Genomic DNA, 88201 nt, shown 5'->3' with positions numbered 1-88201 from the left:
AAATCATGCTGTATGGTTCTTATACCTAATGAATAGAGAATAAAGGTTCTCTATTTTTTTATGAAACTAAATACAAATCCAGTTGAATATTAATCTTTCAAAATACCAGCTTTGACGAAAATGTTTCTCCAAGCTTCTGCTACTCTCTCTTTACGACGGCGGGCAAGATATCTGCCCAACCGACGTTTACGTTTCTTTTTGTTAGCCATTAAAATTCAACAACCTGAGTTTTTGATTGTTCTTCATCTTCATTTTCTTCAAGCTCTAATTGTCCATCTGGAATTGAGACATTCCCTGCTTCATCCACAGAATACTCAATGCCTTCGTGATCATCTATGCTCATTTGTCCGTCAGGATCATCTTCCTTTTGTGGACGGCTTTCCATAACTTCTTTAGGAGTTTGATAAGCAAATGTTAAATCGATTAAGAAGTATTGACCGTACTTGTTATATTTCTCTGTAATTTTGTGCATTTGAAGATGGTCGTTTTCTTTAGCTTCTGATACAATTTCCTCTGCTTCTTCACGAGTGTCAGCATAATGTTGTTCCTTTTGATTAAGTTGTACTTTTGTCATTGTTAATTCCCCCTAATTAATATCCTGAGTTTTGTCTTTCATGGTTTACTGCATTTTTATCCATATAGGCTTGTTCAATTTCTTTCAAAGTAAAACCTAATGAGAATCCTAGACCTACATAGACATCAAACAAAAAATCATACCAATGGAATTTTTCATGATTTCTCTCTAATTTATTTACGGCACTATATACCAACGAGAACATTTTTAATGGTTCGAACCTTCTATATCCTTCAACTGCCGATAAAGTAAAAATTCTCTCGGAATAGTTGAGTTCAAGACCTAATTCCAGTACAAAATGCAATCCGTCCACATATTCTTCAAGGAGTGGATTCTTCTTTTTAACATGAGATTCACCTATTTCATCTTTCCATTCGTGCAGTTCCCATTGTCTCGGCTCTTGATTCTTACTCCAAAACTTAAACCCTCGCCATTCATTCGCACATTCACCAAGTTCAACTAGTAATGCCAATACTAATTTTTCAAATCGATCCGACTCGTTATATCCGATACGATCACGTAAAATCTTCTGATGCTCAAACAGTTTTTCAAGATTCATTTAGCTTCATCAACCTTTCCAAGTAATCTTGTGCTTTAATCAAGTCCTCTTGACCATTCTTTTCTTTATAACGGCAAGTGTATTTAATAATGTTTCCAATGAAAAAGCCCTCAGCTACGGTGTATTTCTCTTCTGTAAAGTGCTGTTCCAAAAACTCAATTACATCGATTCCACCCTTGTGATAATGAGAAGGTCTAGTGACATCTTGTTGTTTATCTTCAAAATTTATATTCATCTAAACCACCTGTTCTCATCTTTTTCGATATCGATCTGCTTAAAAGATGCTTTTGTCAGTTCATATTTCAAATCATCGTAGTTTAAATCTTTGATGGGATAGCCTTCCTCATTATGTGTGACACCGAGCTTGTTCAATTCACCTAATACAAAATCTCGTTTAGCATTTTCTATTTGCTTTGCCTTACTGATTCTCATAGCTCGTCCCATTAATTAACACCACCTATTTGATTTAAAAAGCTCCAGATTTTAAGTAATACTTAGCTTGATAATAAAAATGGTGATAAATCCAGTTGCCACTAAACTTCTTATCAAGATAGACAATTTCAAAATTGTATTTTGCTTTGAATGAGTTTAATCGACCGAGTAAAGCCAACGGACTGTACTTAGAACGGTACTCACCCTTAAGCATTTTTTCGTACCCATGCAGGTCTTCCACAATCAATGTAAAGGGAATGTCTTTCGAACGGATCAATTCATTTTCAAATGCCGTTGCCGTATCTTTTTGAAGATTGCCTGTGATTTCATCCATGTGTGCTTTGCGCTCGACTCGGCTGTTTAATAAAATATCTCGTTTGATCCCGAACTCTTCATTTTTTGGAATCATGCAAGCATAATCGCCTGTATCAAGCTTTTGGTTTTTAACTGGTATATCTTTTGCTCGTAAGTAATCAAGAATATGACCATTTACGTTTTCACGAGTATCGATAACAATCGTGAGTGTTTTTAAAATTTTGCTTAACTCTGTGTCTGAGTAGTAATAGGAGATCAATTCTTCACCTTCTTCGCATATGCAACCGCACGTTTGTATAATTCATTTGATAGCTTGTTAGATTCATCGTTTTCGTATTGACGATAATCTTCGTAAATGTCAGTCCATCCGTTCTTGGTAAGAGTAATCATCCACTGATCAAACAACATGAGTGATTCTTGTTCCTTACATAACCAATGATTAATTTTTTCGTTATCCTGCCAACCGCACATTTGATGGACCATTTTCAAGAGAGTGATTTTTTCTCCACTTACGCCTTTCCAAGACTTGAACCATTTATCAATCTCTTTGAAATTTTGTTCAGCAGCTTGCATGACTTCGCTTGGAATTAAATTTTGTTTTTTTATGGCAACCCGATCATCTTTTTCGTCAAGATAGATATTTGCACCGGATTTCCATATTTGACTGAGAATCATTAAAACTTGCAAATCTATCACCTCGTTCAAAACAGTTACTATAAATCTTCAAAAAGCGCCTTTATTAACTAAAAGTTATTAAAGGAAAAACGTTTAAACCTTACAGTGCCAAGGGTTACAAGGCGAAAGTTATTATTGTTATCGGTGTTTGGGTATTAGCGCCCCTAATATACTTATATATTTTTTTTATTTTTTTAATTAATATAAAACCCAATAACTAAAATAACTAAATAACAATAAAAGATAACTTAAACCCTTGATACAATTGAGTTTATAAAAAGTTACTGAAAGTTATTAAAGGTTCAAATTAGTTATCTAACACCTTAAAAAAGTTACTTTGAGTGTCTTCTTTGGTTTCTTTAGTAACTGGAATGCGCTCTCTTAATGTAATTCCTGTAAGATACGTCTTATTTCCAGCGCCTTTCATTTTTCCAAAGCCTTTCGTTTCTAACATGCGATAAAATGATCTATTTCCTAGAGAACGTTCTCCAGATTTAAAGCACCAATTGTCATAAACGTTGTACAATTCTTTTGCTTCAATCTTGATTGCTTCGTTTTTTGGTTCATCGATGTAACAAATTTCATTTAAAAATGGTGCCAGAATATCCATTTCTTCTTTGTAGTTGCCTGTTGCATCCTTTACAATCTTGGGCTCTTTTAACCCCGACTGCTGCCACTTCAAGCATCCTTCGACTGCCCAATTCAAAATGCCTGACATTTCGAATGACAGTTTTTCTTCTAGCTTTTTATCACGTTGATGCGGTTGCAGACTTAAAGTGAATGGAATGATTTTTACACGTCTCCAGATACCATCATCTACACCGCCGATGATAGGTTTGTGATTAGTTGTGAAGAATACCTTGAATTCTGGAATAAACTCAAAATACTCTTGCCGTAAAAATCGAGCTAGGATTGGTTCCCCACCTGTGATTGTTTTTACAAGTGATTCTTGAAGTTTTTCACCTTCCTCTGATTCCACTGCAGAAACAAATCTTGCATTCACCAATCTTGCGATATCGTTATTGGCTCCAGTATCTTTTTTCTTGATGAAAGTATCTGATTTTGTTTGTGATCCGTAATCAGCCATTAATTTTTTCACTGTATTAACAAAAGTTGATTTCCCGTTCGATCCACCACCGACTAGGAAATACATCGATTGCTCTGAGATATCTCCAGTTAACGAATAACCAATAAGGCGCTGCATGTAATCGATTAGTTCAGTGTCATCTTTAAATATCTGATTAAGGAACTTTTCCCAAGTTGGACATTTTGCTTTAGGATCATATTCAACATTGGCTAACATTGAAATTTTCAGATCACGGTCATGCTTCTGGAGCTTTCCTGTTTTGAGATCCAAAATGCCGTTTTCAACATTGAATAAAAATTTGTGTTGATCAAAATCCTCACGCTCAGCTGGAACCAATGGCATTAAATCCTTAATGCTGTTCATACGGATGTTTCTGCGCTCGCACATTCTTGCCCACTTGGATTCTGACTCATCATCCGATTGATAAAGGCTCCTAAGCACCTTGGCCGTGATTCTTTCAATCTCTTTTTTTGTGTCCAATTTCCACCGCTTGCCGTCCCATATAAGCCATCCCATATCAGATACATATTTGATTACATGGCCGTATTCATAAGCGATCCTTTCGGCATTCCCTAGTTCAGTTAATCTGAATTTCTTTTTTGCTTTTTCCTCCACAACTTCATCTCCATCTCCAGAGGAAAAATCATATGAGAATTCTTGAAATTGTTCCTTGTTATCCAAAATGGTTGTAGTGGTAGAAGAAATGGCAATCCCGATTGTTCTTTCACCGTATGTCTCATTGGTATCTCTGAAATGGATGACATCCCATTTATCACGCATCAACGATGATTCCCTAAACATCGAATCCATTCGAGTTGATGACTTGCCAGTCCAGAACGCTAAGTGATTACATAAGGCTAGATCACTCGCTGAATGATCATTGTTGACTAAGTTACCGTTGTATAAAGAACGAATCTCATCACCGTTTTTACTTCTAAACATTCTTTCCCAAAGCGATTCGTTAGAAATGTTGATTTCGTCTTTTTCATATTCTGCAAGATTTACTTTCCCTTGAAGATCACTGTCATCAAAGTATTTCTCGAATACCTCGGCAAGCTCATCGGTGCGATCAAACACCTCATTAGAATTTTCACGATTGCCTGTGAAGCTGAAATATCGCCCGTAAGAGTAAATCTCCAATCCATGTTTGGTGCTTTTTCTTCCAGTACCTAAAATAGACTGTGGAAGATTCCCCTTGATGATGATATGTATGCCTGTTCCACTCGGGGAAAACTCCGTATAACTGTCTAATGTGTCGATGATTTCATTAGCAAAGGCGTTTGTTTTTCCCTCCACAACACACTTATCAATATCAATACCGATGTAGTTGTCTTGGCGACTAAATACAAATCCAATTCCGTCATAGTCACCTTCTAGATAAAACTTTACTGCCGTTGCAAATGTTGACCATGTACGCCTGTTGTTTGCTTGTGCCATTTCTCCAGTGATCTGATATGGCACCTTTGTTGCTTTACCATTTCTACTTTCCTTACGCCATAAAATCCATTGAGGAAGGGCTTTTAGTTCGGCTGGTATTTCGTTAAAATTGTATGGATTTTCTTTCATTTTGCCCTCCTGTAAAGCTGTTTTTCTCAAATTTGGTATAAAAAAGAGAAGCTAGTACAATACCAACCTCTCTATTTAGTTGCACCTTAGAACGGGACATCCTCATCTTTTAATTCAAACTGACCAACCGGAGCTACTGGATTAACATCCGAAATGTCATAGTATTTTGCTTTAGCAGCAGTACGTTTCTGCTTAACTCCATCAACCAGCTTTTCATATTCTTCATGTTTGACTGTGATTTTCAGATTTTTATTGATAAGCTGACTTGCCATTTCATCTGGTGATTTAAAATCATGATTGTGTTTAAATCCACAAGCTTTTAATAATGAGTTAACGATTTTAACCGATACCTCATGTTCAAAAGTGAAAGTGTTATATAAGATTTTTGCACCTTGATGATTTTGTGGTACATCACTACGAATCTCAAAATCAACATTCAACATCGGCTTTCCTGCTTGAGTTTTTCTTGCTTCTGCATTCTGAATGACAGCCTCATATTTACCTTCTGCTGGTAGTTCAAATCCTGTACTTGCATTTTCCTCATCGAATTTAAAGAATGACATTATTTATTTCCCCCTGTGTTTTTATTTGTGGATGACAAAGTGAAGATTTCACCCTGTTTACAACCTTTTCTATCATCAAGCTGATTTTTTGCATAAATGCTGTTCGTACCTTCTAAAACAAATCCTCGTTCACCTTCTGCATTAATCATTAGGCGACCAACTACATCACATAAGCCAAGAACATTGTTTAAGATCTTTCCATTAATCTGTGGATAGGTACGGTTATACTGCTGTCCTTCTGCTGTTGTGTAAAGATCAGTTGTTTCCCAAGCTGTAAATACAATTCTGTCGGCTAGATTTTTCATCCAACGAAAACTATTAACAACTCTAAACTGCATTTTCTGATAATCACCCTGAGAAGGTACACCTTGATTGCGTCCGATGAATCCTAAATGTGACAAAAGGCAACGCTCTAATTCTGAAACATTATCAACTGCGATATTGTTGTATTTCCCTTTGTTATCTTTAAGGTGCGTCAGTAAGGCTTCCCAGTATTCCCAAGTATTTTGATTATCTACGTAGATAATGTCGATGTTTTTTTCGCCTTTAAGCACTTGAGAAGTACGGTCAATATCCAGTACCAATGTTTTTCCTGGTAGGTGCCTCAAGGTGTGTGTCTTCCCCATACCGGGATTTGCATACAACAGGTATGTTTTACCTTGTTTCTCAATCTCAGTTGCACTTTGGGCATTAAAATCAAATTGTTGAGTCATGCTATTTAACGTCCTTTCTACTAAACTTCAACACTATAAGTAATTGATTCAGGCTTAACTGTCACTCCAGGAACAATTTGACCATTGCCATCCACAACAACAAGCTCATCGCTAATTTCAACAACTCTCAGAGCCTTCTTGAGATCAGCCCATTTGACACTGTTTTTGATAAATTCAGCAAGGTCATTTTCAATCACATAATCAAGTAGCTTGCCTTCATCGACTTTTTCTGGAGCCGCCTTACTTTTACGTGTTTTCGATTTTCCATATGGAGTGCTGATTGTTTTAGCTTTTGGATCAGCCTCAAGTTGCTGTGCATGGTATTGACTAATCATATTTTCAAAAAACTCAATACTTCCATCAACTGTAGATAGCTCTCCACGTTCCCAATCAGCGATACGATCACGTTCGATATTTGCCAGTTGCTTGATTTCCTTTTCCTTTGATTTAAGAGCAGTGAGCTTTCTAAATGCCCAATTAAGGCTATTTAAATCAGTGATTTCAAACGGCTTGTCCTGCGACTGGATTTCCTCAACATCCATTAATTCAACTTGTTGTAGTGCGTTCATTTATACTTCCTCCTTTACGATCCCTTTAAAGTCTTCTGGTTGAAACAATGCTTCAACGAAACAATCTTCATTACCGTCATACGAAGTCACTACAATAAAACTCTCATGTTCTTGCCATCCTTCACGTAGACAGTCTTGAGTATTAACAATGTCGTGAAGAAAACCAGGCTCGAATAAGTAATGATTTACTACTGCTTTACCGCTTGAATACCATTTGCCAGATTTCTTATAAAATGCAACTTTAATTTCAATATTATTAGGTCGCTCCATTTCTTCCTCCTTAAAAACTTGATCAAGATATTGGTAAGTATCAATTAATTCTTCAAAGAAATTACTACCTGCAAATGTTTTTTGATACTGCTCTATAAAACTATAAAGTGGCTCTAACTTTGGGTTTATAGGACTCATTACAGTACGGTCATTGACATGTATGAAAGGCATTTATAAACCTCCTGTTGATTTTTTAATCAGACTTGGTTAAACTGATACTGAAAAATATTTCTTATGAAATTTTCTGACCTGTTGCTGCAACAACAGGTTTTTTTGTTGCTTGTAAGTATCTGCGATAATATTGATTACTCTTGTTAACTGCCCAATCAGCAACGTTGAATTTACTTTTCAAAGTCATTTCCATTGAGAACTGTAAAAGCATTCCTGCCTTTTCGAAATCCTTATTCACTATGATCTCCTCCTATTAATCTAGGTTAATATCATCCAACTCTGTCCAATACTCTTCGCCCATTTCATCTTGTACTCTTATCGATACTCCAGTTGAATATTCCTTTGCATCTACGATTTTCAAATTCCGTGTAACTGTTCCTGTTTGTCCAACAAGGTCAGGTCTTGGCTTATGCTCTGTCCATTCCACTATGCTCACCTCCTTTCAAAAAATCACCAACCATACTTCCTATAAAAAAACATTGATTGCAATAAAAAATACAATGATATTGGATTCAAATATCTGCCTCCTATTCAGTTTTTATTAAACTCATTTTTACTAGTTCAGCATGTTCTGGACAGACATCACAATTTGCCCATATATTTACGGCACATTCACGACACAATTTTTTATCACACGTTTCAGTTAGTTCTTGAAAATTAACACTAGTTATTTTTCCTGTACCTACTGCATAATCACAAAGTTGTGTATGTTTACGTTTATTGCATATTTGGCATAACCCGCTTTTCACCTCTCAATCCTCCTTTTTTCATTTCCTTCTGCTAAACTATTTCTAGAAAGGCAGGTGATAATTTTGTTAACTTATAAAGAATGGTTATTATTATTTAAAGGTGTTAATTTACCTATTGGCGATATTGCTGCCGAGGTCGAACTAGATAATGAATTTCCAAATACAAAGGATTATGAAGTCATTCGTGGATTCATAGAATCCAATTACTCTGATAGCTTTATGAGAGTCTTTGAATACAGTTTTAAGATGTATTACGAAAGCACTCAGAAAAGATATTAATATTCTTGATACTTTCTACGACCTGTAATTACATTCGCAAGACCATCTTGGCCAATAACATTTTTTTCTTTCAATCTTCGGGATGCTTCGTTCACTACTGCCATCAACAGTTCAGATCGTCGTATCTCGGTTTCTTCAATTTCTTTCATTCCTTCAGTAGCTGCATGTTCAACTGCTTCTTCAAATGCTTGTTTTAAATTTGCAAATACTTTTTCCGCGTTCACCTATGCCTACCTCCCTTCGAGTAGAACAATTTTTAATCATCAACTTTCGCAATTTGCTTAAAAGAGAAAGCCTTGTTAGGCTAAGTAATTATTAATTGCTATGCGTCTGTCCACGCTTGTTTTTTTTACCATTCATCCATTATCTGTTTCATTACGTGCTTTGATTCCTCATAGAACCAATAGCGTTTTCCCTTCTCTTTCCTTCTTTCCAGCAGCCTCATTCTTGGATCACGCAGGAATTCATTTTCTAAAAACGACTTACTCATACACGTTTTTTTTGCCATTGCATCAACATCCCATGTGAATAAGGTTTCTTGTAATGTTTCATCTAATTTTTGGTCAATATAACTCTTGATTTCAGCTTGATTGATTTTCACTTCTGCAATACTCAGAAAAAATCACCTCCCTCTAGTTATGCTGGCTGGTTTTCAGAAGTAGCGAAAAGATACTCAAGATCGAGATCTGGAAAGTAGCGACGTTTAATTTTTAAGGCTTCGCTAAACGAAAATTCGTAATGACCATTAAGTTTGTCATAAATAGTTGCATCACGAACCTGCAAAAGAGAAGCAATATCCTTTGGTTTTACGTCGCTACGAACCATTTCTGCCCTTAAATTACGTAGCAAATTCATTCTCCTCCTTACTTATGTCCGATACGCAATTTCGTATCTTGTGTCCATACTATACTCAATTTCGTATTAAGTCAACTATATAATTTAAAAAAATTCTCAATTTCGTATTTTACCCCTTTACTTTCCTATATTTATGTATATAATGGAATTAAGAACTACGATTTTTCGTATAAAACAGTGTCGGGGGAGAATTAGAAGTGAAAGATAGAAGAACTGAAATAATTGAAAGTCTAATTACAGAAAAATTCCCAACATCTAAAGCATTTGCTGAAGCAATTGAAATTCCATATACAACTTTAAGATCTATGTTATCTAGAGGAATTGGTAACGCATCTATAAATAATGTATTAAAAGTATGTAAAGGTTTAGGAATTACTACTGATCAACTTGAAAGAATGGCTGAAACTGGTGAGGATATCCATACAATTGCAGCTCACCACGATGGAGAAGAATGGACAGAAGAAGAATTGGAGGAAATTGAGCGTTTCAAAGAGTTTGTTCGCACAAAAAGAAAAACGCAAGAATAAGGAGAAGTCTATGGGATATGAAAGTCTTTTAATAGAAACAGAGATGAAATCTATAGATGTATTCGAAAAATCAATGCCCAAATCAATGAAAGGCTTGTATAGCGATAACATCATATGGATTAATAAAAGACAAAACTCTAATAGTAAGTACTGTATTCTTGCTGAGGAACTCGGTCATCACTTCACCTCTGCTGGAAACATTCTTGACCAATCATCACTCATAAATAGAAAACAAGAAATAATTGCTCGAACATGGGCCTATAAAAAGATTGTGCCATTAAGAAAAATCGCTTTAGCCCATCGATTAGGAATAAAGAATAAATATGAACTAGCTGATTATTTAAATGTGACTGAAGATTTTTTAACAGCAGCTTTAGAAAGATATAAAGAAAAATATGGTTTGTTTAAGGAAATTGATGGTTTCACAATTTGTTTTGAGCCATTAGGTGTAATTGAGTGGTTTGAAGAATTTTAAGGAGGTGATTTCTCTTTTTAAGCCCTGCATGTGCGTCTGTCCACGCTAAGAAAGGGATTAAAATGAAGCTATATAAATCAAGAAAAGATGATGAATTATATTATTACTATAATGCTAAGAAAGAAAAACTGTGGTGTTATAGACATAAATATTATGATTCTTCTGGCAAAAGACGAGAAAAGAAAAAACAAAACTTTAAAACTGAAAATGAAGCTTATAGACATTTACTCGAAGTAAAAACAAGTATTTTAAGCGGTGAAATAAAAAAAGTTGAACATTCCAATCTAACAGTTTCTGAGTGGTTAGATATTTGGTTTGAAACTCACAAAGGTGATTGGAAAATTACCTCCAAACTGCAGAGGAAAAATGCTATAAAAAATCAGATGAAACCACTTCTTGGTAAGTATAAACTTGCAGAATTAGACAAGACCACTTACAAGAGAGTATTCGTAAATGAATTACTCAAAAGCTATGAGCCAAGTACAGTGCAACTATTTCATCGGCTATTTAAGGTAGCGATCAACGCTGCTGTTGATGATGAAATAATTCCTCGTAACCGATTCAAAAAAATTATGATTTCTAATGAGCAAGACAAGGATAACTTTTTAACACTAAACGAATTAAAGATTTTTCTTAATAAGGCAAAAGATGTTGAAAACATAACAAATTACACATTAATTTATTTGCTTTCATACACTGGGCTTAGAAAGGGAGAAGCTCACGGACTTACTTGGAAAGATATTAATATAGAAGAAAAAACATTAACGGTAGAACGTACACGGGATAATAAAGGAGTGAGAACTCCGAAGACTAAGAATAGTTACAGAACCATCTTAATAGATGACTCTCTCATCATGCATTTACACGCATATAAAAAATGGTGTAAAGAATTAAAGTTGTCATACGGTGAAAAGCTTAGTCATAATGATTTCATATTCCTTTCTTATCAAACAGGGAAACCAGTTACCGATAATGCGATAATGTATTCAATGAACAGAATTTCTGCACAGCTAAGTATGGATGCTAGTACTGAAAACAAAAAAGGGGATGGATTTAAGAAAATCACCCCTCATGGATTACGGCACACACATGCTACTATACTAATTGCACAAAAGATTCCAGTTAAAGTTATTGCTGATCGTTTAGGTAATACTCCTCAAATGATTTTAGATATTTATGGACACTCGTTCAAGGACTTAGAGAAGGAGTCAATTGCTGCATTTGAACAGGCAATGAAACAAACTGGGACTGGTTTTGGGGCTGGTTTTTAGATTAAACCTCAAATCACCTTATAACAATAGGCTTTTCCTAACTATTGAGTTCTACTCTCGTTAATCTTTATAATTGAAGTTTTAAAAGCCTTAGAAGCCTGTTACATTACGGTTTCTGGGCTTTTTTATATTTTAAGCATGTACAATTTAAGGAAATAAAAAGTGTTATTATTAGGGTAATCAAGGAGAATTAGCCCCCTTTAAACCTAATAAAAACCGCTGAACTTTCAGATCAGTACTAAAATATGACCCATAATTATGAGCACTTAATTACGTATGTGTGTTTAATACTCTAATAGTAGTTTTTATGCTTTTACGAATGTGCCCCTAGTAAAATAATTACCTAAGCAATTTCCACTTCTGCTTATAGGATAAATATCCGATAATTGGATAATATTTTATGAATAATAAAAACACCTCTCAATTGAAGAATTCATTTTATTTAAGTATCAACTCTTGATATTATAGTATCCCTTCATTGTGCTAGTTGTTTTTTTACATAGAAAAAAGCACTCAATGCAGAGTACTTTTCTAAAAATCTAGTCATTTCTTATGGTAAAATACAATTCCCTTTGTTATCACAGATTGGGACAGGTGGTTTACTTCCACCCCCTGGACCTGGAGCAGGCGTAGCTCCAAGATAAGCTCCGGCGACAGGTGCAAATGCCATAACAAATATAAAAGTAAGGGACACTAATAAAGATTTCTTTTTCATGTTTCTCACCTCCTAATTATTAACATTCTTCATGTGAAATAATAATCCTTTTTAATTTTTCATACAAAATACGACAAAATAAAAGCATCGCTCCCCTTGGAAACTTCAATGTGGCAAACCTTTTGAATGAGATGTAGCACCAGCAGCTGTCGTATTCGCTCCTTCAGCCGTTGAACATTCTCCCAATGCATTGTTATTGCATTCATCCGCCATAAAACACACTTTCTTAAGACAATTTTTAATTTCATACCCGGTCGTAATTAAATATAAAAAACATATAAAAAGGTGTGGGCACCCATTCTTAACCGCTTTTATTTTATGTACAAAATTAAAACCACCCAGGGTTTTAGTTTCCTTTCACTAATCAAATAACTATAAATTTAGATTAATTAAAATATAATGAATTGACTAAAAATATATTAAATATTATAATGAAACGGCTTTATAAAAAAATTGTCGAAAGGGGTATTTATATGAGAAAAAAGTGGTTAGTTTTACTTATGACTGGATTATTAGCCCTTGTTCTTGCTGCTTGTGGCGGTGGCTCTGATAATGAATCTGGAAGCGCAAGTGAAGATGGATTAGATCAAAATATTGTAACGATTGCGACTGGTGGGGCTTCTGGGCCATACAACATTATCGCTACAACGCTTGCAGATATTTATTCATCATCATTTGATGTGAACTCACGAACACAAACAACTGGAGCTTCTGCTGAAAACTTAAACTTAATGGCAGATAACAAAGTAGAAATGGCTTTTGTTATGAGTGACGCGCTAAGCCAAGCATTGAATGGTGAAGCTAGCTTCAGCGAACCTTTGGAAGGGATTTCACAGATTGCGAACCTTTACCCGAACGTCGTTCAAATTGTCGCTCGTGCTGATGCTGGAATTGAAACAATTGAAGATTTAAAAGGAAAACGAATTGCTGTTGGTGACCAAGGATCCGGTGTAGAGCTGAACGCTCGCGCATTATTACATGGGAATGGGATTACATACGACGACTTAACTGTAGACTATCTTGGATATGCTGAAGCGGCTGATGGTTTAAAAGCAGGAAGAATTGACGCAGCCTTCTTAACGAGTGGCCTACCGAATGCTTCTGTTTTAGAACTTGCCGAGACTTTTGATATCAATATTGTGAAAGTGCTTCCAAATCATGTTGAAGCGATTGTAGAAGAGCATCCATACTTCGTATCACTTGAAATTCCTGCTGGTACGTATGGGAACGATGAAGCAATTCCAACTGCTGCTGTACCAAATGCACTTGTTGTTCGCAGTGACTTAAGTGAAGATGATGTTTATAAACTAACAAAAAAACTCTTTGAAAGTCTAGATACATTAGCAAACTCACACCAGGCAGCGTCTGAAATTTCATTAGACCATGCCCAAGAAGGACTCATTGCTCCATTGCATCCAGGTGCTGAAAAATACTTTAATGAGCAATAAGAGAAAGACCATTTGGATTGGGAGTGCGTTTCTCATTGCGCTCCCTCTTCTGTTTTATCGAGTTCCTGTTATTGAAGTAACAGGCGAACGCTCTACTTTTCTGATTCGAGAGGATAGGTTCGTGCTTGGCTGGATTCACTCCATTGAAAAAGAGGAATGGTTTGAGCATTACCAAAGAGAGAATGAAAAAATCATACTAACAGAAACTCAATTTAAAACATTTGGTGCTGGTACTCCTTATCAAGGACTAGAAACGACAACTGAGAATGGGCTTATTACGATTGATTTACGTATTGATTATAAGGAATTATATTTAACAATTTCTCAACATGTACAGACCACTCTGTTATTCAGTGATCGTGAAGTACCTTTATACCACTATTTCGATCAATACGAGCCCGTCTTGATCAAACCAAGAGAACTATCAATCTGGGAATATATAAGGGGTGATTTTTTATGAAGGATCCAAAGGTGAATCCTACAGTATCAACAGATACAGAAATTTCAGACAAGAAGATACAAGAGGTTCTAGAGAAATATGATATAGAATCAAATACACGAAAATGGAGCAACAAGGGGCTTGTATTGTTTTTTAGTATTTTAGCGATTGGTTATGCATTATTCCATTTGTATATAACATTTAATCCACTACCAACCCTCCTACAGCGTAGTTTTCATTTAACGTTTGGGATGGCTTTAGTTTTTCTGCTTTATCCAACCTATAAAAAACAGGATCGTACGAAGGTGCCGTTTTATGATTGGATCCTATTTGCACTAAGTATTGGTTCATTTTTATATTTAGTTAATGTTTATCAAGATATCGTTACTACACGTGGTGGGATTGCCAATACTACAGACATTTTAATGGCTATACTGACCGTTATTTTAGTCTTTGAAGCAGCCCGTCGTGTTACCGGCTGGATTTTACCAATTCTCGCATTTCTATTTTTGTTATATCCTTTCTTTAGTCATCAAGATTGGCTACCAAGGATGTTGCTAACAAGACCATTTGATTTAGCTGATATATTTGGACAAATGTTTACAAAAACAGAAGGATTGTTCTCAACAGCGATTGGAGCATCCGTACAGTTTATTTTCCTGTTTATTTTATTCGGAGCTTTCTTAGCAAAGTCAGGAATGGGGCAATTCTTCAATGATCTTGCTCTTGCTCTTGCTGGTCATAAGCAAGGTGGGCCCGCAAAGGTAGCCGTTATTTCCAGTGCCTTAATGGGATCAGTAAACGGTACTGCAGTTGGGAACGTTGTAAGTACAGGCGCTTTTACAATTCCACTCATGAAAAAAATTGGCTATGACAAAAACTTTTCAGGAGCAGTTGAAGCCAGTTCCTCAATTGGTGGGCAGATTCTACCCCCGATTATGGGAGCCAGTGCCTTTATCATGGCGGAAACAACTGGTATTTCCTATGGAACGATTGCCATATCAGCGATCATTCCAGCCTTCTTGTTTTTTATAACAAGTATCATGCAGGTTCATTATCGTGCAGGTCGTGCAAACTTAAGAGGTTTGCCAAAGCCAGATCTACCTGAAGTAAGAAAAGTGATGAAGCAAGGCTGGCATTTAATGATTCCTCTCATTACCTTAATCATCATGCTATTTGCTGGTGTACCGGTTGCATATGCTGCCTTTTATACAATTTTGATAACCATTGGTGTATCCTGGCTTAGAAAGCATACTAGAATGTATCCTAAAGATGTACTAAATGCATTAGAAACGGGGACAAAGCAAGCCTTATCAACCATAATCGCATGTGGAATTGTTGGAATTGTCATCGGTGTTGTCAACTTAACAGGCTTTGGTGCGACACTTACTTCAGCAATTACAAGCCTAGGTCAAGGTTCACTTCTGTTAACATTGATCTTAACGATGCTTGCTTCAATCGTACTCGGAATGGGTTTGCCTTCGATCCCAGCTTATATTATTACTGCGACAATGGCTGCTCCAGCACTTGCCGCATTTGATGTTCCGATTTTAGTTGCTCACTTATTTGTCTTCTATTTCGGCATTTTCGCGAACATCACGCCACCTGTTGCACTAGCATCTTTTGCTGCATCAGGCCTTGCCGGTGGAGACCCAATGAAAACGAGTATCATATCTTTAAGATTATCAATAGCAGGGTTCCTCGTTCCCTTCATCTTTGTCTATGATCACACATTGCTCATGATCGATGCGACAGGACTGCCAATGAATGCAACAGAATTCGCATTCGCAGCAATCCCTGATATTATTCGTGTTCTAATTGTCTCAACAATTGCAGTAATTGCGCTTAGTGCTGCAGTAGAAGGATATATAAAAACGAATTTAGGTGTCATCAATCGGATTATCCTTGGAGCAGCTGCAGTATGTGCGATTGTTCCAGAGATTATTACTACTGTCTTTGGGATTGCATTCATTATCGTCATTTATGCAATCAACTACATTAAAGCTAAAAAAGAAACTGACAAGAAAACAACGGTAGCGGTGTAAACATAAATAAAAAGCTAGAAGCGATGAAATCTGAAGGATCATCGTTTCTAGCCTTTATTTTTCTCTTATTAGATTATTGCTTATTATGAATAGATTTATCCTTATCCTCAAGTGTCACCTCACTAAATAAATCCTCCCAATCGTTATAGAATGGTCCGATAACAGTGACAAACTCGAAGTATAGCTTATAATCCCCTTGCTGAAACAACCTGCTCTCTGCTGTTAAAATACCATTATTTAACCTAAAGCGAAAAAGTTCAGATGCTGGAAAGTAATGGCCTAACGTGCATTCTCCTATAAGAGATATAGCTATTCTAGATTATGTAGATAAAGACGTAAAAGAAGGAGGCAATCAGCCTCCTTCGCTTCATTAATATTTTAATAAGAAATATTTTTTCTTACCACGTCGAATAACTGTAAATTTGCCTTCAATTTGATCTTTATCTGAAAGTGTGTAATCTAACCCTGTTACTCGGTCACCATTTATTGAAACAGCACCATTAGATACATCTTCACGAGCTTGACGCTTAGATGAAGAGATCTTCGCAGCAACAAGCAACTCAACAATGTTTAATGAGTCATCACTTTTAACTTCATAGGATGGCACACCTTTAAAGCCTTGCTCTATTTCTGACGCAGTTAAACTTTTGACATCTCCACTAAAGAGTGCGGCAGTAATTTTCTGAGCTTGAACGAGTGCTGCTTCTCCGTGAATGAACTTTGCCATTTCTTCTGCTAACGCCTTCTGAGCTTTTCGTAAGTGAGGCTCTTCTTCTAATGATGCTTGTAGCACCTCGATCTCTTCCTTGGATAAAAACGTAAAGTATTTCAAATATTTAATAACATCCGCATCCTGTGTGTTAATCCAAAACTGATAAAACTCATACGGTGTTGTCTTTACAGGATCTAACCAAATTGCTCCACTTTCTGTTTTTCCAAACTTTGTTCCATCTGCTTTTGTAACTAATGGAATCGTTAAACCAAATGCTTTTGAATCATCAGCCGACATTTTACGAATTAGCTCAAGGCCAGTAGTGATGTTTCCCCATTGGTCACTTCCACCGATTTGCATTTTGCATTGGTAGTTTTCATACAGATGATAGAAATCCATCGCTTGTAAAATGGTATAAGTAAATTCTGTGAAAGAAATTCCCGTATCTAAACGAGAGGAAATCGTATCCTTCGCCAACATATAATTAACACCAACATGCTTCCCATAATCACGTAAAAAAGTAACAATATCCATGGAGCCTGCCCAATCATAGTTATTCACCATTAAAGCCCCATTGTCTGATTCAAAATCGAAAATGCGCTCTAGCTGCTTCTTAAGGCTGTTTACATTGCCATTTACCGTTTCTAAAGTTTGCAGCTTTCTCTCTTCACTTTTTCCACTTGGATCTCCAATTAACCCAGTGGCACCTCCAACTAAAACAATTGGACGATGCCCTGCCTTTTGAAACCTTCTCAAAGTAAGAAACGGCAATAAGTGCCCAATATGCATGCTATCAGCAGTTGGGTCCACTCCACAGTATAGTGATATTTTCTCTGTATCCAGCACCTTTTCAATGCCTTCTTCATCCGTTTGTTGGTAAACGATGCCTCTCCATTTTAAATCTTCTAAAACATTCATTATTTACCCTCCACTTTTCACAAAATTAAAAAACGCCCCTTGCATATGCAGGGACGCAAATTTAGCGCGGTACCACCCAAATTGAAAGGAATAATTTCCTCTCCACTTAAACAGGATAACGGCATAGCCGTCTATTGCTAGTACTAAAAAAATAGATTCACAATAGAAACTCCAGGAGGTAATTCATTGCACAATATGCACTAGCTCTCACCAACCGCTAGCTCTCTTTTCCAGTGATTGTACAACTACTAATTCCCTTCAACGTTAGACAATATTAATAAAGCATTTTTATCATATTTTATCCTCTAATGTCAAATCTATTTTCAAACAGGAAAAACCGAAGTTTATGGAGAACTTTGTCATATGCGCAATCCAACTATGCTATAATGGATGTGTTTGAGGGGGAATGAAAAAATGAAAGAGGCCTTTCATAAAATAAAAGAAAAAATAAAACCGCTTACTGACTTTTTAACAAATAGAAAGACTGTAAAAGGTGCTAGCATCACATACCAAGTCGTTTGGAATTTAGCACTTGTTTTCATCATTATAGGCGTCTTTGGTCTTGCATTTGCAGGAGGAGCTGGAGCTGGTTACTTTGCCTCACTTGTTAAAAATGAACCGCTTAGGTCGTATGACAGCATGCGTAAGGATATATACAACTATGAAGAAACATCTGAGATTTACTTTGCTGACAATGTTTATATCGGCAAGTTAAGAACAGATCTTGAGCGTGAAGAAGTAAGTTTAAACGAGGTTTCGAATTATTTAATTGAAGCCGTTGTTGCGACAGAGGATGAATATTTCTATGAGCATGACGGTGTGGTTCCTAAAGCGATTCTGAGAGCACTCTTCCAAGAAGTGAGCAATTCTTCTGTTCAAACTGGAGGGAGTACACTCACACAGCAATTGATCAAAAACCAAATATTAACAAACGAAGTATCCTTCGAGCGTAAAGCTAAAGAAATTTTGCTTGCAATGCGCCTTGAGCGATTCTTCGAAAAAGAAGAAATATTAGAGGCATACTTAAATGTATCCACATTTGGTCGAAATGCTGCAGGACGAAATATTGCTGGTGTTAAATCTGCTTCAAAAGGAATTTTCGGTGTTGAGCCAAACGAGCTTACATTACCACAAGCAGCATTTATTGCAGGACTTCCCCAAAGTCCATTCGGATACACACCTTTTCCACAAGGTGGAGGATTAAAATCCGAAGAAGGTCTTCAACCAGGAATTAACCGAATGAAAACAGTATTGAACCGTATGTATTCTGACGGTCGTATTACTGAAAAAGAGCATGCAGAAGCCATTGCCTACGATATTACACAAGATTTTCTTCTCGAAGGTGAAGCAAGCCCATTAGAAGCGTATCCATACTTAACAAATGAAATCGAACAACGCGCAGTAGAAATCATGAGCATCGTGTTGGCTGAACGAGATGGATATGAAGAAACAGATTTAGAGGAAAATGCCAAATTAAAAGAAGAATATCGTGCACTTGCGGATAGAGACATTCGCCAAAATGGATACAAAATCCATTCTACTGTAAAAAAAGAAATACATGATGTATTCCAACAAGTTAAAAACAATTATCAGCATTTTGGACCTGATAAAAATCAAAAGGTAAAAGATAATGATTCTGGTGAAGAAATAACGATTCAAGAGCCTGTACAAGTCGGAGCAGTTTTAATCGAAAATAAAACAGGAAGAATTTTAGGATTTGTTGGCGGACGTGATTTTTCATTAACTGACTGGAACTATGCAACACAAGCAAAAAGGCAAACAGGTTCAACGATGAAACCACTACTTGCTTATGCACCGGCGTTTGAAATCGGCGCTGCATCACCAGCAACGATATTACCAGATATTCCGTTATACCTAAACCCTGGACTTAATCGTCCATGGCCAAACAACTATGATCGCCGTTATCATGGGCTTGTAACTGCTCGATATGCATTAGAAAAATCATATAATATTCCTGCAGTTAAATTGTATCGTGATATTCTTCCACAATCACCGGCAAATTACTTAGAAAAAATGGGCTTTACTTCTTTAGAGCCGGATGATTACACTAATTTATCAACTCCTATTGGCTCATTAAGAGTCGGAGCGACTGTAGAAGAAAACACGAATGCATTTGGTACATTTGCAAATGGTGGGCAACATATTGACGCCTATTTAATCGAGAAAATTACCGACAAGGAAGGTAATATTATTTTCGAGCATGAGATTGAATCTGTTGAAGTATTCAGCCCACAAACAGCTTACCTCATGACAGATATGATGAGAGATGTTTTAAGAACTGGAACTGCTACTTCCATTTCAAGTCGCCTTAAGTTTAATTCGGACTGGGCTGGTAAAACAGGTACAGGTCACGATTTCCATGATTCATGGTTTGTTGGCTATAACCCAAATGTAACGTTCGGAATATGGACTGGATATGACACTCCAAAATCCCTACAAACATCCGGACTTAACTACAGTTTACGAACTAATTATTTGTGGGCAGATTTAATGAATGCTGCCTACGATGTTGCACCAGAGCTTGTTCACACAGGAGAGTCCTTCCAAATGCCAGGTGGCATTGTACGTCGTTCTGTTTGTGCGATCTCAGGTTTATTGCCATCAGAAGCTTGTTCTCAAGCAGGCCTAGTCATTACAGACTTATTTAACGCTAAATTTGTGCCGACAAAAGTTGATGACGGTCTTGGAACAGGAAGACTCGTTCGAATCGGTGATAACAATTATATGGCATTACCAACAACTCCTGAAGAATTTTCAGAGCCTGGTATGATGCTAAGCATTGAATATTTAGAATCAATCTTTAATGTGAAAATCAATGATCCACAGCATTTAATTCCTGCTAATAATGAACGTTGGTCTAATATTATTGTAGCTGACAATAGATTAGAGGAAAACGGGAAGGCACCTGCTGCTCTCACGATCAATGAAAGCAACAATCAGCTCACTTGGTCCCAGCATGGTGAAAGTGATGTCATTGGGTATCGAATTTACCGAAACGGTACTAAAATTGGCATTGTTAAAGCAGGAGATACATTATCATTCACCCGTTCTGGAGACGGCGTATACTATGTGACAGCAGTCGATATTGCTGGAAATGAATCTCCACCATCTAACCAGATTGAAATAGGAAGAGAGGAAGAGCCACCACCACCTCCTCCAGAGAGTCCGCCTAGTGTTCCAGAGCCCGATCCGGAACCACCAGAAGAACCAGTTATACCTGATCCACCAGATGAAGAAGAGGAATAAATATTACCAGTTACATCTTCGTGTAATTGGTGCAACAACAAAAAAAGAATCCAAAACTGGATTCTTTTTTTGTTGCATCGTTTAATCTTCCATTGTAGATAAGTCACCAGTTGGTAGATCTAGTTCCCATGCTTTTAATACTCTGCGCATAATCTTACCACTTCTCGTTTTTGGTAATTTATCTTTAAATTCAATTTCTCGAGGAGCAGCGTGTGCTGCCAACCCTTTTTTAACGAATTGGCGGATTTCTTCAATCAACTCATCTGATTGCTCATAACCATCTCTTAAAGCGATAAATGCTTTAATAATTTCACCGCGAACAGGATCTGGCTTTCCTATAACTCCTGCTTCAGCGACTGCTGGATGTTCGACTAATTTACTCTCTACTTCAAATGGACCAACTCTTTCACCAGAGGTCATGATTACATCATCGACACGCCCTTGGAACCAGAAATAACCTTCCTCATCCATATAAGCAGAGTCACCTGATACATACCAATCACCGGGTAGAAAATAAGAGTTATACTTTTCTTCATTGTTCCATATCTTGTGCATCATCGATGGCCAGCCTTTTTGAATCGCCAAATTCCCCATTCGGTTTGGTGGCAGTTCATTTCCTTGGTCATCAACAATTGCTGCTCTCACTCCAGGAATTGGTTTCCCCATCGATCCAGGTTTAATTTCCATTGATGGGTAATTACAAATCAATTGTGCTCCAGTTTCAGTCATCCACCACGTATCGTGAATACGTTTATCAAACACCTTAGATCCCCATTTAATTACTTCGGGATTTAATGGCTCCCCTACACTTAACACATGTCGAAGACTCGATAAATCAAACTTCTTAATGACCTCATCTCCCGCACCCATTAACATACGAAATGCTGTAGGTGCACTGTACCAAACAGTTACGCCATAATCTTCAATCATCTTATACCATGTTTCAGGATTAAATCTTCCACCGACTACTAGGTTAGAGGTCCCTGTTAGCCATGGCCCAAAAATACCATAGGATGTTCCAGTTACCCAACCGGGGTCCGCAGTACACCAGTAAAGATCGTCTTCTTGAAAATCAAGAACCCATTTCGCTGTTTGATAATGTTGAATCATTGCTTGATGAACATGTAAAACACCTTTAGGTTTGCCAGTTGAGCCAGATGTATAATGAAGAATAAGTCCATCGGTTAACTCCATCCACTCTACTTGGAGCGATTTACTTGCAGCTTCTAAATGGTTGTTAAAATCGATATACTGCCCTTCTTCTTTAATACCTTCCCCAACAAGGAAAATATGTTTTAAATGAGGAAGCTCTCCAACCGGCACACGTTCGAGAAGTGAAGGTGTCGTAATCAATACCTTAGCTTCACTGTCCTGTAATCGATCTCGAACAGCCCCCTCCATGAATGCTTCGAATAAGGGTCCAACAATTGCTCCTACTTTAATTGCGCCCAATACGGCAAAATATAGCTCTGGAGAACGTGGCATAAATACGAAGACTCGATCCCCTTTTTCAACATCTCCCTGCTGCTTTAATACATTACCTGCCTTGTTTGAAAGCTCCTTCATTTCTTTAAATGTATATTTTTCTTTTCTTTCACCATCATGATAATATAATGCAACCTTATTCTTTTTATCACCTTCAGCGTGTCGATCAATGGCTTCATATGCCATATTCACTCTTCCTGTTTCATTCCATGAGAAAGATTTCTTTGCATCCTCCCAGTTGTAACTCGCATATAGCTCATCATAGTTGTTTAAATTGTAGTTCCCCTTTGTTACTGGTAACGCTTCCATTTTCATCGAAGATCCCCCTTTAATTTAAACATTTGAATCTATTATAGTATAAAATTTATATTTTCTCAATTTTTAAAATATTTTATTTGATTTTTTACTCGTTATTTATTTAATTATTTTAAAAAATAAGTATTCTTTAATGAAAGCGCTTTATTCTTCCCTTTTTTATGTATAATAGAATTAAATGACAACAAATCTAGGTGGTGAACGATTTGAAGCATGTAAAAACATATAACGCTAAAGAAATTAAAACGCCAAATGGCACTATAATTATTGAAGGCCCAATTGATGCTGATAAATTCAAGCACTATGAATTCCATAAAGATTTAGTTGCCTTTAGACCCCCGGAGCAACAAAAAAAAGCATTAACAGAGATTGCTAGACTAGAAGAAGGTCGGATTATTATTGCTAGGTTTCAAGATACGATTGTAGGATATACTACTTTTCTTTATCCAGATCCACTTGAGAGATGGTCTGAAGGAAAAATGGACAATTTAATAGAACTTGGTGCTATAGAAGTGATTCCGAAGTTCAGAGGCACAGGAACAGGAAGTAATCTTTTAGAAGTTTCAATGATGGACGATCAAATGAACGATTATATTGTTATTACAACTGAATACTACTGGCACTGGGACTTAAAAGGGACTAAGTTAGATGTGTGGGAATATCGCAAGGTTATGGAGAAAATGATGAATAAAGGTGGACTCGTCTGGTATGCAACGGATGACCCAGAAATTAGCTCACACCCTGCTAATTGTTTAATGGTTCGGATTGGTAGTCGTGTTGATCAAGAATCGATTCAAAGGTTTGACCGTCTTCGCTTTAAGAACCGCTTTATGTATTAAATGATTGGTAAAGAGGTGAACTTGATGATTGTTGAAGAAGTAATGAAGAAAAACGTCGTCTCATTGAAGGAAAACGATACAATCGAAGATGCATTGAGATTAATGAACGAGAAGAAAATTCGGCATTTACCGATAATCGATGACAAACAAGAATTAATCGGGCTTGTAACAGACCGCGATTTAAGAGACGCTACCCCTTCTATTTTCGAAACGGAAAAATTCAAAAGCAGCCTGCCGATTCGTTTAGGTAAAGTAATGAAAACGGATGTAATCACAGGACATGCGCTTGATTTAATTGCAGAAGCTTCTGCAGCCATGTATGAGCATAAAATTGGTTGCTTGCCTATTTTAAAAAGCCGTAAGTTAGTCGGTATTTTAACATCTACAGACTTGCTACATACGTTTATTGAAATGACTGGAATTAATCAGCCTGGTTCACAGATTGAAATTAAAGTTAAAAATAAAGCCGGCATGCTCTACGAAATAGCATCAGTCATACGAAACCGGAAAGCTAATATTCAAAGTGTTCTCGTCCACCCATACAAGCATGGAGATGATTATAAAATCATTGAACTTAGAATTCAAACAATGAACCCTCTAGCCATTATCGATGATCTAAAGACTGCTGGCCATGAGGTACTATGGCCAAACCATCCTGGAAAGGATTTTGTATGAACAACGCAGTATTTATTTATTCAGATGAATTACTAAAGTATAAGTTTAATGATCATCATCCATTCAATCAAAAAAGACTAGAGCTGACACTTGATTTATTAAAGGAAATACAGGCCATTCGAGAAGATCAGATCATCTCCCCTAGAATGGCTACCGATGACGAAATTTGCCTTATTCATGACCGAAGCTATATTGAAGCCGTAAAGTTAGCAGGCGAGGGAAAACTTAGTGAAGAAAAAGCAGAAGGTTTTGGATTAGGGACAGACGATACTCCAATCTTTGCAAATATGCACGAAGCGAGTGCTCTATTAGTTGGTGGTACACTGACAGCCGTTGATCAAGTTATGGAGGGTAAAACTGAGCACGCTCTTCATTTAGGGGGAGGTCTACACCATGGCTTCAGAGGAAAGGCTTCTGGATTCTGTATTTATAATGACAGCTCTGTAGCCATCAGATATATTCAGCAAAAGTACAATGCACGGGTACTTTATATTGATACGGACGCTCATCATGGGGACGGTGTTCAATGGTCTTTTTATGACGACGATACAGTGTGTACACTATCATTACATGAAACTGGACGCTATCTTTTTCCTGGAACAGGAAACATTAACGAAAGAGGACAAGGAAACGGGTACGGCTTTTCGTTTAACATCCCATTAGATGCATTTACTGAGGATGACTCTTTTCTACATGCATATCATAACTCTATTAAAGAAGTAGCCGCTTACTTTAAACCCGATGTGATTCTCACACAAAATGGTGCAGACGCCCACTACTTAGACCCTCTTACACATTTGTCTGCTACAATGAAAATCTACAAAGAAATTCCTAAACTAGCACATGAGATTGCCCATCAATACTGTAATGGTAAGTGGATTGCCGTCGGTGGTGGTGGATATGATATATGGAGAGTTGTTCCTCGGGCATGGTCTCATATTTGGTTAGAAATGATTGAAAGTAGGGAGGCAACTGGCCATATCCCACAATCATGGCTATCAAAATGGCAAAAAGAATCTCCTGTGCCCTTAATTAAATCTTGGGAGGACCCTGTGAATCTTTATCGACCAATTCCAAGAAAAGAAGAGATCACCGAGAAGAACGAACAGACAGTTAATAAGGCACTATATCCAATTCGAAACGGTTAGGAGGAAATTTTAATAACAGTAATAACGTTACAAAAGGCGTGAATTATAGTGAATGCTCAAATAGAAAAACACATTATTCATGATGGGATGAACGAGATAAACACATACTAACCTGTGTAAATGCTTGTTACAATCTTATTTATACTATTAGTATTGTTATAATAGGTTAATACAATAAAGGCATGGGACACACCCGATACGGGTAAGTGCACCATGCCTCATTTTTCAGTAAATGATGGATCAGAGATTATGACTTCTACGCGACGATTTTTTTCATAATTTACTTCACTATCATTTGGAACGACCGGCCTTGTATCTCCATAACCAACTGCTGTAAACCTTGTATGATCTATTTGATGATTTTCCTCTAAATACCTGATAACACTTGATGCTCTTGCAGAGGAAAGTTCCCAGTTGGATGGATAGCGAAATGTTGATATCGGTCTGTTATCAGTATGTCCCTCCACCTTTATTAAATATGGTACATTCGCTAGAAGTTCACCAACTTTATCAAGAAAAGGAAAAGAGGAGTACAGCAACTGTGCCTCTCCGGTAGCAAACACTACTTGTTCAGGTAAAACAAGAACAACCCCACGTTCATTTCTGTTAACAACAATCATTTCCTTTAAACCCATTTCTCCTAACACTTGTTCGACTTCCTTCACAAGCTGATTCAATGAATATTCATCTTGACTAGAATCATGGGATTGATCCCCAGTATCTGGGTTAACCTCCCCTGGAAGTATTGAAGGATAATCTAATATTTGCCTATCGCGAAATGAATCCATAATCGCCTGGAATTTGATGCTGTCAATTTGAGACATTGAAAACAACAAAATAAAAAACACGAGAATAAGCGTAATCATATCTGCAAAAGTAACCATCCATGATGATGCACCTTTTTTAGTCTCACGTTGACGCCTTTTAAGCATGATCCATGTCATCCCCCTCTTCAGGAGCATATAACTTTTTCCCAGCGGCAACTTGTTCATCATAGGATAAAAATGCAATTAACTTTTGTTCAAGTATACGAGGATTCTGACCTGCCTGTACTCCAAGGATGCCTTCAATAATTAATTGTCGCTTAAAAACCTCAGCCTCTGTTTTTACCAAAAGCTTATTAGCCATTGGGATAAAAACTAAGTTTGCTAATAAAGCACCATATAATGTCGTTAAAATTGCAATGGCCATATTTGGTCCGAGTGAACCAGGGTCATTTAAGTTTTTCAACATAAGAACAAGACCGATTAGCGTTCCAATCATCCCCCATGCTGGTGCATAATCTCCGGCTTTTTCAATTAATGTGCGCCCTTTTCTATGCCGTTCTTCTAGTGCTACAATTTCAGCCTCCATAATATCCCGGATCATCCCAGGTTCATTCCCATCTACAGCTAGAATAATTCCTTTTCGAATATGAGGATCATTAACTTCCTGCATCATCACTTCCAATGAGAGCAAGCCTTCTCTTCTAGCCCGATCTGCGAGTTTAATAAATATTTTTATTGTAGAGATAAAATCTTCTTCTTCTTGTGAGAATGATTGTTTCATAACCGTAAATAATTTACTCATATCCTTTAGAGGGAAGCTGACGAATAAAGCAGCCGTTAAACCACCTACTACAATTAAGATCGAAGTTGGATCAAAAAAGGAAAGAATATCTGATATTCCACCATTTGATGCAATACCAATTATGAGCATAATGATCCCAGCTATGATTCCAAAAGGTGTTAAAAGATCTGACTTTTTCATGATACCTCTCCTAATTATTAACACGATATTGTATGTCAAATATATAGCCAAACGATTTTAAAAGATAAACCTCTAATCATAAATCATAAAGAAAATCGCAAGGTACCAGCCTTATAATTTATGACCTAAAGTCGATAAATTCTTTATAAATTAATCATAGAGTCATCAATAAATGACTATTCATACTTATTCTTTAAGAAAACTCGCCTATTTGGCGAGTTTCAAAGACATGACTATTTAATTCCTTGTTTTTATCGACACTACAATTATTTTGTTGAGTTACGCTCTTCAATTCGGTGCGGAAGTACTACAATATGATCCGAAACTGATTCTTTATTCATATATTTCGTTAAAAGTCGCATCGATACCGCTCCAATATCATATAACGGCTGAACAATAGACGTAATCTGTGGTCGTACCATTAATGTTAATCTCGTGTTATCAGAACTTATAATCTCAAAGTCCCCAGGGACATTATACCCATTATCCTGAGCTCCATGGACAATCCCTAAAGCCATTTCATCGGAACCTGCAAAAATAGCCGTCGGCCTTTTCTCCATTTTAGACAGTTTTTCAATCGCCTCTAATCCGGAATCATACGTATAGTCTCCCTCTATCACTAGCTCTTCATCAAATGTAACGCCACATTCCTCTAATGCTCTTTTGTACCCTGGGAGTTTTTGATCGCTATTGATTGGCTCATGCAGAGGCCCAATCACTAATGCTGGTGCTCCATGTCCCTTATCAATCAATGATTTCGTAACATCGAATGAAGCTTGCTCATAATCAATGTTCACAGACGGAATTTTCTCCGATTGTTCAATTGAACCTGCCAATACAATCGGAACGGGCGATTTCTCAAATTCACTTACTAGTTCTTCTTTAATATTCCCACCCATAAACACAATACCATCCACTTGCTTTCCTAACATTGTGTTAATTAAATGTAACTCTTTATCTGTATTTTGATCAGAATTGCTCAGAATAATATTGTATTTATACATTGTTGCAATGTCTTCTATTCCTCTTGCCAACTCAGCATAAAAAGTGCTAGATATATCAGGAATGATTACTCCAACAGTCGTCGTTTTTTTGCTTGCCAACCCTCTTGCTACGGCATTCGGACGATAGCCGAGACGTTCTATTACTTCTAATACTTTCTTTCTTGTCGTAGGTTTTACATTTGGATTTCCATTTACAACACGAGAAACGGTCGCCATTGAAACATTGGCTTCTCTAGCTACATCATAAATTGTTACATTCATTCCTATTCACTCCCTAAAATAATTCCTACACAGTCAAAATATACGGTATACATATGGTATCTCACTACTTGTGAGAGTCTACACATGTTTAATTATGTATAATCATACGATAGACAAAGCTTTGTCGCAATCATCGACAACAATTTTTTGAAAAAAGTACATTTATTTTCATGAATTCAACAAAAAAGCCATTTCTCATTCATAGGTTAGCTTAAAAATTATAGTATTTTTTTATAATTCTATTTATGAAAGTTTCCTCATCAAGTGCTAGCAAACTAATTGATCTATTTTGTTTCCCCACTCTAAAAAATCTTTTACTTATAAAATATACTCCCCCATAAGTAGTCAGATTTATTTTCGTTAACCTGCCTACCTTATAGGGGAGCATTTTTTTGTAGAGATTTTTATATTATGCTTTCACTAATGATGATGCCTTTAGCTCTTTCAAAAAGTGATCAAACTGGTTCAAATCCATTTGCTGTGCTGAATCGGATAAAGCAACAGCTGGGTCTGGATGAACTTCTGCCATAATTCCATCAGCACCAATAGCGAGTGCTGCTTTAGCAGCAGGAAGTAATAAGTCCCTTCTTCCCGTTGAATGCGTCACATCTACTAGTACAGGTAAATGTGTTTCTTGCTTTAGAATTGGAACAGCTGAAATATCTAATGTATTTCTTGTTGCACGCTCATACGTACGAATACCTCTTTCGCACAAAATAATTTGGCCGTTACCTTGTGACATGATATATTCTGCTGCGTTAATAAATTCTTCGATTGTCGCAGCAATTCCTCGTTTTAATAAAACAGGCTTTTGAACAGCACCAGCCGCTTTCAATAAATCAAAGTTTTGCATATTACGTGCCCCGATTTGAATAACATCAACATAATCAACTGCTGTTTCTATATCATTCGGACTAACGATTTCAGAAATCACAGCTAAATCGAACTCATCAGCGACTTTCTTCAAAATTTTTAAACCTTCTAAACCAAGACCTTGGAAATCGTATGGTGAAGTACGTGGTTTATATGCTCCTCCACGAAGTAGCTTCAGCCCTTTTTCTTTTACTGCCCTTGCCACGGTTGCAACTTGTTCATACGATTCAACTGCGCATGGTCCAAAGACTAAATGAGGGTTGCCATCACCAATCTTTTCTCCCTTTACATCAACAATCGTATTCTCGGACTTTTTCTTCCTTGAAACGAGTAAAGCTTTGCTATGATCGTCCTTCTGTAGTTCTAAGCCAGCTTTAAAGATTTCTTTAAACATATGCTCAATCGTTGCCTTATCAAATGGTCCATCATTATGTTCTTTAATAAGGTCAAGCATTTTTCTTTCACGGACTGGATCGTAACGATATACACCTTGTGCCTCTTTCACTCTGCCGATTTCTTGAACCAACAATGCACGTTCATTAATTAATGAAAGCAATTGCAGATTGATTTCATCCACTCTTTCTCGTAGCTGATCTAGTTCATTAGCCAATGTTAACCTCTCCTTTTTGTATACCACCAAATAACAACAAGAGCTTGCTCAATATTACACATAGTAAATGATTTCCTCTAATTGTTCTTTATAGGCTCAATGATTTATGATACATTTTTAATTATTAGAGTTATTATATCTAAAATATTCAAACATGTCACGAATTTTTTCTTTCGCAATTAAACGCTTTTAAGCAATAAAGCATTCTTTCACAAAAGAAGGTGTTACTACTTGAATACAAAGAAGAAATTATTTGCCCTAGATATCGGTACCCGATCCATCGTAGGGGTAATTTTAGAGCAGCATGGCGAGAATTTTCACATTGTTGATATGAAAATCGAAGAACATAAAGAAAGAGCAATGTTAGATGGCCAAATACATGATATTGTTGCTGTCTCTAAAGTCATTCAATCAATAAAACAAAAGCTTGAGAAGAAGCATGGTCCTCTTACTAAAGTAAGTGTGGCTGCAGCTGGTCGTGCATTAAAAACGGAAAAAGCAGTTGCTCTTAGTAGCTTAATTGGAAAGCCACTACTAACCAAACAGGATATCCTCCATCTAGAATTAACAGCAGTCCAACAGGCTCAAGCAAAGGTTGCAGAAAAAAATCTAACTCAAAACAGTCCGATCTATTATTGTGTTGGCTATTCTATTCTTTATTATCGATTAGACGGTCAAGAAATTGGAAACCTGATCGATCAGCAGGGGACGGAAGCTTCTGTGGAAATTATTGCTACATTCTTACCGAAGGTTGTCGTTGAATCTTTATTAGCAGCCTTGCAGCGTGCAGAATTAGAAATGGATGCATTAACACTTGAACCAATCGCAGCGATCAATGTTCTCATTCCTCCTTCAATGAGAAAGCTGAATGTTGCATTAGTTGATATCGGTGCGGGAACATCAGACATCGCAATAACGAATGCAGGAACAATAACTGCATATGGAATGGTCCCAGTTGCTGGGGATGAAATCACAGAAGCAATAAGTGAAGAGCTCTTACTTGACTTCCCATTAGCTGAGCAAACAAAAAGAGAGCTTCATGAGTCAAATACTGTCACGATTACTGACATTCTTGGGTTTGAAACAGAGATTCAAAAAGAAGTCTTAATTGAAAAGATCTCACCAGCACTTGAGAAGCTTGCCAACTCAATTTGTGATGAAGTTCTTTTGTTAAATCACTCAGCTCCTCCAAAAGCTGTGATGTTAGTTGGTGGAGGAAGCCAAACACCTGATTTAACAAAAAGAATCGCCGCTCGACTTCAATTACCTGAAAATCGCGTAGCCATTCGTGGGGTAGACGCGATTGGGTCGCTAACAATTGCTGAACATATCGCACTTGGGCCAGAGCTAGTTACACCGATTGGCATTGCAATTGCCGCTCATAAAGCGCCTGTTCAATATAAAACGGTCTATGTCAATAAACAACCGATTCGTTTATTTGAGATAAACGCCTTAACAGTAGGCGATTGTTTACTTGCAGGTGGAATCAAAATGAATCGGTTATATGGAAAACCAGGCTATGCAATGATTGTTACCTTAAACGGTCAAAAAATCACGATTCCAGGAAGTCATGGAACGCCTCCTACTATTCTTTTAAATGGAGAACCATGTCAGTTAGATGATTCTATTTCGAACAATGATCAAATCTATGTAGAAAAAGGGGCCGATGGAGAAAGAGCATTGATTCAAATTGTCGACTTAATGGATCAATATAAAGAAAAGCACATTTTAGTTAACAAAAAACCTTATACTATTGAACCAACTATACATTGTAATGGAATACGTGTTACGAGTGATTATGTAATCCAAGATCACGACGTCATTGATTATTCTTTCCCTGCGACGATTTCAGATTTATTAAATCACTTGGCATTAGATCATTACAAAGAAGAGATAAAGCCTTTTCAGATTAAGCTTGACGGCAAGGAGACAATTCTCCCTCCTTTTTCAGGAAAGGTTTATAAAAATGGTGTCCCAGTGTCTCTGGAACGATCCTTTGAAGATCAGGACCATCTTACAATCACGAACAGAAGCAAGCCATCTCTCGTAGAATTTGCTAAGGTTAAAAACATGCCGTTTGAACGAACGATATCGATCAACTTTAACGGGAAAAAACATGAGTTGAAGAAAAAACTAATAGAAATCAAACGTGAAGGTCATCTATTAACAGATAAGGATAGAATTGAAAATGGAGATGTTCTTGAAACCGAAGTAATCAATGATGTTCAATTCATTTTTCAAGATATATTTAAAACGGTCGAAATAACCATCCCTGACAATGCAACAGGGAACTTTGTATTGCTGCGAAATGGTATAAAAGCATCGTTCAATGACCCAATTCACGAGAACGATCAAATTGAAATAGTCTGGCCAATCAAGCAATATAAGACTTCACTTCCTAATAAAATATAGTAAATAAAAAGTGTTCGGAATTCCGAACACTTTTTATTTCTATTCTTCGCTTAAAGCGGCAGCCAATTTTTTATTTGTGATTTTCCAATGTGAGTCATGCCATTTGACATCTCCATTTTTAAAAAGAAGCGCTTGTGGAGATTCATGCTTTACGTGGAATTTCTCAGCAATATGATTTGATAACGGACGATCTTCTTGTACGATTAAATAATAGGTTTTAACCCCATTCCCACCTTTTGCGAATTGTTCATACTCATCATAACCTTCTTGGCTAATTGGACAAGTGTTGCTATGTTTTAAGATGAAAAATTCCTTATCATTATGTAGAGCTTGATCAAACAATTCTATACTTGATAACCTTTCCATTTCTTATTCCTCCTTAGCAGTAAGAAGCGATGAGAGTTGTTCTCATCGCTTCTTACCTTATCTTTGTGAAGTCAGTTGCTTCTTGTCTTTTGATAAAGTATCGTTCATTTCGTTTTGCAGCTCATCCACTTTTTGTTCAGCCTGATTAGCAAGTTTGTTTGATTGCTCGTCTACATGACTAGCAACTTCTTCCGCTTGATGATCTACCTTATCAGTAAGTGTTTTTACTTTTTCAACTAATTCATTTGATTGCTTTGACACTGCAGATGATAAATCTTTTGTTTTTTCCTTTGCGACATGTGCAAGTTCGTTTCCTTTTACCATCACAGTTTCTTTTAAGTGTTCAGATTTTTCCTTTAAGTTAGATGCCTGATGATTAATGTCATTCATTAATTCTTTACCAGACTTAGGTGCTAACAATAATGCAGCTCCTGCTCCAACAATTCCTCCAATTAATGCCCCAATAAAAAAGTCTTTCGTGTTCATGCTATCATCTTTCTTTTCAGAAGTATGTTCATATTGGCTTTGTGCTTGTTTACCCAAGTTCAATCCCTCCAATAATTGTTATCTAGCTCTTTCACGGACCTTTTCTGTAGCGTATCGAGTATTTTCATTCGCTTCAACTGGTTCTGCTTTTCGTGCTTTCCACTTACTGCGAAGTTCCATTAATACATTACCCCATTGAACAACTTGAGAAATTTTCTCTTTGTTGTCTTCAAACTGATAATTGATCGTTGAAGTAATTTTTTGGATGGAGCCGTTAAAGCTTCGTACAGAATCCCCAACTTCTCTCACAGCATAAAACATACTGTTCAAGCTTTCAGATTTGTGCTGAATATCGTTTGCTAATGCATTTGTTTTGTTTAATAGCATCGTTGTTTCTCTCGTTACCCCGTCTAGCTGCTTTTCTACGTTAACCAATGTATGTGACACACTATCTAATGTCACTTGCAATGATTTTAACGTTTTGGCTAAAAAGACAACTAAGACAACAAATGCAATTGCAACTACAGCAATACTAACGTATAAAATAATTTCCATTGACTGACACCTCCGGCTCTGTACACTCGATTAGGCCGTATAGCTTTACTAAATGTATACCCATATGTAAAAACTATAAACCATAAAATGATTATACATGCAGATTTAGAAGAAAACCAAATCTACTTTATTCATCATACCATAAAAAGAAATAGTCGTTTAATGTTAAACATGAACTATCTTTTTCGGTTAAAATAGAAGAGTAGAAATAATCATTTGGAGGGAAAAAAATGAAAGACCCACGTATACAAACATTAGCAAAAAATCTTATCCAGTACTCTGTTAAATTGCAAGAAGGAGAAAACATTCTAATTGAGAACTTTGGATTGCAAAAGGAACTTGTTACGGCTCTTGTGAAAGAAGCTTACGCTGTTGGTGGCAATCCATTCGTTTCTTTAAAGGATCATCAAGTAGATCGTGCCCTATTATTAGGTGCGAAAGAAGATCAATTTAACTTGGCAGCAGAATTCGAAGCAAATGTTATGAGTAAAATGGATGCTTATATTGGCCTACGCTCTGGAGATAATATCAATGAACAAGCAGATGTTCCAAATGATAAAATGAAAATTCATGGAGCAACAATCGGCAAAAAAGTACATAGAGAAATTCGTGTTCCAAAAACTCGATGGGTTGTTCTACGCTACCCAAATGCTTCAATGGCACAACTTGCAAAAATGAGCACAGAAGCATTTGAGGACTTCTATTTTGACGTATGTAATCTTGATTACGGCAAAATGGATAAAGCAATGGATAACCTAGTTGCCTTAATGGACCGTACAGACCGAGTACGCATTACAGGCCCTGGAACAGACTTAACGTTCAGTATTAAAGATATTCCAGCGATTAAATGTTCAGGTCAAATGAACATTCCTGATGGTGAAGTATATACAGCACCAGTGAAGGATTCAGTCAATGGTGTGATCACTTATAACACACCTTCACCTTACCAAGGTTTTACTTTTGAGAATGTGAAGCTCACATTTGAAAACGGGAAAATTGTTGATGCTGATGCGAATGACAAAGAGAGAATCACAAAGATTTTTGATACAGATGAAGGTGCTCGTTACATCGGAGAGTTTGCAATCGGAGTAAATCCATATATCCTGCATCCAATGCAAGATATTTTATTTGATGAAAAGATTGATGGAAGCTTCCACTTCACGCCTGGTCAATGCTATGATGAAGCATTTAATGGCAACCATTCGAATATCCACTGGGATATGGTAAATATTCAACGCCCAGATTACGGTGGGGGCGAAATTTATTTTGACGATGTTCTTATTCGAAAAGACGGTCGTTTTGTTATCACTGAGCTTGAGAGCTTAAACCCTGAAAATTTAAAGTAATCATCAAAGAAAAATGGTTTCGGAATACTCTCCGAAACCATTTTCTCATTTAATTTAAATTGCGTTTTCATAGGCTTCCTGAAACTTTTGGATATCTCCAGCGCCCATAAACATGATGACACTATTCTCATGCTTTTGCAGGACAGTCATATCCTCTTCAGAAATGATTTCAGCACCGTCAACCTTTTCTTTTAAATCTTCAATAGAAAGTTGACCATGATTCTCTCTTGCTGATCCAAAAATCTCACATAAATATACTTGATCAGCTAAATTTAAGCTATCCGCAAAATCTTGTAAGAACGTTTGCGTTCTTGTAAATGTATGCGGTTGAAAAACAGCTACTAGTGATTTCGTCGGATATTTTTGTCTTGCCGCTTCAATCGTTGCTTTGATCTCAGTCGGGTGATGAGCATAATCATCGATGATCATTTGTGAACCAAATTCTTTTTCAGTAAATCTTCTCTTTACCCCTCTGAATGAAGACAATTGATCTTGAATAACACCAGCTTCGATCTCTTCATAATGACATACTGCTATAACTGCTAAAGCATTCAAGACATTATGATCTCCATAAGAGTTTATCGTAAACGTGTTGTAGAATGTATTTCTTACAAAAACATCAAAAGTTGTCCCTTCTGTTGATTTTTGTACATTACGTGCTTGGAAATCATTCTCCTCTCCGAATCCGTAAAACAACACCGGTACTTTTGCTTGTATTTTTTGTAGTTGTTCATCATCACCACATGCAAAAATCCCTTTATTTACTTGCCAAGACATCTCTTGAAAGGCAGAGAAAACATCGTCAATATTGGCAAAGTAATCAGGATGATCAAAATCAATATTTGTCATGATTGCGTAATCAGGTGAATAGGACAAGAAATGTCGACGATATTCACATGCTTCGAACGCAAAATATTTTGCATCCGCATTTCCCTTACCTGTTCCATCACCGATTAAATAAGAAGTTGGCTTCGCTCCATTAAGGACATGTGAAAGCAAGCCCGTAGTTGATGTTTTCCCATGAGCTCCTGTCACAGCAATGCTTGTGAATTTTTGTAAAAAATCACCAAGGAATTTGTGATAACGGACAATTGGAAGCCCAAGTTTTAACGCTTCTTGGATTTCCTCATGCGTATCAGGAAATGCATTCCCCGCTATGATTGTCATTCCTGGCTGAATATTCTCTTTCTGGAAGGGAAGGATCTTTATATCTAAAGCCTCAAGGGCATCTTGAGTAAAAATATGCTTCTCCACATCGGATCCTTGGACACGGAAATTCATATCATGCAGCACCTGCGCTAAGGCACTCATCCCCGAGCCCTTTATCCCTACAAAATGGTAAATAGTCATAAAAAGGAAACCTCCAACCTTCGTATATCTGTAAATCATTATATGACGTTCCAATACAATTGCTATTTGTTGTTCGTCTGTATTATTCGTTCGCAAACTTTCATTGTTTAAATGTTTTCAGAATGATTTTCCCATTATAGCACTAAAATCACCGAAAGACTATGTGCGAATCATCCCTCTCCTATTAATAGGTCATTCTATGGAGAATTACGAACCACTTTTTTCGATAAGAAAAACTCTCTAAAAAATTCATTTTCAAAAGAGCATCGTCACCATTTTATCATGTTGAGATCATTTTACAATGATTACTGTGTGAAAATGATGATTCAATGTTCTCTTTCCTGTTATTGGTGCTTATTATTTATCACAATGAGGGAAAGAATACCTCGAATTGCATTAATTACTTGCTCTTTCCTCTAGAAGAACTTCTAAATCAGATGCAGATAGCAATACATCCCTTGGTTTGCTCCCTTTGTTCTCTGAGATAAATCCATGAGCCTCCATCAGATCAATTAATCTAGCTGCACGATTATAACCAATTTTATATCTTCTTTGAAGGCTCGAAGTTGAAGCCGCTCCTTGCTCAATTACAAAGTGGCATGCCTCTACAAACAATTCATCTTCTTCCTCAATCACTTCTGCTTTTTTCAATAATTCCTCTTGTTCAAATAAATAATCTGGTTCTCTTTCCAATCTAACATGGTTGACGACTTCATCAATTTCTTCATCTGATACAAACGTTCCTTGTAAACGAACTGGTTTCGAAGAACCATTTTCTAGGAAGAGCATATCTCCTCTACCTAGTAATTTCTCCGCACCACTAATATCAATTATTGTCCTAGAATCGACTTGTGAAGAAACTGAAAAGGCAACTCTTGTTGGTACATTCGCCTTGATTAAACCAGTAATAACATCTACAGATGGTCTTTGTGTAGCGATAATCAAATGAATCCCACATGCTCTCGCCTTTTGGGCAATTCGGCAAATAGCCTCCTCTACATCAGTTGGAGCCATCATCATTAAATCTGCAAGTTCATCAATGACTACAACAATATACGGCAAGCGATCTGAATGCTGGCCACTCTTTTTTGCCAGCTCATTAAATCGTTGAATATCGCGGACACCAGCATGGGCAAATAGCTCATATCTTCTTTCCATCTCTTCTACTGCCCATTTCAAGGCAGCTGTAGCAGCCTTTACGTCTGTGATAACTGGGCTAACGAGATGAGGAATCCGATTATAAGGTGCCAACTCAACCATTTTCGGATCAATTAAAAGCAGCTTAAGGTCATCTGGCGTTGCCTTATACAAAAGACTAACTAAAATCGAATTAATGCACACACTTTTTCCTGATCCAGTTGCACCTGCAATCAGTCCATGTGGCATTTTTCTTAAGTCCGTAACGATCGGTTTGCCCGCAATATCCAGACCTAAGACTGCTGTAAGTGGTGATTCATGCTCAGTAAACACACTAGACTCAATGATTTCACGAATCATGACAGGTCTGCTCTGATGATTTGGTACCTCGATCCCAATCGTATGCTTGCCAGGGATAGGTGCCTCAATACGAATGTCTTTCGCCGCAAGGCTTAATTTAATATCATCTGAGAGATTTGTAATTTTATTGACTTTCACACCTGGCTCAGGCTGTACTTCAAACCTAGTAACCGCAGGTCCTTGCGTAACGTTCACAACATGTGCCCGCACATTAAAGTTCGCTAGCGTCGCATTTAATAGCTCCTCTTGTTCATATAGCCATTCATCTGCATCTATTGGTCGAACACCTGGATTCAAATGTTCCAATCTTGGAAAAGCATAAAAAGACGGTTCATCCCGTTCAGATTTAGGAATAGGTGTTTGCTCAGGTACTGTTACTGGTAGCTCCCTCTTCTCAATTTTTTCCATCTGCACTTCTTTTTGTAACATTACTCCAGATTTATTCAATTGTTTTTCTTTATCTTGTTTTAGCATGATTACATTAAAAGGAATATGGCGGCGATGGCTTTCCTTTTGTTCAATATGTACACTGTGTTCAGGAGCTTGTTCAGATATCTCGGCTACTATTTCATTTTTTATTGGCTCTTCTACTTCAGTTACAACTTCAATATTCGCTTGCTCTTCTATTTCAGTTACAACTTCAATACTTCCTTGCTCTTCTGCTTCAGTTACAACTTCAATATTTCCTTGCTCTTCTACTTCAGTTACAACTTCAATATTTCCTTGCTCTTCTACTTCAGTTACAACTTCAATATTTCCTTGCTCTTCTACTTCAGTTACAGCTTCAATACTCCTTGGCTGCTCTACGTCTTGATCCACTTCAATCACATTGGTTTCAAATCGCATATCCACTTCATTATTGAATTCAACATTTTGAGTAGGAGATGACCAATTTTGAAAACGTTCATCTTGTCTATCAACTTCAGAAATCTGCTGATCCACGGTCACTTCTTCTTCAGTAACTGTTTCCAACTGGTCATGTAGCCGTTCTACATTAACCTTATCTTCACTAATTAATTCATATTCAATTGGCTTAGTACGATTCTTTGGTTTACCTAATCCGTATATAGGTGAAGGAACTTCCCGCGGAGAAAACCGCTTAATATGACTGACTTCCTTCATTTCGGTTCGTGCCTTTTTTGTCGTAATTGTTTGCTGATTTTCTGTCTTTTTACTTCCCACTAGCTGTGCTTGTTGCTCAGGCTGCTGTTTCTTTTGTCTATCCTTTCTATGAGCCTTGTGATCATAGTCATCTGGGACAATCGGAAAGCGAAAATTTCCTTTTGGGTATTGGTACAATACTTTTGTTTCCATCTCTCCATTTCGCTCTTTCTTTTCAGAATCTTCTTGGTTAAATTCGTAACTCGCTTCCGTTTTCTCGTCTTCATCTATTCGTAAACGATTCATTATTTTTTTAATCCAACTCATATTATGACCAACTCTTTCTTTCTAGCTTCCTTTTATTCTAACAAAATTATGATTGTATTTTGAGATAAAAAAGTCTCTCAAGACTATTTGATGAATGAATGGATGATTTTTCTTCAATTTACCCATATTTCTATATGGGTAACATCGGCAAAAAATTGAGATTGTCTAGCAACTACTTTTATCGTAAAAAACTCTAACTAAATGTGAGCAAGTAAAAAGAACCATTTTAACAATGGTTCTCAGGCTACTGACAAGCGCTTAACAAAATTGTTATTTTGCATCGAAGTCCCCTCTCAAGAACCAAGTGCTCTATTAGGGTCTTTACTCAACTGCAGCCCAGTCTAACATTCGTTTTTTAAGCTATGATGGATTTTCTACTAAAGAAACTTCCCTAGTAAACACATAGACAAAGTCAAAAATTGACTTTGTCTACAATCTCAGAACCACTTTAACAATTGGTCTTATCGTTATTTCTTCTTTTTGTTTTTTCCTAAAATAAAGATCGGTTCTAATTCGCCATTCTCATATAGAAAAGAGAGTGCAGTAATTGGGACTCTTCCACTTGCAAAGAAGCTCATAGTCATTTGGGCCAATATATCATATCCCGTATCATTCCGTACATCTACGACAATCAATACATCTTGATGGGGAACAGCTACAGCCATCGTTCCTTTCACCTTTTGTTCCATATCTTTTAACAAAGTATCATTTAAAATTCGGCTTGCATCATAGCCGTCATTACTGTTAAAGAAATAAAAATGATTCCCCGCAACTTCGTCTACTTTATATTTTGTAGACAGTGAGCGGATGTTAAATAAGGCCATTTGCTTTAAGGATGTTTCATTCCACCTTTGCTTTTCTAGAAAGGCGTGATCGATTAAACGGTACGAGCTTCCTTGATCATAAGCATAATAAATACGTGTTTCTGCTGTATGATCATCTGTTACAAATCGATTATCATCATCACTTTCAGTCGGAAACGAAGTTGAACGAATAACTGGAAGGATATTTTTCTCATATTGCTCAGGCTTCCCTGTATCATTCATCGCCTTTAGGCCCTCTTCAACATAGTAAACGACCTCGTCGATGGCTTTCTCTTTTTGCTCTTGCCATTTCGCAATTATTCCCGGTAACGAAACTGTAATCCCTTTTTTAGATTCAATCTGTTCAATACGAAGCTGATCCTTTTCTCGATCGAATATAATATTTCGCTGTTCAGAAGCTAAACGCTTCTCTAATTCTTTCTTCATTTTCTTGCTATCCATTTTCATTTCTCTCACCTGCTTAACGAACTTAATCATCTTACAATCTTCCATTGATGACACCGCCTAAGCAGCCAATTCAATTGTCATGATTGTAACGATGTAATAAATTCTTCGATTTCCTCTTGTGTTTTACGATCTTTGCTTACGAAACGACCCGTTTCTATTCCTTGATTATAGGCTACAAAGCTTGGAATTCCAAATACACTAAGGTTCGCACATAAATCAATAAATTCATCTCTGTCTACATATACAAATGTATAATTTGAGTACTTCGCTTCTACTTCAGGCATAAACGGCTCTATGAATCGACAATCCCCACACCAATCTGCTGAAAAAAGAAATACTACATTTTCTTTTTTTGTCAATTGATCAAATTGCTCCATCGATTTTAATTTTTCCATCATCTACATCCTCCGCTTCACACTTTTTAAGGTTTCCATATTTCAACTATACCAAGCATAAAGTTATCAGTCCATTATATGTCCTTTCACTTTTTATTTGTAAGAAGAAAAGCATAACTCGCCACCTATTAGCGAGCAAAAATCTAACAACATATCCTTGTTTCATTATCACTCATGTGGTGAAGAATGCACCTAGAGCTTGGAATGTAATCACTTATTCTCTAAAAAAAGCGAATTAGAATGACTTTGGTAACGGTATTATTCAATTTTAGGTCTTAAGACATCCACAAAACGACATATTTCTTATTGTTTTCATAGGTTTAAAAGACTATAATTAAATAAAATTTTTCATTTATTAGAATTATATTACTTTTGGGGTGATTATTTGAAAACAATACGTGGTAAATTAAGCCTCATTGGAATAATGACGGTCGGTGCTTTGCTTTTGCTTCTATCCTTTAATTTTGTATTAGGAATGATACAAGAGAATAATCGGGAACAAGAAAAGCAATTACAGGAAACTGTGAGCGGGAGTAAAGAGGTTAAGTACCAAATGGCTACGGCTAGAAAATGGGAACAACAGTTTTTACGCTCACCAAGAGAAGAAACTGCACAATTTGTTTTTAATTCCATTGAGAAGATGAAAGAAGAAACACTAAGATTAAGCGAGCTTCAAGAAGATAGTCGAATTGCAGGTCAATTCAATCAAGTTGCTACTATCTCAGGTACATATGATGAACTTTTTCAAACACTTCATCGAATGTATGCACAAATTGGTTTTGATGAATCACAAGGTTTACAAGCTTACATTAATAGTACGACAAACCAAATTACAACCTTAACAAAAAGCTTAAACAGCGAAGAAATAAACGATCTGCTTCTTCTAATGCGATCATACTCACAACAATATTTAGCAAGTCAACAGAGCGATGCGTATGATTCATTTATTGAAACATCCGAAGTTCTAGCAACAGCCATCAATCAACATGAAGGCTTAGACGAGTCTGGAAAGGATTATATAACGAGAAGATTAGGTGACTATCAAAACGCTTTACACACAATTCATGATGCATATGATCAAACCGAAGCCTTTATTAGTCAATTTGATTCACAAGCTATTGCAATAGAAGGTGCGATTACGCGCGCTGAACAAACGATTATCGAAGCACATTCTTCATTAACAGCTGATATTCAAAGACAAAACGCTATATTAAATACAATCGTGTATATTGTAAGCTTTGTTCTCATCATTATCATTGCAGTAACAGGCATCTATTTAATGACAAACATCACTCGCTCGATCTCATCTATGAAAGAGGGCGCCGAGAAAATCGGAAGCGGAAATCTAGCATACCGAGTTGAGTCCAACGGAAAAGATGAAATGGCTGAACTAGCCTCTTCATTTAATCAAATGGCTGAAAAAGTACAACAGTCATTTTTGCATATCTTAAACTCATCTTCACAATTACAAGCATCTTCACAGCATCTTGCTGCGATTTCAGAAGAAACAACTGCCCAAGCGAATGAAGTAGATGCTGCAATTAAGCAGATTGCAGCTGGTGCAGAAACTCAATCGCTTCAGTTAGAGGACAGTAAGAATGAAATTGAGAATGTGGCAAGAGCCATAAGTGATACTGAAAAATTAAGTGCAGAGATCTCATCTGACGCTTCAAGTACGACTACACTAGGTTTAAGTGGCTTGAGCACAGTAGAAGATTTACAAACAGTTTCAGATCAATTATTAACATTATCAAACCATTTAATTGAAAGAGTTTCAGATGCTGCTAGTCAGACGAAAAATATCTCTTCGATTGTAGATACAATTCAAGACATAGCAGACAATACAAACCTTTTAGCTTTAAATGCTTCAATAGAAGCCGCAAGAGCTGGTGAAAGTGGCAAAGGCTTTGCTGTTGTTGCCAATGAAGTTAAAAAGCTTGCAGAGCGCTCTAAAAACGAGGCAGAAAGCATTCATAAGCTCGTTTTATCGATGAATCATAAAATGTCTGAGCTAATGAGTGAGTCTGATAAGTTTAACACTTATAAAGAAAAGCAAAGTGAATCTGTTCATACAACTAAAGATGCATTTGAAAACATTGTAAAAAATGTTGAGAGCATCACATCAAAGATTAAAACAATTGAAGAGTCAATACAGCACGTAACTCAATCAAATCAGTCTTTAACAGATAAGGTAGAAGAAGTATTCGGAGTATCACAATCTTCCGCTGCTGCATCTGAAGAAGTCTCTGCATCTAGTGAAACACAATTAGAAGCTATTTCAAGAGTCAACGAAGCAGCAGTTGAATTAAGCCAAATTGCGAGTGACCTTCAAGATGAAGTGAGCCAATTTAAATTAGAGGACCACGAGCAAGCTGTTTCATCAAAAACAATAAATACAAAGAGATTCAAGAAGTTTTCAATGCCTTCAATCAAATTCTTAAAGATTAACCCTTTGAAGAAAATAAACATTAAAAAGTTCTTACGTAAAAACAAGTAAATCAAATAGAGGTAGACAGGGGAATGCTTTACCCTTGTCTACCTCTATTTGTTAATGAATTTCTACCGATTGAGCTATATTCATCATGTATTGAGCTTCTGAAGGAAGCTGCTTTGTTTTTATATGTGACGTAATTTTTACTCCACCAACGCCAACAACAATTTCTACCATTTGATTTTCTATTTCTTTCATTAATAGATATCCAAAACGATTACCTTCTTGCATATTTTCTTTGTAATCATAGTCATTTTGAGCGAGAGTTGATTCATAAATCACTTGACTATTCTCATCTTCAATTTGATTGTAAAAAAGGATATACTCTTTTCTACCATTCTTTAAAACAATATTATTTTGCATTTCTTCAACAATTTCAAAGCCAAAAGGAACATAATAATCAATATTTACATTGCTATTATTAGTTTTTTTCGGTCCATTTTGGAGAGCCTCTTTAACAGCATCAAAAGCTTCATTCTGCTTTTCTTCATATGAAGCACTGCATCCAGTTATAATAAGGGCGATAACGAGCAAGAAGAAGGAACGTCGCCATATACATTTCATACTTTTGTCCCCCTTGACATAATTTAAATTCATCCTTTTCTATCATACATTTCCTTATATTAGTCTGACAACCTAAAATTTATCTCATTCAGTGAATCTTAGGGAAATTCGTATAATAATTGCGTTTCTTGTCAGAAAAAGGTGGTAAACTAGATTAAAAAGGAGTGGGACTTAAATGAATTTAACCATTTATCTTGCAGGAGAGATTCATTCCAATTGGAGAAATGAAATAAAGGAGAAGGCAAGGACTCTTGATCTTCCATTTACATTTACTGGTCCGATGGAAGACCATGACAGATCTGACTACATAGGGGAAGAAGTATTGGGAAAACAGCCAGATAAGATTTCATTAGATGCTGCCTCTTCTAGCGTTAATAACTTTCGAACGCAATTATTATTAAGCAAGGCAGACGTTGTCATCGCCCTCTTCGGTGAAAAGTATAAGCAATGGAATACGGCGATGGATGCTTCAACAGCCCTCGCTAATGGAAAACCAACAATTATTATTCGACCAGAACATTTACACCATCCATTAAAGGAGCTTTCTTCAAGAGCAAACATTACCGTAGAAACCATAGATCAAGCAATGAAAGCATTGGCTTATGTATATGAATAAAGCTGTAAGGGATTACCTCCCTGCAGCTTTATTTTGAGCATACTCATACTGACCAATCAGCGCCTGTACAATATGGAAAAACATGTCCGCACGCTTTATTCTTGTATTCGTTAATACTCCAATTGCTCCTTCTGTTTTACGAATTCCTTGTCTCTTAGTGTATGCATCCATTACTGGACCTAACTCTTTGCCGATTCTTAATTCTGATGCAATTTCTTCCGGAAGTCTGATTCTTGCTCCTCCAGCTATAAAAGGCTCGCTTTTAGGGACATATAGCGCTCCCCAATTACATACAAACATCCCACGATTAGTATCTACAACTCCACCCTCTAATCCAATCCCTACGTTACCACCTGTCGCCTCTACTGCGTGAAAGGCGCGATTAATTGCTCCTTGAATCGTTTCATCATCAGAGAATGGCTGGTTACTAACGCCAGATGGTACATCAATCGCTTTAAATTCAAATTCTTGGCCAGAAAGAGCACGCTTGATTGGTTCAATCTTTGCTGGATTCTCTGACCCGATTGCAACAATATACATATGAAAATTACCTCTTTCTAAGGATTGCGAAAAACTTGAGCATACGATCAGACGGTGTAGACTCTCGCAAACATCATTGATCGAAGGCCCCTGATGAACCTTGTGTTCTTCATAAACACTGCAAGACATATGACAAACATTTTCTAGACAGACATTCTAATGTTTATTAAAAATTTCTCTAGAAAACATGTAGACAAAGTCAAAAATCGACTTTGTCTACACTCTTAATGCAAAGCGTGAATCTTACGCTTTAACTCTTAGCTATTTGTCTTAATTGAATTCACTGTTGATTGATCGCATGATTTAACTAATTTTACTAACAATTCTTTCGCTGCAGCATAATCATCAGTGTGGATAATCGATGCAGATGTGTGAATATAACGTGAACAGATCCCAATTACACCACTCGGAACACCTTCATTTGAAATGTGAACGCGTCCAGCATCCGTTCCACCTGGTGATACAAAGTATTGATACGGAATGTTATTTGATTCTGCTGTATCTAGAATAAATTCTCTCATTCCACGATGTGTGACCATTGAGCGATCATAGATTCTCAATAACGCTCCTTTTCCTAATTGTCCAAATTCATTTTTATTTCCTGACATGTCATTTGCCGGACTCGCATCCAATGCAAAGAAAATGTCAGGATTAATCATGTTTGCAGCAGTCTGTGCACCTCTCAACCCTACTTCTTCTTGCACTGTAGCTCCTGAATACAGAGTATTAGGCAATGTTTCACCTTTTACTTCTTCAAGTAGTTCCACTGCTAAGCCACAGCCATAACGATTATCCCATGCTTTTGCCATAATTTTCTTCTCATTTGCCATTTTCGTGAATGAACATACTGGAACAATTTGTTGACCTGGTTTGATTCCAATTTTCAAAGCATCTTCCTTATCGTCTGCACCAATATCAATCAGCATATTAGAAATTTCCATCGGCTTGCTTCTTTTTGCTTCATCAAGTAGATGAGGAGGAATCGAACCGATTACACCAATTACTGGGCCATTGTCTGTGATGATTTGAACTCTTTGTGCTAACAACACTTGGCTCCACCAGCCACCTAAAGTTTGAAAACGGATCATACCGTTTTCAGTAACCGATGTTACCATAAACCCTACTTCATCCATATGACCGGCAACCATGACAGTTGGACCTTCTCCAGTTCCTCTTTTTACGCCGAAAATACTGCCTAGTTTGTCCTTTACAATCTCATCCGAATGCTGTTTTAATTGCTCTTCCATAAACCTGCGAACCGCATGCTCATTTCCTGGCGCACCGGGTAGTTCGGTTAATGTTTTAAACAATTCCAATGTTTTATTATTCATCTATTTGCTCCTTTTTATATGCACAGGTTATCAGCCTGCGATTTATGTATACATTCATTTTACAGAACTTTCATACGGCTTTCTAGTCATATGTCCCAAGGTTTATTTGGAAAACATATGCATTGATTGTTTTTCTCTATTCTTGTTTTTGGTATGATGGATGTAATCATCATCATTTTGTGCTTGCGGAGGTGTTCTTATGAACTGGAAATCATTCTTTTTAGGTGTAACCGTTGGTGTGACAAGCGCCCTTGTAGCAAAAGAAATCATTGCTAAAGAAACAAAGGTCTCTCCTGAAAAAGTTTTGAACGATGTAAAACGTATCTTCAAAGAAGATGGACCGATTTCAGGCTCCTGGATCCATATGAAGGTTGAGCCTTTCCAAAAAGGAAACTTACATTATGAAATTTATCGCGGAGGGATCTCACGTAAAACTGAAGATGTTGTAGTTCAATATGAATTTGTTGCAGACGCAAAAACGGGTACGATTTTAGATGCATATCCACTAGGAATTTCGTAAGATAAATACAAAAAGATGGTCTTCTCAAGTGAGAAGACCATCTTTTTAGTTTGCTACATTTTTGCAGCTGCTTGATATTTTACTTCGCATCTAAAAATACGAGAGCCTTTATTGGAAAACTTCTCTTCATACTCTGTCATCACATTATCTTCCATGTCACTTTTATGCAGATCGAGGCTCACTTCTTTTAACAACATTCCATATTCAGAAAAACTTGTTAAGGAAAATTCAAATAACCCTTGATTGTCTGTTTTAAAATGGATTTCACCATCATCAATTAATACATCTTCGTAGAGTTTTAAGAAACTCTTATACGTCAATCTTCTCTTGGCATGTCGCTTTTTCGGCCAAGGGTCAGAGAAATTCAAATAAACACGACTAACCTCGCCTTTTTCAAATAACTCTGTAAGTTTTTCTGCATTGACGTTCATTATTTTCACATTAGGGAGCTCTTCTTCTAAGATTCGATCTAATGCCGTAACAATAACGCTCTCTGCTAATTCAATCCCTATATAGTTTATGTGAGGGTTCATCTTTGCCATACCGGTAATGAATCTGCCTTTACCTGTTCCAATTTCAATGTGGAGAGGCTGATTCTTTGCAAAAACTGTGCTCCAATTGCCTTTGTTTTTTTCAGGCTCCGCAATGACAAACTGAGGAAACTCAGCTAATCTTTCTCTTGCCCATGGTTTATTTCTTTGTCTCATGACGACACTCCTATATGATCATTTCGTTCAAACAATATCACGGTTTTTACTCACTTGCAACTGCGTTTGCAATGTAGTAGCTCGACAAACGCATAAAAAAGCAATGGAATCACAAGCTAAATGTGATTCCATTTTAGAAAGGTCGATTATTATGCCACTATCACAACAAGATCAATTCATGCTATTACGAGATTTATTAAACAACCATCATACTGATTGTTGTGGATCAATCTCTGAATGTGAACAAATTGAACGACTCGTTTCGCATCTTCAAACACAACAAAATGTAGATCCAAAAACACTTGCTATCCTTGAAGAGATCAAGAGTTACTGTCAAGACGGATTGCAATCACAAGAGCTTGACCAACATATTGAATCAAATGTGAATAGTTTATCCCAGTGGGTTGACGGATTAACAAATCTTAGCTAAGCAAAATCCCATCCAAGTTAGCAATTAGCTTCTCCATTTCATGGTAGCGCTCTTTTTTATCATGCCATTGAATAGAAGATAGTGTTTGCGTTAACATGTACCATTTCATACGTAGTAACAACTGGTCCGTCAAAATAAGTCCATACTGATCCAACCAAGCATGCCACTCTTCTTTAGGAATATAACTAAACAAGAGCATCCCGAGATCAATTGCGGGATCTGCAATCATTGCACCATCCCAGTCAATCAAGTAAAGTTCATCCTCATCAGAAAGAAGCCAGTTGTTATGGTTTACATCCCCATGACAAACGGTTACTTCATTGCTTTCAATAAGCCCAACTTTACACTCGATAAATGAAACAGCTTCTCTAATGGCTGAATGCTTCATAAGCTCTTCAGACATTGAAGATTTTAGAATCATTAGAAGTTCTTCGGGCTTTAGTGACGGCTTCCCTATTCTCTTTAACATTGTCAACAATGGTTTAGAAGAGTGTATTTTCTTTAATAACCTCGCAACCCTCTCCTGGTTCATGTCATGGGCTTTTAACTCATGTCCACTTAACCACTTTTGAGCTGTAACCACATCGCCATTTTCCATTCTTTTCGTCCAAACAAGCTTTGGCACAATGCCTTCAGCAGAAAGAACGGCGAGAAATGGGGAAGAATTTCGTTTTAGAAATAACCTTTGCTCATTCGATTGCGCAAAGAATGCATCCCCAGTTGCTCCACCAGCAGGCGATATTTCCCACTCATCTCCAAAAAAATGTTCCACTATTGTTCACCTACAATTTATCCCACGTTTACGGGCGTTAAAACCCCTATATTTAACATTTTATTTTAAAACAAAGGATAGGAGTTAACCCCCGCAGGTGCACGATTGATTCAACGAACAATCTATGGTTTTAGATTGCAGTATCCCTTTTTCGACTCACCTACAGGTTACCAATTATCTATGTCAAATTACTTATCACTTTAAGAGGAAGCTCTTATCGAAGTACTCCCTGTTTTTTAGGAATAAAAAAACAGCTATTGAATCAATTCACAATAGCTATTTATTAAATTTTAGCTTGTTCTACCGTTAATCGTCAAGTCCCTCTTCATGAAGTAAAACACATAATGAGAAAGAAGGAACAGTTGTTTCATTTTCACAGGTATAAAATGGTTGATCTCCAGCAAAATCATTGTTCATCACCACTTCCCATTGGCCCAATGGCAAAGTTACACACCTGTCTTGATCGCTCGGATTTAAAAATAGCAAGATGTTATTCGATTTCCCATATGCGCCAACTTGATTATATAAAATCCCGACCACCGGCTCTTCAACTTCCAAAAATCGGATGTGCTTCTCAATTTGTTCTTTTCTCTTAAACCTGAAGGCACCGTGACTTTTTCTTAAAGCTATCACACCTTGAATATATTGAATATCCTTTGCAAATTTGCTTCTTCGCTCCCAATCGATTTGATTGATTAAATCCGAAGAACGGTAACTATTCGGATCGCCATTCTTTGTGCGAAAAAACTCTTGACCACTTTGCAAAAAAGGAATTCCTTGTGCTAATAAAGTTATTGATGTTGCAAGGCGATGTTGTTTATAAAGTTCTACCCCTTCATGATTGTTATGAAGATGGAGCAATTTATCGAACATCGTGTGATTATCATGTGATTCTACATAATTCACTGATTTTATAGGATCTTTAAAAATTCCTCTCCAATTCAATTTATAACTTACACTGCCAATAAAGCTCTGTCTCGCTTGTTCATTATAAAAAGAATTGCCTGACACAAAGCCTCTATCATACAGATGAAATGTACTTCCCTTTATTCCGTCTCTAAATTGATCGTTAAAATGAGCAATGCCTACTAACTGCTGTTCATTTCGCATTGAGGCCTTATGATTATCCGGAAGCGGGGTATTCAATTCCCACCCTTCTCCAATTATAATGATCGTTGGGTCCAATTCATCTAGTCTCTTTCTAATCATGTTCATCGTCTCAATATCAAGAATTCCCATCAGATCAAAGCGAAAACCATCTACCCCATATTCGTTCACCCAGTATAACACAGAGTCAACAATGAATTTTCGCCCCATCTTCCGCTCAGATGCAAAATCATTGCCTACCCCTGTTCCATTAGAAGGCATCCCATTAAGATCATGACGAAAATAGTACCCTGGAACAAGCAACTCAAACGAACTGCTTTCTCTCTCAAAAACATGGTTATATACCACATCTAGTACAACCCGCAAGCCTTGTAGATGAAGAGAATGAATCATTTCCTTCGCTTCTACAATACGGTTATAAGGATCATACGGATTGGTCGAATATGAACCTTCTGGAACATTAAAATGCAAAGGGTTATAGCCCCAATTATATGATTCAAGAGGAGATGTTTCGTCTACTCCGGCAAAATCATGAATCGGCAGAACCTCTACATGTGTTATACCGAGCTCTTTCAAATAGGAGAGACCAGTTGATTTGCCGTCTTTTGTTTTCGTATACTCTTCAGTTAAACCGAGATACAATCCTTTATTCCTCACACCACTTTGCGGATGAATCGTAAAGTCACGAATATGCAACTCATAAATAATTGCATCTGTATAGCTTGCAAAGGATGGAAGCACTGGTTTTGAATGCAATCTCGTTTTCTGCATTGATACGACTACAGACTTTTCTCCATTAACTGTAACAGCATTCGCATATGGATCAGCTGCTACTCTCCATTCCTTGTTTACACAAGCTTCATACGTATACGCCCAGCAATCAAGATTTTCGGTGATACAAACACTCCATACACCTTTTTCATTGCGTATCATCGAGTGCACTTTTGGCAACTTGGTCCCTGGGGGATAAAGATTTAATTTCACTTCCGTTGCTGTTGGCCCCCATACGGAGAAGACGGTTTTATCTCGTTCATATACCGCACCTAGTGTCCCAGTGTAATAAAAGAAATCATCAAATTCAGGAGTCCGGATTACTGCACCAACTTGCAGATCTGTCGATTTTCCATAACAATCGGTAATCACGAATTGTTGTCCAAACAAATCACTTGTCTTCGTTTCACATTTATATTTACGTTTTTCAATTAGGTCAATCTCTTCTTTTATTGTAAGCTCTTCCTTCGTTTTTCTACCCATAAGGAAAAAACGCTCCGATTTTCCACCATGATAAGAATATGGGAGCAAAATCGTTATTTCGTTCATTCCATCAATAAACGCTTCAAAAGGACGATTGTGTGCAGACATGAAGAATCAACTCCTAACAACTTATCCTTATTCAGGAAGTAGCATTGAGACCGCAGCTGGCCTTACTTCAATTTCTACAGGAGTATGGCCAAGCTTCTCACCATCTCCGTGTACATACATCGGCGATTGCGAATAGATAGAAATGTCACGTCCCGTAAACATCACTACTTCTTTAAAACGAGTATGCCATCCAAAAAATACAGAAATGAACAGGAGCAATAACTTTACTTTTGATAAGTTATGAACAATCGTTACGTTTAGTTCACCATCGAACGGAGTTGCTGAGGGTGATATTCTCATCCCTCCACCAAAATAAGGCTGATTCGAAACAGTCACAAACCAAGCCTTTGAAAAGGAGTGACTCTGTTCATCCACGATCACTTTAAGATCGGTTACTTCGTATGTGAATAATTCCCTTATGACAGTATAAACATAAATCAACTTTCCTAAAGACAGCTTATTCAACCATTTTTTTAGTGGGGATTGATTCACCTTATATGCAATTAATGCATCAAATCCAGCACCCATACTGTTTATAAACACGTGATTCTTATGCTTTATAAATCCTAAATCGACTCTCTTTACATGATGGGTATATAAAATGACATCTAGAGCATAAGATTGCTTCTTCGGCACACCATACCCTTTGGAAAAGTCATTCCCTGAACCAGCAGGGATAAAGCCAATTGAAATCTGCATGAAGCCATATAAACCATTAATCACTTCATGGAGTGTTCCATCCCCACCGACAACAATGATATGTAGCGGCCGCTCTTCATGGAGGTTTGCCACCTCTTGAGCTAAGTATTTCCCATGTCCATGTGCCTCTGTGAAGTACACATCGTAGGCGATATTTTCTTTATTCAATTGCGTTTTGATTTTGTTCCATATTTTTTTACTATAACCATTTTTAGCCATTGGATTAACGATGAAAATCGGCTGATTATTGTTCGTCATCCGTATTCATCCATTCTATCCTTCTTACGGATGTCGTCATGCTATAATCTAATAGTTTTTCTGCTGCTCTTAACTGAATATGTTTTAGAGGAGATTGTAAGTTCCTCATCGAATGAAACCATTTTTCATATCCCTTTTTATCAATTATGTCGACGTCTGCTGGAGCTGAGGGGTCGTCAATATATCCATTACGGCAAAGTAGAATTTTTTTGACAGGAAAATCTATATCATGCGCTTTATAAATTTGCCGTATAATTTTATCTGTCCTGTTCAAAGCGATATGGGGGTTTAAAATCCTCTCTTCCCGCTTCTTCCCTTTTCTTAACCAAAAATGTTCCTTTGTCCCAACAAACACATCCTGCTCATCTTCCTCAATCAGCGCTATGCATAATGTAGCAGTAGGTGTGATAAGGATTGTTTCCGTCTCAACTGGTGCGTTTTTCAAATGGAAAATCGGCTCATAAAGAAGTAAGAATGTATCAGGGAACCTTTGTAAGAAAAATTTCAATTTCGGATCATAGGTGTACTTTCGATCAATAAATGATTTTTCCATCAAAGTTGAGGACACCCATTTGTACTGGAATTTAAGCAATTGATCTAAAAATTGTTGTTTTAAGATCTCTTCAGACTGTGGCCTGATCGTATAGCCTACGGAAAAATCAAATTCATCTTCTTGAGGGACTGTTAATTCTTCCTCAACAACCTCCTCCTTCTTTATCAAGCTTTTCATCTTTTGAAAAAAGGGCTTGCGCTGTTCAATTTCAACTTCATGATTTGGTTCATCTGCTATATCCATTTTCCATTTCAATTGTATATGCTGCCATTGCTGTTTTTTTAAGCGGACAAATCTCGATGGATATAAATATATATTTTGTTCATATCTAGATACATAATCTTGTAATTTAATTAGTTGACCCATCTCTACCTCTCTCCCTAATGCCTTTTATTTCTTTAATGGAATGTTATACACATAGTCATATTTAGGGATTTTCCCAGGGCAAACTTTGTATAACCCAATTTTTTCAACCTTCACAACCTTTGCTGTCAATTGCGTAGAGTATTGTTTAAGCAGCTTTTCTTCTATCGCTTCATTTCCAATCCACTTCTTAGCAAGGGTGATATGTGGTGAAAATGGTCTAGAATCCAATTCTAGACCAGCCTCTGTACATTTTGCATAAACAATTTTACGAAGTTCATGCAGGCTCTCTTCTTTTTTCATATCGGCCCAAATCACTCTTGGTTCACTTTGTTTGCCCCCAAATACACCGATTCCTTCCAACAAAAGTGAAAAAGAAGAGAAGTCTGCTGATTCACTCTGTACCTTATGTACAATCGTATTAAGCGTATCCTTCTTGATATTCCCCAAGAACGCCAACGTAATATGATAATCTGCCTCATAAACTACTTCTTTAAAATACCGAGATAAATCCATCTCAGCAGCTTTTTCGGCTAAACTTGCTTGAATGCTAGACGTGAGAGGTACGGCAAAGAAATAGTGACTTGATCTAATATTCAATTTTCTTCATCCCTTCTTTAGGTTGATTTCATACGTTTTCCTTGTTTATGATGTAAGTATAACGTATTTTTATTCAACCGTTTAGACTTGTTTGAAAGGGTGACAGAAGTGAAGGTTGTACATAATATATCTGAATTAATAGGAGAAACTCCGATCGTGAAGTTAAACAAATTTACACCAAAAGGCGGAGCTACGATCTATGCAAAGCTTGAATATTATAACCCAAGCAAAAGTGTAAAAGACCGTGCTGCCTTTAATATGATCATTGAAGCAGAGAAAGAAGGGCGATTAAAAGAGGGCTCAACAATTATTGAGCCAACAAGTGGCAATACAGGAATTGGTCTTGCCATGAACGCAGCTGCTAGAGGGTACAAAGCGATTCTAGTTATGCCGGATACAATGACACAAGAACGAATCAATTTGCTAAAGGCATACGGAGCGGATGTTGTGCTTACACCTGGAGACGAGCGTATGCCAGGGGCGATTAAGAAGGCACAGGAGCTTGCTGAAACGATTCCAAATAGCTTTATCCCCATGCAATTTGAGAACAGCGCAAACCCTGATGCTCATAGAAAATCTACCGCTCTTGAAATCATCGAAGCGATGGATGTATTACAAAAACCGCTAGCTGCATTTGTTGCCACCTCAGGAACAGGTGGTACAATTACTGGAACAGGCGAAGTGTTAAGAGAAGCCTTCCCATCAATTGAAGTTCATGTTGTGGAACCGAAAGGCTCACCTGTTCTTTCAGGAGGAAAACCGGGTAAACATAAGCTTGTTGGAACGAGCCCAGGCTTTATCCCTCCAATCCTAAATACAAAAGTATATGATAAAATTCATCAAATTGAGGATGAAGATGCGTACACTGCAGCGAGAAAGTTAGCAGCTGAGGAAGGCATATTGGTTGGACCATCTTCTGGGGCAGCATGCTTTGCAGCAATGGAAGTAGCCAAACGACTTTCTCCTGAAGACATAGTTCTCTTTATCGTTTGCGACACAGGAGAACGATACTTATCAAGTGATTTATTTCGTTAGTACTGGGATAGAATTGTGAATTTAATGATTTTCGTGGAAAGTCGCTGATTTCTCATGAAAACTTGCTGATTCTTTTGCCAAAGTCGTTGATTTCTCATGAATGCTTGCTGATTCCCTTCCTACAAAACAAGCCCCCATTGGCGGAGGCTTGTTTCTTCTATTATTTCACGCCCTATATCTTTCGATTAGCATGACTTTAATGGTGTCTCTTAGTTCCATCATGTACAAGTGAACACTTCCCTTAATTCATTCGAATTGATTCCAGCAAACGATCCTTGAACCACTTCTTTAACATTTCTCTACCCCAGCTTATGTTTGTCTGTAAAGATTGTATTCTCCAGTACATTGGCGGGTGCGGCATCAGTTGAAATTCAATGAGTCGCCAAATCCAGCTGCCTCGTTCACAAATACTCTTGTAATCTTCACCTTCATCCTTGAGGAACTTTGATCTTTCATCCGTTTTTTCTGCAAGAGTCGATAAGCTATACGACATTTGCTCAGCCCCATTTTCTAATAGCTTTGCACCGCAATGATCTGCTCTTACTTCCATCCATTGTGAAAAGAAAGATTGATAGACTGTATAGAACATAATTGATAGCCAAATAATGAAAAAACCGATAATTTGATGTTCAATGATCCATTCTTGAAGAAACAGGATAATTCCGACAAGCAACCCAATATAGGTAAACCGGCATAATTGTCCAATCAATACATCCCGCTTTTTCACATGAACCATTTCATGAGCAATGATACCCGATATAACATCAATTGGTAGTTTTAAGGTAGCGCTCGTAAGCGCGATCATCGACCTTCCGATATTTACTCCTGTCGCCAATGCATTGAATTCATCTGATTCTGTTTCGTAGATTTTAATTTTCCGTAAACCGGCTTTATTTGCAATATGATCACGTAATTGTAAAATTTGATCATCTTTTAATTCAACAGCATCTAATGCAAGCCTTAAAACTCTGTCAGATAAGTATAGATTTACAAGCCAGAAAAAGACAATCGCAATAATCGTTACCAATTCAGGTGCATTCAAAAAGACGAGAACCGCTAAAAGAGTTGCATAGGCTCCTACACCTTTAACGGCTGTAGCGAAGTAAAGCTTTCCGGCCAGCCTTTTCACGTTACGCTTGTGGAATATTGGCAAAACGTTATCTACTTCCTCAGAATCATATTCTTTTAGCCATTGCTCTTTTTCAAGTCCTGTGACATAAATCGTTTGTATAGGGATACGGATTTTTGTCACTTTCCCCATGCTCGTTGTATAGTCTCCAATAGATGAAAACATTGTAAACAAAGGATGCATGCGCAATAGGTCTGGCCTTGATTGATATTGAACTTCAATAATTTCATTTAATGGGATCTTCATTCCATCCACTTTCGACAGCACATATAGATCACTATCTGTTTTGAATACTTCAACTGATCTTGCCTTCATCCATGATTGAATCATTTCACCTGTTACATGAATAAGCCAAATGTATAGAATATATTTTAATAGATTTGGGTCTGGCATGAATACAATAAACAGCACAGCACTAATTGTCGTTATGACATAAAGAATTAAAAAATAACTTGTTTTCTTTCTATCTTTCGTCAATTCAAGTGCTTTGTAAGAGTGTTTATGAAGTTCACTTCTAAACTTGTTTGCCATTTTTATCGTATGATCTATCTGACTGACAGGCATATAGCTAACCCCTAGAACACCAATCACAATAAATGAATCAAGAAAACCATACGTATAGATAGCATAGGCCACTGCGAGTAGAACAAGGACGACTTCAACAGACGTCCCTATTTTTTTCGCTTTCCTTCCAATCATGACACCTAATAGGCTGATCGAAACACCAATTATCGTGTATAGTAACCATATTTCAACGCCAAGCATACTTATTCAACTGCCTCAGAGCTGATCATCATCTCTTCTGTTAGTGCAATTGCTTCTGCAACAGTTAAATCCGGATGTGATAGTATTATAGAATAACGTAACCCATCTTCGTCCCACATGAGAGAACTTATGAAAGAATCATACTCAGCTGGTAAGCCCCTTACACGAATATCATCCTCAACTATAGCAAACTCCTGCTCTTCTGGTGCAGGAAATACCGATAATGAGAACTGCTGGATTCCCTCTTTTTCAAAATAAATCGTGACTTCAACACGATCGAATATGCCGTTGAATTCATCCAATTCCACTCTTTCAATTGTAAGTACTTCATGATCCCATAATAAAAATGGCTTCCCTAACGCTTCCTCTGCTTCTTGTAAAGAAACTTCATTTGCAGTAGCATCTATTTCCTCATATACTACACCTTCTGGTAAATCAATTTGAAACATATCATCTGTTAGTGTTGGATCAAAGTCTAGTGTCTTATAAGAAAACTCGGATTGAGTTTCTCCATTTCTTGTAATCCCTTTTACAATTGACCAAGACTTCTTATCAATCCATATATCTAGGTTCCCCCATAAGCTGTCTTGTTCCTTGCTGATCAATTGCACATGAACCGTATCAAACGAGCCTACTTCTTCTTCTCCAATCACTTTACGGTCATGAGTATCTTTAAAAAGATCCATTAAGAGCATATATTGCTCTTGATGTGACTGTGCACCAGGAATCTCTTCTATGAATGGAGCTGATTTCATCGCATAACCTGACAGCTCATCATACATATATAAGCTTTTTCCGTCATACAGTGCATGTGAAGCGGTGCTCGTTTCTGCATTTTCCGTAATCATTAAACGTCTTCCATCTTGATGTTGATATTCTTGGAAAGTGGCTTCCTCTACCATTCCCTCTCCCAATTCAATCCTGATCTCACCTTCTGCATAATAAGATTTACGTTCATTAGTAGAAGACAATGTATTCTGAATCACATCATCTACATTCAGGCTGCTTCCACAGCCTGCTAATAATAACAAGACAACTCCAAATATGATCGAATTTATTACCTTTTTCATTATTATCACTCTTTCTTTGTTGGTAGCCATAGCCCGACTAGTGTCCCGTAGCCTTCAGCTGACCATATTTTTATTTTCCCATGATGCTGATTCATAATTAACTGACTGATGGCTAAACCTAAACCGATCAGCCCACCAGTTCCCCTTGCCTGCTCTCCTTGGACAAAAGGTTTTAATAAATGATCCATATCACTAGTGGAAATTGCCTCTCCTTCGTTTTGTACAAATAGGACGGTTCCCCCTTTACTCCATTCCAAAATTTCTTTTTCGAATGGTTTAAAAATGGTTGATTTTATGTTTAGATGTGTAAATGCATAAAGATGTATACATCCGCCCTGTGGTGTATAACGAATAGCATTGCTGACTATATTGTCAATGACACGAATTAACTGATTTGGCTGAACACTCAACATACCATGAACTTCAATATGTTCTTTTACAATGATTCGTTTTTTATCGCATAATTTGTCATATCCAGAAAAGAGCATGTCGATGTATTCTTCACTTTCAACTTCAACAAAATCTATTTCCTGTTTCGATTGCAGGGATGAGAACAAGGTTAGATCATCAATCATCTTTTTTAAGTAATCTAACTTGTCAAAAATCGTTTGTTTATACTCCTTCAGTTCCTCTTCAGATAACTCTTTTCGAAACAGTGTTTCTGTATAAGTTCGCACAACCGTTAAAGGAGTTTTCAAATCATGAGATAGGGCAGCAGTCATATACTGTTTTTCCTTTTGCTCATTTTCTAGTGCCTTTCGAGCCTCGACAATCTCCTTCCTCATCTCCAAGAAATGGTTGCTTAACTCTGCCATTTCATCATTTCCACGATGTACAGCTGGTATCATCTTTTCATTCTTAGCAAAGCCTATCATCGCAAGCTTTAATTGGTGAATCGGTTTTGTAAGCTTTCGATTTAATAAAAAGATAACAATTCCATACGTCAAAACGAAGATTAGTAAAGCAAATGCTGCTAAAAGCTTCTTCCGGTTATCAACACTTTCGATCCACTCCGTTCTAGGCACTGTAATTTCATATATCCCGATTATTTGCTCTTCTGAGGTAACACTGCCTTTATAGGAGATCGTCCGATAGCCTTTTTGGATTTGGTGAAGCCCTCCATATAACCGATCAAGTTTCTCTTTGCGAAACTTTGTCACTTGTGAATAATCTAATGACGTATATAATTCGACACCATCTGACCGGAATAATGTAATCCTCAATTGATCACTTGTCTTTTCTTCGATCTCTCGGAAATGTTCGTTCGCTTTGATTTCGTATAGGTTTGGGTTTTCTAATGATGGTCGTAACGAATCGACAATTCCTTGAAATTCCAAGTGCTCTAGTAAATTGCTCTGCTCATCAAGTTTTTGGATCGTGTAATATAGTCCACCTATTAGAAGGACAGGCAAGATCATAACAACAAGAAAGGCGAGTAGTAGCCACGTTTTTATTTTCATGTCAGCTCTTCTCCAATAAACCGGTACCCAGAGCCCCAAACGGTTTGAATAATCATAGGTTTTTTTGCATCATCTCGAAGCTTTGTACGTAAAGATTTAATATGAACGGTTACTGCATTATTACCTTCGATGTCTTCTGATTGCCAAATATGCTCATACAACTCCCGTTTTGTAAAGGTAGTAAATGGATTTAATGCAAGTAAATGAAGAAGGTCCATTTCTTTCCCTGTTAACGTAAGCAATTCTCCTTCTCGGTAAGCTGCTTTTTTGGCAAAGTCGATTTGTAAGCCACCTGCATATTCTGTTAAATCATGCTCCTTACTATATCGTCGGTATCGTCGTAAGTGAGACGCAATTCTTGCCCCGAGCTCCTCTAAACTAAAAGGCTTTGTTAAATAATCATCTGCCCCAATATCCAAACCATTAACTTTGCTTGAACTCTCTGTCTTCGCACTTACAATAATGACAGGGATATGGCTTTCCTTCCTTATAACTTTGCATAAAGTAAAGCCATCCATCTCTGGCAACATGACGTCAACTAATACCAAATCATAGTGATCTGCACGAAAGTCATCTAGCCCTTCCTTCCCCGTCGACGACCAAGTAATAAAATAGCCTTCTCCTCTTAAATAATCACAAACAACTCTAGCAATCTGTCCATCATCCTCAACCAACAAAATTTTCTCTAGACGGCTCACATGCACTCCCTCGCTTTTCCTAACTCTAGTTTATCTAAACTAAATCCACTATTTATTAATCTTTATAATTGCTTTATAAATCTGTAAAAATCCATTTTATTGTAACATAGGGATTTCTCGTGTAATAAAGGAGTTTTTAGCTGTCAAGATGAATAATGTAGAGGAATGGTTAATGAGAGGACTGGTAAACAATTGAAGAAAAAGACTAATTATTTATTGATCATACTCATTATTTCTGTAGCTAGCTACTTCTTCCTATCACAAGATGAACGAAAAAAAGCACTTGCAGAAATAAATAGTGAAAAAACTTCATCGCTACTAATTCTTGAAGCACCCTTGGGCTATAAAAATTATCAAGTACATGTAAGCGATTTTGAAGATGGGTTCTATACATTAAATGAATCTTGGTCTAAAGCGTCAAGTCCATATGAATCACTTCTCCTTCGTTCAGAATTCCATGACACGCAGGAATTGTCTTTAAACAAAGAACATGGTTTCTATGTAAACGATGTAAAATTTCCGATCCATAAAATAATGAATATTAAAGGAAATGAAGCTCATTATATTCAAGCTTATATGAAGGAAGAAGGAGAAAATAGCGAAGCTGTCTTTAAGCCTACTATTTACTACATACATGAATTGTTAAATTTCACCTATAAAGGCAATCGTTATTCACTCACGATTCATCATAATCAAGAAAAGGAAATCTATTTCGGAGCAGATTATTTAACGAATATAGTGGAGGAAATGAAAGAAGAAGGAAATAAATAAACTTGCTGATTCCTCAGCCAAAGTTGCTGATTTCTCTACCAAACTTGCTGATTTCTCTACCAACCTTGTTACTTTCCGCCCAAAAGCAACAAGCCCCCATTTATGGAGGCTTGTTTCAAATATTATTTCACTTCGTTATATAGTTTGTTTTTCAGTTGTCCGCATTCTTTTTCGATGGCTGCTTCAAATAGTTGTTGTAGCTTTTGCGTGTAAGAACCTGGTTTGCCGTTTCCTACTTTCACACCTTGTATTTCTACGATTGGCATGACTTCAGATGTTGTGCTTGATAAAAATACTTCATCTGCTTTCTTTAGATCGTCTAATGTAAAGGCATCTTCAGCAAATGGCATTTGTGCTTCTGCACATAATTCGATTGCTTTTCTTTTTGTAATCCCGTTTAAGATTAAGTTGTTTGCAGGGTGCGTAAATAGCTTTCCATCCTTAACCATCGCAATATTCGATGCACTTCCTTCAGTCACCACTTCACCACGATGTTGAATCGCTTCAAAACAACCTGCTTCAACTGCTGCCTGCTTTGCCATTAAGTTCCCTAATAAATTCAAGCTCTTGATGTCACATAATAACCAACGAATATCCTCTTTTAAAATCGCCTTAACCCCGTTTTCCATATCTTTTAATGGTCTATCCACACTGCGTGCAGTTGCTACATAAGTAGTCGCAACAGCAGGATTTGGGAAAGGATGGTTACGCGGAGAAATCCCACGAGAAACTTGCATATAAATCGTTCCCATATTCAACTCATTCTGTTTGATTAAATCATTTAACTGTGTTCTCAATTCTTCGACTGAATATGGAATAATCATTCCAATCTTATTTGCACTTTCATGTAGGCGTTCAAGGTGTTCAGTCGCTGTAAACATTTTACCGTTATACACCCGAATCATTTCATAAACACCATCACCAAATTGATAGCCACGGTCCTCAATATCAATCTTTACTTCTTTGCGTTCTGTAATTTCCCCATTATAAATGACATATTTCATTGGATGTCTAACTCCCTTTCGCCTAGTATATATCCCTTTAAAGCGTTAAACTTTCTGCCATTTTATCAAGCTTTCTAGTTAGTTGGCAAGTTCGTATATGGCTTGTGCATAAATCGCTGTAGCTTTAAAAAGATCATCTATATACATATATTCATCCTTTTGATGAGCGATGTCTTCTCGCCCAGGAAACAATGGACCAAATGCTACACCAGCTTTTAATGAGCGAGCATATGTCCCACCACCGATCGATAATAGTTCTGCTCGTTCACCAGTTTGTTGTTCATACACTCTTTTCAATGTTTGAATAAGCGGATGATCCTCTGCTACATGATGGGGCTTTGCGTCTTTTAAATTTTCAATCGTAAATGGTGTTCCAACTAATAATGCATCTAGTATTTCTTTTGTTTTACTCATCTCATTTGAAACTGGGTAACGCATATTTAAGCCAAAGTGGCCACCATTTTCTACTACATACTTCATGACACCAACATTAATCGTTAAGTCGCCAGTTATTTCATCACGGATAAACACACCTAATTTACGCCCCCGCGAATCTTTGCATAAGTATTTATTAGCAAAAGAGAAATAATCATTTGCTCTTTGGTCAAGCTTTAAATCACTTAAGAACTTCGCCATATATAAACCAGCATTGATGCCATTGTTTGGCTCCATCCCATGGGCAGAAACTCCTTCTATTTCTAGAACAAGATCACCATTCTTCATATAATACTCTCCGTTTACTTCCTCTGACTTTAAATAATCAGCAAATCGCTGAATGACTTCAGTCGGCTCAAAATAAATATGTAAAACAGCTCTAGCGAAATCCGGAACCATATTGTATCTTCTGCCAGCATCAAATGAGCGAACTTCTACTTGAAAATCTTCTCCTAATGGAGCCAACTTCTTTTGAACAAGATCAAAGTCAGCAAGGCCTTTTTCCGCATAAATGATGGGGAAATCAGCATCAGGTGCAAAGCCAATTGTGGGCATCTCTTCTTTAGAAAAATAATGATCCACACAACGCCAATCTGATTCTTCATCTGTTCCAATGATCATCCGCACTCGTTTATTTAATGGCAGCCCAAGTTCCTTCACAATTTTCATGGCATAGTAAGCAGCCATTGTTGGCCCTTTATCATCAATTGCTCCTCGAGCATAGATTTTGCGGTCATGAATCTCTGCTCCATACGGTTCTTTCGTCCATCCGTCTCCCTCAGGAACGACATCAACATGGCAAAGAATTCCTACCAATTCTTCTCCTTCACCAAATTCAATATGCCCTGCTAAATGATCGACATTTTTCACAGTAAACCCATCTCGTTCACCAAGTGCAAGCATATATTCCAAGGCTTCTTTCACACCTAACCCTAATGGAGCTTCCTCTGTAGCCTCTTTCTCATCTAACACGCTCTTAATTCGCAATAAAGCTTTCGTATCTTCAAGCAAATTTTCTGTACGAGCTTCAACTTCACGTTGCCAATCATTCGTTTTCATTTTTATTCTCCTTTCGCACGCCTACATACTCTTCATTATAACGAAAAAGCTACATGGAAAGAAAGTTTGCGATTGGACCAACTAGTATCATACCACCCCACACAAAAGCCCCTATTAAAAGCACAGAAACTATAAAGAGCCCATTGATGCTTCTTTTTCTCGCGATAAAATAGGCATCATACTCCATGTACTTCTTAGTAATCGCATTAAAGCGATAGATTTTATCCCATAAGACACCTAGCCATGAATACATCATCACTAAAAACGCACAGAAGATTAAGGCTTTAATCCATAAAGCAGGAATCCAGACAATCGCAATTGCACCAATATACGTCATTTGCAAATAATTTCCCCAGTGGGTGTAATTACGAATAAATGCCTTAATAAAAAGTTCAATAAACCCATTTATTTTAGATCTTTTCGCAAATATTCTCTTTGACTGACGAAACAATAGTGGCTTTTTCCGTTTTACAAGCGATGGCTTTTCGATTTGTTGCGATAATGATAAAATCATTTGGATATTCTTTACCTTTTCTTCCTGATGAAGGCGGAGATCATATTCTACATTATATAAGCTTTTTAATTGCTTTTGTGTTAAGTATACAAAAACCACAGACATCGTTATGCTAATTAAAATAAGCCATAGATGCTGGTCAATCAACCATAAAAAAATCAACAACTGATGAATCCATCCATAAACAATAAATACTATTAGAAGCAGAACAATATACTTCCATCGACTCTCAATCTTTTTTAATTGATATTTGACATACATAATACTGACCTGTGCCATAAATAAATAAAGAGAAAATGAGAACAAATGATAAAAGTTCAATTGAAAATGAATGAAGAATATCGGCAAAAATACGAGCATACAAACAAGGATTAATATGATTCCACTAAGTAAGGTATAAAGATAACTCAAAAGCTTCATTTCCCTATAAAGCTTTGCGTGCTTAATAAGAAATACTTGATCTGCCTCTTCTACAAATGGTTTTATATTCCTAAACCAACAGACTAAATAAAGCAAAAATGCAAATAAATATAGCGGTACATTTGTTGCCCAGCTAGGAACTTCAACCCACCATGAATTATAGATGAATAGAAAAATCACAACGCTAGGTAGTAAGATATAAACAATGATTGTCCAATCAAAAATAGACTTAAACACACCGTATTGCTGTTTTTGATGCTTCCACAATCTAGTTAAAAACAATTGCAAACTAGTCATCGCTTGGCGCCTCCGCTATCGAATGGAAACAATCGTATAACGACCCGTCTTTCATCCCGCATGCACTGCGAATCTCTTCTAAAGTGCCACTTGCCCTTAAGATCCCATCATTAATGATGATGAAACGATCACACACTTTCTCTGCAGTATCTAAAACATGTGTCGACATTAGTATTCCAGCACCTTTAGCTTTTTCTGCATGAATGGATTGCAGAAACAGCTTCATCGCATTTGGATCTAACCCAATGAACGGTTCATCAATGATATATAGGTTCGGGTTTGTAATCATGGCTAAGATAAGCATCGCCTTTTGTTGCATGCCTTTTGAGTATTTTCCGGGAAATTCGTGCACAACTTCTGCTAGCTTATACGTATGCAATAATGTCTCCAGTTGCTGTTTATAATCTTCTTCTTGCAAATTTTCTACAGCTGCTACAAAGTCTAAATGCTCAGCTAATGTAAGCTCATCGTAAAACATCGGTCTTTCTGGTATGTATGAATATTTCGTGTTTTCTTCAAACGTGATATTTCCTACTTTATAAGATAAAAGACCTAAAATCGTCTTAATTGTTGTACTTTTACCAGCACCATTTTGGCCAATTAAGCCAATCAGCTCTCCTTTTTCAATCGAAAAGGCAATATCTTTTATGATCGCTTCCTTCTCTTCGTAACCTGCTTCTTTTATATCTATTGTCAATAACGACAAACCGAACCCCTCCTTTCCTTTTTATACGAGGTGAAACATGAAAAAGTTCCCTGTCTTTAGGATTCCCTTAAATTTAATTGAATATTCAGACATAATATCACCTTTGTATACCATATATTTTAAAACAAAGGAGGTGAAACGTTTTATTTGGAAAAATGAATAAAATACGTTATGATAGTGGAAATTATCTGAAAATAGGGTTACAATAGTAACAGGGTAGGATTTTTATCCTATTATCATGTTCCATTTGTAAAGGGGTTGTCTTCTGAAAAAGAATACTACATATGCTTGAAGGACATGTTTCTTCAAAAGAAGCAGTCGGTTGCAGGAAATGTCATTGGTTTGAAAAATGGATAGGGAGTGGTTCTTTGAAACCTTCAACTAACCGGATGTTAAACCGTATTAAATCCGTATACATGTTTATTAGCAAGAACGGAACTGTAACAACTCAAGAACTTGTGGAGGAATTTGGTATCACACCTCGTACGATTCAACGTGATTTAAATGTATTAGCGTACAATGACTTAGTCAAAAGTCCAAGTCGTGGCAAATGGACCATTACACAAAGGAAAGTGAAAGTATCATCATAAATAAAATGGCGATAATTAGCCTCATATACGACTTAATAAAACGCGACATTCTCTGGATGAATGTCGCGTTTTATTTTTGTAAGATAATGTAACAACTTCTATTTATCAGCTTGCAATAGTAGAATCTCTTCTTCTGTTAACTCCCGGTACTGACCAAGTTCCAATTCTTCATCAAGTTGCAAAGAGCCCATAGATATACGTTGAAGGTACATCACCCTTTTCCCAACCGATTCAAACATCCTTTTCACTTGGTGAAATTTACCTTCTGTTATCGTTAATTCTATATCTGAAGTCTCACCAGCCTTCAAAATTTTCAATTCTGCTTCTTTTGTTTGATAGCCATCATCTAGAATAACACCTTGACGAAAGGCTTCTATATCTTTTTCTGTTACTTCAGAATCGATGACTGCAAAATATGTTTTTGGCACATGTTTTTTTGGTGATAGCAAACGATGCGATAGTTGTCCATCATTCGTTATAATCAGTAGTCCTTCCGTATCTTTATCTAATCTACCTACAGGGAATGGTTCAAACACTCTATCTTCCGGCTCTAATAAATCAATAACTGTATCATGCCTCAGATCCTCAGTAGCTGAAATTACTCCCTGCGGCTTATTCATAATCAAATATATGAACTCACGATAAATCACTTCTTCTCCATGTACGTGAACAACATCCTCATTCGGTTCAACATGATGTTTGCCGTCTTTCACTTTCAGCTCATTTATTGTGACAGCCCCATCCTTCAATAGCTTCTTCACATCTTTGCGACTGCCAAAGCCTAAGTTTGCAAGCATTTTATCAATTCTCATTTTAAACTCCTTTTAAACCCGAATTCTTAGCTTAGTTAAAATTCTTTCAACTCTTGATCCAAATAAGAAATGGACGAGTCTTGTTTTAATGCTTAAGTAGAAGTACACTCCTGCACCAATCATTGCACAAACTGCTACTATAATAATTGATTGTCCTTCAGATTCAGTGGATAGTAGCAATGTTAAGGCTTCATACGACACGTATGTGACAAAAAGCATGATTGCAGTAAAGATGACAATTAATAGACTTCGACGAAAAACTAGGCGATATTGATAGCCTGAAAACACTTTTATCACGATTAAGTTAATAAGAATAGCTGAAGCATAGCCTAGAGCAATCGCTAAAATGGCTCCTTCAGTGCCCATCCAACGAATCAAAGGCACATTCAAACTAAGCTTCACTAAAATCCCTACTAATAAACTAAGCACAGTAAACCTTTGTTCATTGATGCCTTGTAAAATTGCAGCTGTAACCGAAAACAATGCAAACAAGACAGCTACAGGTGCATAAAACCTTAATATATCAGTCCCATCAGGATTATATCCATAAAAAATCGTATAAACCGGCTCTGCTAAAATCGCTAATCCAATCGATGCTGGTAAAGTTAAGAACAGCATAATTTGGATGCTTTGATTTAATTGTTTATTAAAATCTTGAATCTGCCCACTAACAAATGCCCTCGTAATACTTGGCACAAGCGTTAAGGAAAAGGAAATGGCAAGAGTGACAGGTATGATGACTATTTTATGCGTATTAAAGTTTAAAATCGTCAAAAAATACTCTGAATCTTCGGAAACCATCGCTCGATTAAACGTTGCTAAATCAATAAATTGAAACAGTGGATTCGCAATTCCTACAAGGACAAAAGGAATCGAATAGACAATGATTTCTTTGTACATATCGGTTAATGAAACGTCGACATTTCCTTTATCCTGCTCTAATAACTGATCTAGATGTGGCTTCCTTTTATACCAGTACCAGAACAAAACAACAAGACTACCTACTCCACCGATAAATGCTGCAAAAGTCGCGACACTAATTGCATCAACGATTGACCCATTCATCCAGTTCAAAACAATAAAAACACCAGCTAGAACAAAGCCAATACGGACGATTTGTTCAACAACCGAAGAGACTGCTGATGGACCCATTGATTGGTGCCCTTGAAAAAATCCACGGATTAAGCTCATAAAAGGAATGATGATCAGTGCAAAGCTAACTGCACGAATGACTGTAACAACATCTGCCAAGCGATCAAGATCCTTTGCATCAACAAAGAGCGCTGCAAAGGATGGTGCGCCTATGAACATGATGAGAAAAGATACAATTCCACTCACAAGCATGATGAGTAAACCAGATTTAAACAATCTTCGCCCTACTTCATACTCTTCCAATGCGTTGTATTTTGAAATAAATTTAGAAACAGCTAGTGGAACACCCGCTGTCGCTATACTAATAAAGATCGTATAAGGTATGTATGCATATTGGTAGAGAGAAGTTCCTTCTGCCCCTACCATTCTTGTAAACGGAATAACATATAAAATTCCTAATATCTTTGTTAAGAAAGTACCTAAAGTTAATATAAACGTTCCTCGCAACATTTTAGAAGACAAAAAAATCCCTTCTTCCTTCAAATCACTTTATTCTATAAGGACGATAATGCGTCCTAAGATCATCCATAAAAACACACTATTAGTAGTGTACTCTTCTTTTAAAAAGATTGCCACTTCCAATTGATACATGTGTACTTTTTTATCTAGTAGACAATACAGTATAATAGAATGATGCTAAATAAAGTTGGTGACTAAAATGAAATATGACGTGATTGTCATTGGTGGTGGCCCATCAGGGTTAATGGCTGCTATTGGTGCTGCTGAAAATCATGCGAAAGTATTGTTAATTGATAAAGGAAATAAGCTCGGTAGAAAGCTTGCGATCTCAGGTGGTGGGCGTTGCAACGTAACGAACCGTCTCCCGATAGACGAGATCATTCAACATATTCCAGGGAATGGTCGATTTCTATATAGCGCTTTTTCTCTTTTCAGCAATGAAGATATTATCCGTTACTTTGAAGGGTTAGGAATCGAGCTGAAGGAAGAAGATCACGGAAGAATGTTTCCCGTTAACGACCGTGCTCAGTCAGTTGTAGATGCGTTGCTTAATCAATTAAAGAGATTAAATGTAACGGTTAAAACGAACTGTCCCGTTAAAGACATTCATTTTAAAAACGATGCGGTCGATTCAGTTGAATTACAAGATGGTAAGATTATTCAAACGAAATCAATTATTATCGCTGTCGGAGGAAAAAGTGTACCCCATACAGGCTCAACTGGTGATGGCTATGCATGGGCTCAAAAGGGTGGACATACGATTACAGACTTATTCCCAACAGAAGTTCCCGTAACAAGCAATGAACCATTTATACAAGAGAAAACATTGCAAGGGCTAGCTTTAAGAGGAGTTGCAGTAAGTGTATTGAATCCAAAAGGAAAAGCACTAATTACACATAGAATGGACATGCTATTCACCCATTTTGGTGTTAGCGGTCCAGCCGTCCTTCGCTGTAGCCAATTTGTTGTGAAGGCTCTAAAAAAAGCGAAAACTCCTTATGTTCAAATGTCCATCGATGCGCTTCCTGATCGAAATGCGGAAGAGGTCTTTCAAACGATCAATAGCCTAATAAGGGATGAGCCCAAAAAGGCAATAAAGAACGGCCTTAAAGGATTGATTCCAGAAAGATACTTACTTTTCCTTTTAGAACAAAGTAATGTCGACCTAAACGCTCAAGCAGGAACGATTGCTAAAGAAAAAATTCGTGAGTTTAGTAAGCTCTGTAAGGACTTTCGCTTCAATGTCAATGGCACGCTTCCGATCGAAAAGGCATTTGTAACAGGCGGTGGTGTTTCTATAAAAGAAATTGAACCGAAAACTATGGCATCAAAACTAGTTAATGGCCTTTATTTTTGTGGGGAAGTTCTCGATATCCACGGCTATACTGGAGGCTACAACATCACCTCAGCTCTTGTAACTGGTAGACTAGCAGGAACAAACGCTGCACACTAAATGAGCGCCTGAGAATGTCTTGAAAATGCTTGTTAGAAAAGGTCGCATTCAAGTGAAGACCCGCATAGAACATAGCAACTTCTGTGCCAACAACGGCGAATGCGAGCATTTGTAAACAGTCTGAGAGCCTGACTAAAAAGTCAGGCTCTATAAATTATCATCGCTGAAAAGCAATAGATTTGTTCTTCTTCCTCTTCATTCATTGCTGCGACATTGTATTTTATATCAACTAATTTCTTTTCCTCAATTCTTTCTAAAAATTGATTCATGTCTTTCTCTAAATCCTTTTCATGCTCATGATCAAAAAGCTTCACTTTAATCATTGCACATTCTCCTTTAATGCTTTTAACCCTATTGTTGACAGAATTTTTAAACAACATACTTTTGACTTAAGACAAAATGCAATTGTATTTATTATTCAATATTTCGACACTATTCACATATTAGCTACCTTTCGAAAGGTGCTATGATTAAGCTATAGCAATCGATAATTCCAATGAATACAAATCGTAATTATAGATAGATGGGGTGATTAGATGGATTTACATCAACTGTTTATTTTCAAAGAAGTAGTTGAGCATAAGAGCTTTTCAAAAGCAGCAGAGGATATTTTCTTAAGCCAATCAACAGTAAGTTCCCATATAAAAGCGCTTGAAAAAGGCTTGGATGTTCAACTATTTGATCGTGACGGCCGAGAAGCAATCCTAACACCGCAAGGAGAAAAATTGTATCATTGGGCAAGTAAGCTTCTCACATTAAAAGAAGAGGCACTGCTTGACTTAAACGAAGATAATAGTGATTATAAAGGAATTGTACGGATTCATACTAGTTCAGTCCCTGGGGCATACTTAATCCCTTATATGATTAAATCATTCAATCAAATATATCCGAAAATTACATTCCATTTAAACGAGTCGACTTCTCGGAATGTTGCGGATTCCATTTTAAAAAGAAAAAGTGAAATTGGCATTTTGGGAGAAAAGTACGACAGTGATAAACTACATTATATTCCGATAGCGAAGGAGCGGCTTGTCTATATTACATCCAAGCAGTTCCGAGCGAAGAAATCTCTTTCAATAAATGAAATCATTCAAGAACCTTTAATTCTCCGGAATACAAACTCAGGTACGCAGTCGATGGTGAATAAGCTTTTTCAACAACTACAGATGAGTATGAGCACACTGCATATTCCAGCACATACCGATTCAACCAATAGTCAAATCCACCATGTAATTGCAGGCGTTGGCGGTGCAATTATTTCTGAAACGGCTGCACATGAATACAGTAAAGATCATCAATTATTCGTTTATCCAATTAGAGAATGGCCAAATGAACGTACGTTTTATGCGGTCTATCATAAAAACAAAACGTTGTCCATTGCTGCGAAATTGTTTATAGAAAATCTTATTTCTAAGTCAATCGCTTCATAGAAGACCTTCAGACTAGGCATGCAGACTAGATATAATGAAAGACATGGAGTGTTTACCCCCATGTCTTTGTTTGTTGTTTATACTAGAATTCCTTTTCTCCTTGCCATTCAAGCATGCCACCGACCATATTAACGACTTTATAACCTTGATCTTGTAGATAATGACATACATTGCCACTGCGATTGCCAGAGCGACAAATGAAGATGTATTCTTTTTCCTTATCTAACTCACCTAAACGCTCAGGGATTGTCCCCATCCGAATATGCTTTGCTCCAGGTACCATCCCTGTTGCTACCTCTTCATCTTCTCTCACATCAATCAGTTCTAACTTTTCACCAGCTTCAATTTTTTTTTCAAGCTCTTCTGGTGTAATCTCATTAAACATACTAACACCCCTTATTACTACTTTTTTAAACAACATCCTCCTGCAATGAGGAGGATGTCATATAAATAAATTAATTCGCTACGATATTGACTAATTTTCCTGGAACTGCAATGACTTTACGTACTGTTTTGCCATCAATTTGTTCTTTCACCTTTTCATCATCCATCGCTAATTGCTCTAATGCATCTTTCTTCGCATCAACTGGCACTTTTAATTTCGCTTTAACCTTACCGTTGATTTGAATGACGATCTCAACTTCATCATCGACCATTTTTGCTTCATCATATGCTGGCCAAGCCTCATATGAAATGCCTTGTGTATGACCTAATTTAGACCATAGCTCTTCTGCAATATGCGGTGCAATCGGAGATAGCATTTTCACAAAGCCTTCTGCATAGCTTACTGGAATTTCAATTGCTTTATATGCATCATTAATGAAGACCATCATTTGTGAGATCGCTGTATTGTAACGAAGTGCTTCAAAGTCTTCCGTTACTTTCTTCACTGTTTGGTGATACACCTTCTCTAAGCTATTTCCCTCTTCGTTGCCTTTCAACTTATCCGTTAATTGACCATTCTCATCGATAAACAATCTCCAAATACGGTCGAGGAACCTTCTTGAACCATCAAGACCATTTGTTGACCAAGCAATTGAAGCTTCAAGAGGTCCCATGAACATTTCATATAGGCGTAAAGTGTCTGCACCGTGGCTTTCAATAACCGCATCTGGGTTGACAACATTGCCTTTTGATTTACTCATTTTTTCATTATTTTCACCTAGGATCATTCCTTGGTTAAATAACTTTTGGAACGGCTCCTTCGTGTGAACAACTCCAATATCATAAAGAACCTTATGCCAGAAACGAGCGTATAGCAAGTGAAGGACTGCATGTTCTGCTCCACCGATGTATATATCAACAGGTAACCATTTCTTTAATTTCTCAGGATCTGCTAGCACTTGATCATTCGTAGGGTCGATGTAACGTAAGTAATACCAACAGCTACCAGCCCATTGTGGCATTGTATTCGTTTCACGAATCCCTTTCTTTCCTGATACTGGGTCAACAACATTCACCCAATCCTTAATATTCGCAAGCGGAGACTCACCAGTACCAGAAGGCTTTACTTGATCCGTTACAGGCAATGTTAGTGGCAACTCTTCTTCAGGTACAGCTGTCATCGTACCATCTTCCCAATGAATAATTGGGATTGGCTCTCCCCAATAACGCTGGCGGCTAAACAACCAATCACGAAGACGATAAGTGATTTTCTTCGTACCGATTTCCTTTTCCATCAACCAAGAAATCATTTTTGCGATTGCATCTTCCTTATTCATTCCGTCAAGGAAACCAGAGTTTACATGGTGACCATCACCTGTATAAGCTTCCTCTTCAATATTTCCACCAGCTACTACTTCTTTAATAGGCAAATTAAATTCTTTTGCAAATTCATAATCACGCTCATCATGAGCTGGAACCGCCATAATTGCACCTGTTCCATAAGTTGCCAGAACATAATCTGCAATCCATATTGGCATTTTTTCAGCGTTCATTGGGTTGATTGCATACGCGCCAGTGAATACACCTGTTTTTTCTTTAGCTAGATCTGTACGCTCTAGATCACTTTTTGTTTTCACTTTATCAAGGTAAGCTTCAACAGCTTCTTTCTGCTCAGTTGTTGTAATTTTTTCTACTAAAGCATGTTCTGGAGCTAATACGGCATATGTCGCACCGAATAAAGTGTCAGGTCTTGTCGTAAATACTTTGAACGAATCATCATGTCCTTCAATATTAAATGTTACTTCGGCACCTTCAGATTTTCCAATCCAATTGCGCTGCATATCCTTTAAGCTCTCAGGCCAATCTAGTAAATCTAAGTCTTCTAGTAAGCGATCTGCATACTCAGTAATTCTTAATACCCATTGACGCATTGGTCTACGCTCTACGGGATGACCCCCACGTTCACTCTTTCCATCGATTACTTCCTCATTCGCTAAAACCGTTCCAAGTGCCGGACACCAGTTTACTGCAACCTCATCTACATAAGCTAATCCTTTTTCATATAGCTTAATAAAGATCCATTGTGTCCACTTATAATATTCTGGGTCAGTTGTATTTACTTCACGATCCCAATCATAAGAGAATCCTAATTCTTTAATCTGACGGCGGAATGTCTCAATATTCTTTTTTGTAAATTCCGCTGGGTCATTTCCCGTATCAATAGCATATTGCTCAGCAGGTAGCCCAAATGCATCCCAACCCATTGGGTGAAGAACGTTGTATCCTTGCATTCTTTTCATACGCGCAAGAATATCAGTTGCTGTATATCCTTCTGGATGGCCAACATGCAACCCAGATCCAGATGGATATGGGAACATATCTAATGCATAAAATTTACGCTTTGCATCATCCTCAGTCGTTTTAAATGTTTTATTTTCTTCCCAAAATTGCTGCCACTTCTTCTCAATCTCTAAATGGTTGAAGCTCATCTTTCATTCCTCCTACAATCAATTGCTGTTACTAGAATGGGATTCTTTTTAAAAAACAGAACAAATGATATTCATCTACCCATTAATCTAGACATTTATAATTTGAAAAGCACAAAAAACCCGCCCCTAAAAATTAGGGACGAGTTTATCATTTACATTAACCCGCGGTACCACCCACATTAGCAAGGATTAACCTCGCTCGCTTCATTCATCCATAACGTGGACCTACGGCAAGCATTACTTTTGTTTCACACCTGCAAGCTCAAAAGGCGAGTTCATGAAATACCATTGCTGACTTTCACCAACCGTCAGCTCTCTTCAAAAGGCAGTGTTCATTACTACTCCTAATCATTGCTTATTGTTATTAAATATAATGACATTGTAATCAATTTTATGAAAGGATGCAAGAAATCATTTTTCTATACATATTCAATTATTCAAACATGGTGAAGTTTTTTATTCATCATCATTCTTCTCATAAACTACCTTAAATATACAACAAACGGTTTTATCCAGCTAGAGACTGATCCTCATCCGTCTTCCGTACAAGAAAACGATCATAGTAGATCGTTGTTAGTATAGCTACTCCAAGAAGAATCATGAGCACAATAAACAGCATGGACATCCCATATATGTCTACTAATATTCCACCTAACAGTGGCCCTATCATCCGCCCACCAGTAGCTGTACTATTCACGACTCCTTGATAAAATCCTTCTTTCCCCTTTGGAGAAAGGTCATTCGCTATTGTAGGAACAGCTGGCCATACGAGCATTTCCCCAATTGTTAAAATCACCATCGCTGCTAAAAAGCCCGTGAACTTGTCTGCAACCATCACAACGAAAAAGGAGATGAGCATGATGATAATTCCGATAATGATTTGCGCTTTTAATGTTTTGATATAACGAACTATTCTAGTTAAGAACGGTTGCCCTAATACAATCAATGCACCATTAACTGTCCATAATATGCTGTAATGACTTAAAGGAATTCCTAGTGCTTGGGTATGCGTAGATATAGTCGATTGCCATTGAACATATCCAACCCAGCATAATAAATACCCAATACAAAGAACGAGAAGAGCTGTCATCATATGCTTGCTTTTAATCGTTGATGCTTCCTGAATAATAGACGTTTGAGTTGCTTTCGAGGACTCGATCCCTCTATATCCATATATAGCAATCAATAAAAATAGCACATACATAATCGTATTTGCTATAAAAATAAGTTGGAAAGAGAACGAGGCGATAAACCCGCCAAGTGCAGCTCCAACTGCTACCCCTAGGTTTTGAGAAACATATATTGCATTAAATGCTTTTCTTCCGCCTTCTTTCCACACTATACCTGCTAATGCATACATGGACGGAAAAACAATCCCTGAACCAAATCCAACGATCGTTAGGAAACCGACATATGCAGGCCATTCACTCCAAAAGGATAAACCTATTAAGGCAAAGATCGTAATGAAGATTCCTAATAAGATCGATTTATAGCCACCTATTTTGTCAAATAAAGTTCCACCTACCAAGTTGCCGATCACACTTGCTCCTTGATTAAGCATAATGACCACACCAGCGATCGTTAGAGATTTTCCGAGGTGATCGTGAATATAAATTGTATTTAACGGCCACAAAAAAGAAGAGCCGGTCACGTTGACCGCCATCCCAATAACAAGTAGCCATAATGCTTTTGGCATGTAAACCACTTCCTAAAATATTCAATATGTTTCCAGAAACTTTATGATTCTGCCAAAATCATTCTATATTTTTTGAGAGATAAAAGCAATTAAATCTTTATAAAAACTTATTTAGTTTTTAAGAAGAATGACCAAAAACCTGAACTTGTTTATAAAACAAGCTCAGGTTTTTGGATGTTTAATGTGATTGTTCAGGCTCAGGGTGAAACTTCGACTTTACTTTTTGTCCGCCACTGTTTTCATATGATTGCTTCGAACGCTCAATTACATCGTTTTCACGAGCAAACTCCTCTTCATGATTTGTGGCATTTCTTGTTTTCTGTTCAGGGTTATGTTGCTTTGACCTTTTTCGGACCATGTTTTTTCCCCCTTAATGTGGCGTAATAATCATTTTATTTTGCAGCTGTTGGAGCTGTAGCCTCATACGATGGAGTTGCTCTCGTTGCTGTGAATTTGCACTATCATTTAATTGGGAGAGATCATTATATGCATTTTCTAGATAATGAAGTGCTTGAATGTAATCATCATCATTGTAATGCTCTTGCATTTGCCCTTCAAGGTACTGCGCATTTGCGTACGATAGAGCTTCCTCACATTGTTTCATCAAATCATCAATTGATTGACGAGTAGCCATAGTAGTCCCTCCATTTTTAGACAAAATGAAGCATCATAAGCTTCATCATTATTCTGTTCACAATTGCTACGTTTTACTAATGCTATTTATGGGAATTGCATTGGAAACAAGCACAGATTTTGATAAGATTATTTTTATCTCGTCACTTTCTTATGACGTTTAGGAGGAACTGCATGACAACGACCAACGCTTTTCCATATGCATATGATCAAAAACGCTATCATACGTGGAATTACCATTTACGAAACCATTTTGGACATAAGGTCTTTAAGATTGCATTGGATGGTGGATTTGATTGTCCCAATCGCGACGGGACTGTAGCTTTTGGTGGATGCACGTTTTGTAGCGCTGCAGGATCTGGAGACTTTGCAGGAAATCGTAATGATGAAATTGAACAACAGTTTCATGACATAAAAGAAAAGATGCACCATAAATGGAAAGACGGCAAATACATTGCTTATTTTCAAGCATTCACGAATACACATGCTCCAGTTAAAGTCTTAAAAAGTTTATACGAACGCGTCTTGAAAGAAGATGGTGTCGTAGGGCTTTCAATTGCCACAAGACCGGATTGCCTTCCTGATGATGTAGTCGAATATTTAGCAGAGTTAAATAAACGAACATATCTTTGGGTAGAATTAGGATTGCAAACTGTACATGAAAAGACTGCAAATATCATCAATCGCGCTCATGATTACGAATGCTATAAACAAGGGGTTCAAAAGTTACGTAAGCATGGCATTAGAATTTGCACTCATATTATTAATGGCTTACCGCTTGAAACCTCTGAAATGATGATGGAAACGGCAAAGGAAGTAGCAAAACTAGATGTCCAAGGAATCAAAATCCATCTTCTCCATTTACTAAAAGGCACGCCAATGGTGAAGCAATATGAAAAAGGGATGCTGAAGTTAATGGATTTTGATACATATATTCAGTTAGTATGCGATCAATTAGAAATAATCCCACCAGAAATGATTGTTCACCGCATAACTGGGGATGGACCCATCGATTTGATGATCGGACCGATGTGGAGCGTGAATAAATGGGAAGTGCTTAATGCCATTGATACAGAATTAAAGCGAAGAAATAGTTGGCAAGGGAAGTTTTTTACAGGAGAAAATGTCGAGGTGATGGCATGAAATTAGAAAGAATCTTACCTTTTGCAAGACAACTTCTAGAAAAGTCTGTTCAACCTGGAGATGTAACAGTAGATGGTACAATAGGAAATGGCCATGACACACTTTGGCTTGCACAGCTTGTCGGTTCTCACGGTCGAGTGTATGGGTACGACATTCAAGAAGACGCAATCTTAAGCACATCCCATAAACTTTCGGAAAATGATGTATTAGAACGTGTCACTCTATTTCACAAAGGTCATGAAGAACTATTAGCAACCATTCCCCCAATTCATCATGGAAAAATTAATGGAGCTATTTTTAATCTTGGCTATTTACCTGGTGGTGACAAGGAAATTGTAACAAAGCCACAAACGACTATTTCAGCTCTAGAGCAACTCCTAGAAATTATGGCTCCAGAAGGCGTGATTGTACTCGTCATCTACCACGGACATCCTGAAGGAGCAGTAGAGCGAGATTATTTGCTCCGATACGTATCAAAAATAGATCAACAACAAGCTCATGTATTACAGTATCAATTCATTAACCAAACTAATAAACCACCTTTTATTGTTGCAATCGAGAAAAGGTAAAGAAAAGTAGGGGAATTACCTTGTAAGGCAATTCCCTCATGCTTGTTGCTCCCACTCCTTCTTTGCTGGAAAGAGCTTTTGAAACGACCGATAAATTCGTGCATTGATATAAAAGAAATAGCTATTTAAGCCTCCTGCACGAATCATCCCACGAGCAAGTTTCCTTAAATTCCTCTGCTTGCTTATTTTTTCATCAGATAAATATAAGCCAAGTAACCCTCTATGAATCAGTTGATGAAATTGTTGATGGGGAAGCTGACTTGTTTGTTCGTCTGCTCGGTTTGTAAAATGCTTTAAACGTTCGAATAATCTTGCTTCATTCTCATAGTAAAAGCAAAAGTTTAAATCCCCACCGAGTAAATCTTCTTCTTGGTCTATGAAATAATCCAACAAGATATGTAACCCTTGTATATACGGAAAATAACTTTCTTTTATTGCTTTTGCTTCCGCTTCAGTAAATTCCGGTCTCATTGCATAGGTGACTAAACAAAAGATTCCTAAAGTAGATCCTGAACAAGCTGAAAATTCATACCATTCCATTTGAGGTATGTTTTCTTTATGTTCATCAAACCATGATTGCAGTCTAGGAATTCGTTCTTCAGCAACTACATGCTTATGGACTTGCAAATCACAATAATAGCTACATAATTCAAGAAGATATGGCTTAATAACCTGATAATGTTGAACTTTAATCAAACTACTTTGACATGTAGCAACAAGTTCACTTAAATAGCCGCCATCATTACGATCTTCTCTAAAGCGATAATAATCAAAGAATTCTACTACTCCAACAGTCAATGCATGCATCATCGATTGATGCAATCTACTAAAGTCTGAAGGATCAAGCGATGTACTGCGATCGCATAGATTGTCTAAATAATCGCTGATTGTTTGGTATGCAACGATAAATCGAACGATATTCTTCACTTCTGTCGGACAGGCAAGTGCAATGATTGCCCCTCCCTCACAATGAAATGTTTTCGTATTGATGCTTAACTGCGCTTGCCTTCTAAGCTCATCATTCGGTATTTGCGATGCTCGCTGCTTCCAATAGGCTAATTCTTTATGGACTAAAGGAAAAATATCTTTATATGCTTTTATCATTAGTGGAAGTGGCATCTTTGGTACTCTCAAAACTTATGCCTCCTTAAATAATGTATCCGATCGATTTTAACCGTCCATTTATAAAATCAAGGGTATAATCGAACACTTCATCCCTTTTTTCTTCATTAAACAGTTCGTGATATAACTCTGGCCATTCTTTATAACGCTGCTCTTGAAACTCAGTTTTATTAAACCATTCTCGAACAGCCTTTTTATCAACAATATGATCTTCTCCTGCTTGCATCACCAAGAGTGGAATATCCTGCATTTTTTGTTGAGATGTAAACGCTGCATCCATAGAATTCAACAATTCTCTGTACCAACGAATCGATACTTTTTTTACATACAATGGATCGTGAATATCAATATCAATAACTTCTCGATTGCTTGTAGCCATTTCGACAGATATTCCTGAGTTCACTTTGAATTGTGGGATCACTTTATTCAATAATTGTGACATTCCATTTACTGCTCTATGTTGTTTTTTCACTAATCCTAAGCAAGGAGATACAACAATCAAACCTGCTAAATCATGTTTCTTCTCTTGTAAAAGTCGAATCGCGATCAGCCCTCCCATACTATGGCCAATCACAAAAATGGGGAGTTGGAATTCATAAGCTGCCTCAATCCATTTATTTACTTCTTCTAGGTATTCATTAAAGGAATCAATATGACCTCTTCTAGAACGTGATGTAGTACCATGTCCTGGTAAATCACCCATAATGACATGAAAACCGGATAAATGGCATCGTTCTATTAGCCAACTATAGCGGCCATGATGTTCCATTGCTCCATGAACAATTACGATTACACCTTTAGCTTGCCCATTCGCTTCCCATTTCCACATCTTCCTTCCTCCCTTTAATTTGATTTCGTGTATTTTACTCCATTATATCTTACTCAACTTTTTAAGTCATGGAACAGCGTGTTCATATGATATGATAATGATAATGATAATTCGAAATGAAAGGGTGTCAGCTAAACCATGATTTATCCATATAAAGATCATTATCCTAAGATTGCAACATCAGCTTTTGTTGCTGACTATACGACAATTACAGGCGATGTTACGATTGGTGAGTATTCGAGCATCTGGTATAACACCGTAATACGCGGTGATGTAGCACCGACGATCATTGGAGAAAATGTGAATATCCAAGACAATTCTGTTCTCCATCAAAGCCCTTATAATCCACTCATTATAGAAGACGGTGTTACAATTGGACATGCCTGCATATTACATAGCTGCAAAATCAAGAAAAATGCGTTAATTGGGATGGGCGCTATTGTCCTTGATCAAGCCGAGATTGGAGAGGGTGCTTTTATCGGAGCTGGTAGCTTAGTGCCCCAAGGAAAGAAAATCCCCCCACATTCATTAGCATTTGGAAGGCCAGCAAAGGTTATTCGTGCATTAAATGAAGAAGATATTAAAGATATGGATCGAATTCGAAGAGAATATGCAGAAAAAGGGCAGTATTATAAATCGCTCCAGAAGAACGATAAAGAATAGTTCACATGCCCTTTATAATTGTCCCCCTAAGACGATATAAAAATAGAAGTATGTTTTAGGTGGTGTGGGATCAATGAGTGAATATATAGTCATTATCGTTTTATTGGTCTTACCAATAATCTTACTATTCACCATTCTTAATAGTAGAAAAACCAATAAATTCTTATTGAAAAGCGCGCTAGTCATCACTACTGTAGCATGTATTTTTGTGGTACAGGCATTTGTGACAAAATCACATGTTGTGTTAGCGATGGAAAATATCAAAAATTGGTTTTCAAGAGACTACGAAGAATCGTTTGCATATAATATAGCTGAAAATGAACTATTGCCTACGATTATTAAAATCGAAAAAGAAGTATTGCTGAACGCACCAACAATTCATCAGTTCCCTGAGCTTCCCCGAGGCTGTGAAGTTACAAGCCTTGCAATGCTCTTACAGTTTGCCGGGGTTGATGTAGGTAAGATGGAGCTCGCTCAAAAAGTCATCAAGGAGCCTTCGTCTTTACGGGTTGAAAATGGATTGATTCATTATGGACACCCGAATGATGGATTTATCGGCGATATGTATACGTATAATAATCCTGGACTCGGGGTTTATCATGAGCCCATTCGTAAGCTTGCAGAACAATATCTTCCAGGACAGATTTTAGACTTAACAGGAAAGAATTTCACTGATTTAAAGATACATCTATCCGATGGTCGTCCTGTATGGGTCATCACGAATACTGCTTATAAAAAGCTGCCACCTTCCTATTTTCAAACATGGCAGACTCCATCAGGGGAAATAGACATTACCTATAAGATGCATTCTGTATTAATTACAGGATATGATGAACAATATGTTTATTATAACGATCCTATATCAGGTAAGAAAAACGAAAAAGCACCCTATAACGACTTTGAAGCTGCCTGGGTTCAAATGGGGAAGCAAGCAATCACATATACCGCTGAGCAAAAGTAGAATGTTAATAACAGCAAAATACACTGAAGTCTTAATAATGCTTGTTAATGACAACAGTCTAAAAGAAAAAATGTCGCATTCCTGAGTGGAAAGCGACATTTTTTCTTTTATTAATTCTGTGGTTGTAATCCTTTTTGGCGAAGTATTTCTTCTTCAAACGAGTATTTCTTCTCGATATAAACAGAATGCCACACCATAAACATTAGAACCGTCCAAATTTTTCTACTATGATCAGCTTTGTTTTGGCAATGCTCTTCAAGCAGTTGTAACACATATTCTTTACTAATTAAATGATCCGTATGACTTTCATGAATGATGTTCTTCGCCCAATCATTCATTTCATCCTTTAACCAGTGACGAATAGGTACTGGGAAACCAAGCTTCTTACGTTTAAGCACATGGTCAGGTACTACACCTTCAGCCGCTTTACGTAAAATATACTTCGTTGTACCCTCTGCTGTTTTTAAGCTCGTAGGAATTTTTGAAGCGACGTTAAAAACTTCCTTATCCAAGAATGGTACACGTAGTTCTAATGAATGGGCCATTGTCATTTTATCTGCTTTTAATAAAATGTCCCCTCTCATCCATGTATGAATGTCAATGTACTGCATTTGGTCAACTGGATCATAGCCCTTACTTTCTGCATATAATGCTTTTGTAACATCTGTATAATGCAGATCGTTTTTGAAGTTGCGGAGAAGTAGTTTCTTTTCGCTTTCTTCAAACATTTTTGCATTCCCAATGTAGCGTTTCTCCATTGGTGTCGTCCCTCTTTGAATAAAGCTTTTCCCCTTCATTCCTTCAGGCATCATTTGTGCAATCAATCCTAATAACTTCTTGCCAGCGGTCGGAATCTTATTAAACACTTCCAAGTCCTGTGGCTCACGATAAATATTGTAGCCACCGAATAATTCGTCCGCACCTTCACCTGAAAGAACAACTGTAACATGCTCTCTTGCAACTTTAGAAACAAAGTACAACGGTACACATGCTGGATCAGCTAATGGGTCATCTAAATGCCACATGATTTTTGGAATCTCATTCATGTACTCTTCAGGTGAAATAATGTAGCTAATATTTTCTACCCCTAGCTTTTCAGCTGTTTCCTTCGCTACATCTACTTCACTAAATCCATCTCTTTCAAATCCGACAGAAAACGTCTTGATTGATGGATGGTATTCTTTCGCAATTGACGCAATGATTGAAGAATCGATGCCACCAGATAAAAACGACCCAACAGGTACATCACTACGCATGTGCATTTTAACAGAGTCAAATAAGACATCTTTGATTTCCTTTACAAAATCATCCTCTGACTTTTTAATCGGAGCAAAAGATGCTTTCCAGTAACGTTCAATGTTCATTTGTTCGCCTATTTTTTTTGTAAAGAAATGACCAGGCTCTAGTTTTTTAATTCCTTCAGACATCGTATGAGGTTCAGGAACAAACTGATATGTTAAATAATGCTGAAGTGCATCATAATCAATGACATCATTTTTCAACGCCATCAAAATACTTTTCTTTTCACTTGCAAAGAATGTTTTGTCGCCTTGGTCGTAATAGAAAAACGGTTTAATACCAAAAGCATCTCGAGCGCCATATAATAGCTGCTCTTGCTTATCCCAAATCACAAATGCAAACATTCCGCGAAGCTTTTCAACTGCTTTTTCACGATAACGACTGAATAATGCAATGATAACTTCCGTATCTGAACTCGTCTGGAATGTTAAACCTTCATGCAATAGCTCTTCTCTCAACTCAACATAGTTGTAGATTTCACCATTAAAAATAATCCAATAACGCTCATTCTCATATGTTAATGGCTGATGACCGCTTTCAATGTCAATAATGCTTAAGCGACGGAAACCAAATTGGATATGTCCATCCATATAGTATCCTGAATCATCTGGCCCACGATGTGTTATGATGTTATTCATCTGTTGAAATTTCTCTTTTGCTTCTTCTCGGTAACTTTGCACTTCATTATGCACACAACCAATAAAACCACACATTTATGTAACCCACCTACTTATAAATGAATTGTATTTTTTATTAAATGAAATTGAGTAAGTCGTGTATCCGCGCTTCATTTTATACACTGTATAATAGTATCATTAATCACTGTATAATGGCACCACAAAATAGTCGTTGCCAATATTAGGTGCATTTTTCCTACTCTCTTATTTTCCACTTATATGATCAAAACTAAACCTAGTCAACAACTTTCGTACAAAGCATAGTCAATTATATGACGTAAAAAAAGAAGAGAGGGTTACATGAACTGTAACCCTCTCAGACTGTCGACAAACGCTCGCATACGTCGTTGTTTGGCATCAAAAAGTCCCCTCATGAACCGTGTGTTCTATTCGGGTCTTCATTCGACCGCACGCCTAGTCTGACAAGCGTTTTCAAGACATTCTATTATCAAAAAGTACTACGAAAAAATGTAGACAAAGTCGGAAATCGACTTTGTCTACAATCTCAGAGGGTTACATGTAACTGTAACCCTCTTTTATAAAATGACTATTTTAAAGCATCTTGCTTAATTGCTTCTGCTTTATCTGTACGCTCCCATGGCAAGTCGATATCTGTACGTCCAAAGTGACCATACGCAGCAGTTTGTTTATAAATAGGGCGACGTAAGTCAAGCATGTTTATAATTCCTGCTGGGCGTAAATCAAAATGATTACGTACAACTTCCACTAAACGGTCCTCACTTACTGTGCCAGTTCCAAACGTATCAATTGAGATGGATACTGGTTGTGCAACACCAATAGCATAAGCTAATTGTACCTCAGCTTTATCAGCTAAACCTGCAGCTACAATGTTTTTCGCAACATAACGTGCTGCATATGCTGCCGAACGGTCAACTTTTGTAGGATCCTTACCAGAGAATGCTCCACCACCATGACGAGCATATCCACCATACGTATCTACGATGATTTTACGTCCTGTTAAGCCTGCATCCCCTTGTGGTCCACCAATAACAAAGCGACCAGTTGGATTTATAAAATATTTTGTGTTCTCATCAATTAATTCTTTTGGAACAACTGGATTAATGACATATTCTTTTAAGTTACGTTGAATTTGCTCTAATGAAACTTCTGGATGATGCTGCGTAGAGATAACAATTGTATCAATACGAACAGGACGATCATTCTCATCATATTCAACTGTAACTTGTGTTTTACCATCCGGACGAAGGTAAGGGAGAATTTCCTCTTTACGAACTTCCGTTAAACGGCGTGATATTTTATGAGCTAATGAAATAGGAAGAGGCATTAATTCCTTCGTTTCATTACAAGCAAATCCGAACATTAAACCTTGGTCTCCTGCCCCAATTGCTTCAATTTCTTCATCAGACATCTGACCTTCACGAGCTTCTAACGCCTGATCAACACCCATCGCAATATCAGCAGACTGTTCATCAATCGACGTTAAGACGGCACATGTTTCTGAATCAAAACCATATTTTGCTCGAGTATAACCAATTTCTTTAATTGTTTCACGGACGATTTTTGGAATATCTACATATGTAGAAGTCGTAATTTCACCCGCTACGAGTACAAGCCCTGTAGTTACAGATGTTTCAGCAGCAACCCTAGCATTTGCATCTTGAGAAAGAATTGCATCTAAGATTGCGTCAGAAATTTGATCACAGATTTTATCTGGATGGCCTTCTGTAACAGATTCAGAAGTAAACAAACGACGCTTTGTTGACATCTGGCATCCTCCTAAAAAAGTATTTATGCAAGACATTGTATGTGCATATGCCCTGCTTTGATACGGAACTCATTCCCTAAGTAGTATGAAATAAACTTGACATTCTTATAAAGCCATTGATTAAATCGTTAACTTTACAAATCGTCAATCGAGTTTACATGTTAAAAAGCATCTCTTCTATTGCATCATGAATATTGCGTTTTTAAAACGCGTATTCCATCCTTTTAAATGGCAAAAACTAAGCCATAAAAACAAAAAAACCTTTCATTAGTGAAAAGGTTGAAAGCAAATCGATTCGCGCCTTTCACTCTTATCGTTCAAGGAATGTAATCCTTGCTTCAGGTTAGCACCTTTGCAATTTTTCCGCAGGTTGCTGGGTTTCATAGGGCCTGTCCCTCCACCAGCTCGGGATAAGAGAGTATCCGTTCAAGTGTAAATAATAACGTACTTCTCTATTCAATGTCAATTGATTTTTTATGGAATTCGCACCCATTCCCTTTATTTCCGATAAAAATAATGCGAATTAAAATTCACCTTCAATTACCCACCATAACCTGTAATAGTATGTATAATTTAGGCTGAATTCTTCTAATTATGCTTACATAATTATAGGAAGGAAATGGAGAATACATACGCACCATTCCCAATATTCTGCATATATATTGGGAATACATGCTATTATTTCAACAATAAAAGATGAAACATTAAAACTATATAGAAAAGCAGAATATTTTTCAGCAATAGTATAGACTAATTTCGCAAATGTGTTATACTAATTTCAGATGCATTTTTTGAGCGTTTATTACTTGCTTCAATAAATGGAATTAAGAATATATGAATAAAGGAAGGTATCAGATGAACTCTGTAAGCATAACGAATGAATTAGCTGAATTACTTAAAGGCGATAACATCCATGTACAACTTTCAGTTCCTCAGCTCGTGGAAAAAGTATTAAACCGTAATGAAGGGATTTTAACTTCTACTGGCGCAGTTCGTGCTACAACAGGTAAGTACACTGGACGTTCTCCTAAGGATAAATACATTGTCGAAGAACCGTCAACAAAGGACAAAGTTGATTGGGGTACGGTCAACCAACCAATTTCTGAAGAAGCTTTCTCAAATTTATATAATAAAGTAATTGATTATTTAAAGCAACAAAATGAATTATTCATTTTTAAAGGATTTGCTGGTGCTGATAAAAAACACCGTATGCCTATTCAAGTAATCAATGAGTATGCATGGCATAATCTTTTTGCTCACCAATTATTTATACGTCCTTCAAATGAAGAGTTATTAGATCATGAATCAGAGTTTACTGTCATTTCTGCTCCTAACTTCAAAGCAGATCCAGCAGTTGATGGAACGGCTTCTGAAACATTCATCATTGTTTCATTTGAACGCCGCACCGTATTAATTGGTGGAACTGAGTATGCAGGAGAAATGAAAAAGTCTATCTTCTCTGTGATGAACTACATGCTTCCACAAAACGGAATTCTTCCAATGCACTGCTCGGCGAACGTAGGACGTGAAGGTGATGTAGCACTTTTCTTCGGTCTATCTGGTACTGGAAAAACAACTTTATCTGCTGATACAAACCGTAAGTTGATTGGTGATGATGAGCATGGTTGGTCACCAAATGGCGTGTTCAATATCGAAGGTGGTTGCTATGCGAAATGCATCAACTTAACTCGTGAAAAAGAACCACAAATCTTTGATGCGATTCGCTTTGGTGCTGTTCTTGAAAATGTAGTTATCAATAACGAGACACGTGAAGCTGATTATGATGACAATACATTAACAGAAAACACTCGTGCAGCGTATCAATTACAAGCAATTGACAATATCGTTGATCCAAGTATTGCTGGTCATCCAAATACAATTATCTTCTTAACAGCAGATGCATTTGGTGTGTTACCTCCAATCTCTAAATTAACGAAGGAACAAGCAATGTATCACTTCTTAAGTGGATACACTTCAAAGCTTGCTGGAACAGAGCGTGGAATCACTTCACCACAAGCAACTTTCTCAACATGTTTCGGTTCTCCATTCCTACCATTACCAGCAACAGAGTATGCTGAAATGTTAGGTGAAAAAATTGATGAGCATAACGCAAAGGTATTCTTAGTGAACACTGGCTGGACTGGTGGAGAATATGGCGTTGGTAGCCGTATGAAGCTTGCTTATACTCGTGCAATGGTCGAGGCTGCTTTAGAAGGCGAACTTAACAATGTTGAAACAGTGAAAGATGAAATCTTTGGCTTAGACATTCCTGTGAATGTTACTGGTGTTCCTGATGAGGTATTACAACCAAACAAAACATGGTTAGATCAAGATGCATACACTATGAAAGCAAAAGAACTTGCAGGAAAGTTCCGCGAGAACTTTAAAAAGTTTACAAATGTACCATCTGAAATTAAGGATCTTGGTGGTCCAGTACAATAATATTCAAACAAAAGAAGCAAGGAAATTTTCCCTTGGGGCTTGTCAACTAAAGTGTGTAAGTTATTCTAAGTACTTTAACACACGATCTTTAAGTTGATCATGAAGGAGTAGTTGAT

Annotated in this window: 89 protein-coding genes, 1 riboswitch and 2 other annotated features; of the genes, 27 read left to right on the top strand and 62 right to left on the bottom strand. The window is 37.1% G+C overall.

The window, feature by feature from the left end:
* Positions 1-89 precede the first annotated feature (89 nt).
* The 15 genes from AC6F34_RS15455 to AC6F34_RS15385 form a co-directional block, all read right to left on the bottom strand.
* Positions 90-209, bottom strand: coding sequence for a DUF3983 domain-containing protein (locus AC6F34_RS15455; protein ID WP_500773738.1), 120 nt, complete (start codon positions 207-209; stop codon positions 90-92).
* On the bottom strand, positions 209-574 hold the full coding sequence (locus AC6F34_RS15450) for an organic solvent tolerance protein OstA (protein WP_500773736.1): 366 nt from the start codon (positions 572-574) through the stop codon (positions 209-211). Before AC6F34_RS15450 ends, AC6F34_RS15455 begins: the two co-directional genes overlap by 1 nt.
* 16 nt (positions 575-590) lie before the next feature.
* The gene (locus AC6F34_RS15445) at positions 591-1133 is read right to left on the bottom strand and encodes a dUTP diphosphatase (RefSeq protein ID WP_500773734.1); all 543 of its coding nucleotides are present in this window, start codon (positions 1131-1133) and stop codon (positions 591-593) included.
* Complete coding sequence (locus AC6F34_RS15440) at positions 1123-1368, bottom strand: DUF3310 domain-containing protein (RefSeq protein ID WP_500773732.1); 246 nt, start codon at positions 1366-1368, stop codon at positions 1123-1125. The genes AC6F34_RS15445 and AC6F34_RS15440 overlap by 11 nt, the downstream gene beginning before the upstream one ends.
* A complete protein-coding gene (locus AC6F34_RS15435) occupies positions 1365-1577 on the bottom strand; it encodes a hypothetical protein (protein WP_500773731.1) in 213 nt (70 codons plus the stop codon). The genes AC6F34_RS15440 and AC6F34_RS15435 overlap by 4 nt, the downstream gene beginning before the upstream one ends.
* 22 nt (positions 1578-1599) lie before the next feature.
* On the bottom strand, positions 1600-2139 hold the full coding sequence (locus tag AC6F34_RS15430) for an ERCC4 domain-containing protein (protein ID WP_500773730.1): 540 nt from the start codon (positions 2137-2139) through the stop codon (positions 1600-1602).
* Positions 2136-2567 (bottom strand): hypothetical protein, encoded by a 432-nt coding sequence (locus AC6F34_RS15425; RefSeq protein WP_500773729.1) that lies wholly within the window; start codon positions 2565-2567, stop codon positions 2136-2138. The genes AC6F34_RS15430 and AC6F34_RS15425 overlap by 4 nt, the downstream gene beginning before the upstream one ends.
* A gap of 295 nt (positions 2568-2862) precedes the next feature.
* Positions 2863-5208 carry a phage/plasmid primase, P4 family gene (locus AC6F34_RS15420; RefSeq protein ID WP_500773727.1) on the bottom strand — a complete coding sequence of 782 codons (2346 nt, stop codon included), beginning with the start codon at positions 5206-5208 and terminating at the stop codon, positions 2863-2865.
* Between the two features lie 86 nt (positions 5209-5294).
* Positions 5295-5771 (bottom strand): DUF669 domain-containing protein, encoded by a 477-nt coding sequence (locus AC6F34_RS15415; RefSeq protein WP_500773725.1) that lies wholly within the window; start codon positions 5769-5771, stop codon positions 5295-5297.
* The gene (locus AC6F34_RS15410; protein WP_500773723.1) at positions 5771-6484 is read right to left on the bottom strand and encodes an AAA family ATPase; all 714 of its coding nucleotides are present in this window, start codon (positions 6482-6484) and stop codon (positions 5771-5773) included. Before AC6F34_RS15410 ends, AC6F34_RS15415 begins: the two co-directional genes overlap by 1 nt.
* Positions 6485-6504: 20 nt before the next feature.
* Complete coding sequence (locus tag AC6F34_RS15405; protein ID WP_500773721.1) at positions 6505-7053, bottom strand: host-nuclease inhibitor Gam family protein; 549 nt, start codon at positions 7051-7053, stop codon at positions 6505-6507.
* On the bottom strand, positions 7054-7494 hold the full coding sequence (locus AC6F34_RS15400; protein WP_500773719.1) for a hypothetical protein: 441 nt from the start codon (positions 7492-7494) through the stop codon (positions 7054-7056). It abuts the gene before it with no gap.
* 61 nt (positions 7495-7555) lie between these two features.
* A complete protein-coding gene (locus AC6F34_RS15395; protein ID WP_500773717.1) occupies positions 7556-7732 on the bottom strand; it encodes a hypothetical protein in 177 nt (58 codons plus the stop codon).
* Positions 7733-7747: 15 nt separating this feature from the next.
* Positions 7748-7921 (bottom strand): hypothetical protein, encoded by a 174-nt coding sequence (locus AC6F34_RS15390; protein ID WP_500773715.1) that lies wholly within the window; start codon positions 7919-7921, stop codon positions 7748-7750.
* A 100-nt stretch (positions 7922-8021) separates the two neighbouring features.
* A complete protein-coding gene (locus AC6F34_RS15385; RefSeq protein ID WP_500773713.1) occupies positions 8022-8243 on the bottom strand; it encodes a hypothetical protein in 222 nt (73 codons plus the stop codon).
* Positions 8244-8297: 54 nt separating this feature from the next.
* Here AC6F34_RS15385 and AC6F34_RS15380 point away from each other — a divergent pair, with 54 nt between their 5' ends.
* On the top strand, positions 8298-8522 hold the full coding sequence (locus AC6F34_RS15380) for a YozE family protein (protein ID WP_500773711.1): 225 nt from the start codon (positions 8298-8300) through the stop codon (positions 8520-8522).
* On the opposite strand, the gene AC6F34_RS15375 is transcribed toward AC6F34_RS15380, so the two are convergent.
* The 3 genes from AC6F34_RS15375 to AC6F34_RS15365 all read right to left on the bottom strand — a co-directional run bounded on the left by AC6F34_RS15375 (position 8519) and on the right by AC6F34_RS15365 (position 9371).
* Positions 8519-8746 (bottom strand): hypothetical protein, encoded by a 228-nt coding sequence (locus AC6F34_RS15375; protein ID WP_500773709.1) that lies wholly within the window; start codon positions 8744-8746, stop codon positions 8519-8521. The genes AC6F34_RS15380 and AC6F34_RS15375 overlap by 4 nt on opposite strands.
* Positions 8747-8871: 125 nt before the next feature.
* The gene (locus tag AC6F34_RS15370; RefSeq protein ID WP_500773707.1) at positions 8872-9123 is read right to left on the bottom strand and encodes a hypothetical protein; all 252 of its coding nucleotides are present in this window, start codon (positions 9121-9123) and stop codon (positions 8872-8874) included.
* Between the two features lie 35 nt (positions 9124-9158).
* Positions 9159-9371, bottom strand: a complete 213-nt coding sequence (locus AC6F34_RS15365) for an XRE family transcriptional regulator (RefSeq protein WP_500773706.1) — start codon at positions 9369-9371, stop codon at positions 9159-9161.
* A gap of 203 nt (positions 9372-9574) precedes the next feature.
* Here AC6F34_RS15365 and AC6F34_RS15360 point away from each other — a divergent pair, with 203 nt between their 5' ends.
* The 3 genes from AC6F34_RS15360 (at position 9575) to AC6F34_RS15350 (ending at position 11650) form a co-directional block, all read left to right on the top strand.
* A complete protein-coding gene (locus tag AC6F34_RS15360) occupies positions 9575-9904 on the top strand; it encodes a helix-turn-helix domain-containing protein (protein WP_500773705.1) in 330 nt (109 codons plus the stop codon).
* A 10-nt stretch (positions 9905-9914) separates the two neighbouring features.
* Positions 9915-10379 carry an ImmA/IrrE family metallo-endopeptidase gene (locus tag AC6F34_RS15355; RefSeq protein WP_500773703.1) on the top strand — a complete coding sequence of 155 codons (465 nt, stop codon included), beginning with the start codon at positions 9915-9917 and terminating at the stop codon, positions 10377-10379.
* Positions 10380-10441: 62 nt separating this feature from the next.
* On the top strand, positions 10442-11650 hold the full coding sequence (locus AC6F34_RS15350; protein ID WP_500773701.1) for a site-specific integrase: 1209 nt from the start codon (positions 10442-10444) through the stop codon (positions 11648-11650).
* A gap of 550 nt (positions 11651-12200) precedes the next feature.
* On the opposite strand, the gene AC6F34_RS15345 is transcribed toward AC6F34_RS15350, so the two are convergent.
* On the bottom strand, positions 12201-12365 hold the full coding sequence (locus AC6F34_RS15345) for a hypothetical protein (protein WP_500773699.1): 165 nt from the start codon (positions 12363-12365) through the stop codon (positions 12201-12203).
* 473 nt (positions 12366-12838) lie between these two features.
* On the opposite strand from AC6F34_RS15345, the gene AC6F34_RS15340 reads away from it, so the two are divergent.
* From AC6F34_RS15340 to AC6F34_RS15330, 3 genes are read left to right on the top strand one after another with little or no spacing between them, the layout of a single operon-like run.
* Complete coding sequence (locus AC6F34_RS15340) at positions 12839-13813, top strand: TAXI family TRAP transporter solute-binding subunit (protein WP_500773697.1); 975 nt, start codon at positions 12839-12841, stop codon at positions 13811-13813.
* Positions 13803-14273, top strand: coding sequence for a DUF1850 domain-containing protein (locus AC6F34_RS15335; RefSeq protein ID WP_500773695.1), 471 nt, complete (start codon positions 13803-13805; stop codon positions 14271-14273). Before AC6F34_RS15340 ends, AC6F34_RS15335 begins: the two co-directional genes overlap by 11 nt.
* Entirely contained in the window at positions 14270-16297 is a 2028-nt protein-coding gene (locus AC6F34_RS15330) for a TRAP transporter permease (protein ID WP_500773693.1), read from the top strand. The genes AC6F34_RS15335 and AC6F34_RS15330 overlap by 4 nt, the downstream gene beginning before the upstream one ends.
* 73 nt (positions 16298-16370) lie before the next feature.
* On the opposite strand, the gene AC6F34_RS15325 is transcribed toward AC6F34_RS15330, so the two are convergent.
* Both AC6F34_RS15325 and tyrS read right to left on the bottom strand, forming a co-directional pair.
* A complete protein-coding gene (locus tag AC6F34_RS15325) occupies positions 16371-16505 on the bottom strand; it encodes a hypothetical protein (protein ID WP_500773691.1) in 135 nt (44 codons plus the stop codon).
* 162 nt (positions 16506-16667) lie between these two features.
* On the bottom strand, positions 16668-17927 hold the full coding sequence (tyrS, locus tag AC6F34_RS15320; RefSeq protein ID WP_500773689.1) for a tyrosine--tRNA ligase: 1260 nt from the start codon (positions 17925-17927) through the stop codon (positions 16668-16670).
* A 46-nt stretch (positions 17928-17973) separates the two neighbouring features.
* Positions 17974-18198: a binding site (T-box leader), on the bottom strand.
* 143 nt (positions 18199-18341) lie between these two features.
* Here tyrS and AC6F34_RS15315 point away from each other — a divergent pair.
* Entirely contained in the window at positions 18342-21194 is a 2853-nt protein-coding gene (locus AC6F34_RS15315; RefSeq protein ID WP_500773688.1) for a transglycosylase domain-containing protein, read from the top strand.
* Between the two features lie 81 nt (positions 21195-21275).
* On the opposite strand, the gene acsA is transcribed toward AC6F34_RS15315, so the two are convergent.
* Positions 21276-22994 (bottom strand): acetate--CoA ligase, encoded by a 1719-nt coding sequence (gene acsA, locus AC6F34_RS15310; protein WP_500773686.1) that lies wholly within the window; start codon positions 22992-22994, stop codon positions 21276-21278.
* A 206-nt stretch (positions 22995-23200) separates the two neighbouring features.
* Here acsA and AC6F34_RS15305 point away from each other — a divergent pair, with 206 nt between their 5' ends.
* Genes AC6F34_RS15305 through AC6F34_RS15295 form a run of 3 tightly spaced genes read left to right on the top strand, consistent with a single transcriptional unit; the run spans position 23201 to position 25656 of the window.
* Entirely contained in the window at positions 23201-23833 is a 633-nt protein-coding gene (locus tag AC6F34_RS15305) for a GNAT family N-acetyltransferase (protein ID WP_500773684.1), read from the top strand.
* A gap of 24 nt (positions 23834-23857) precedes the next feature.
* Positions 23858-24508, top strand: coding sequence for an acetoin utilization AcuB family protein (locus AC6F34_RS15300; protein ID WP_500773682.1), 651 nt, complete (start codon positions 23858-23860; stop codon positions 24506-24508).
* Positions 24505-25656 (top strand): acetoin utilization protein AcuC, encoded by a 1152-nt coding sequence (locus tag AC6F34_RS15295; protein ID WP_500773680.1) that lies wholly within the window; start codon positions 24505-24507, stop codon positions 25654-25656. Before AC6F34_RS15300 ends, AC6F34_RS15295 begins: the two co-directional genes overlap by 4 nt.
* Before the next feature lie 218 nt (positions 25657-25874).
* Here AC6F34_RS15295 and motS read toward each other — a convergent pair whose 3' ends face one another.
* The 4 genes from motS to AC6F34_RS15275 form a co-directional block, all read right to left on the bottom strand.
* Positions 25875-26588 carry a flagellar motor protein MotS gene (gene motS / locus AC6F34_RS15290; protein ID WP_500773678.1) on the bottom strand — a complete coding sequence of 238 codons (714 nt, stop codon included), beginning with the start codon at positions 26586-26588 and terminating at the stop codon, positions 25875-25877.
* Complete coding sequence (gene motP, locus AC6F34_RS15285; protein ID WP_500773676.1) at positions 26581-27405, bottom strand: flagellar motor protein MotP; 825 nt, start codon at positions 27403-27405, stop codon at positions 26581-26583. The genes motS and motP overlap by 8 nt, the downstream gene beginning before the upstream one ends.
* 266 nt (positions 27406-27671) lie before the next feature.
* The gene (gene ccpA, locus AC6F34_RS15280) at positions 27672-28670 is read right to left on the bottom strand and encodes a catabolite control protein A (RefSeq protein WP_500773674.1); all 999 of its coding nucleotides are present in this window, start codon (positions 28668-28670) and stop codon (positions 27672-27674) included.
* Positions 28671-29079: 409 nt separating this feature from the next.
* Positions 29080-30153: a bifunctional 3-deoxy-7-phosphoheptulonate synthase/chorismate mutase gene (locus tag AC6F34_RS15275; protein WP_500773672.1), complete on the bottom strand. Its 1074-nt coding sequence runs from the start codon at positions 30151-30153 to the stop codon at positions 29080-29082.
* Between the two features lie 231 nt (positions 30154-30384).
* Here AC6F34_RS15275 and AC6F34_RS15270 point away from each other — a divergent pair, with 231 nt between their 5' ends.
* Entirely contained in the window at positions 30385-32565 is a 2181-nt protein-coding gene (locus tag AC6F34_RS15270; protein WP_500773670.1) for a cell division protein FtsA, read from the top strand.
* 39 nt (positions 32566-32604) lie between these two features.
* Here the strand turns inward: AC6F34_RS15270 and ytxJ are convergent, their stop codons facing one another.
* Genes ytxJ through AC6F34_RS15255 form a run of 3 tightly spaced genes read right to left on the bottom strand, consistent with a single transcriptional unit; the run spans position 32605 to position 33972 of the window.
* Positions 32605-32931, bottom strand: coding sequence for a bacillithiol system redox-active protein YtxJ (gene ytxJ / locus AC6F34_RS15265; RefSeq protein ID WP_500773668.1), 327 nt, complete (start codon positions 32929-32931; stop codon positions 32605-32607).
* Between the two features lie 57 nt (positions 32932-32988).
* Positions 32989-33474, bottom strand: coding sequence for a YtxH domain-containing protein (locus AC6F34_RS15260; RefSeq protein WP_500773666.1), 486 nt, complete (start codon positions 33472-33474; stop codon positions 32989-32991).
* Between the two features lie 21 nt (positions 33475-33495).
* On the bottom strand, positions 33496-33972 hold the full coding sequence (locus AC6F34_RS15255; RefSeq protein ID WP_500773664.1) for a DUF948 domain-containing protein: 477 nt from the start codon (positions 33970-33972) through the stop codon (positions 33496-33498).
* A 230-nt stretch (positions 33973-34202) separates the two neighbouring features.
* On the opposite strand from AC6F34_RS15255, the gene AC6F34_RS15250 reads away from it, so the two are divergent.
* Positions 34203-35318: an aminopeptidase gene (locus AC6F34_RS15250; RefSeq protein ID WP_500773662.1), complete on the top strand. Its 1116-nt coding sequence runs from the start codon at positions 34203-34205 to the stop codon at positions 35316-35318.
* Between the two features lie 54 nt (positions 35319-35372).
* Here AC6F34_RS15250 and murC read toward each other — a convergent pair whose 3' ends face one another.
* The 4 genes from murC to AC6F34_RS15230 form a co-directional block, all read right to left on the bottom strand.
* Positions 35373-36668 carry a UDP-N-acetylmuramate--L-alanine ligase gene (gene murC / locus AC6F34_RS15245; protein WP_500773660.1) on the bottom strand — a complete coding sequence of 432 codons (1296 nt, stop codon included), beginning with the start codon at positions 36666-36668 and terminating at the stop codon, positions 35373-35375.
* 396 nt (positions 36669-37064) lie between these two features.
* Positions 37065-39593 (bottom strand): DNA translocase FtsK, encoded by a 2529-nt coding sequence (locus tag AC6F34_RS15240; RefSeq protein ID WP_500773658.1) that lies wholly within the window; start codon positions 39591-39593, stop codon positions 37065-37067.
* Between the two features lie 467 nt (positions 39594-40060).
* Complete coding sequence (locus AC6F34_RS15235; protein WP_500773740.1) at positions 40061-40858, bottom strand: DUF1444 domain-containing protein; 798 nt, start codon at positions 40856-40858, stop codon at positions 40061-40063.
* 83 nt (positions 40859-40941) lie between these two features.
* Positions 40942-41259 (bottom strand): thioredoxin family protein, encoded by a 318-nt coding sequence (locus tag AC6F34_RS15230; protein WP_500773656.1) that lies wholly within the window; start codon positions 41257-41259, stop codon positions 40942-40944.
* 385 nt (positions 41260-41644) lie between these two features.
* Here AC6F34_RS15230 and AC6F34_RS15225 point away from each other — a divergent pair, with 385 nt between their 5' ends.
* The gene (locus AC6F34_RS15225; protein ID WP_500773654.1) at positions 41645-43756 is read left to right on the top strand and encodes a methyl-accepting chemotaxis protein; all 2112 of its coding nucleotides are present in this window, start codon (positions 41645-41647) and stop codon (positions 43754-43756) included.
* A 51-nt stretch (positions 43757-43807) separates the two neighbouring features.
* Here AC6F34_RS15225 and AC6F34_RS15220 read toward each other — a convergent pair whose 3' ends face one another.
* Positions 43808-44314, bottom strand: coding sequence for a hypothetical protein (locus AC6F34_RS15220; RefSeq protein WP_500773652.1), 507 nt, complete (start codon positions 44312-44314; stop codon positions 43808-43810).
* Positions 44315-44489: 175 nt separating this feature from the next.
* Between AC6F34_RS15220 and AC6F34_RS15215 the strand changes: the two genes are divergently transcribed.
* Entirely contained in the window at positions 44490-44930 is a 441-nt protein-coding gene (locus AC6F34_RS15215) for a YtoQ family protein (protein ID WP_500773650.1), read from the top strand.
* A gap of 12 nt (positions 44931-44942) precedes the next feature.
* Here the strand turns inward: AC6F34_RS15215 and AC6F34_RS15210 are convergent, their stop codons facing one another.
* Both AC6F34_RS15210 and AC6F34_RS15205 read right to left on the bottom strand, forming a co-directional pair.
* Entirely contained in the window at positions 44943-45470 is a 528-nt protein-coding gene (locus AC6F34_RS15210) for a DUF84 family protein (RefSeq protein WP_500773648.1), read from the bottom strand.
* A gap of 257 nt (positions 45471-45727) precedes the next feature.
* Complete coding sequence (locus AC6F34_RS15205; RefSeq protein ID WP_500773646.1) at positions 45728-46801, bottom strand: M42 family metallopeptidase; 1074 nt, start codon at positions 46799-46801, stop codon at positions 45728-45730.
* A gap of 199 nt (positions 46802-47000) precedes the next feature.
* On the opposite strand from AC6F34_RS15205, the gene AC6F34_RS15200 reads away from it, so the two are divergent.
* Positions 47001-47321: a PepSY domain-containing protein gene (locus tag AC6F34_RS15200; RefSeq protein ID WP_500773644.1), complete on the top strand. Its 321-nt coding sequence runs from the start codon at positions 47001-47003 to the stop codon at positions 47319-47321.
* 53 nt (positions 47322-47374) lie between these two features.
* Here AC6F34_RS15200 and trmB read toward each other — a convergent pair whose 3' ends face one another.
* Entirely contained in the window at positions 47375-48028 is a 654-nt protein-coding gene (gene trmB, locus AC6F34_RS15195; RefSeq protein WP_500773642.1) for a tRNA (guanosine(46)-N7)-methyltransferase TrmB, read from the bottom strand.
* A gap of 151 nt (positions 48029-48179) precedes the next feature.
* Here trmB and AC6F34_RS15190 point away from each other — a divergent pair, with 151 nt between their 5' ends.
* The gene (locus AC6F34_RS15190; RefSeq protein ID WP_500773640.1) at positions 48180-48458 is read left to right on the top strand and encodes a YtzH-like family protein; all 279 of its coding nucleotides are present in this window, start codon (positions 48180-48182) and stop codon (positions 48456-48458) included.
* On the opposite strand, the gene AC6F34_RS15185 is transcribed toward AC6F34_RS15190, so the two are convergent.
* The 5 genes from AC6F34_RS15185 to thpR all read right to left on the bottom strand — a co-directional run bounded on the left by AC6F34_RS15185 (position 48451) and on the right by thpR (position 54172).
* Positions 48451-49230: a phosphotransferase gene (locus AC6F34_RS15185; protein WP_500773639.1), complete on the bottom strand. Its 780-nt coding sequence runs from the start codon at positions 49228-49230 to the stop codon at positions 48451-48453. The genes AC6F34_RS15190 and AC6F34_RS15185 overlap by 8 nt on opposite strands.
* Before the next feature lie 306 nt (positions 49231-49536).
* Positions 49537-51699, bottom strand: coding sequence for a type I pullulanase (pulA, locus tag AC6F34_RS15180; RefSeq protein ID WP_500773637.1), 2163 nt, complete (start codon positions 51697-51699; stop codon positions 49537-49539).
* Positions 51700-51726: 27 nt separating this feature from the next.
* Positions 51727-52656, bottom strand: coding sequence for a diacylglycerol/lipid kinase family protein (locus tag AC6F34_RS15175; protein WP_500773635.1), 930 nt, complete (start codon positions 52654-52656; stop codon positions 51727-51729).
* Complete coding sequence (locus AC6F34_RS15170) at positions 52643-53575, bottom strand: NERD domain-containing protein (protein WP_500773633.1); 933 nt, start codon at positions 53573-53575, stop codon at positions 52643-52645. Before AC6F34_RS15170 ends, AC6F34_RS15175 begins: the two co-directional genes overlap by 14 nt.
* 24 nt (positions 53576-53599) lie before the next feature.
* Entirely contained in the window at positions 53600-54172 is a 573-nt protein-coding gene (thpR, locus tag AC6F34_RS15165; protein WP_500773631.1) for an RNA 2',3'-cyclic phosphodiesterase, read from the bottom strand.
* 108 nt (positions 54173-54280) lie between these two features.
* Between thpR and cysK the strand changes: the two genes are divergently transcribed.
* Positions 54281-55207 carry a cysteine synthase A gene (cysK, locus tag AC6F34_RS15160; RefSeq protein ID WP_500773629.1) on the top strand — a complete coding sequence of 309 codons (927 nt, stop codon included), beginning with the start codon at positions 54281-54283 and terminating at the stop codon, positions 55205-55207.
* Positions 55208-55448: 241 nt separating this feature from the next.
* On the opposite strand, the gene AC6F34_RS15155 is transcribed toward cysK, so the two are convergent.
* The 4 genes from AC6F34_RS15155 to AC6F34_RS15140 are packed head-to-tail and all read right to left on the bottom strand — an operon-like array spanning position 55449 to position 60329.
* On the bottom strand, positions 55449-57101 hold the full coding sequence (locus AC6F34_RS15155; RefSeq protein WP_500773627.1) for a M56 family metallopeptidase: 1653 nt from the start codon (positions 57099-57101) through the stop codon (positions 55449-55451).
* A gap of 2 nt (positions 57102-57103) precedes the next feature.
* A complete protein-coding gene (locus AC6F34_RS15150; RefSeq protein ID WP_500773625.1) occupies positions 57104-58171 on the bottom strand; it encodes a LolA family protein in 1068 nt (355 codons plus the stop codon).
* Between the two features lie 5 nt (positions 58172-58176).
* Complete coding sequence (locus AC6F34_RS15145; RefSeq protein ID WP_500773623.1) at positions 58177-59631, bottom strand: HAMP domain-containing sensor histidine kinase; 1455 nt, start codon at positions 59629-59631, stop codon at positions 58177-58179.
* On the bottom strand, positions 59628-60329 hold the full coding sequence (locus AC6F34_RS15140; protein WP_500773621.1) for a response regulator transcription factor: 702 nt from the start codon (positions 60327-60329) through the stop codon (positions 59628-59630). Before AC6F34_RS15140 ends, AC6F34_RS15145 begins: the two co-directional genes overlap by 4 nt.
* A 165-nt stretch (positions 60330-60494) precedes the next feature.
* On the opposite strand from AC6F34_RS15140, the gene AC6F34_RS15135 reads away from it, so the two are divergent.
* Positions 60495-61100 (top strand): hypothetical protein, encoded by a 606-nt coding sequence (locus tag AC6F34_RS15135; protein ID WP_500773619.1) that lies wholly within the window; start codon positions 60495-60497, stop codon positions 61098-61100.
* 122 nt (positions 61101-61222) lie between these two features.
* On the opposite strand, the gene dat is transcribed toward AC6F34_RS15135, so the two are convergent.
* The 4 genes from dat to AC6F34_RS15115 all read right to left on the bottom strand — a co-directional run bounded on the left by dat (position 61223) and on the right by AC6F34_RS15115 (position 65535).
* Positions 61223-62104: a D-amino-acid transaminase gene (gene dat / locus AC6F34_RS15130; protein WP_500773617.1), complete on the bottom strand. Its 882-nt coding sequence runs from the start codon at positions 62102-62104 to the stop codon at positions 61223-61225.
* A 78-nt stretch (positions 62105-62182) separates the two neighbouring features.
* On the bottom strand, positions 62183-63598 hold the full coding sequence (pepV, locus tag AC6F34_RS15125; protein WP_500773615.1) for a dipeptidase PepV: 1416 nt from the start codon (positions 63596-63598) through the stop codon (positions 62183-62185).
* 49 nt (positions 63599-63647) lie between these two features.
* Positions 63648-64829 carry an ABC transporter permease gene (locus tag AC6F34_RS15120; protein WP_500773613.1) on the bottom strand — a complete coding sequence of 394 codons (1182 nt, stop codon included), beginning with the start codon at positions 64827-64829 and terminating at the stop codon, positions 63648-63650.
* Entirely contained in the window at positions 64822-65535 is a 714-nt protein-coding gene (locus tag AC6F34_RS15115; protein WP_500773611.1) for an ABC transporter ATP-binding protein, read from the bottom strand. Before AC6F34_RS15115 ends, AC6F34_RS15120 begins: the two co-directional genes overlap by 8 nt.
* Positions 65536-65903: 368 nt before the next feature.
* Between AC6F34_RS15115 and AC6F34_RS15110 the strand changes: the two genes are divergently transcribed.
* A complete protein-coding gene (locus AC6F34_RS15110; protein ID WP_500773608.1) occupies positions 65904-66125 on the top strand; it encodes a DeoR family transcriptional regulator in 222 nt (73 codons plus the stop codon).
* 98 nt (positions 66126-66223) lie between these two features.
* On the opposite strand, the gene AC6F34_RS15105 is transcribed toward AC6F34_RS15110, so the two are convergent.
* On the bottom strand, positions 66224-66937 hold the full coding sequence (locus AC6F34_RS15105; RefSeq protein WP_500773606.1) for a pseudouridine synthase: 714 nt from the start codon (positions 66935-66937) through the stop codon (positions 66224-66226).
* A 12-nt stretch (positions 66938-66949) separates the two neighbouring features.
* A complete protein-coding gene (locus tag AC6F34_RS15100) occupies positions 66950-68551 on the bottom strand; it encodes a putative polysaccharide biosynthesis protein (RefSeq protein ID WP_500773604.1) in 1602 nt (533 codons plus the stop codon).
* A 196-nt stretch (positions 68552-68747) separates the two neighbouring features.
* On the opposite strand from AC6F34_RS15100, the gene AC6F34_RS15095 reads away from it, so the two are divergent.
* Entirely contained in the window at positions 68748-70001 is a 1254-nt protein-coding gene (locus AC6F34_RS15095; RefSeq protein ID WP_500773602.1) for a BaiN/RdsA family NAD(P)/FAD-dependent oxidoreductase, read from the top strand.
* 140 nt (positions 70002-70141) lie between these two features.
* Here the strand turns inward: AC6F34_RS15095 and AC6F34_RS15090 are convergent, their stop codons facing one another.
* On the bottom strand, positions 70142-70324 hold the full coding sequence (locus AC6F34_RS15090) for a sporulation protein Cse60 (protein ID WP_500773600.1): 183 nt from the start codon (positions 70322-70324) through the stop codon (positions 70142-70144).
* Positions 70325-70537: 213 nt separating this feature from the next.
* Between AC6F34_RS15090 and AC6F34_RS15085 the strand changes: the two genes are divergently transcribed.
* The gene (locus AC6F34_RS15085) at positions 70538-71431 is read left to right on the top strand and encodes a selenium metabolism-associated LysR family transcriptional regulator (protein WP_500773598.1); all 894 of its coding nucleotides are present in this window, start codon (positions 70538-70540) and stop codon (positions 71429-71431) included.
* Between the two features lie 82 nt (positions 71432-71513).
* Here AC6F34_RS15085 and AC6F34_RS15080 read toward each other — a convergent pair whose 3' ends face one another.
* From AC6F34_RS15080 to AC6F34_RS15060, 5 genes are all read right to left on the bottom strand, one after another.
* On the bottom strand, positions 71514-71816 hold the full coding sequence (locus AC6F34_RS15080) for a rhodanese-like domain-containing protein (protein ID WP_500773596.1): 303 nt from the start codon (positions 71814-71816) through the stop codon (positions 71514-71516).
* Between the two features lie 70 nt (positions 71817-71886).
* The gene (gene leuS, locus AC6F34_RS15075) at positions 71887-74304 is read right to left on the bottom strand and encodes a leucine--tRNA ligase (protein ID WP_500773594.1); all 2418 of its coding nucleotides are present in this window, start codon (positions 74302-74304) and stop codon (positions 71887-71889) included.
* A 132-nt stretch (positions 74305-74436) separates the two neighbouring features.
* Positions 74437-74665, bottom strand: a binding site (T-box leader).
* Positions 74666-74812: 147 nt separating this feature from the next.
* Positions 74813-76000 (bottom strand): MDR family MFS transporter, encoded by a 1188-nt coding sequence (locus AC6F34_RS15070; protein ID WP_500773592.1) that lies wholly within the window; start codon positions 75998-76000, stop codon positions 74813-74815.
* A gap of 178 nt (positions 76001-76178) precedes the next feature.
* Positions 76179-76358, bottom strand: a complete 180-nt coding sequence (locus tag AC6F34_RS15065; RefSeq protein WP_500773590.1) for a glycogen biosynthesis protein GlgD — start codon at positions 76356-76358, stop codon at positions 76179-76181.
* A 12-nt stretch (positions 76359-76370) separates the two neighbouring features.
* The gene (locus tag AC6F34_RS15060; protein WP_500773588.1) at positions 76371-76634 is read right to left on the bottom strand and encodes a YtzC family protein; all 264 of its coding nucleotides are present in this window, start codon (positions 76632-76634) and stop codon (positions 76371-76373) included.
* A 173-nt stretch (positions 76635-76807) separates the two neighbouring features.
* On the opposite strand from AC6F34_RS15060, the gene mnmL reads away from it, so the two are divergent.
* On the top strand, positions 76808-77776 hold the full coding sequence (gene mnmL, locus AC6F34_RS15055) for a tRNA modification radical SAM protein MnmL/YtqA (RefSeq protein WP_500773586.1): 969 nt from the start codon (positions 76808-76810) through the stop codon (positions 77774-77776).
* A complete protein-coding gene (mnmM, locus tag AC6F34_RS15050; protein WP_500773583.1) occupies positions 77773-78345 on the top strand; it encodes a tRNA 5-(aminomethyl)-2-thiouridylate-methyltransferase MnmM in 573 nt (190 codons plus the stop codon). The genes mnmL and mnmM overlap by 4 nt, the downstream gene beginning before the upstream one ends.
* 36 nt (positions 78346-78381) lie before the next feature.
* Here mnmM and tbcS read toward each other — a convergent pair whose 3' ends face one another.
* On the bottom strand, positions 78382-79479 hold the full coding sequence (gene tbcS / locus AC6F34_RS15045) for a tetraprenyl-beta-curcumene synthase (RefSeq protein WP_500773581.1): 1098 nt from the start codon (positions 79477-79479) through the stop codon (positions 78382-78384).
* Positions 79480-79492: 13 nt separating this feature from the next.
* Positions 79493-80296, bottom strand: coding sequence for an alpha/beta hydrolase (locus tag AC6F34_RS15040; RefSeq protein WP_500773580.1), 804 nt, complete (start codon positions 80294-80296; stop codon positions 79493-79495).
* 138 nt (positions 80297-80434) lie between these two features.
* On the opposite strand from AC6F34_RS15040, the gene AC6F34_RS15035 reads away from it, so the two are divergent.
* Together AC6F34_RS15035 and AC6F34_RS15030 are read left to right on the top strand one after the other, a co-directional pair.
* A complete protein-coding gene (locus AC6F34_RS15035; protein ID WP_500773578.1) occupies positions 80435-80959 on the top strand; it encodes a gamma carbonic anhydrase in 525 nt (174 codons plus the stop codon).
* A gap of 73 nt (positions 80960-81032) precedes the next feature.
* Positions 81033-81920: a C39 family peptidase gene (locus tag AC6F34_RS15030; RefSeq protein ID WP_500773575.1), complete on the top strand. Its 888-nt coding sequence runs from the start codon at positions 81033-81035 to the stop codon at positions 81918-81920.
* 110 nt (positions 81921-82030) lie between these two features.
* Here the strand turns inward: AC6F34_RS15030 and asnB are convergent, their stop codons facing one another.
* A complete protein-coding gene (gene asnB / locus AC6F34_RS15025; RefSeq protein ID WP_500773573.1) occupies positions 82031-83932 on the bottom strand; it encodes an asparagine synthase (glutamine-hydrolyzing) in 1902 nt (633 codons plus the stop codon).
* 511 nt (positions 83933-84443) lie between these two features.
* The gene (gene metK, locus AC6F34_RS15020) at positions 84444-85643 is read right to left on the bottom strand and encodes a methionine adenosyltransferase (protein WP_500773571.1); all 1200 of its coding nucleotides are present in this window, start codon (positions 85641-85643) and stop codon (positions 84444-84446) included.
* Positions 85644-85950: 307 nt separating this feature from the next.
* Positions 85951-86060: riboswitch (SAM riboswitch) on the bottom strand.
* A 438-nt stretch (positions 86061-86498) separates the two neighbouring features.
* Here metK and pckA point away from each other — a divergent pair.
* Positions 86499-88085: a phosphoenolpyruvate carboxykinase (ATP) gene (pckA, locus tag AC6F34_RS15015; protein WP_500773569.1), complete on the top strand. Its 1587-nt coding sequence runs from the start codon at positions 86499-86501 to the stop codon at positions 88083-88085.
* The last annotated feature ends 116 nt before the right edge of the window (positions 88086-88201 follow it).

The sequence above is a fragment of the Niallia sp. CD-39 genome, assembly GCF_059874745.1.
Note: the sequence above shows the minus strand (reverse complement) of the source record. Positions and strands in the feature narration are given on the sequence as shown.

Bases quoted from the DNA above. Each gene is read 5' to 3' on its own strand.
- AC6F34_RS15340 (WP_500773697.1), top strand. From the start codon at position 12,839: ATGAGAAAAAAGTGGTTAGTTTTACTTATGACTGGATTATTAGCCCTT.
- AC6F34_RS15150 (WP_500773625.1), bottom strand. From the start codon at position 58,171: ATGAAAAAGGTAATAAATTCGATCATATTTGGAGTTGTCTTGTTATTA.
- metK (WP_500773571.1), bottom strand. From the start codon at position 85,643: ATGTCAACAAAGCGTCGTTTGTTTACTTCTGAATCTGTTACAGAAGGC.
- AC6F34_RS15255 (WP_500773664.1), bottom strand. From the start codon at position 33,972: ATGGAAATTATTTTATACGTTAGTATTGCTGTAGTTGCAATTGCATTT.
- mnmM (WP_500773583.1), top strand. From the start codon at position 77,773: ATGAAATTAGAAAGAATCTTACCTTTTGCAAGACAACTTCTAGAAAAG.
- AC6F34_RS15070 (WP_500773592.1), bottom strand. From the start codon at position 76,000: ATGCCAAAAGCATTATGGCTACTTGTTATTGGGATGGCGGTCAACGTG.
- AC6F34_RS15175 (WP_500773635.1), bottom strand. From the start codon at position 52,656: ATGACGAACAATAATCAGCCGATTTTCATCGTTAATCCAATGGCTAAA.
- AC6F34_RS15435 (WP_500773731.1), bottom strand. From the start codon at position 1,577: ATGGGACGAGCTATGAGAATCAGTAAGGCAAAGCAAATAGAAAATGCT.
- AC6F34_RS15350 (WP_500773701.1), top strand. From the start codon at position 10,442: ATGAAGCTATATAAATCAAGAAAAGATGATGAATTATATTATTACTAT.
- dat (WP_500773617.1), bottom strand. From the start codon at position 62,104: ATGAAATATGTCATTTATAATGGGGAAATTACAGAACGCAAAGAAGTA.
- AC6F34_RS15335 (WP_500773695.1), top strand. From the start codon at position 13,803: ATGAGCAATAAGAGAAAGACCATTTGGATTGGGAGTGCGTTTCTCATT.
- acsA (WP_500773686.1), bottom strand. From the start codon at position 22,994: ATGAAAATGGAAGCGTTACCAGTAACAAAGGGGAACTACAATTTAAAC.
- AC6F34_RS15210 (WP_500773648.1), bottom strand. From the start codon at position 45,470: ATGTATATTGTTGCAATCGGGTCAGAGAATCCAGCAAAGATTGAACCA.
- AC6F34_RS15035 (WP_500773578.1), top strand. From the start codon at position 80,435: ATGATTTATCCATATAAAGATCATTATCCTAAGATTGCAACATCAGCT.
- pulA (WP_500773637.1), bottom strand. From the start codon at position 51,699: ATGTCTGCACACAATCGTCCTTTTGAAGCGTTTATTGATGGAATGAAC.
- AC6F34_RS15250 (WP_500773662.1), top strand. From the start codon at position 34,203: ATGAAAGACCCACGTATACAAACATTAGCAAAAAATCTTATCCAGTAC.
- AC6F34_RS15455 (WP_500773738.1), bottom strand. From the start codon at position 209: ATGGCTAACAAAAAGAAACGTAAACGTCGGTTGGGCAGATATCTTGCC.
- AC6F34_RS15345 (WP_500773699.1), bottom strand. From the start codon at position 12,365: ATGAAAAAGAAATCTTTATTAGTGTCCCTTACTTTTATATTTGTTATG.
- AC6F34_RS15400 (WP_500773719.1), bottom strand. From the start codon at position 7,494: ATGCCTTTCATACATGTCAATGACCGTACTGTAATGAGTCCTATAAAC.
- AC6F34_RS15405 (WP_500773721.1), bottom strand. From the start codon at position 7,053: ATGAACGCACTACAACAAGTTGAATTAATGGATGTTGAGGAAATCCAG.
- tyrS (WP_500773689.1), bottom strand. From the start codon at position 17,927: ATGAATGTTTTAGAAGATTTAAAATGGAGAGGCATCGTTTACCAACAA.
- AC6F34_RS15065 (WP_500773590.1), bottom strand. From the start codon at position 76,358: ATGGTCCGAAAAAGGTCAAAGCAACATAACCCTGAACAGAAAACAAGA.
- pepV (WP_500773615.1), bottom strand. From the start codon at position 63,598: ATGAAAACGAATGATTGGCAACGTGAAGTTGAAGCTCGTACAGAAAAT.
- AC6F34_RS15440 (WP_500773732.1), bottom strand. From the start codon at position 1,368: ATGAATATAAATTTTGAAGATAAACAACAAGATGTCACTAGACCTTCT.
- leuS (WP_500773594.1), bottom strand. From the start codon at position 74,304: ATGAGCTTCAACCATTTAGAGATTGAGAAGAAGTGGCAGCAATTTTGG.
- AC6F34_RS15205 (WP_500773646.1), bottom strand. From the start codon at position 46,801: ATGAATAATAAAACATTGGAATTGTTTAAAACATTAACCGAACTACCC.
- AC6F34_RS15445 (WP_500773734.1), bottom strand. From the start codon at position 1,133: ATGAATCTTGAAAAACTGTTTGAGCATCAGAAGATTTTACGTGATCGT.
- AC6F34_RS15410 (WP_500773723.1), bottom strand. From the start codon at position 6,484: ATGACTCAACAATTTGATTTTAATGCCCAAAGTGCAACTGAGATTGAG.
- AC6F34_RS15085 (WP_500773598.1), top strand. From the start codon at position 70,538: ATGGATTTACATCAACTGTTTATTTTCAAAGAAGTAGTTGAGCATAAG.
- AC6F34_RS15330 (WP_500773693.1), top strand. From the start codon at position 14,270: ATGAAGGATCCAAAGGTGAATCCTACAGTATCAACAGATACAGAAATT.
- AC6F34_RS15090 (WP_500773600.1), bottom strand. From the start codon at position 70,324: ATGATTAAAGTGAAGCTTTTTGATCATGAGCATGAAAAGGATTTAGAG.
- AC6F34_RS15105 (WP_500773606.1), bottom strand. From the start codon at position 66,937: ATGAGAATTGATAAAATGCTTGCAAACTTAGGCTTTGGCAGTCGCAAA.
- AC6F34_RS15235 (WP_500773740.1), bottom strand. From the start codon at position 40,858: ATGGATAGCAAGAAAATGAAGAAAGAATTAGAGAAGCGTTTAGCTTCT.
- AC6F34_RS15355 (WP_500773703.1), top strand. From the start codon at position 9,915: ATGGGATATGAAAGTCTTTTAATAGAAACAGAGATGAAATCTATAGAT.
- AC6F34_RS15300 (WP_500773682.1), top strand. From the start codon at position 23,858: ATGATTGTTGAAGAAGTAATGAAGAAAAACGTCGTCTCATTGAAGGAA.
- AC6F34_RS15155 (WP_500773627.1), bottom strand. From the start codon at position 57,101: ATGCTTGGCGTTGAAATATGGTTACTATACACGATAATTGGTGTTTCG.
- AC6F34_RS15215 (WP_500773650.1), top strand. From the start codon at position 44,490: ATGAATTTAACCATTTATCTTGCAGGAGAGATTCATTCCAATTGGAGA.
- AC6F34_RS15230 (WP_500773656.1), bottom strand. From the start codon at position 41,259: ATGGAAAAATTAAAATCGATGGAGCAATTTGATCAATTGACAAAAAAA.
- AC6F34_RS15190 (WP_500773640.1), top strand. From the start codon at position 48,180: ATGCCACTATCACAACAAGATCAATTCATGCTATTACGAGATTTATTA.
- AC6F34_RS15120 (WP_500773613.1), bottom strand. From the start codon at position 64,829: ATGACTAGTTTGCAATTGTTTTTAACTAGATTGTGGAAGCATCAAAAA.
- mnmL (WP_500773586.1), top strand. From the start codon at position 76,808: ATGACAACGACCAACGCTTTTCCATATGCATATGATCAAAAACGCTAT.
- murC (WP_500773660.1), bottom strand. From the start codon at position 36,668: ATGACTATTTACCATTTTGTAGGGATAAAGGGCTCGGGGATGAGTGCC.
- AC6F34_RS15135 (WP_500773619.1), top strand. From the start codon at position 60,495: ATGGTTAATGAGAGGACTGGTAAACAATTGAAGAAAAAGACTAATTAT.
- AC6F34_RS15080 (WP_500773596.1), bottom strand. From the start codon at position 71,816: ATGTTTAATGAGATTACACCAGAAGAGCTTGAAAAAAAAATTGAAGCT.
- AC6F34_RS15200 (WP_500773644.1), top strand. From the start codon at position 47,001: ATGAACTGGAAATCATTCTTTTTAGGTGTAACCGTTGGTGTGACAAGC.
- AC6F34_RS15145 (WP_500773623.1), bottom strand. From the start codon at position 59,631: ATGAAAATAAAAACGTGGCTACTACTCGCCTTTCTTGTTGTTATGATC.
- AC6F34_RS15095 (WP_500773602.1), top strand. From the start codon at position 68,748: ATGAAATATGACGTGATTGTCATTGGTGGTGGCCCATCAGGGTTAATG.
- asnB (WP_500773573.1), bottom strand. From the start codon at position 83,932: ATGTGTGGTTTTATTGGTTGTGTGCATAATGAAGTGCAAAGTTACCGA.
- AC6F34_RS15415 (WP_500773725.1), bottom strand. From the start codon at position 5,771: ATGTCATTCTTTAAATTCGATGAGGAAAATGCAAGTACAGGATTTGAA.
- AC6F34_RS15060 (WP_500773588.1), bottom strand. From the start codon at position 76,634: ATGGCTACTCGTCAATCAATTGATGATTTGATGAAACAATGTGAGGAA.
- AC6F34_RS15450 (WP_500773736.1), bottom strand. From the start codon at position 574: ATGACAAAAGTACAACTTAATCAAAAGGAACAACATTATGCTGACACT.
- AC6F34_RS15420 (WP_500773727.1), bottom strand. From the start codon at position 5,208: ATGAAAGAAAATCCATACAATTTTAACGAAATACCAGCCGAACTAAAA.
- AC6F34_RS15315 (WP_500773688.1), top strand. From the start codon at position 18,342: ATGAAAGAGGCCTTTCATAAAATAAAAGAAAAAATAAAACCGCTTACT.
- ccpA (WP_500773674.1), bottom strand. From the start codon at position 28,670: ATGAATGTAACAATTTATGATGTAGCTAGAGAAGCCAATGTTTCAATG.
- AC6F34_RS15240 (WP_500773658.1), bottom strand. From the start codon at position 39,593: ATGAGTTGGATTAAAAAAATAATGAATCGTTTACGAATAGATGAAGAC.
- AC6F34_RS15295 (WP_500773680.1), top strand. From the start codon at position 24,505: ATGAACAACGCAGTATTTATTTATTCAGATGAATTACTAAAGTATAAG.
- AC6F34_RS15040 (WP_500773580.1), bottom strand. From the start codon at position 80,296: ATGTGGAAATGGGAAGCGAATGGGCAAGCTAAAGGTGTAATCGTAATT.
- motS (WP_500773678.1), bottom strand. From the start codon at position 26,588: ATGCTTAAAAGGCGTCAACGTGAGACTAAAAAAGGTGCATCATCATGG.
- motP (WP_500773676.1), bottom strand. From the start codon at position 27,405: ATGAAAAAGTCAGATCTTTTAACACCTTTTGGAATCATAGCTGGGATC.
- trmB (WP_500773642.1), bottom strand. From the start codon at position 48,028: ATGAGACAAAGAAATAAACCATGGGCAAGAGAAAGATTAGCTGAGTTT.
- AC6F34_RS15220 (WP_500773652.1), bottom strand. From the start codon at position 44,314: ATGAAATGTATATGGCGACGTTCCTTCTTCTTGCTCGTTATCGCCCTT.
- ytxJ (WP_500773668.1), bottom strand. From the start codon at position 32,931: ATGGAAAGGTTATCAAGTATAGAATTGTTTGATCAAGCTCTACATAAT.
- pckA (WP_500773569.1), top strand. From the start codon at position 86,499: ATGAACTCTGTAAGCATAACGAATGAATTAGCTGAATTACTTAAAGGC.
- AC6F34_RS15030 (WP_500773575.1), top strand. From the start codon at position 81,033: ATGAGTGAATATATAGTCATTATCGTTTTATTGGTCTTACCAATAATC.
- AC6F34_RS15170 (WP_500773633.1), bottom strand. From the start codon at position 53,575: ATGGGTCAACTAATTAAATTACAAGATTATGTATCTAGATATGAACAA.